Origin of the sequence: Paenibacillus lactis (assembly GCF_017873605.1) — a bacterium.
Lineage (GTDB): Bacteria > Bacillota > Bacilli > Paenibacillales > Paenibacillaceae > Paenibacillus_AQ > Paenibacillus_AQ lactis.
On the sequence record NZ_JAGGKI010000002.1, the window covers coordinates 288,357 to 403,699 of the forward strand.

The window sequence follows — 115,343 nt, forward strand, 5'->3', positions numbered from 1 at the left end:
AGCTCGGCCAGCGACTCGATTAGCCGGATGCCGTCCATGACCGGCATCCGGATGTCGGTTATCACGATGTCCGCCGGCTGGGCGCGAAGCAGCTGCAGCGCTTCCTCCCCTTGCGAAGCCATCCGGATATCGTACGCCTCCGGGAACTCCCGCTCGATCATCATCTTCAATCCGAAGCGGATGTTCTTCTCGTCATCCACGATCAACAGATTTCTCATGTCCGCCTCCTCCTCCCGTTAACAACACCTTCGGAAACGTCATCGTCACCTGCGTAAACCCGCCTGCTTCGCTATTCACGTCCAAGCCGTATTCATTCCCGTAGAACAGCTTGATCCGCTGATGCACGTTCCGGAGCCCGATGCCTCCGGCCTGGTGCCCGCCTCGCCCGTAATCTCCGGACGGAAGATCCTCATCATGCACCGTGCGCAAAATTTCGCGCAGCCTACCCAGACGGTAGGCTTCGATGCCAACCCCGTTATCCTTCACGTAAATCGTAATCCGGTCCTCCTCCCAGGCCACCACATCGATCTGGATCCGCTTCGCTTCGGCCGAGCCGTCCGGCCAGCCGTGCTTCACCGCATTTTCCACGATCGGCTGCAGCGACATCTTCAGCACCTCCAGCTCCATGAATTCCGAAGGTATATTAAGCTCAAACTCAATCGGCTCATCGTACCGGATATTCATAACGTCAATGTAATTGCGAATATGGCGGATTTCATCCCTCAGCTTGACGTATTCCCCCGACCACTTGAAATTGTAGCGCATCATGCCGCCCAGCGAGGTTAACGCATCCGAGATCGTGCGCTGTCCCTCGATTTCGGCCAGCATCTTGATATTTTCGAGCGTGTTGTACAGGAAATGCGAGTCGATCTGGCTGTGCAGCGTTCGGAGCTCTGCTTCCTTCGTGACGGCTTGCTTCCGGATCCCTTGAGCAATCAGCTCATTAATCGTGCGGATCAGCTTATTGAAATGATGCGCTAGCTCGCCGACCTCGCCGCCGCCCCGGATATCGATGCCGGAGGAAACCTCGCCCTTGCGGACCTTCTTCATCGTGTCGGTCAGGCGCCGCAAATTTTTCAAAATAATCGAGTTCAAATAGTACGTGATGACCGACAGCAAAATGATCAGGATCACGTTCGCCGCTATGATCTGCCACTGTGCCTTGGAGACATTGTTTAACGCGCCCTCCAGGGAAACGACATTCAGCACATGTGCCTGCAAACGCTCCACCGGCGCGGCGATGAGCAGGTACGACGCCCCGTCCACGCTGAACCGGGAATGGACGATGCGGTCCGATTCAGGATCGGTTTCCTCCTTTAGGAGCTTCTTGAACTGAGTCTCGACCTCGTCTCTCAGCCCCTCGCGGCTTGTCATGAAGGACTGCCTGCGATCCATGAAGAACTGGCCGTCCCGATCCACGATCACCATCTGCGAGCCGGTATCATGAATCCCTCCGAACGTCTTCGGCGCGAAATACTTAAGCAGCATATCGACCTGAATAAGCCCGTCCTCGGCACTGCTTCCGACCCGCCGGATCAGGGACACCTTCGGCTGCTCCTCGGGCACGTCTGTAGCGTAGCGCTGAAGAATGTCCGGATCCCGGTGATTGAATACCCACAGCTCGCTAACGCCTTGCGACTTCATCGGGGCGAACCAGGGCTCCGCGGCAATGCGGCTCTCCTTGAATATAATCGGCCACATTTCCATGACATGCTCATTGCCGGTGAACAAGCGGAGGTGTGCGATGTTGGGATTATTCGTCTGAATCCGCTGGATGTCCTTGGACGGCCCCCACGCCACCTCCATCAGCGCAGCCGAGCTGAGCTCCTCCTCGATCCCCAGGTAATCCTTGATGGCCTGGTCAGAGATCGCAAGCTGCGCCGCCATCTCGATCGACTCGATCTGGCTCTGCATGTTCATCTTCTCGGTCTCCAGCAGGAACGTGTTTTGGTTCAGCGCATCGCTGATATACGTATCCCGAATCTGTTGAAAAAAGTAATTCGACACGATGATGCTCGGAATGAGCAAAATCAATATATAGGCGGCCACCAGGCGGCTCTGCATGGACCTGCGCCCGACCCAGTACATAAAGGATGAAATTAGCTGCACCCATCGTTTTCTCATGACGGTCACTTCCTGTTTCGTTAACGTCCGCGCTTCCATCGTGAAACTGACGCTCTTCCTGCGACAAGCCGGATATGCTCCTATCATATCGCTTGACATGCCAAAAGGCACCCTATTTCGACATCAAATGAAATAGGGTACCTTCGCATCTATTGGAGCAACTAGTTAGCGTCAACCTCGCCGCAAATAGTAGCAGCCGTTCACCTCAAGAGGGTTCCTTTCATTATTTCAGGAATTCCTCAAGCTTTTTCACGTTCTCCTCGTATTCTTTCTGTCTGTATTCCTGCACTTTCGCAAATCCGAGCGACTCGCGTTTAGCCAAGTAATCGTTCCATGCTTGGTCAAACTCCGCATCCGAGGAGGAGAGCAGCAGCTTCGGCAGCGTCTTGCCCCATTCCGTCAGGACCTTGTCGTTAATGATCCCTTCCTCGGAGCTGCCGTCCGGATCAAGCTGGTCAAATTGCGAGAAGCTGTGGGCCTTGCCGCGCGTCCAGTCTTCCATCTGCTTGAACGGCTCGACGGCCGGAGGCGCCCATGCCGGAGTCATGTTCGTGTCCATCATCATCCAGAAGGTGTGGGACGCGCCGTATTTTTTGTCAAACGCGCCGCGGTCGCTGTTCAGCAGCTCCACAACCTCAGGGAGGAACTGGTCCTTGCCGTCAATCGTATCCCAAGTAACGCCTTGCTTGCCGAGATACAGGTCGCGCTGTCCTTCTTCGGAGATCAAATAGCTCAGGAAGCGGATGGCGCGCGCTTTGTCTTTAACATCCTTGGAGATCAGCGTCAACGTCCAGCCGGAGATCGATGGTCCCGACAGCGTCGGCTGATCCAGATTGGAGTTGGCCGGTCCGTCTACCGCAATATATACGGAGTTCGGATCGTTCGCGTAAAGCACGTTCTGCTGGTTAGCCATGTCGCTGCGCTGATACAGCATCGCGAAATAGCGGCCTTGCGCAATCTTCTCTTCCATCTGCGGACGCTTATCCACGAAGATATCCTTGGACAGCAGCCCTTTCTCATTCGCCTGGCGCAGCGTCTTCAGCCATTTCACGTATTCCGGATCGGTGGAGCGGTCATACAGCTTGCCGTCCTTCTCCAGCGGGATCGCCAGGAAGTTTTGGATATAGCTCTCTAGCGAATAGTTGCCCTTCTCGTGGAAGTCGTGCAGGCCAAGCGGAATCAGCGGCTGCCCGTTCACGTCCGGGAACATCTTCTTTGCATCTTCAAGCGCTTTCAAGAAACCTTCAGGCGTGCGCATATCCGGCTTGCCGAGCGCCTCGTACATATCCTTGCGCACGAGGAATGTCTGGTTGGACGTGATGTTGTCGCTGAACTTCTCGTAATCCTTCGGCGAAGAGGACGCGTTCGGATAGCCGTAGATGTTGCCGTCGTCCTTCGTATACCACGATACCTTCCCGGGATCGGTTACTTTAAAGAAATACGGATCGTATTGCTCCGCCAGCTCATTCAGCGGCAGGACGAGCTCACCCTCGATCATTTTCTTAACCGCGTCATTGTTCCAGTCCAGCGTGATGAAATCCGGAAGCGTGCCGGAGGCGATCATCGTGTTCATCTTCTCGGTCTCATTGCCGGCAGGGACGATAAAGTTGATGTTAACCCCGGTTTTCTCCGTTACGTATTGGGAGGTGATGTCCTCTCCCCATTTGTTCGGGAACCAGGCGAAGTTGATGTACCAGTCGAACGTGATCGGCGATGTGTCCACCTTCCAGCCCGGATCGTCCTGGGTCAGCTTCACTTCCTCTGCAGGAGGCGACTGCTCCCCTTCCTTCTCGGAGGCGTTTTTGTTATCGCCGCCGGACGAGCATGCTGTCGTAAAGGCCATGACCAGCGCGAACATCAACAGCAGAAGGCTCTTTGGCTTAAGCATCTTGCTCATGTGTTTTTCCCCTTTTCTTATTTAGAGATATGATTATATAGAACCCTTGCCAGGAGTGGCAAGAGAAACTACCCTTGCTTCGGCAGTACACTCCAGCGGTTGCCCCGCCGGCCGTCCGGAAGCGCCGCCCTTGCTGCATACATGCCCTGGCGCTCCGCGGCCGATTACGGTTTAACCCTTGATGGAGCCGATCATCATCCCTTTGACGAAATAACGCTGCAGGAATGGGTAGACGAACACGATCGGAAGCGTCGTCACGACCATAGTCGCCATTTTGATCGACTGCGAGGTCACCGTCTTGGAGATGCCTCCCGGCACCTGGGCCATCATCTGGTTCGAACTGGACTGCGCGATGACCTTGTACAAGTAGGTCTGGATCGGCTGCAGATCCGTGTTGTTGATATAGATCACACCCGTGAAATAGTCGTTCCATTGGTACACGCCGTGGAACAGGGCGATGGTGGCGATGACCGGCATCGAGACCGGCAGCACGACCCGCAGGAAGATCGACCAATCGTTCGCCCCGTCGATCTTCGCCGCTTCTTCAAGCCCGTCCGGAATTTCCCGGAAGAACGTCATGAAGATGATGAGGTCGAAGAAGCTGAACATGGCGGGAATGATATACACCAGGAAGCTGTCCAGCATATTGAGATCCTTGATCAGCAGGTACGTCGGAATGAGCCCGCCGGTGAAGAACATCGTGACCGTACCGAGAAAAATATACAACTTGCCGCCGATCAGCCCCTTGCGGGAGAATGCGTAGGCTACCATCGCCGTAAACAGGACGTGGACAAAAACGCCGACGACCGTCTTGGCGACCGTAACGCCCATGGCCGTCATGATGCCGGAGCTTTGGAAGACGGCCTCAAAATTTTGCAGACTGAACTCCCTCGGCCACCAGTAAATGCCTCCGCGCATGGCGTCCTGCCCGTCGTTGAAGGCATTGACCAGCACGTACCAGATCGGGTAAATGGTCAGAAAGCATACGATCAGCATGCCGAAATTGTTGAACATGTCGAAGATGGCTTCGCCCTTCGTTTTGCGTTTAAACATCGTTTGCCGCTGCCTCCTTTCGTTAGAACAGGGATGTATCGTTCAGTTTTTTGGTAACCCGGTTGGCAATCAGCAGCAGGATGATCGCGATGATCGACTTGAACAGCGAAACGGCCTGGGCGTAAGAATAGCGTCCGTTCTGCAAGCCGGTATGGTAGACGAAGATGTCGATAACGTTGCTTGTACTTTCGTTCAGCGGGTTGCGAAGCACCAGGATCTGATCGAAGTTGGAGCTCAGCACGCTACTGACGGCCAGGATAAACAAAATGGAGATGGTCGCTTTAATGCTCGGAAGCGTGATATACCACATTTTCTGAAAGCGCCCCGCCCCGTCGATTGTAGAGGCCTCGTACATCTCCGGCGAGATGCTCGCGATGGCGGCCAGATAGATGATCGCGGACCAGCCGAGCTCCTTCCAAATATCCGACGTAATGACGATGCCCCAGAAATACTTCGGCTCAGCCAGGAACGTAATCGGCTGATCAATCATGTTCAGCGCGAGCAGGATTTTGTTAATGACGCCGGTGTCGGCAAGCCAGGTCATCAGAATGCCGCCCAGGATAACCCAGGAGATGAAGTGCGGCAAATACGATATCGTCTGGATCGTCCGCTTGTAACGGAACGACCGGATTTCGTTCAGAAACAGCGCGAAAATGATCGGCAGCGGAAACCCGATGAACAGCTTCAGCAAGCTGATCCCGAGCGTGTTGCGCATGACGCTCGTGAAATCGTCGTTGGCGAAAAATTCCTTGAAATGCTCCAGTCCTACCCATGGAGCCTCGCCAATGGACTTGATGATGTTGAATTCCTTAAAGGCGATGATGACGCCGTACATCGGGATATAGTTGAAAATAATCATCCAGATGACGCCGAGCAGCGCCATGATCTGCAGATGCCGCTGGCTGTAAAGCTTCTTGAGCCATCGGCTTCGGGCAAGCTTCCTCGCGTCCTCAAGGGGCGGCGCAGGCGCCCGGCCCGCTCCGGTCTCTGCTGCAGGTTCGGCATGGGGTTGATTGCGCATGGTTATGACCTCCAGGTTGATGTCTCTCTATTTTTGTAAACCCTTTCAAATGTTTAGCTATATTGTAGTCCCACACGGCATCCTCTCGTAAGGTTTCAGATTTCGTATCGGGGTGCTCATTTTTCGGGTGATTTCGGCAATCCGCCTTGCTTAGACTCTTTCAGCATCCGATGTCCGTAACGCCGAACAAAAAAATTGCACAAAAAAACATGAGCGGGAAGCTAAAGCTCGCTCCCGCTCATGTTCTCAATCTATATTAAGCTGTTGTAATTCGGTTATTCCGATTTCTCCTGCTCGCGCTGTTCGTGCTTGCTCTCATGCTCTTGCTGAAACTTTTCGCGCATCAGCTTCTGCATGATGAATTTTTCCTGATCATTGAGGCTTCCTTGGTTATCCTGAATGATCATGTTGTCGATGTTGCGCTTGAGTACCTCGGTATGCGTGTTCAATATGATTCACTCCTTTTAAATAATCACACCCCTGCAGATTCGTCCAAAAATCTGACAACCTGTGACAGGGACATGTGTATTACCTAACCAAACTCCATCCGATGAATCAGTTTCGGCCGAATTTCCAGGTATTGGAGCATTCGTGAGCGAACCCACGCTCTCCCTTCTTCCGGCTCTATCTCTGGGTATTAGCTGCTGCTTCCGTTAATCTGGATTCCCTTGCTGAGCGATTTCTGCTGTTTGTTCGTATTGATGAGCTGGGGAAGCTTTCTCGTTTCCTTGACCATAGGGGAATGACACAAGTGGCACACAGGCTCCGTGTCGAACGCAAAATCGTCCCGCATCCACCCTTTGCAGTCTTCCTTCGTGCATGCCCACACTTCCGTAATTTCCTCAGGAATACTCTCCATCGAGTTTTTACGCGAATACATATAACGCTCCTCCTTGTGCTTGTCGTTAGAAATCGAAAAACATCTCTCCTGCAAACGGGCGCTTGCCTGCAAGCCAGCCCGCCTCCGCAGGGGCCCCTGAACATCCGGCTTTTGTTGAAAAACGAAAAGAGGACTGCCCTTAATGTGACACATTAAGGGCAGTCCTCGCTCGTACTTACAGTTTTACAACGTTCTCAGCTTGTGGTCCACGGTTGCCTTCAACGATGTTGAACTCAACGCGTTGGCCTTCGTCCAGCGTCTTGAAGCCATCGCCTTGGATCGCGCTGAAGTGAACGAATACATCGTTTCCGCCTTCAACTTCGATGAAACCGAAGCCCTTCTCAGCATTAAACCATTTAACAGTTCCTGTTTGCATGGGGGAATCCTCCTTGATTTGTATTTACATGACCTTTTTTTCTTCGCAAGCGGAATAAAAAAATTCACATATTGCACAAGGTTATCTGAAATGACAACCCTCTACAATATGTGAATTCAGGTCGATTTCGATATTCATATCTTACCACATCTGCGCTTCGATAGCAAATAATTTGAAAAAATAATCGTACACCATAATGAACCGGTGCGCAAGCCCGATCTGACGGGCAATCGCCGCGTTTTATCCGCTCTGAAGACCGAAGCAAGACACCCCCGGTTTTACCGCCGGGGATTTCTTGCAGCTGTATATCTTCATCGAAAGGGCCGTATTATTGCCATTATTGCCGAAGCTCCTGCAGCGTTTCGCGCCATCTCTCCAGCACGTCATTCGGGTCATGCAGCCGGATCGTAACGGCGGACAGGATATCCGCATACTTCGCCCGGTCTTCCCGAACCGCCACAACCTCGGCGCTAAATCGCTGCCGGGGATGGCGGGCGTCCGGCACATCCGGAAGTGCGCGCAGCGCAAGCCGCACGTAGTGGGCCGCCCCCTCATGAATGGCGACCAACGTAGCTTGGCCTGAACGAAGAATATTGCCCGTCGTTACCGTGCCCGGCCACAGCGCGATCCGGATCGTGCTCCGGGTTAGTGCCAGCACCTCCCCGGCGCTGACCATGGCGGTATGCGGCCATAAATCCTCCGTAACGGTCAGCAGCATCATTGCCGTATGCTGCTTGGATTCCAGCTCCAGGCCGTTCAGCCATTGGCATAAACCTGCCGAGATTGAAGCCCTCTGCGTCACAGCGACATCCTCTCCTTCCTTGTTCTTACGAAAACTCCACCCAATCCAGCTCGACCCAACCTTGGCTTACGCCGATCACGAGATGGACCGGCCCTTGTTCGACCACAAGCTCCGAAGCAAGCCTGAACACCTGCCATCCTTCACCGCTGACAGACAGCTTCCCCAGCTCCCTGTCCCCGATCCGCAGCGTTAACTCTGCGCTGCCTTCCGGAAGCAGCGCCCGGACATCGAGCTGGTATGCAGCCGCTTGGGCGCACAAAGCTTCATAGGCGAGCCAGTCTCCTGCCTGCAGCTGCACGCACACCAGATTGTCCGTCTCCCACGGCTTGCCGCCTTCCGGCGCGTAGCTCGGCTTCTCGGCCTTGCCGGTCACCATCCGCATCGGGACGCCGTCGCTTACCCGCAGCCCGATGTTTCTTTCTGCCTTCGTGCCAACGTGATAAGAAACGCCTTCCCCGCGGTAGCCGTAAAATTCAGCCGGAATCTGGATCGGCAGCTGCCGGAACAGCGAACGCGATACATTCGGATGGGCGTCGCAAGCTTCCAGCGGAAGGCTGTCCAAATACGCCTGAAGGATGGCCTCGGCCTCTTCTTGGGAAGGCTTCGCTCCACCCTCGAGGTAGCCCGTCAGCTTATCCCAGCCTTCCGGCCTCCGGATCGAGTACGGCGAGTTGCTTGTGTCCATCTTCTTCCATGTCCAGAAATTCCATGAAATATTGTGGTCCTCGAACAACCGGAACGCACCCGTATACCACTGAGGGTTGTTCTCGCCGCCTTCGCCCATAAAGATGGGCAAATTCCATTGCTCACGGTGATCCAAATACTTCTGAATGCTCTCCGTATCCGGATTGTTCCAATATTTATGGAATTGCAGCAGCAGATTATCGTCAAAAGGTTCATCGAATATTTGCCAATCCGTCGACCAGTGCACGCCTTCCAAAATGATCATATGGCGTTGATCCACTTCCCGAATCGCTGCCGTAATTTCCCGATAGAGCGGCATGACCCGGTCGTTATACTCGCTGAACCAATCCGGCAGCGGCTCGTTCAGAAGATCATAGCCGGCTACGATCCACTCATCCTTGTAGCGCTCGGCGAGCATCCGCCACAGCGCCACCGTCCGCTCGGTATTCAGCGGATTTGTGAACAGCTCCGGCAGATCACGCGCTGAATCATCAATATTCGCTCCCGTCTGTCCTCCGGGCGCTCCATGTAAATCCAGAATAACATACAGCCGGCACGACCTGCACCAATCGATCACCCGATCGATCAACCGAAGATGGCCCTCATGGAAGTGAAAAGGCTTCTGCTGCCCCTCCTCCATAATAACCCTGGCATTGATCGGCAGCCGGATGGAGTTAAAGCCCTGCTCGGCGATCTGCCGAATATCCGCTTCTCCGATATACCGGTCATAATAGGTTTCCCAGAAGAGCGCTGCTTTCTCTTCTCCGATCAGATCCTTCACCATAGCCTCGATCCGCCGCGGCCGGTCTCCCTGCTCGGGCATCTTCCACATGTATCCTTCAGGCAGCAGCCAGCTGCCAAGTCCTACGCCGCGAAGCAAAATTTCTTGTCCTTCCCCGTTCACAAGACGTTTGCCGTCTGCACGAATGAAACCGTTTACCAATGAATTGCCGCTCCATCCCATCATGTCATCCTCCCCGCTTTCTTGTCTGTAACGAATGTACTTGACTGCCGATTTCCCAGCCGCCGCTTCCGATGACACGGCGATATACCTTCGGCTCGTAACGCATAACACCCAAACTTTATACGATGGCCGGGATGCCAATCCTTCTGCTGCCGAAAATCAGGGAAACATCCTGAAATTTCGTGCCGCTGCTTCTTAGGCCATGGTATACTGCAAGCGAACGGAACACGGTTTCTGAACGGAACAGCTTATGTGCTGTATAGCCCTAAACCCCGGTAAATTTCGGCCGCACGCTTTGGAAAGGATGATCCCTTTGACAAAAGAAACGAATCTGAGCCTGCTGTACTTGATTTCGGGTCCGCTTGGCGTTGGAAAATCAACGACAGCGAAGATGTTGGCAGAGCGCGTGGAACGATGCGTGCTGATTGAAGGTGACCTGCTGCTTCACATGCTGCATCATGAGCTCCCGCTTTCATGGGATGAACGCTTAAGCTTAACATGGAAGAACCTCCTGGCACTAACACAAAATATGCTGCGCCAAGGCCTGAATGTCGTTATTGATTTTGTCGTAGAGGATGAGCTCGAGTGGTTTTGCGAGCAGTTATCCGACCTGGATGTAAGCATAAAGTATGCTGTGCTGCATGCAGACAAGGAGAAAATCGCCGAAAGGCTGACAACAAGAGGGGATATTGATTCCCTGGAGCGCTCACTATTTTTGCTGGACAAATTGGTATCCATGCCGCAGAACCGGCAGTTCCTGTACGATACGGCGCTGAAGCGGCCCGAGGACACGGCGGAAGCAATACTCCTGGAGCCCCGTTTCCAGGTGCTTTCATGACATCGGCAAAAAAATTGCAGTACGTTCGTGCGACACAAAAAGGGTGGTTCCCCATTGGCAGATGCCTTCTGCCGGGAGCCACCCTTATTTCTTCTCCGCGTGCTTAGCCGCTTACGTCATCCTGCGGATGAGCTGCGGCTAATCCCGAGCGTTTACGGTGCCGCCTTGGTAATCCCTGGTGTAGAAGCGGCTGAAGCCGGAATTCCCGCCGAGCCCCTGCGCTCCCCGCCCGGCAGTTTGCCGAACAGGACCCATGTCCAGCCCCCGAGCCGGCGAATGCCGTACACCAGCAAGTAGGAGACTACCAGCGCCGCTGCCAGTCCGCCAGCATACCATGCAAGCAGAAGCCAGGAATTATCCGTCTTCGGCCGATAGTCCCGGTAAACGAGCAGCACCAGCGGGTGCACCAGATAAATCCCGAAGGAATACACCCCGATTCTTCGAAAGCCGCGAACCAGCAGGCTCCGCTTGCCGCCGAGGCGCAGAGCGGTCTGCATCATGACCAGCGCCGTGGTCAGCGTATGCACGTTCCAGAACGCGTCATAGACAAGCGGGTGAACCTCGATTCCATGCAGCCTCTGATTATAACGCAGCCCGATATGAACCAGCGCACTGGCGATCCACGTTGTCCACAGCGCGGCCCAGCCGAACCTTCGAAGCAGCGGCCTTGCAGCATGCTTGGCATCGGTCAGCCAGGATTTGACGCGCTCATAGTGAATCCCCATCCAGGCACCGAGGAAGTAATATGACAGAAACGACAGCGACCAGCTGTTTCGGTTCGTCACATGCCACCACGCGTCATTCCCCAAGTAGAAAATCCACTGCAGCACGATCCCGACCAGTACGCAGATGGCAGCAAAGCCCCTGAAGCGCTTCAGCAGGAGCAGTACCAGCGGAAACAGCAAGTAGAATTGAATGTTGATGAAAATAAAATACAAATGCGTGTACGATTTTCCCGTAGCCAGCTTAGGCCAGAAGCTATCCAGCATCGCAGAGACGTCGGTCACGCCTCCCCGATGGTACCAAGCCACCGTAAAAAACAGCACCGAGAAGATAAAATACGGCACCAGAATATACATCAGCCGGTTGCGGTAAAACCGGGCAAGGTCTTTGCCCCGAAACGGACGGTGATAGTAGTTGTAAAACAGCACGAAGCTGCTCAGAAAAATAAACGTCGTCGTACCGACTTTAGAAAATATGTTCAAAAAGTTGTATAAGCCAAAAAAATCGTCCCCGCGCATCTGGACCGTCGCGAACGATGTCGCATGCACCATCAGCACGCCCATCATCGCAAAGCCTCGAACCAGGTCGATTTCCGTAAGTTTGGCGCGTTTCTCCATTCATTTCCCCTCTTTTCCGAACGCCCCCTATTATAGCCTACGTTACACCCCCTTGGTACTTAAATTTTTCTGAATTTGGTATGGAACAAGCATTCTTTGCCATACCAGTGTAAAAAGAGCCTGGCAGGAAAGTCTGGACAACAACCGGCTCAGGCTGCATTTCAACATTCAGCGAATAGGAGGAGATTTCTGCTGATCGAATTCAAACGCGTCAACAAATTTTTCGGAAGCTTTCACGTTCTGAAAGAAATCGACCTGACCGTTTCGCAAGGGGAAGTCGTGGTCATCGTCGGGCCGTCCGGCTCGGGGAAAAGCACGCTGCTGCGCTGCATCAACCGGCTCGAGAGCATCACGGACGGCGAGCTCGTTGTAAACGGCGTCAGGCTGCATGACAAGCGAATCGATATCAACCGGTTCCGGCGGGATATCGGGATGGTATTCCAGCATTTCAACCTGTATCCGCACAAAAAGGTGATCGATAACATCATTCTTGCACCGATGAAGGTGCTGGGTATGACCAAAGCCGAAGCCACGGACAAGGCGATGACCTATCTCAAGCGCGTCGGCATTGCGGATAAAGCGGACAGCTATCCTTCCCAGCTGTCCGGCGGGCAGCAGCAGCGCGTGGCGATCGCCCGCGGACTGACGATGAATCCCAAAATCATGCTGTTCGACGAACCGACCTCGGCCCTCGATCCCGAGATGATCGGCGAAGTGCTGGACGTCATGCGTTCGCTTGCCCACCAGGGCATGACCATGGTCATCGTCACTCATGAGATGGGGTTTGCCCGGGAAGCGGCGGACCGGATCGTCTTCATGGATGAAGGCAAGATTATCGAAGACGCTACGGCGTCCGAGTTTTTCTCGCAGCCGCGCGAAGAGAGGGCGCGAACCTTTCTAAGCCGGCTGCTGCATCATTAGCCCGAAAATCAAGCGAGGCTTCCTTGGTCTCGGGATGATTCATTCATGACCTTAATGATTGATACCGTGAAGAACATTGATTTTGAAGGGGGATCCGAAATGAATAGAAAATTGTCCAGAACGTTCAGGTGGAGCGCGGCGGTGCTGTCGCTGATCATCATGCTGATCGCCGCGGGCTGCGGCAGTTCAGGCGAGGTTGACACGCTTGAGGCGATCAAGAAGCGCGGCAAGCTGGTGGCGGGCGTGAAATACGACACGAAGCTGTTCGGGCTGCAGGACCCTGCTACCGGCCAAGTGGAGGGCTTCGATATCGATATGGCCAAGGCCCTCGCGAAAAAAATCCTGGGCGACGAGACCAAGCTCGAGCTGAAGGAAGTCACCTCCAAAACCCGAATCGACATGCTGCGAAACGGGGATATCGATATTATCATCGCCACCATGACGATAACGGAGGAACGCAAGGAGCAGGTCGACTTCAGCGATGTTTATTTCGAGGCCGGCCAGTCGCTTCTCGTGAAGAAGGGCAGTCCGATCACAGGACTGGAGAGTCTGAACAAAGACACGAAAGTGCTCACCGTTAAAGGCTCGACCTCTGCGCAAAATATCCGCGAGAAAGCGCCGGACGCCGAGATTCTGGAATTCGAGAACTATCAGGATGCCTTCACCGCGCTCCGGGCAGGTCAAGGCGATGCGTTGACCACCGACAATTCCATTCTGCTCGGTATGCAGAAGCAGGATCCGAATTACGAGCTCGTCGGCGGCAATTTTACGGATGAGCCATACGGCATGGCCATTAAAAAAGGGAATCCCGAGTTTGTGAAGACCGTCAACGAGCTGCTTAAAGAAATGAAGGAAAGCGGCGAATATGACAGGCTGTATGAGCAGTGGATGGGCATCAAGCCGGAATAATCCGCTCATGAATGCAAGGCGTTCCAGGTATGCGCATACCGCCCCTCCTCTTTATTGATCGGGGGAGGGAGCGATTTTAAGCCTTACCGGACGCTGGCCTAATCCCCCTATCGGAGGTGAGGAACATTGAACCTGTGGGATTTCAGCATCCTGATCGATTATTGGGATGATTTTATGGCAGGCCTAGGTCGGACGGTTCTCGCAAGCCTCCTCGGGCTGATCGGCAGTTTGGTTCTCGGCACCTTGATTGCCATCCTCCGAATCGCTCCGTTTCGCATACTCAATGTGGTCGGGACCGTCTATGTCGAGTTCATCCGCAACATTCCGCTGCTGGTGACCGTTTTTTTCTTTTTCCTCGGGGTCCCTGCGCTCGGGATCGCCATGGAACCCTTTACCGCCGGCACGCTCGGTTTAATCGTCTACACTGCCGCTTTCGTTGCGGAGTCCATCCGGGCCGGTATCCAGGCTGTTCCTTCAGGACAATCCGAGGCGGCACGCTCCTCCGGGCTCAGCTATATTCAAACCATGCGCTACATTATTCTCCCCCAAGCGGTCAAAATCGTGCTGCCGGCAATCGGCAACCAGATGATTAATCTCGTGAAGAATTCTTCCGTGCTGGCCGTCATCGCCGGTCTTGACCTGATGTACTACGCGGACATCATCAATCTGAAAACGTTCAAGGGTATTCCGGTGTATACGCTTGTTGCCCTGTTCTACCTGCTGCTGACCATACCGCTCAGTCAGGCGGTTCATTACATGGAGCGGCGCTTTGCCAAAAGCAACTGATATCTTTTGAAACTTGCCGATCTCAGGATTTTGCAAATCCTCATCTATAAGGGAGGTGGCACAAGATGGATTTTATTGGCGCATATTCCTGGCCAAATTTGCGATATCTCCTTCAAGGCTTTTGGATTACGGTACAGGTTGCCGGCTTGTCGATTCTATTCAGCTTTATCATCGGAACCGTGCTGGGAACCGTCAGGTATACGAGGGTTGCCTTCGTCTCGAGGACGGTCGCCATCCTCGTGGATGCCATCCGTAATCTGCCGCTCCTGTTGATCATTTTTTTCATCGGCATGATTCTGCCTCAAGCCGGCATCCGCATTCCGACCTTTTGGGCGGCGGTCGTCGGGCTGAGCATCTTCGAAGGGGCGATGATCTCCGAAATCGTACGCAGTGGTCTCGTATCCGTCGATAAGGGGCAGATCGAGGCAGCCCGCGCCTCGGGTCTATCCTACATGCAGACGCTTCGGCATGTTATCCTCCCGCTCGCGCTGCGCCGAATGTCCCCGCCGATGGTGAGCCAATTCATATCGCTGATAAAGGACACATCCCTGGCCATCATCATTTCGCTGCCGGAGCTGATGCGGAACGTAAAGATTCTAAGCGGATCCAGCTTCTCTTATGTCATTCCGGCGCTTGTATTTGCGTCCCTGCTCTACTTCACCTTGAATTATTCGCTGTCGCTGGTTGCTAAACGGCTCGAGGCCAGACAGATTTAAGGAGACGAAGACCCTGGGCGCTTGCTCCGATGAAGCCTTCGTCAAGGAGGCAGGAGCTTCGCAAACCGCAAAGCTGCTTCTTGATCCCCAAGGCTATTCCTTGAAAACCTAAGGCTGCCCCTTAAACCGCAAGGCTGCTTCTTGAACCGCGAGGTCTTTTACGCCCTGCGGTTCTTTGCCGTTCCGTCATACTGGTCATTCTGGGGAAATTCGGATGATTTTCCAAGCGGACTGCAACCCTGTACGTCAACACATCGTCTAATGGGCATACATGCTAATCATTCACAAAGGAGTGCTAAGATGATGAAGAGAGGATTGCAGCTGCTGGTCGGCGTTTCCCTGATGGCCGGTCTTTGGCTCGGCCCGGCGAGCCCGGAGGCCTCGGCCTTATCTTGTGCTGAGCCCCGAAAAATCACCGAAGAGCTCAAAGTATCGGATATCGTGTTCCGCGGAACCCTCGTCTCCTACGACGAGAACGCCGACTTCATGAAAAGCACCTATACATTCTCGGTTTCGGAATGGTGGAAGGGCGATCTGGAGAAAGGGACGATCACGCTCCATCCTACCGGCTGGGACACCTTTGAGGAAGGAAGGGAATACATCGTGTTCGCGAATGCGGGTAAAGAAAGGGTCAAAGCCCGACTCTGCGGGAATACGGGGCCTTCCTCATCGGTCGACACCTCTTCCTTGGGCGAAGGCAAACAACCTGCAGCTTCCGAACTGCCCGAAAGGACGGCATCCGGGGCGGGATTCGGAAACCTCCTTGGCAGTGTGATTGAGATTATCCGCTTCCTATGCAGCAAATATTAAAACCGACTACCTCAAGCCTCGTGCCATCTCCACAAGAAACCCCCTATAGACGTACTCCCACAGAAGACAGACCGCGTTTAGCAGTATTTTTTCTTGCGATATCAGGCAGCAGATCCTCCGAGGTTATACTTTCTGATATCTTCAAAAATATCGAACCAATCCTCCGAACATGCGTATATAACAATAAGATTGCACAAGCTGACAGGAGGATGAGAGATGATCAAGAGATTTTTGCTGCTAACGCTTCTACTGGGGGTTCTCTCGGGCTGCTCATTGCTGGACAGCGTGAACAATTCCCTGGATTATACGAAGGAAGCCGGCACGTTCATCAATGAGGCTTCACAATTCGCCCAGTCCATCCCGGATCTGGCCCAACAGGCGGCTACGAGCGCGGATGCCAAAGAGACGCTGACCAAGGAGCTTGAAGAGATGAAGACCCGCATCTCGGAGTTTAACGGGATCGAGGCTCCCGCTTTTGCGCAGGATATACATGAGCAGCTTGTAGCTTTAAACGATACGCTGCTAACCGACATCAACGGATATATGGACCAAATCCAAAACGGTGTGACCGACCTCCAAAATTCCGGCATTGTTGAGACGGTGAACAAAATCAACGAAACGATGGACCTCATCCAAAACCTCCAGCCATAATCGAACATTCGCACAGCAATAAGGCTGTTCCCGAAGATCTCGCAGATCTCGAGGACAGCCTTATCGCTTGTGTCCGAAGACAGATTATGTCATGCATAGAGATCAATTTCGACTCACTGAACAAAGAGCTGAAGATTGCCCGTAAAAGCTTCACGAACGACATACCGGGTCTGGTCCGTGCTGGGAGTCAAAATCCAATACGTGCCGCGCCTCTCCGCCGGATCCTCCGGTTCCCAGGCCGCAATGAGCTGCCAGTCTTCTCCGTACCGCTCGTCGCAGGATTCCCGAAAGGCTTCGGCAATCCGGTCATGGGGCAAGAGCTCCAGCGGGAACGCCTGAACGCTGCCATAGGCCTTCATCCAGTCAGCGAACGGCACCATATCCGATGCATACAGCTGCGCATAATATCCTTCTCCTCCACCTGCTATGGCTGCAAAGGCTTGCTCGTCGCCTTCCTGAGCAGCCTGGTACAGCAGAGAAACCGTCTGAATCGGCGTCCAGAGGGGCGTATCATAATTGGAGGCCAGGAACTCCCTGTATTCCGCAGCCGACTGAATGCCTGCCGCAACGAGCTCCTCGAAGGACGCCTCCCTTCCCAGCTCATACGCTCCCGGATAAATCGCCGTCTGGTCGATCACCTTCGGTCCGTCCGGAAACACATTGACGAACCATACATTCTGATCCCCATAGCTCAGCTCTTCCAGCACAAGTTCGACCTGACTGCCGTAATGGATGGACAACAGCCGCCTGCTGTCTTCCGCCAGAGTCAGCTTGTCGAAGGACCGAAAGCGCTCCGGTTTCAGCTCGCGCTTCCCTGCTTCCTCGATCAGCACATCCAGCTTTGACGGCGTCATGCGGACACTGGCAATGTCCGCATACCGGAAATACGCTTCGCGATCCTCCGCATGCAGCGCTTCGTACATCTGCAGAACGGTATCGACAGCCATGCGGTCCCGTCTGTTCTCCAGCTGGCCGAGGCTCTGCGAAACCGTGCCCACTCGCTCCTTATCCTCGTTTGCCGTACGCTGGACCTCGGACTTCTCCGCTGGCGGCTGCTGCGCCCGAGCCGTTGAGAGCTCCTCGACGGAAGCCGGCATAGCGCTGGACAAAGGCTGCGGCGATGCCCCCTCTTGACTGCACGCCGCAGTCAGCAGCATCAACGCAATCCACAGGGATAATCCTCCCTTACGGCGGTACCGCCTTATACGATCATTCAGCTTGTACACCCCCTCGTAACGACAACCAACGATTTATATGTAATCTTTGTGTCAATCCCTATATATTCATCATCGTCATTCCCGAAGCGAATGTTAATTGCTGCAGCAATAAAAATCGCACGGATGAAAGAATTCACCCGTGCGATAGCTGCCATTGCCCCAGCGGCATCCTCGCCCAAACTCACGCAAGCCCAAACTTACGAGCTTATCGGGGATATAGGAAGGGCCTGCTGCTGCATCATGAACCATTGCACATCTTCAAAACCGGTCATAGCTGACAAACTCCAGCACCGGCTTACGGTAGCCTCTCGGACGAGGCTTGGCTGCATCTTCCTTGCCGATCGCAATCAGCATGGCGGGAACATATTCAGCGGGAATACCGAGCGCCTTACGAAGCAATTCGGGATCAAAGCCGATCATCGGACAGGTATCCCACCCTTTATCCTTCGCCACGAGCATCAGCATCATCGCGGATAAGCTTGCATTGCGAATGGCCTCATCCCGCATGAAGGACTCTCCCCGTTCCTTGTAGAATCGGGTGACCTCCTCAACCGTCTGGTCATATTCCAGCTTGTCGATGATCCCCAGACTGAGGAATCCCTCGTTCATCCGTCCAACCTCCTCATAGGCCCGCATATTGCCAAGCACAACGATTACCGCAGAGGCCGTTCGGATCTTATGCTGCTTGTTTGCGGCTTCGTACACCTTATCCTTAAGGTCCGGAGCCTTCACCACCACATAGCGGGCATGCTGGAGATTGAAAGCCGAAGGAGCGTATTTCACCTCGTTAAATATGTCGTCCAGCGTTCTGTCCGGAATGTCGATGCCTTCGATGAACCGATTCGCCGACCTCCGGCTTTTGATTAAGGTTGTTAAATCATTCATTTTGTACGCCCCTCCAATCGAATTCTTTCATTAAAAGATCAATGCATCCAGAGAGTAAGTTCCCGCACCGGTAAGAGCAAGCGCCACCGCAGCTGCGATCAGCAGCAGATTATACTCGTAACCATTCGCAGTAGACCAGTAGCCGTTCTTTCCATGAACTTTAACGATTGCCCCAAGCATTGTCAGCGTGATGAGGGCAGCTCCAAGCACGGTCAGGAAGCCGGAAGCGAGCAGCAGCCCGCCCGCCAGCTCCATCAAACCAGCCATTACAGCCGCTGCAACTCCTGGCTTGATGCCGATCGATTCCATCCAGCCGCCGGTTCCCTTCGGACCGTAGCCGCCGAACCAGCCAAGCAATTTCTGTGCGCCATGGGCCATAAATGACAGCCCGATGACCAAACGAAGAATAAGCAAACCTAAATCCATCGTCATTATAAAAACCTCCAAGTTATTTGCTTTATTTAAAATCATTTCTCATGATCGATTTATTTTTACATTCTGAATCGCAGATAAAGCCGTACGGAACCATTCGCTCATAGCCGCTAACGTTTATACAACATCAACTCACTCCTTTATACTTACTATATTTTTTATAGTTATTTGTCTTGATATTAAGATAAATCATAGACTACCCTTCTGTCAACCACTGATTATGAAAATGACGGATTCCCATCAGAACAACGAAAAAAGCACTCCTGCATGCAAAGAGCAGGAATGCTTCATCGGATCTTTTCCTATATTATTCCGCCAGCTTCTTGATTTCGCTGTCGGTTAGCGCCATGTTATAAATCCGAACCTCATCCAGGCTTCCATTGAAGTACGGATCGGCTGCAAAGCGGCTTTTGCCCAAGTAAGCTTCCGTGGTCAACAGCCCGCTTGGGTTCAGCTTCATATGATCGCCGGAGGCAACAAGCTGTCCGTTTACGTACAGCTTGCCCGTATCCCCCTGAAGGGTCACGGCTACATGCGTCCATGCATTTACCGGAAGCGGCGCGTCAGCAAGGAGACTCTGGTCGCCGCCGTTGCCGTGAATCGTAAACTGAAGGACGCCGGTGTGCTGGGACGGGGTCAGGAACATATGCCTTGCGAGCCCGCTGCCGGCATCGAGCACCCGCTGCCACGGAGCCCCTCCCTTCCAATATACCCATGCCGCGAACGTTAGATCATCCGTGTCTGTTACCAGATTAGGCAGCTCAATATATCCGTTCTTGCCGTCAAAATCAATGCCCCCGCCCTGATAGCCTCGCTCATTCCACTGAACGCCGCCGTGCGTCCGCCCGTCATATCCGTTCGGGGAGCTGTCGATCACGACGCCCTCTCGGTTCTCACCGAAGCCATAGTTCAATAGCATCGGTCCGGCCGACTGCTGCAGCACGGTCACGTCAAAGGACCGGGAAGTCTTGTAGCTGCCCTTGACGATCCCGGCAGTCAATGTAACCTTCGCATTTCCGGAGCCCGCGGCTGGACGCGTCACCTTGCCGTCAGCGGTGATCACGTTCGGATCGGAGGTCGACCACTGGATCGTTGTGCCGCCGGATGCCTCGGAAGGCAGGGTCAAATCGTAGAAGATGCCGCTCACATCACCGAGCGACAGGTCTGCTCGAACTTCCTCCGCAATCTGCTTATCGCTGCGCTCCGGCTCCTTCGCTCCCCAAACGGTTGTTCCATCCGGCGATAAAGCCGTAAAGGTCATGAGCTGCTGCCCGGCCTCGGGATTCCATTGCGGCGCGAACACGCCCTTATACACAACACCGTCCAAAGTCAGCGTAACCTGCTGCTTTCCGCTAGTTTTCCATGTGCCGGAGACGCTTCCTGTCACCCGGCCGTTCATATGCAATTGGATCGGCTGCGACTCCTTGATGTTTGCGGAAATATCCTTCCCATGGTTGATCAGCTTGTATTCCCCTGCTGCATCCTTCGGGGTTACCTTCTTGTCCACTGCTTCCTCTCCTGCATAACGGAACGGGGCTGCGACAGGCCAACCTTCCTCGTTCATGTACAGTTCATGGACGCGGATTTCATGCTCTTCGCCGCGCTGCGGAAAGCGGCTGTGGAAGATCAGGAACGTTCTGCCGGTTGCTTTATCGTAGTATACCGAGTTATGTCCAGGGGATACCGCACCGGTTCCCAAGCCCGTTCCCGGATCGCCAATCAAACGCTTGAACAGATAGTTGCCCATCAGCTTGGTGCCGAACGGCTCGATCGACCGGTCATCGAAGAGCGGCAGGGACGGATCGGCCTTCACCTCTCTCATGTCGTTTCCTTCCGCATCATAGAACGGGCCGTCGGGGTTCTTGGATCGGACGACCCGCATATTGTACCCGCCAACCGCATCAAGTCCGCCGTACGAAAGATACAAGTAATAATAATCCGTCTCCGGATTGTAGAGCATATACGGTCCTTCGATCCGGCTATGGTTGCCCCCCAGCAGCTTTTTGCCATAGCCCTGTCCAGGAAGCGGCTTGCCGTTCGCAGGATCCATCTCCATAATGAAGATTCCCCCGGAATAAGAGCCATATACCATCCACAGCTTTCCATCCTTATCAAAGAAAACATCCGGATCCACCACATTCGGATGCTTCGTTGCATCGTACACGGTGCCGTCCTCACTCGGCTCGCCCCACATGCCGGATTTCAGAATAATGCCGGTGTCCTTATAAGGTCCTTCGATCCGATCGGCTACGGCAATCCCCATCGCCGAGCGCGGGGAGTCTCCTTTGCAGGCATTGTAGTACATATAAAATTTGCCGTCGGCAAGCTGGATCACATCGGCCGCCCATAGCGTATCGCTCTGAGCCCACGCCAGCGTTTCCTTCAGTTCCTCCGTTACATTCGGAATCAGAGGATTCCCCTCAGCAACCCCGGAAGCGATCATGTCCCACTTCATGAGGTCCTTGGATTTGGCCGCTGCCAAATGGGAGCCGAATACATAGTAGGTATCGCCCGCCTTGATCACGGATGGATCGTGCACAGAGGCCTCCCGGAATACCGGAGCGCTTGGCTCCTTCTTTTTGGCCGCCGCCTCCACTTTCACGCCTAAGCTCCCCGTCTCCGGCCCCTGCCCAAATGCCATAGCGCTTCCCGCCAATAAAACGCATACAACAGCTGCGGCAGCTCCAGTTCGAATCATGTTCTTTCGCATACGACGCTCCTTTCAACCAATCGCTGATTTTTTGTAAACCCTTTCAAAACAGACAAACAAGAGTGACATGAAGCCTGAACCACGATAATTTTAATTCATTAAAACATAAAACGTTTTATATTATATAAGATATTATCATTGCAGTTGCTCCAATTTCAATCCCCTTTTCCATTTATTTTATCCGAAGCGAATCGGTATGGTCTTAAAGACCCAGTATAAGAAAATGCCGAATCCCCCTAGAAAAACCTGCCCTTGTTATATTTTCACCCCCCTCTCCGCCGCTTGCACGGAGCATGGGATCTTAATGAACGAACGAAACCCCGACCACAAACGGAGGTCGGGGTTTTGTTTTATGTTTTTATGAATCAAATGAATATAACAGCTATTCTGAGATTAGTAGGTCCACCAATTCCCGGACATGACCAGCATCGATAACAGCTTGATGCTTTCTTCGTAATATCCCTCGGCCGACGCATTCGCCGTATAGGTCCACACGGCGTTCAGCCAGCTTTGGTGGTTCTGGGAGACCATCGCGCTGACGCCGAACGGAGCGTAGAATGCGCCGCTGTTATACGACACAAGCGGGCTTCCGCCGAGCGTATAGCCAGCCTTGATATTTGCCGGCTTCTGGCTCGTGTTCGATTTGATGAACGCGTTCATCTTCTCGAGCTGACCCAAGGCCCTCGTGTCGCCGGTCATCAAATAGTCGGTAGCGATTCGCCAAGGCGTCCGCGCCGAATTGTAATAATAGTTCCCGTCGTTCGCGCCTTCAAGGAAGTCGGCCGCCGCAGGCTGATAGCTTCCCCCCTGCAGCACGACGAAATCCGGAAGCAATCCCGTATTCGGGCTATAGCTGCTGTGGACGGAGTTGATAATACTATACGTTTTGTTGATCACCTGATCCCATCTGGCATCGCCGGTAGCCTTCCGGAACGCCTTCAGATGATTCAGCATGAAATCGGACGGGCGTGTGGCGGTATTGAAGCTCCCGCTCGTTGCCCAGTCTCCCAGACGAAGGGTCCATTGCGATTGATTCACGTCATGGCTCATGATGGCGCCTATGATGTTTTTGGCGGCTTGCAAATAGTTAATGCTGCCGCTGCTGCCCCACTGCTTGTCTGCCAGCAGCAGTGCGTATGCGATATCCATATCGCCGTCCGTCGCCGAGTTGGCCCCCTCAATATTCTGGAAGCTGCTGTTCTGCTTCCATGCCATTAAGTATGGATTCTGGTTGCTCGGATGAGCCTTATAGTATCGGTATAGTCCGTCGAAGTAGGTCTGAGCGTTGGCATCGGCTCCAGCCATCATGACGGTCAGGATCATCCCGTAGCCATGTGCCTCCGATACCGTTTCTCCGGCCGAGTTGTATTTAACGTAATATTGACCCGTGCCGGCAGGCTTGAGGAAAGAACTCTTCCAGCTGTTCCACTTGGTCTTTACAGCATCGTCCATCGCCGTCTGCGTCACATGATTGGGCTTGATCGAGCCGCTCGTATAAGTCGTATGCTGCGGAAACGGCTTTTGATTCGCCGCCATGGACAATCCCGCCGGCAGCATCAGGAGGACGACACAGAACAACAGCGCGCTCTTGCGGATGACTCGTTTACCGCTTGATTTCATCAACCTCATCTCCTTCATAGATTCGAATTGAAAATTCGGTTACCCTTACCGCTTGTCCGGCCGATTTCGCTTCGATCACCACCTTTCATCACTGGATGACACGGTGACGGAGAATCTTTATGTAATCCAAGTATAATCTAAAATGGTTAATTATGTAAGTCTATAGTCTCGTTTTTCCGTCAGTTTTTCAAAAAAAAGATAGAAAGCATCGAACTAACCCCCTGCTCCAAGCGTTTGTAAATAGCGAAGGGGAATTACGGGGAGTATCCGAAAAGGAACACCCTTAAGATAAAGGTGGTGGGTATGATGCCTTATTATATATGGCTGGTTGTTTCTGCGCTGCTGTCCTTGTACGGCGTAATCACGTATTGGCCGAACTATTCGCCGGATGACGAAATGGTTCTGTTCAATGACGTTGCGACGGCCATCTTCTTCACGCCTTCTTTCTTTATTCTGTTTCTGTCCATGATCCTTCAGGCTGCCATCCTGGGTTTAAAGCGGTATCGTGCGTTCAGGCGCGTGCTCTATATTCTGATCTATCCTGCCAACGTTGCCCTCTTCTATGTCATCACGATGAATCTGATGCCGATCTCGACGATCATTATCCTGGTACTGGCGGGATCTGTGGTTGCCGTTCTGCATTACTTTTTGTCTTATTTATTCAAAAATTAGGGCAAACGGACCGCGTTCTTCCGGTCTATAGATGTAACCTAAAATGGGCGGTGCAGGATCATACCTGCACCGCCCTATATTCCTGCACCGCTCTGGTTTAAACCGCGTGAATGGATGGCCACGACAGCTCGATCCCCTGCCGCACCAGCAGGTGCTGGAACGCCTCCAGCCGCTCTGGATTACTGCGGACCTCGGACGGCTTCAGACCATGCTCCACGCAATAAGCCGCTAAATACCCCGCCGACTCTCCGATGTTCCACTCGACCGGATGAAGGCGGTAACAGCCGTTCGTAATATGTGTCGTGCCGATATTTTTGCATGCGGCCAGCACATTGCTCACCCGCACCGGAATCAGGCTTCCCATCGGAATTTGGAAGGGGAGACTCGAAATGTCGATATAGGTGCGCTGTCCCGTGCTTGGATGCAAATCGATCCGGTAGCAGCCGACGCCGACGGAATCGAAAAACTCCGCTGCCTTTCCATCAGGCCGGCAATCGCTGGCGACATGCTGCTCCTTAACAGTGAATTCCGCCCGGATCCGGCGTGACTCGCGGATGTACGGCGCCTTCGCCAGACCGTCCTCTGTGCCGAGCACATCGGGACGGAGACGAAGCCCCGGATAACCGGCTCCTCCGTCCGGACGAGGAGCTTCCGTCTGCATCCAATAGAGAAGCGACAAGCTTAGGCTCCGGGCCTCTTTCAAATGCTTCTCCCGCTCCTCCGGGCTTACATCAATGATCGGTCCCAGCCAATAATCGTTCTGCGGCCAATTCACGATCGTCACGTTGCTATCGAAAGCGCCTGCGGCGAAATGCTCCCGGTCCAAAATCTGTCTGTATTTCCACAGCGAGAATGACTTGCCGTCCGGGAACAGGCTGTAGGTGACAGGCTCCAGCGTATGCGGGACGAGCCCGCTCCAGCTGAGCATGCGATCGGGCCAGAAATCGGCTTGATACGCTTTCCAAAAGTCATACCTATCCGGCTTCGGAATCGTATGATCTTCACCTTCAAGGTAGTCAACCGCGAAGCACCACGTGAACGCCTGCATATCCATCGGGTCCGGCGAACCGGACAGCGCATGGGGTTCCCCTGTATCCTCCATGGATTCCGCGCCGGTGACGTACTCGATTCCCGCAAGCGGCAGCAGATCCCCCTCTTCGGTCGCATCCAGAAACAACGCGCCGGTAAGGGTAACCTCATTGCCGGATTTTACGTTCCGCAGCGAAACGGCCGTGACCCGGTCACCGTCGCTCTCTGCTCGGGTTAGGACGTGCTCCGTGAGGATAACGAGCCTACCGCTGTGGACGTACGGAGCCAGCATATCCCGCAGAACGGCCAGGGCTGCCCGGGGTTCATGAGCGATTGCGCTCACCAGCGCGCTGCCGGGGTTGAAGCGTTCGGCCGCTCTGGCTTCCGGCTTTAATGGAAACCACGACCGGTAATACTGCCGAACCCGGCTGCGGAATTCGCGATAGCTCGCCGTACAGCCGAACTGTTCGATCCAGGGATGCTCATCCGGCGGCACGCCCTGACTGGTGATCTGCCCGCCTAGCCAATCTTCGGCCTCCGTCATGATGACGCGTTTCCCGCTGCGAGCCGCCGCCAATGCTGCGGCACATCCGCCCAGCCCCCCGCCGAGGATGATAATGTCCGCCTCTCTATGTTGACCCAACGTCTGTTCACCTCGTATCGATAATGTTATTTATCCGCCAGGGCTAGCTGTATTTAAAGATCGTTCCGAGCGTGGTGGAGCCGGGCCCGTACCGCTCATATGCGCCGGCCGCTTGCTCTACGGGAACGACGTGGGAAATAAGCGGTCTTACGGATATTCTTCCTTCCGCAAGCAGACGGATATATTCGGCGACATTGCGCCCTTCCGTCCAGCGTACGAAGCCGATCGGATAATCACGGTTCTCCAGCTCGTAGTTCGCATCGTAGCGCCCCGGACCGCCTGCCCGCGAGATGAGAACCTGCGCCTCCTTGGCGAACATCTTTTCCCTGGAGTACACGGTGGTCAAATCGCCGACAATGACGATTTTCCCCTTGTCCCGGATCCAACCCATCGAGGCGTTGATCAGCTCCTCTCCGGGGCCGCTTGCGCACAAAATAACGCTGTCCACGCCATGCCCGCCCGTCAAGCGCCGGATGCTCTCCTCCAGCTGCTCACGGCTATCGGCGGCATGCGAGATATACGCCCGCATCTCCTTCACCCGCTCCGAATTCAAGTCGAATCCGGCGACAGGGAAGGCTGCCGCATGCGCAATCTGGGCAATCAGCTGGCCGAGAATACCAAGGCCCACGACAACGGCAGATTCGCCGAAACGTAAGTCGGCCACCCGCAGCGCATGAATCGCGATCGCTCCGAGACCCGCGAATGCCGCTTCCTTGGGATCGACCCCATCCGGCACCGCTGCCGTCAAATTCGAAGGAACGGTCAGCACCTCGGCATGGCGCACATAAGGCGCCCCGTAACAGGCGACGCGCTGACCGACAGACAGGCCGCTGACGCGCTCCCCGATCGCTTCAATTATCCCGACCGCACTGTAACCCATCACCACAGGCTGATCGGAAGCTCTCTTGATAAACGTCATTTCGGTTCCCGGGCTCACGGCCGAATATTCGGTGCGTATTCGAACATGCCCTGCCGGCACTTCAACCGGCTCCTCGAGATCGGCAATGATCACATTGCCTTGAATCGTAGCCACCGCCTTCATATGATGCCTCCTGCTTCCTTGCGGCCCCTATTTCCCCGAGGTCTTACGGTACTCGCTCGGGGAGACGCCGCAATACTTTTTGAATGTCGTTGTGAACGTGGACGAGTTCGAATAGCCCGTCTTCTCGCCGATTTCAGCGATGCTGAGCTCCGTGTTGCGCAGATATTCCCGGGCATGGGCCAGCCGGACCTTGTTCAAATACTCCACGTAATTGACGCCGAATGTCTTCTTGAAATAATTCGAGAAATATTTGGAGCTTGTATCCAGCACCTCCGCCATATGGTCCAGATACAGGTTCTCCATATAATGAAGCTCGATATATTGAGAGATGAATGCCGGATTCAGCTTGCTGCGCGGATCGTGATTGCGCATATTCGCGACCACGCGAATCACTTCAACCAGCGCCTCCTGAATTTCCTTGTACGTAAACGCATGATCGACCTTGCGGATAAAGGCGCTTTCCAGCTGGAACAGCTCGCTGCGATCCGCGGAAGAGGATTCCGCCTGCTTCAGGACAAAGAAAAACATGCTCTTGGCAATATGAACCATCTGATGATGATGAATTTGCAGCGAGACGTTCTCCTGAATGATCTCATTGACGATCCGCAGCCCTTCATCCACCTTGCCGCTCAACATGCAGTTGCTCAGCTTCTCGATCTCCTGAAGCGGGAAATACAGCTCGGGGACGTACCGGATGCGTTCCGTGTCCACTATGACAGTCCCCTCATTCACATGCCGGTACAGCAGCCCTTCCTTAATATTTTCATAGGCTGCGCGGCAGTTGCTAATCTTGGACTCGTAAGCCCGGCTGACGCAACCCCATACCCCGAATGCCTGCAGATACCCTTGCTTCGCTGCCCCGAGGAATTCCTCGAACCGCTGCACCAGCTTCTTCCGTTCCGAAGGCTGGTCAAGGCCGATCAGCGCCAGAAACTGCAAATGCTCGATATGATACACAACCGCATGCTCGTAGCGCGCCGTCAGATCGCTTCGAATCGCTGCCGTCAATTCCTCCAGCACGAATCCGCCCTCCGAGTCCAGCTTGTCTTCCGGCTGCAAATAGATGGCCGCCATCACGAAATGCCTGCTCTGGAAAAAATGCGTGTACTGCTTCTGCATCTGAATTTCCTGCTCCCGCGAATGATTCTGACCGTCAAGGGTTTGCAGGAATACGCCCCTTCGTATTTCTTCGTCGACAAGGTCCATTTGCTTCTTCAGCGATTCGTTCTCCCGCTGGACCTTGATAATGCCGCTTTGAATTTTTACGAAATCGTTCCCTTTCAGCGTGCTGCCGCCAAGCAGCTTGACGATATTTTTGACAGGCCGGTACAGGTAGACGCTGAGCAGCAGCGACATCAGCACCGCCAGCACAATCGCCCCGTACATAATCCACTGATTGGCATCGGTGACGGAATCGATATTTTGAAACTTGTAAGGCAGCTTGTTGATATAGATATATCCGTTATACTCGGACTTGTAGAAATTGTACTCGTAATTGCCATGCGTCAGGGAAGCTTCCTGGGACGGGTTAAAATACACATCGTTCAAGATATCCACCAAATCCAGGTCCTTCTCCGTGCTCAGAATGACGTTACGGTTCGCATCCAGCACGATGAGCGAAGCGCCGGGGATCATCGAGTTCAGGTCGATGCCTTTCAGCAGCTTGTTCACGTTGATCAGAATCATGAGGTTCTTGTTCGATAACCGGACCTTGTTGCTATCCACCGCGATCATCAGATTTCGCCCGTACCCGGTGCTCTGATCCATGTAAACCTCGGCCGGAAATACCGTAAATTCGTGCTCGGAACGGGTAAGATTCTTCCAGAACATCGAATTGTAGCGCTGGGATGTGTAGCGTCTGTCAAAGAGGGCATCCAGGTTGCTCGTTCCCCGGGTCGTAATGGCAAGATCATGATCATCGAACGAGATGATCACGTCCTCCACGATATCAACATTGGACACAATGCTCGTCAGATTGTCCTGCAGGGTTATGACCTTCTCCATGTCAAGCCCTCCGCTGTCCGCCTGAATCCGGTCCGAAGGAAGCGCATGAATGTTGAAGATCAGGTTGTTGATGGAGGAGAAGCTGGTATCAAACGATTGAATGACGTTTTTGATCACCATGCGATTGTTATCGCTCACCTTGTCATAAATTCCGCTGATGGAATTTTTGTACACGATGTAATTGAATATGAACATGATGCCGATGACCAGTTGCAGAGCGAAGAAAATCTGAAGCAATCCTCTGTTGGCGATCAGTCGATTCATTATGGATTCACCTCTCTTGATGTCATCCCTTCATATTCAACACACATGGCCCGGGTCCCTTCACGATCAGCCTTTTTCAGAGCCGAGCATAACCCCCTTGGCAAAATACTTCTGCGCAAACGGATAGATCAGCAGCACCGGAATCATCGACAATACGATCGTTGCGTTCTTCATCGCCTGCGGGGCCAGCGCCGCCGCGTCGACCAGGCTCGGATTGCTGCCGTTCTCGCTGAAGATCAGCATATCGCGCAGCACCACCTGCAGCGGGTACAGCACCGAATCGTTCAAGTAGATCATCGGGATGAAGAAGCTGTTCCAGTGACCCATGAAGTAGAATAAACCGATGGAAGCGAGCGCCGGCTTCGAGAGCGGGATCACGATCTGGAACAGGATCCGGTACTCGGATGCGCCGTCGACGACAGCCGCCTCGCGCAGCGATTCCGACATATTCTCATAGAAGCTCTTCAGAATCAGCAGCTCGAAGGTCCAGATCGCATTCGGCAGCACCAAGGCCCACACGCTGTTCAGCAGCCCCAGCTCCGAGACGATCAGATAGTTCGGAATAATGCCCGGGTTCAAGAACATGGTGATGATGATGGCCAGCAAAAAGAACTTGCGTCCGAAGAAATTTTTGCGTGCCAGCGGGTAGGCCGCTACGGCCGTTAAGAGCAAGTTGATGGCCGTCCCGAGCGCCGTGTACATGATCGTATTCAGGTACGCGCGCGGCACCCGGTCGTCATTAAGCACCTGGGCATACGCGTCCAGATTGAAGCCCTTCGGGAACAGCGTAACATTCCCCTGCACCACCTCGGACGTCGCGCTGAGCGAAACGGCTGTAATATATATCACGGGATACACGGTAATGATAGCAAGACACGTCAGAATGATCGTGTTTACGACGCCGAACAATGAAATATTTCGAAGGCTGAATCGTTTGTTTACCATAGTCCGCTGCCTCCCAATCGCTTGCTGAAGTAATTAGAGGATAACAGCAGGATCATCGCGACAACGGCTTCAAACAAGCCTACGGCTGCGCCATAGCTGTAATTGCTCTCCATGAGTCCCTTCCGGTAGACGTAAGTAGAGAATACGTCGGCTACCTCATATGTCATCGGGCTGTAGAGCAGGAGCACCTTTTCGTAACCGATGCGAAGCATCGAACCCGTCTTCAGGACAAACATAATGATGATCGTCGGAAGAATAGCGGGAATCGTAATCCGAAAAATCATATGGTGCCGCTTGGCCCCGTCCACCTTCGCCGCTTCATACAAGGAAGGGTTGATGCCCGCGATCGCTGCCATATAAATGATCGCCTCATAGCCTACGGTCGCCCAGATGTCCGAGGAGACGTAAATGGTTCGGAACCAGCTGGGTTCCCCTAGGAAATAGATTTTCTCAAAGCCTAACGCCGCGATGAACTGGTTAATGATCCCTTGGTTCGGCGAGAGGAAATCGATAATCATGCTGCTGATGATGACCACCGACAGAAAGGAGGGGAGATAGCTGAGCGTCTGTACCGAACGCTTGAACCAGCGGACCCTAACCTCATTTAAGAGAATCGCCAAAATGATCGGAAACGGAAATCCGAAAATCAGATTGTATACGCCGAGAAGCAGCGTGTTCTTAAAGAGCAGCCAAAAGTCCGGACTGCTGAAAAATTTCTCGAAATGCTTAAGTCCCACCCATTCGCTTTCCATGATGCCGGTGAACACGCTGTAGTCCTTGAAAGCAATAATCAAGCCGTACAGGGGCCCGTAACGGAAAATAATATAAAACAACAGACACGGAATAAACAAAATTAACAGCTGCCGGTCCCGCTTCATATGCTGAAAGGCTGCAACCATTCGTCCGCCGATTCCCCCGCGGGGAGCGGCCGGCTTCATCTCTGTCCCTGCACTTGCCATGGTGTTCTTTCCCTCCTTAAGAAGATGAGCAGCACCCGGGTGCGAATCCCGGATGCCGCCATCAGCCTTATATCTGTTGCTGCTTACTTCGTAGCTTCATCCAGTCTCTTCTGAGCGGCATTGAAGATGTCGACCAGCTGCTTGGCGCCTTGCTTCTCGGCTTGCGTTTGCCATTGCTGCCACTGCGCGTCGCCGTAGTCTTTGTTCAGAATGTACTTCGCGTTGAATTCATCCGCCAATTTTTTCAGTGACGTCTGAATTTCCGCAATCGTGGCCGTTTCGTCGTCCGTGAAGTTCAGGACCGGATCCAGCGGCTCGAATTTGTTGCCGTTCAGCAGCTTATCCTGGGCTTCCTGCTCTTTCTCCGTATAGTTGAAGTACACGCTGCGTTTGTCGGCATTGACGTACAAGCCTTGCAGCCACAGTCCATAGCGGTCCTCCAGGACGCTGATATCCACCAATGGAACGTCCGTCAGCTCAGGATAAACGGCTTTATCGCCTTCGATTTTAAATGTCTCGCCTTCTACACCCATCGTTACCAGCGTTGCGCCGGACGGGCTCGTCAAGTAGTCCAGCAGCTTCAGGGCCGCTTCCTTATTATCATTGTTCGCAACCGCGATGCTGAAGCCGTTCGTAATGCTCTCGATCGTCTTGCCATTGCCCGTCGGGCCTACCGGATTGCCGTAACGCAGATCATAGTTCGGGTTCTGGTCCTTCACTTGGTTGTAGAACAGGTCAAGGCGGCCGATCCAGTCATAGGTAACGAAGGATTTATTACCGCTCGTCATCTTCGCGGTCCAGGAATCGTCGGTATCGGTCATAAATTCCGGATCGAGAAGACCCTCGTTGTACAGCTTCTTCATGAAGTCGAGCATTTCCTTATGCTCCGGCTGCACGGTCGCATATTTCCAAACCTTGGCCGCCTCGTCGTAATATACCGGATAGTTGGCGCCGCCCATGCCCCAGCCGTATGCCCAGTCGCGGAAAATATGCTCTTTCGTCTTGGAAGCGTAAGGATAGGAGTCCGGATAAGCCTCTTTCAGCTTCTTAAGCGCTTGGTAGAACTCCTCGGTATTCGTCCATTCCTTAATGCCGAGCTCGTCGAAAATATCCTTGCGGTACAGGAAGCCGTGGTTCACGTCACGGTTGATGTTCGCCACCGGCCAGGTATAGATGTTCCCGGATTCATCCCCATAGGAAGGAATGACCCAAGGATTCTCTTCGACATACATCCGCTTGAAATTCGGCAGCATGTCAAGGTGTTCGTTAATCGCCACAACCGCCTTCTGCTTGCCGATCTTCTTCAGCTCCGACGGCGTCAGGCCGTGGAAAATATCCGGCAGCTTGCCGGAAGCGACCGTTACCTTCAGCTTGTCGTTGAACGTGGCCGCCGAATACGCCTGGAAGTTGATTTTAATCCCGGTACGCTTCTCGATTTCCTTGGCCAGCAAAGAGTCATTGAGATTCGTCTTCTCGCTCACCACCATCCAAGTGAGGGTTGTCGGTTTATCCACCAGCGGCAGCGTGAGCCCGCCCGTATCTCCGTATTGGTTCGGATCGGCCGGTGCGGCCGGAGCAGGTGTTTCGCCTGAGCCGCCTCCCGCCTCCGGCGCAGCCCCTTTGCCCCCGCCGCTGCATGCAGCGAGCATCGACATGATAATGGTTAATACAAGTGCCATACGAAACCATGGTTTTGGTTTTCTCATATATGTGCTCCTCCTAAATCTGGATTTTCGTATTTGACTGAGTCATAAGATGCCTTCGTTATACTACCCCCGTCGTTTCCCTACTTCATTCTCGCTCAATCATGCCCTGCCGCGTGATGCGCTTAGATGATGACATTTCATCAGATGTTCCTGCGGGCGTTATCCCCTCCCAAGTCCTATCGTCCTGTGCAGCTTTTCAAGAATGTATTTCTTACTTTTCATAAAGCTGCCTTCGGGCTGAAGTCCATATTGCATTTTCTACCCGCCCTCATCATAAAAGCGCTTTCAGGTTTTCGTAAACCATCGTATTTCAGCCAGCTGGACTTTTTCCCTGCAGCCGATGTTAAAATCGCTGAATCCCTTGATATAGCAGGCTTTTTAGCTGTGTAGAAAATGCTAAAGCGGTAGAAATAGAACAAAAAACAAAGGGATTTCCCTCCGGAAATCCCTCACATTTCGTGTTCATTTGATGTTCATTTTCCCCTCCGAAATGGAGGCTGCGCGCATGGTTCAGCCGATCAAATTCGCGAATGACGGCGTCACATGAGCCGCTCTTTGCAGCCGCTCCGTCTGCTCTTCTCGGCAGCTTCGAGGAATGAGATCACCTCAAGCGTTTCCTCTGGCGGAAGAACGGTTCGCCGCTCGGTAAACATGATCATCACCTGCTCCAGCAGGCTGGCATACCACGGCTTATCCGATGCCCCAGCATCGATAAACCGGCAATCTTCGCTTCGATGGATCAACGCCGTGAATCTGCCGGTGCCCCTCCGGCTCCCGCGTACCGTTCCGATGCGGCCATCTTCCCAGACGCCGGTGATCAGCTCCTCTGTTTCCGTAGAGACCGCAGTAACCTCCTTGGCGCCGCTCCCCATCACGGCATACAGCATCTCGACGGCGTGAATGCCGTACCAGAAATAGTGGGACTGGGTCGGCTGCACATCCATCGGCCCCGATACGTCGGTGCCCAGAATGCTGCCGCGGCCTTCTCCGACAAGCTCCTTAGCGAGCGCATCCGCATAGCGGAGCGAGGAGGAGCTCATCAGCGGCACGCCGGCGCTGTACGCTGCGGCGAGGATCTCCTTCGCTTCATCCGTGCGCAGCGCCAGCGGCTTGTCGATGAACACCGGCTTGCCGTAAGAAGCGATCGAGCGGAACTGCCGCAGGTGTACCCGCCCATCTGCCGACAGCAGAAGGACGGCGTCACAAGCGGCAGCCACCTCTTCCGGCGTATTCAGAATCGCAACGTCGAATTGCTCCTTGATCTCCTTCGTGAAGCCGTCCACCCGGCCGGCGCTAAGCGGAAAGTCCGGCGATCCTCCGGGGAACGCAGCCGTAACCCGGCCGCCCGGAATATGGTACGGGTGTCCGGGATCGTTCAGCAGCCGGGTAAACGCGACCGCGTGGGACGTGTCCAGTCCGATAATGCCGATATTCAACAGCGTCATATCCGGTTACTCCCCCTTCCCTTTTGCACCCTTCTCGCGCAGCTTCTTGCCTTCCTTCCCGTAGAGGTCCTTTAAAATTTTCTTGCCGGTCGGCGTCTGTGCAAGCCCGCCCTTCGCGGTCTCCCGGTGCTTAGCCGGCATGGCCGTGCCGACCTCCAGCATGACATCGATCACTTCATCAGACGGGATGACGCTTCGAACGCCGGCCAGCGCCATATCCGACGCCGCCAGCGCCGTAACCGCGCCGAAGCCGTTGCGAACGATGCACGGAATCTCTACCAGACCGCCGACAGGGTCGCAGATGAGGCCCAGCGAGTTCTTCAGTGCAAGCCCTACCGCATGGACCGCCTGCTCCGGCGTGCCGCCACGAAGCTCCGTCAATGCGCCGGCGGCCATGCCGATCGCAGAGCCTACTTCGGCCTGACATCCGCCCTCGGCGCCCGAAATGAATGAATTGTTCGCAATGACATATCCGATGGCGCCTGCACTGAACAGCCCCATCACCAGATGATCGTCATCCCAGCCAAATCGCTGCTGCGCGCTGACGAACACGCCGGGAATGATGCCGCATGAGCCGGCGGTTGGCGTGGCCACGATCCGTCCCATGGACGCGTTCACTTCCGATACGGACAGCGCATAAGCGAGCGCTGTACACGCATCCGTGCCGAGCGCCGGCACGCCTGTTGACAAATATTCATGAACCCGGACGGCATCGCCCCCGGTCAAGCCGCTCTTCGACGGAACCGGCTCATGAATGCCCCGGTGAACCGCCTCTTTCATAATGCCGTAATAATCGGCCATTTGCTTGAATGTCTCTTCCCGGCTTTTGCCGGTTTCCTTGATCTGCTCCTGCAGCATCAGCTGCCCGATCGTCACTTGATCCTTCTCGCAGCAGGCAATGATGTCCTTCAATGTGGAAAATTTCATGACGCCGCCTCCTCTGTCGTCAAATCCGCGAACACGACGCGATGCACGCCAGGCAGGCCCTCGATATGCTTCATCAGCTCCTGCGGAACCGCCTCGTCCGATTCGACGACGGTCAGGGCATCACCGCCTCGTCCCTTGCGATCCACATCCATATAGGCGATATTGACGCCTCCGCCCTCGAGCAGGCGGGTGATATGCGCCACCATGCCCGGCGTATCGTCATGGAAGACCAGCAGCACCGGATAGTTGGTCGTGAACTTGACGTCAAAGCCGTTCACCCGCAGCATCTCAACGCTCCCTCCGCCTATGGAAGCGCCTACAATGCGATCTTCGCGCTCTCCGCTGATTAGTCTCAGCTCCACCGTATTCGGATGGAAAGCGACATTCTGCGCCGTCTTGAAGGTCAGCTTCATGCCTGCCGCCTCGGCCAGCTCAATCGAGCTTCGGATGCGCATATCGTCCGTGGCAAAATCCAGCAGTCCGCCGACGACGGCCAGGTCCGTGCCGTGACCGCGGTAGGTATCGGCAAAGGAGCCGTAAAATACAATTTCCGCCTGGTCGGGGAACGCGCCGAATATGCGCCGCGCAGCCCTTCCGATCCGGACGGCCCCGGCGGTGTGGGAGCTCGACGGCCCCACCATACTCGGCCCGATAATTGAAAACACATCTTTAAACCGCATACGCGATTCCCCACTTTCGACTATTCTGCCCTCATTGTATCAGTCCGAAAGCCATTCTTCCAAGTGCTCGCGAATAAAGTCGTCGTCATTCAGATGCGGATAATCACGATAGACCCGATCAATTTCCTCGGCCTGTCCCGGCGACAGCGTCTCATGCGGATTCAGGCACCAGGTGCCCTTCAGCAGCCCTTGGCGCCGGAGAACCTCGTGAATTCCCGGGATGCATCCGGCGAACCCATGCGCGGGGTCAAAGAAAGCCGCATTGCAATCCGTAATCTCGACATTGCGCGTCAGCCATTCCTTGGAGAGGCTTCCGGCTTTTCTCGCCTCCTTGATTTCCTCCAGCAGCTCGACCGCTTTCTGCGTCCAAACAGCCCAGTGGCCGAGCAGTCCGCCGACGATCCCCTTCTCTACAGCAACCCCGTCGACCTGAAAACGGTACGTGCTCAGCAGATCGTTCACGATATTATCGTCATTGCCGGTATACAGCGCGATCTCGTCCCGGCGGCTGGAGTAGCAGACGGCACGAACGACATCGATCGTCTGGTACCGGTTAAACGGCGCCATCTTGATGGCCACGACGTTCGGAATTTCGGCAAAAGCCCGCCAGAAATCGAAGGAGAAGATCTTTCCGCCGACCGATGGCTGAAGGTAGAAGCCGATAACCGGCATTTTAGCGGCGATCGCCTCGGTCCGCTTCAGGATGTCTGTCTCGCTCCAGCCGTCAAGACCGCCCATGCTGAGCAGCACCGCATCATAACCGAGCCTTCTGGCGGTCTCCGTCTCCTCGAGCGCTTGCGGAGTCGGTCCGCAGACGCCCGCGACCAGGATGAACGGACGCTCAAGCTTGGCCTTGCCGATTTCTTCGGCCGCAAGCCGCAGCACCGGCTCGTATAGATCAATGCCGGGCTCGCGAATTTCGAACTGGGTCGAATGCACGCCGACCGCAATGCCGCCGGCACCGGATGCCGCATAGTAACGGGATAAGGCCCGCTGACGACGTTCGTCCAGCTTACGGTTCTCGTCCAAGGCGAGGGGGTGAGCCGGAATGACGAGCCCTTGATGGAGGGCCGCTAATTTTTCGGGCGCCAATTGCAAGGTTGTGGTTGTCAGTCCGCTCATTTAGAATTTCCCCTTTCTCTCTTGGAAGTGTGTCGGCTTGTTCCAGCTTTCGCCGCCAGCCTGTACCCATGCTGCGGTCCAGTCGATCATCTGCAGCAGGGATACCTTCGGATAGCCGAACAGCTGGTGCGACTTCGACGCGTTATTCAGCAGCGCCGTTTCGGATTCCGTGCCGATAAACTGCGCCTCTTTCCCCATCCGTTTGGCCAGTTCCTGTGCCGCCCAGCGGATCGACATCGTCTCCGGTCCGGTAATGTTAATGATTTCGGGCGGAGTGCTGCAATGCAAGAGAGATCGGAGCGCCATCGCGTTGGCATCCCCCTGCCATATAATATTCGCGTGCCCCATCGCCAGGTGAATCGGGCGGTCCTCATGGATGGCCTTGGCCAGCTCATGCAGTACGCCGTACCGCATATCGATCGCGTAGTTGAGACGGTATATGGCCATCGGCGTTCCATTCTGATGGGAGAAATATTCAAAGACCCGCTCCCGGCCCAGGCAGGACTGCGCGTACTCGCCGATCGGCTCCGGCGCAACCGATTCGTCCACACCGCCGCTCCCTACCGGGGAGAAGGGGTACACATTCCCCGACGAGAACACCACGATCCTCGATTGCTTGAACTTCTCAGCCACCCGCCCAGGCAAATACGAATTCATTGCCCAGGTGAAATACTCGCGGCCGGTCGTGCCGAACTTATTCCCGGCCATATAAATGACGTTCGGGGCCTCCGGCAGCTGCTGCAGCTCCCCATCGTTCAGCAGGTCGCACGAGATCGTGTGGACGCCCGCTTCCTCCAGCTCGCGTCTAGCCTCCTGGTTCGAGAACCGGGACACACCAATGATCCGTTTACCCCCGCCTCCTTCGCGGACAGCGTTCGCCGCCAGTCTCGCAAGGCTCGGACCCATCTTCCCACCGACGCCAAGTACCACAATATCTCCATCCAATGACGCCAGATCGGCGACCAGCTGTTCCGAAGGCTCAGCCAGCTTCGCTTCTAGTTCTGCAACTGTCAACATCATTCCATCTCCTCCTCGTATTGATTCCCTTTCATCATACGGGGGGATATTATATAAAGACAAATCTTTAAATCGTCTTTAAATAAATGGATGTTAGGGCAAGCACGCAAAATGTTTCTGCAATCGCTGCAGGTTTCAGATTTCTTGACGGTATAGAACCTGGCACAGTAGAAATCTGAAACCAAAGGCGACTGCCTGCATCGTATTCTTAAGTTTAACTCTTGCCGTTATTCGTCTTTCCTTTCGTTTTCCTCGTCCTGTGGGCCTTCCGGATGCCTTTCCTCAAACGTCGGCCCGTTATTGAGCAGCTTTCGCTTTTGGGCAGCCTCTTCCCGTTTCCGCTGCCCCGATTTTCGAACCAGCCATAGGATGAGCAGGACGAGGGCCGCGATGACCAAGACGGGAAGCGAGCCGGAAAGGATGACGATCATCCATTGGACGATGATGGTGATCACGTCGATGCTGCCCTGAAAGGCTTCGGAGACCCGCTGGCCGAGCGGCGCCTGGGCGGCGGAGGACTTGGGATCATCCTTTTTTTGCGGCGTCTCGTAAAGCCTGATTTCTACGGTGGAATACGACACGTTTTGGTCAATGTACCGCATCCGGCCCTTCATCTGCTCGATTTCTGATTGAATGCGCTCCAGCTCGTTGGCAAAAGCAACAAGGTCGGTCGTTTTGGTCGCCTTCTTCATGAAGGCTACGTACTGCTCCTCCATGATTTGCTTGGCCTTGAGCCTGGATTCCAGATCGACATATTCCTCGGTCGCGTCCTGCCCCTCGATGCTTCGCTGCAGGTTTTCATGCGCAATGTTCTCCAAACGGTTTAAGAAGGAGGAGAAGCCGTTTGCAGGAACCTTCACAATAAACGTGCCGCCTCTTTCGCTGCTGGACTGGGTTTCGCTGAAATTCACGATATAGCCGCCTGAAAGCGTCACGATGTTCCGGACTTCCGACTGCGCTTTGCCATAATCCTGAATCTCCATCACGATATTCGCTTTGTACATCAGCTTTTTGTTAAGCCCGTTTGACAGATCCTGCGAATTAATGCCCGCGCCGGAAGTCTGAGCAGGCGATGGCATATTCGGAAGCTCGGCATCCGCCGAGGCCGGTTCCTCGGCATTGTGACCGCTTTTCACCGACGTTACGTTTTTCGCCGACGCACCTCCGTCTGTGTTTGAAGTCCGATCCGCCGAGGCTGATTGCGTTTCGGCTTCCGGGGCTTTCGCTTTTGCCTTGAGAACCCGATGAGCAGCCGCTGACCAGCAACACGATAAGCATCAACGCAGCAATCCATGAACTCCGCTTTCTCATCCTTTAACACCCTATATATGGATATTTCCCGTTTTAACTACTAACGGTTCCATCATATGGAAGGTTGCGGATCCGGCTATAAGAAATTATCAAGGCGAGTCTTACGGCTCGCAATATGCCGCGTTTATCCCCTTAACTCCGCATATGCGCTCGGCGATTCGGCTTAGGACACCATCTTAGCCCCACCTGCTCCAATTCCGCTTTTGATGATGTAGTCCATCGCCAAAAGCGCCTCCTCCGTCGCATAACGGAAGAGGCGCCTGTTCTCAGAGCAATTCCACAGAGCTATTCCAAAAACGTAAATCTGAAAATCTGTCTTGGTCTTCCCCGAGGCACCTTCTCGATCCCCGAAATTTCGACAAGACCGTGGTCGGTCCACAGCTGCAGCAGCCGATGCGCGCTCCGCACCGTAATATCCAGCAGATGCGCAAGCTCATGGACCTTGTACTCATACTTGCCGGAGCGGGCCCGCTGGTTCAGCAGCTTGCTCAAATACGCGCTTGTCATCCCCGCATCCTCCGCCCGCTTGATCAAGGCCGGATCCGTCACGGATAGCACCTCCTGAACCGGATCGGCCATCTCCAGCGGGCCGATCAGCGTTCCGTCCTCCCGGACGATGAAGCAGGCGTTGCCGCCGACCTCCTTCGCCTTCCGCATCGCGATGCGGGCATTCGTCCCCGCCATGCTGGCCGATCTGCCAAAGCCCATCCCGATGCTCAGCGAGATCCCGTAGGTCTTGTTCACGTCCTTGGCCAGCGGAATGGTCTTATACCCGCCGCTCTCCCGCTCAAAGATCCCCCGTGTCGTAAAAAACAAATATTCATCCCCGCCCAGATGGGTCAAATACCCATCGAGCGATTCCACATAATCCAGCACCATCCGGTGGATGTCGAGCTTCAGCTTCTGCACCTCGTGCTCATTGCTGCGGCGAAGCGCCTGGGCTCCGAAATCATCGACATTGATCATGCCGACAACGATTTGCCCTTCCCGGCTTCGGCGGGATGCCGTAGATAACAATGCCCGCTCCAGCGACACCACGATATCCTGATCCGAGGGAAGCAGCCATTCATGCGGAATACCAAGGGCGGCCAGCTCCCTGGCGACCGATTCGACGCCGGTAAGCGCAATGGAGCATGCACCCGATTCGTACTGGGCTTGGTGGAAGGCGGTTATGTGCTGCTTAGGGGCATATGCCGGCCCATCGTATACGACGGCCCGTACCGAAGGGATGCGTAAATCCTTCAGCGTGCGCACAACCATCGTTTCCGTCAGCGTATCCACGGATACTCCGCCCGCAAGCTCCCCTTTCTGGCTGGCTGAGAACAACGCTTTATACAAGCCGGCATCGGTGACCGGCACATAATGAACGGGGATCGCCAAGCGCCCGCTCTCCTTTACCTTCCGCTGCGACAACGGATCGGAGAGGAACAATACCTCCACCTCATCACTGATTCGCTGAGCCAAGGCAGGCGCTTCATCTTCTTCCTGAAATACCAGCGGCATCGGGTCGAAGGACGGAAAAGTGTCCATGATCTTCATGATTTTATCGACAATGGTCTGCGTCCCAATAATCCCGATGCGAATTTGCTGAACCTGCAGCCGGCTGCTCTCACTCACGATCCTTCACTCCCGTTGTTTTCGGTTTGCACCGGCGATTCGAGTTAATCAAGCCGGCATGGTTACCTAAATCATACCTGCTATCGAAAATTTGGCAAGTTATGAAGCCAAAGTGAATCCATCTCCCAGCATGATGGGATCGAACGAAGCTTTGTACATGGAGTACAAAAAGTAGCACTCCGCACTTCGTGATTTCAAGCAAATGAACAAAAAAACGCTGACCCCCATCCCGGCCGATTCGGACCGAAAGATGAAGCGGTCAGCGTTTGCTCGTTCATACCTAAGAGATACACAAACAATCGTCGTTACCGTCCCCAAGGCGCCCCGGGATCTCCCAAAAGTCTACATATCCTGAATCGGCAGTCCGATTTCGACCGATGTTCCTTTTCCCGCTTCGCTTCGAATGGTCATCGTCCCGTCATGGGTTTCAAGAATCCGGTGAACGATCATCATCCCGAGGCCGTTCCCTTCGGGCTTCGTTGTATGAAACGGCTCCACGATCCGGGAAAGCACATCCTCCGTCATGCCGGTGCCGTTATCGGTAAAGGTAATCCGCTGATACCCTTCCCATACATCCAAACGAACATGAATATGGCCGCCGTAAGGCAGTGCCTCCATCGCATTTTTCAAAATATTCAGGAACACCTGCTTGATCTGATTCCGGTCGCAGCGGATGGTGGCGCTCTGCTCAAGGGTGCGGGTTATTTCAATGTCATTCAATTCGGTCTGAATTTCGAACAGCTGGAGCACTTCCTCCAAAATTCCGCCGCAATCCTCAAGCTTGAACACCGTCGCCTGGGGCTTACCCAGTATCATAAATTCCCCCACGATGAGGTTGGCCCGTTCCAGCTCGGACATCATCAAATCATAATGGCGCAGGTTATTGTCCCGATGTGCCAGCTGCAGCAGCCCTTTGACCGTTGTTAGCGGATTGCGGACTTCATGGGCAATGCTCACGGCCACCTGTCCGGCAAAGACCAGCTTCTCCGTATTGCGAAGCACTTCCTCCGTTCGCTTCATCTCCGTAATGTCCCGCAGGGTGCCGATCACGCGGATGAGATTGCCCTCCCGGTCGTAGACCGGCTGCACATCCAGCATATAGTGATGAATATCCCCGCCAAGCTCCATGGTCAGCTCGGCGCCGATGCAGGATTTCCCCTTGTGAATGACCTGCTCATAATACCGGCTGATCGGAGGAATCTCAAATATCGGCCGGCTCACATAGTTCGAACGGTCGCCATCATCCGGACAGAGCAGCCTTAAGCTGCAATCGTTCATCTTCAGAATCCGCCCGCTGTCGTCGGTAATGATGACGCCGTGGTACTTTGTATCCATGAGCACCTGATTCAGAGTCTGAAGCTGGGTGTTCTGCTTCCGGGTAAACATTTCGCGCTCGAGCGAATCCGCCATTGTGCAGAGCAACGCAAGCAGGTGAGGATGCTCGTGCTCGATATCGGTCATGAGGGAGAGCGTGCCTAGAATCCTTGAGCCGTCTTCGCCGCGGAAAGGAGCGGAATAACAGGCCATCCGCTGGAGAATGTGATGATAATGATCCTCTCCGACTAACCGGAACGGGCGCTTGTGCTGAAGGCACAGATGCACCGAGCTCGGGCCGTTATGTTCGTTATACCCGAGCCCTTCTCCGATTCCCAATTCTCTCACCGTTTCAATAATGGCAGGATCCCCTGCAAGATCAAGCACGTACCCGTCATCATCCGTTAGCGTAATGGTGACCGGATTGCCTGAGCCGGAGGAGAGAAATTTCCGAACGAACATTTGCGTGACTTCGATATATTCCTTATATTTTTCACGCCTTGCGGCCAATGTCTCGGGATCCAATCGATCAGGATGAGATGGAAGAAACGCCGGATTCATCCCTTTATCTTTGCACTGCTGTTTAGCATCCTGTATAATCTCCCGATCTGTGATTTCACCGTATTGATTCTCCACAAGCGTGTACCCCTTTATATTACGTTTCATCTATTTAAGCATAGCTCTTTAATACAATCAGAGGGCTCAACACAAGACCCTGCGGCCTGCCCTCTGCCTAATATATCTAACATTATCATACCATAACGGCTTGTCTCCGCCCTTGGCTTTTTTTGGCCGTTTGGATTCGATCACCATGATCCGGATGTCGGATAAGGAACTAAGATATAAGTTCATGAAAAAAAGCGGCGCAGGATTAACCTGCACCGCCATGCTATTCAAGCCGTAATTCGTTTACGGTAAGCTTGGATCTACCGTATTGCCATTTACCTGTAACCGAAGCATTCTGCCTTCTTGGAGCCTACTGGTTCAGCAGAAACTCCTCGCCTGCGATTCCCGGGGAGGTCATGTGATACGGATCCAAAATAACCTCGACCTGCTCCTCCGTCAACAGACCCTGCTCCAGAATGATCTCCCGGATGCTCTGGCCCGTCTTCTGTGCTTCCTTCACCAAGCGGGACGCCACATCATAACCCAAATGCGGATTCAATGCGGTAATGATGCCGTAGCTGGTATCAACGAAGTGCTTGCAGCGTTCCTTATTGGCCTGCAGGTCAACCACCAGGTTCTTGTAGAACACGTCCATTCCGTTTCTCAAAATTTTAAGGGAATGCATCAAATTGTTCGCCGCTACCGGAACCATGACATTAAGCTCGAACTGTCCCGCTTCGCAAGCCAGACTGATCGTATGGTCGTTTCCGATCACCTGGAAGGCGATCTGGTTCATTACTTCGGCCATCACCGGATTAACCTTACCTGGCATAATGGAAGAGCCCGGCTGTCTTGCCGGCACGTTCAGCTCATTCAACCCGGCTTTCGGCCCTGAAGCCATTAAGCGGATGTCGTTGCACATTTTCGAAATATTCACGGCGCATACCTTCAAGGCAGCCGAGAGCTCCATATAAGCATCGGTATTCTGGGTAGCATCGACGAGGTCCTCGGCCTGCTTCAAGGTGAATCCCGTCTGTTCAACCAGATGCTTCACCACGCTGTCCATATAAGCCGGCGTTGCATTCAGTCCTGTTCCAACCGCTGTCGCCCCCATGTTCACGACGAGCAGCCCTTGCGCAGCCCGATCAATCCGGGCGATATCCCGGCTGAGCACGTTGGCGTACGCCCCGAACTCCTGCCCCATCCGAATCGGAACCGCATCCTGCAGATGCGTGCGTCCCATCTTGATCACATCATCGAACTCCCGGGCCTTCGCCCGAATACCATCCACCAGCGTCCGGAATACCGCGAGCAGCTCCTGCGCCAGGCGGTAAGAGGCAATGCGGATTGCGGTCGGAATGGCATCGTTCGTGGACTGCGACATATTGACATGATTGTTAGGATTGCAGTAAAAGTATTCCGCCTTCTGCTTCCCTAGAAGCTCCAGTGCACGATTCGCCAAAACCTCATTCATATTCATATTAATCGAGGTGCCTGCTCCGCCTTGAATCGAATCCACGATGAATTCCGAACGGAGATTGCCTGCGATAATTTCATCTGCTGCTTCAACAATGGCTTGGCCGATTTTCTTCGGCAGAAACCCGAGCTCCATATTGGCCAGGGCTGCCGCCTTCTTCACTTCCCCTAGCGCAGAGATCAGCTCTGCGTGGATCGGCACGCCGCTTATCGGAAAGTTCTCAACCGCTCTGACGGTATTAATGCCGTAATAAGCTTCAGCCGGAAGCTGTTTTTCCCCCAGAAAATCTTTTTCAACCCGAAATTGCATACCCATGGACAATCACCATCGCCTTTTCTTTTTTTGTAAATGCAGGGAACCTGCTATCATCCATCATGCCCGGATATATATAGAATTCTGCTTGAAACGGGAAAATCCTCTAACTCCCCCTCTATAGTTTACGTCCGATGTCAGGGAAGATTGATCATTTTGTGCGGATGTGCAAGCAATCGCCGGTCTGAAGGCAGGCCTTTAGGGAGATGGAATGACGCTCCATCGGCATTGGTTCAACAGAAGCTATTCATGGTGCTCCCGGCTGATTCCATCGGATGCTTCCTTCAATCGGTGCAGCACATCCTCCCAATGCGCCTTCATCTGCTCCCTGGCGTACAGATCCTTCAACTTCTCCTGATGGAAGCTGATGGTCGTTCCCCCCTGCTTGGTTGGCAGAAGGCGGATCTGCAGGGTCGAGGGGACGCTCCAGCCGGCCCGCTGCCATGACATCCGAAGCTGGTGCATAGGCTTGACGACGCGCAGCTCCCCATGATTTCCCTCCCGTGTCGCAAAAGCCGTTCCCCGAGCAAGCTCCAGCGTCTCGACCTCTCCCAGCCATAGGGACAATCCCTCGGGTGAAATCAGCAATCGCCATGCCTCCTCCTGCGTGATCGGCAACGTTCTGCGGACCCCGACCTGAAATCCCGCAGCTGCGGTCAAGCCGACCGGCTTTTGCTCGGAGCGTGTAATTTGAGACTCTTTCATAAACAGATCCCTCCTTTTTTCATACCTGCCTTTGATCACAATCAATAGTTAGTGCTAACTATCTATTCTTGTAAAAAAAACGTCGTTCTGACGAGTTTTTTCCTGTACCGTGGCGAAAATTTGGGGGCACGAGGCTGGCTCTCACGGCCTCATGGCCCTTGCGAACAGCGAGATCCCGTTCTCCAGAAGCCCCGGCATACTCCCGTCGGTAATCGGCTCCGCTTCGAACAAGCTGCTCATGAACGCCCCGTAATTCATCCACATGAACGACAACGCCGCCGCTTCCGAATCGGTACTTGCTGCCTTTCCCTCGCGCTGCATCTGATCGAAATACTCCGTCAGCATCTCCTTAAGCAGCCTCGGATGCCGTTGGGCCTGGTCCCTAAGCGGCTTCAGCTCTGGCTCCTGCAGCACGATGCGGATCATCTTCCGGTTGCGGTTCATGCTCTCTTGGTATCGCCGGCTGATGAGCAGCAGGTCGCTCTCCAAATCCGAGACCAGCTCTTCGTCAAACACACGCTTCATTTCCCCGGCGTAATAAAAGCGCTCGATTGCTGTCTCCAGCAGATTCTGCTTGCTTCCGAAGTTGCGGAACAGCGTCATTTCGCTAACCTCCGCGGCTGATGCGATTTCCTTGGTCGATACTCCCTTGTATCCCTTCAAGGCCATCAGATCGATTGCCGTCAGCAGCAGTCTGTCTTTGTTGCTCATCGTTTCCCTAAGCTTCACCTATGCTCCCTCCCCATTTCGTTTGTTAGTGCTCACTATCGCCCTTTTTGTATGATTGTAGCCCCTTGCACTTTTGTTGTCAATAGAAGGTAATCGGGCGTGAGGCTCTGCTTTAACCCACGCGCCCTCAATCTTTGCTCAAGCCAGAATGCATGCAGGCTTTAGCGGCTCCCCGTTGCTTCGCAAGGGCCGTTCGTGTCAGCAGCCCGTCCAGCCCGTCCCTTAACAGCTTCACGCTCCTGCAGCACGATACGGAGGGAAGCCGAGCGTGATAACTGCGCCCCCCTCCTTGCGGTTGGCAGCCATGATCAGTCCGCCGCAGCGCTCGACAATCGCCCGTGCGATGGCCAAGCCGAGACCGGATTCCCCGTTCTTCCCCTTTACGAACCGGTGGAAGAGGTATGGAAGGAGCTCCTCGGCGATTCCCTCCCCGTCATCGGAGACGGACAGCACCACCCGTCCCTTCTCAATGCCGGCGTGGATGTAAATATGCTTACTGGCGTGCCTTGCGCCGTTAGTGACGATGTTCAGGAGAGCCTGCAGCAGCTTATCGCGGTCCGCATATACGATTAATGTTTCGTTCTTGGCATAGGAAAGATGCACGGACAACCCCTTCTTGACGAGGACCGGATTGATCCTCTCGACGGCTTCTTCCACCAGCTCTTTCAGGTGGACGGGAGCCGCCCGGAAAATATCCTCCTCGCTATCCAGCTTCGCCAGCAGGGTCATTTCAGTTACGATATTTTTCATTCGGCTGCTTTCGCTCATGATGATGTCCAGCCCCTTGCGGATATCCTCCCCTTCGAACACGCCATCCCGGATGCCTTCCGCATATCCGGAGATCGACATGAGCGGCGACTTCAGCTCATGGGAGGCATTCTGGAAAAATTGCTTCTGCACATGGCTATACCGCTCCAGCTCGTTCGCCATTTCATGGACGGCTTCCGCCACAATGCCGATTTCTCCCGGAGCGCCCACTCGCCGGACCTCCGAGAACTGACGCTCCTTCACCTTCTTCAGCTCTTCCCGAAGCAGCATGAGCGGCTTGATCAGCTTTTTCGTTATAAATAGACTTAGGATCAGCATCATGACCGCCCCGGCGCCGAAGACGAGCAGCAGCCGTCCCAGCAGCGCCTGCTCGATCGCCTTGATCTTGCTGATCGGCGTGATCAGCGTAAGCGTGCCTTGAGGCACCGAGGTAACCTCCGTAAGGAAGAGATCATCTTTCAGCATCTGTCGGACCGTCAGGCCTTCGGCAATCCCGACAGATCGGCCCTCGGTACCCTTGATCGGGGCTGCTTCCGCCGGGACCGCCGCAGGAAGCGGCATGGAGCTGACCACATTTCCCTGCATGTCCGTAATGACGGCAGCCACGTCGACGATCGGGTAAGTGGAAATCCCGCTCGCCATTGCCAAAGGGGCTTCTTCAATCGGAATCTGCTTCTCAGCCGCGCTGACCAAAGTTGCTGTCATTTGAGCTCCAATGGACTGCATGTCTTTCCGCTGCGTTCCGATGAAATGGTCAAGAAGCACGTAATGGATGATCACCGCCGTCACTGACAGAACCGCGATCAGTGATATCGCAAACGCCAGATTAATCTGATGCACCAACTTCATGGCAATATCTCTCCTCCTTCGGCCCGCATTCGGTATCCGTGTCCCCAGATCGCCTCGATCGGCAGCTGCTCCACCTTTTTCCGTAGACGTTTGATCAGATGGTCGACCGCACGGTCACTGCCGAAATAATCATCCCCCCATACGGAGGTCAGCAGCTCGTCCCGCGTAAACGCGCGATTCGGATGCTCGGCGAACACCCGGAGCATCTCGAACTCCTTGTTGGTCATATCCACTTCAGCACCGTCCCAGAATACGCGCCGCTCGTCCGGCAGCAGCCGGAGACGGCCGTTCGTAATCCCTGCAGACATGGACGCAGGCTGGAAAGCTCCGCCTGTATGATTGAGTTTATACCACCGGCTCAGCTGCCGTTTGATGCGGGCCACCAGTTCGCGGGGGCTGAACGGCTTCACCATGTAATCGTCGCTTCCGAGCTCAAGCCCCAAAATTTTGTCCACTTCGCTGTCCTTGGCGGAAATCATGATGATCGGCACTTCGGCCTCCGTACGAATTCGCCGGCACAGCTCGAAGCCGTCCATGCCAGGAAGCATAATGTCGAGCACCCACATATCCGGCGGATTCGTCCGCCACAGCTCCCAGGCCTCCTCAGCAGTTCCAAGACCGACCGTCCTGTAGTTTTCCTTACGCAAGTAGGCCTCCACCAAGTTACGGATATGCTGGTCATCGTCAACGACCGCAATCAGCACATTTGCATTCATTTCATGTACCTCCGGGCTTTATCTTCTCCCAGTATACCAAGCGGCGGTCGGCGAATGGGAAATGCCATTATTTTTCCACAAAAGCACCAACGTTCTGCCAATGCCGATCTGTAAATTGGAAGCTGTAAGACAACTTATCCCCCAAAAAAGGAGTGTTACGATGAATCACAAGCATGTTTTCGGCAAGCTGGCCCTTTCGGCCGCTCTGCTTGCGGCATCCGCCGGCACGGCCCATGCCTCCGCAGACTCGTCTACGACCGATCGATCCCTTCACAATGTGAAGATATACCACACGGAAGCCGGTCCGGTCGCTTCCTCCGTTCGCATACTGCCTGATCCGCTGGAGCTGGCCAAGCGGTACGCACCGGAGACGCTGAAAGACTGGGAGCAGGCGCTGGAGAAATACAAGAAGCTGGCCGTAGCGGAAGGGAAGGCCCTCTTCATTACGGCCGAAGCCGCTCCTTTCGAATCGGATCCGGAAGCACAAGGAAAGCCTGCGGCCATCCGCGCAGCAGCCGTTGCAGCAGTTAAAGCGCTGGACATTCAGGGCCAAGACATCAAGGAATTGAAAGAGGCTGCGAAAACGGTTGAAATTACAAAGATCCTGGGAGATTCAGAGATCTTGGGAAATTACGAGATAAAAAGTGATGCCGGCCTGGTACATGTCGCGAAACCGAGCGATATCGCGGAACAGGGTTTCCCTAAGCAATGGGTGAAAACGATCATACGGCATGAGCTTAAGTCCGATGATACGGCTAGCGACACAATCGTCTCCCCTATAGAAGCGAGCATTGCTATCAAAGCGGCAGCAGCCGTATCTCCGGACGGTATCCCTATTGAAGCAGCTCCAGGCCACCATAAGGAATTTAAGGCCGTCAAACTTACCGAGAGCGATATCGCATTCATCGAAGCGCGAATGGAGCTTGCAGAAGCCGTGGAATCGAAGGATTCCGCAGCCATCAAGAACGCGCTGGCCCACCTTCTTGAGCAGTACAAGGCACAAATCACCCAACTGGAGCTGAAGGCTGCGAAGGAAGATGCCGGGCGATGAATAGCCTTTAGGAAACGATAAACTAAAATTCAAGAACAAGCCCTGCCCGGGTTGGGCAGGGCTTGGCTTGGCGGACCCGGCAGGCTTGATGCTTGGCCCAGGCCAGGCAGTCGTTATAGCTGACCCGCTTCAGGATGGCTTGCTTGCTGGACCCGGAAGTTCTGTTGGAGAGCCTAGGCTTGGCAAGTTTGTTGGCAGGTCTGGCCGGGCAGAGGCTGCTTGCTGGATCCGGCAAGTTGTTGGCTGGACTAATGTCATGCAGGCTTGGGTGTGTCGGCTGGCCGAATTCGGCGACCAAGCTTGCCAGACTCCAGCGCCCGATTACGATTTCTTGGCCAGCACCTTGACCAGCTTCATCGCCGACCGCATGCGGGGACGTTTCAAGTGCGCCTCGACATACCGGTAATCCGTCAGGATTACGCCGGCATCCCGCATCCCGTAGGCAAAATCATCGTCAAACAAAAGCTTGAACTCCCACACCCGCTTCTCCCAGTTCGGAATATTCGCCTCCATCCAGTCATCCTCCACTCCCGGATGGACATAGGTTTCGCATACGCCTTCCGGCAGCCGATACAGTCTGGCAATGATCGATTGCTTGAAGCTGTCGTACGTCTCCCCCTCCAGCTTGGCGAAGGGATGCGAGAGCAAATAATCCGGAATCGGAACCCCGAAGGTATCGGCTAAGCCCGATGCCAGCGCTACCGGCCGCTCGATGTTCGGCAGGGAGCGGAGCAGGGAGTCCTCCGGATCGATATAGCGGAAGAGCCGCACCGGGAGTTTCCAGCGGGAGGTCTTCCACAGCATCTGAGGGATGAGGCTGCGCCCCGTCTCTATCCCGTACAGGCTCCCCATATGATTATCGACATGGCTAATCCGGATCCCTGCCCTGCGGGCGAGCCGGTACTGGGCTTCCAGTTCCTTGAGCACCGCTCCAGCCTCAGCGCCTTGTTCGAACTCGCGGACCGTCCGGTATTGGTAGCCTTCGGCATCATGAAGCGAGGAATGTCCGGTCAGGCTTCGCCATCGCAAGGCTTCAAATTCGCTGGTCATCGTCAGATGCAGACCCACATTGGCCTGATTCCTGCGCGATGCCCAGGCTGCCGCCTCCTCGAATCCGGGGGCAACCGTCATAATAGTGGCCGATGATGCCTTATTCTCTTCAAGCAGGTGCTGGATGGCCTGATTCATCGGCCCGCTCTGCCCGAAATCGTCACAATTGATGATCAATCTTCGCTCCATGCTCATGCACGCCTCCGATCGGTTTAGAAAATTCGATTTTGGTAAGGAAGGATACGAGGAATGAAACGACCAGCAGGCATAGCGGAACGACGCTCATTAAATAACGGAAGGTCGATTCCGGATCGCTTCCCGGGTTGTCGCCGCTTTCATATCCAAAGATGATGCCGACCACCCAGAAGGCAAGCGCGGAGATCAGACCGCTCGAACGCGTAATAAACCCGCTCACGGACGTGTAGATCCCCTCCCTCCGCAAGCCTGTTCGCAACGCATCCTCATCGATGATACTGCCGCTGACAACGGCCGGGGTCACCAGAAAGCCGGCAAGCCCGAAGCCGACGCCGATGCCGGCCAAGATGCCGCTGACCAGGTTAAAGCCGAACCAGAGCGGAATGACCGACAGACCGTATATCGCCAAGGACAGCCGCCAAGCCTTCACGCCGTCCATGCTGCGGATGATCCGGTACCAGACGAACACGAGCGGAATGACCGATACAAATACCGACGCCAGCAGCAGCGACACCTGGTCGTCAGGAATCTTCAGCACATATTTGGCATAGAAGGGAATCGTCGAGCTAATAAGCCCGTTCACCGTCTGTGCGAACGAATTCGAGATGTTGAATACCCAAAATTTCTTGTTGCGGAGCGTTTCCCGGAATGCCGCGCCAAGCGGGAGCGGGTCTGCTTCCCGATAAGCCTCCAGCTCCCGGACGCTCATCATGCATATGAACATGAACGCGCCGAACAGCACCGCATATAGGATCGCCATGTTCGAGAACCCCATCGCATCGTACAGAATCGGCGTCACGGCCGTACCGATCAGCAGAGCAACGACTTGATAGCCCTGCTGCACCGCCGAAGCCTTGGCACGAAGACGGTCGCCCCGGAACAGCTCCGGAAACAATGCCCCGTAATTGACCCACAGCACCGTCGCTACCGCCTCGTAGAGAATTAGGGTTATCAGAAACCACGTAAAAAGTCCGTTCTGCCCAAGTCCCTCCGGCGGGGAAAATACGAGCACAAAGGTGAGCATAAACAGCGGAATCGCGCCGAACACCCACGGCCTGCGCCTTCCGAATCTTGTCTTCGTCCGATCGGACCAATACCCCATCAGCGGATTATTGACCGCATCCCAGATTAGAAAAACCGTCCGTGCCAGAGATGCCAGCCCAATTCCCAATCCCAGCTGATCCACATAAAAGAAGATGTAAAAGGAGCTGAACGCCTGGCTCGGCACCATCATGGCAAACATCCCGAGCGAAAATGAATACGGCGAATTGACCCAACTGCGCTTCATGCGCATCCCCCCACCAAAGGTCCATCCTGGAATGGACGATATTGGTGTACAGTATTCGCCGCAGCCTGGGTTTATACCTGCTCACGCGCCCGGGGCCCGATTATGAGCAAAGCACTTGCCAAATGAGTCTCGCGGGACCCTTCTCTTATACCGGCTTGCCGCTTCAGGCCTGCTGTAACAACAGGAAAAGAAAAGCCGCTTCGCCAAGACCGGCAGGTCTTGAGGCGAAGCGGCATGGTTACCGCGAATGCTATATGGTTGAACGGTCTACAAACAGCGGATCCACAAAGCTTCGGCAATATTGCTCGGCAATCTGCTCCGCGCTGTATCCCATGTCGCGCAGGAACAAGATAATATCCGCACGCGGCAGCGAGGCCATCATGACGGAAGTAAACTGCGGATCCACGGGCATCAGAACGCCTTGTTCCGCCGCATCCTCAAGCAGAGTCTTGATCTGCAGCCGCAGATAGGTGAAGGGCGGATTTTCGCACAGATGATTCTTGGTTTCCTCCAGCCTGTCGGAGGTCAGCATCACCCGAAGCCACTCCAAATCCTCATTAAAATGCAGGATCACGCGGGTGATAATCGTCCGAATCCGGACGGCGACCGGTTCATCACTGTTGCGAAGATACTCATCCAACTCCTGCAGGAACCGATCGATTTTCGCTTCCATCAAGGAAAAGCATATCTTGCTCTTGCTTGGATAACGGCGATAGAGCGTGCCTTGACCGATCCCGGCCGTTTTGGCCACCTGATGCATGGATACGTCCTCGACCCCGTATTTATTAAACAACGCTTGAGCCGTATCCAAGATTTTTTGACTCAATTCGTCATTCTCTTTTTTGCTCAGAATGCATGCATCCTTTCCCATCGACACAGGAATCTTTATGCGGCGGACCGTTCCTGTTCAGAAGGCGTAGATGCGCGTTTCACGAACAGACCCAGCACCAATGCGGCAATTGCCAGAACAAGCCCGGTGATGAAAGCACTATGAAGGCCGGCTATCATACTCTCGACCGGATTCAGATCCCCGGTTGTCACGACATAATTTTTAGCTCCTGCTGTCATGATGCTTATAAACAGCGCCATACCGACGGCCCCCGCTACCTGCTGAAGAGTATTCATAATCGCGGTTCCGTGCGGGTACAGCAGTCTCGGCAGCTGATTCAGAGCCGTTGTTTGGGCAGGCATCATGACCATGGATATACCTATCATCATCATAACATGAAGGAAGATGACATAACCACCCGTCCATGAAGCGTTAACGCGCGAAAACAGGAAGATGGCAATAACTAACAGGACGAGTCCCGGAATGACCAGCACTCTCGGCCCAAACTTGTCGAACAGCTTGCCCGTGATCGGCGCCATCAGTCCGTTGATAATACCGCCCGGCATCATGACAAGGCCGGCTGCCAGCGCCGTCATTCCCAGTGCATTCTGCAAGAACAGCGGCAGCATGATCATCGTGGAGAACATGCTCATCATCAGCACAAGCATCAGAATCGTCACCAGCGAGAACATCGGATATTTGAAGGTACGCAGGTCCAGCATCGGCTCCTTCATGCTCAGCTGACGCCATACGAAGAGCAGCAGGCTGATAGCCCCGGCCGCGATGCACCAAATAACCACCGGATCCGACCAAGAGCCTTCTCCGGCACTGCTAAAGCCGTACACGATGCCCCCGAAGCCGATCGTCGACAGAATGATGGAGATGAAATCGACCTTCGGTTTCGTAAGCTCTGTTACATTTTTCAAAAACATAGCTGCAAAAATAATGGAGAACGCAGCCAGCGGCATAACGAGGTAGAACAACCAGCGCCAATTGAGCGCGTCAACAATCAAACCGGACAGCGTCGGTCCAATCGCCGGGGCGGTCATAATGACAAGCCCGATCATCCCCATGGCGGCTCCGCGGTTTTGGGGCGGATAGATGCTGAGGATCGTATTCATCAGCACCGGAATCATGAGACCCGTTCCGACTGCCTGCAAAATGCGGCCGGTCAGCAGCACCCCGAATACTGGAGCGAACCCGCATATAATGGTCCCGACAAGAAATAGCGACATCGCGCCGATAAACATCTGCCTTGTCGAAAACCACAGTTGAAGCAGCGCCGTGATAGGCACGAGAATGCCGACAACGAGCATGTAAGACGTGGACAGCCATTGCACCGTCGCCTCACCGATGCCGAACTTCTCCATCAAGCTTGGAAACGCGATATTCAGCAGCGTCTCATTCAAGATCGAGACGAACGCGCCGATAATCAGCGCGGCGACGATCGGTCCCCTCTTTATCTTGCTTAAATCAATTTTGGCCGAACTCGGCCCCACTCCCATATCCAAAAATGTATCCTCCTTATCTCTATATACGGACAATTGTCCGTTAGCGTGGTATTATTCTAACGGACAATTGTCCGCAAGTCAAACTGAAATTTAAAATTTTACATATTCTTTACAAAGAAAGGGTATGTCCGGCCTCCACCGGCCCGGACATACCCTTAACCATTCGTATTCCATTTGATTCAACTCCAAACCCGCTGTCGGCCAAACGAGGAGTAGAGAACAACTTGCTTACATGCTGGAAGCTCTTCAGGTTCTCTGCAAACACTGCAAATGCTTTACGAGTTCAGCAGCACCTTCTCCTTGTACACCTTCGCCCAGCCCTCCAGATTGTTCGTGCAGATCAACAGGTCCGGATACTGTGCGAGGGACTCGAGCACCGACTCATCGTCAGGCGTCCACACAATCAGTTGAATATCCCTCTTTCGCGCTTCCTCCAAAAATTCAGGCGTGATAAACACGTATTTTACGGACACATACTTTGCCCTTAATTGATCCAGATACGGAAATACCGATGGCGTTGCCCCGTAAATAACCAGGCCAAGCTCGATGTCCGAATCCAGGGTCCGGGCCCGCTCGATCGAATAATGATCGAAGGAGGTCAGGAACACCTGCTTCTCCATGCCCGCATGCCGTACCGTCTCGATCACCTTCTGCTCCAGCCCCGGATAAGCAAGGCCTGTCTGCTTCAGCTCGATATCCACCGTCATGCGGTCTTTCGCCAGCAGCAGCGCTTCCTCCAGCGTGGGGATGGCTTCCCCCTGTCCGGCATCGAGTCGCCGGATCTCCTCGAACGTGAAGGACTTCACCTCTCCGGTGCCGTTCGTCGTCCGGTTGACCGTCGGATCATGGATGACGACAGGCACCCCGTCCTTCGTCAGCTGAACGTCCAGCTCCAAATGCGTGTACCCAAGCTCCAGCGCCTTCCGAAAGCCCAGCATCGTATTCTCCGGATATTTCAGCGGATATCCCCGATGGGCCAGTCCACGTACTGTCATCGTTCAATTCCCCCTCGTAAGCTTTATGGTTATTATTCCATGATGCGGCCTGCCGCCGCAACATGGAAAGGCCCCGGGGAGCGAGCGCCCCGGAGGCCAAGGCATGCCTCTTACTTAAAAGTCGAATTTGCCATAGCCGCTACGATATGCTTCTGCATGACCGTAAAGACGAGCACGATCGGAATAATCGCCATGACGCTCGATGCCATGATGATATGGAAGAACATCGCTTCATTGCCTGCAATGGAATCGCGAAGCATCGCGATGCCGACCGTAAGCACCCGCATATCGTTATCATTGGTCATGATCAGCGGCCAGAAATACGAGTTCCAGGTCGAGATGAAGATCAGAACGCCCATCGTTACGACGGTCGGCAGCGCCATCGGGAGCAGCAATTTGTACAAGATGGAGAACCGGCCGGCACCGTCGACACGTGCCGCCTCCAGTACATCATTGTTGATCGATTTGAACGATTGCCGAAGCAGGAAGATCGCATAAGCCGAAGCGCCATGAGGCACGATCAGGGCCAAGAATGTGTCCAGCCAGCCCAGCTTCGACATCATGACGTATACCGGCACGAAGGTAACCTGCTCGGGGACGATCAGGGCAGCCAGCACGAGCAAGAACAGCGCATCCCGTCCCCGGAATTGCCCTTTCGCGAACGCATAAGCCGCCATTAACGCTACGTTCAGCTGCAGGATGATCGTCCCTACGGCCATAATCAGCGTATTGCCGAAATACCGCGCGTATGGAATGACGCGGAAAGCTTCGGCGAAGTTTTCCCATGCGAAGCTTTGCGGCCAGAACGTCGGTACGGCCATCCGCATCTCTGCCTGCGTCTTAAGGGAGCTGATCAAGAGCCAATATACCGGAAAGAACATGACCAGAGTGACCAGGACCGCCGCTATAATGCGAAGCGCCATGAGCAGTTTGCGGTTTGCGGCCGAACCGGCCATATAATTATCCCTCATAGTGCACCTTCTTCCTGCTGACCCACATCTGAAACATCGTTAACAGCAATATAATCACGAACAGAATCATGACAAGCGCAGAAGCCCTTCCCGTTTTGAATTCGACGAAGGCCATCGTATAAATCCAGTATACGATCGCGTTGGTGGCCTTAAGCGGTCCGCCATCTGTCATGACATCGATGGATTGGAAGACCTGCATCGACGAAATGAAGCTGGTAATAACAAGGAACAGCGTCATGGGCGACAAGAGCGGAAGCGTAATGTTGCGGAACTGCCGAAGCCGACTGGCTCCATCAATGGAGGCCGCTTCATAATATTCCGCCGGAATTCCGCGCATACCCGCAATGAACAGGATCATGGCAAAGCCAACGCCCTTCCAGACCGAGACGGCGACAAGCGCCGGCAGCGCGGTGGACGGATTGATGAGCCATTCCACGGGATCCATTCCGAACCAGGACACCACCTGGTTCAGAAGCCCGTACTGCCCGTTATAAATCCAAGTGAACACCATGGCCGCGATGACCATGGAAATGTAATACGGCATGAAGATCACGCCCCGCATGAATCCGAACAGGCGGGAGGATGACACGTTGAGCAGCAGCGCCAGCAGCAAGCCGATCGCCAGCGTAAAGACGACATCCATGAGCGTGTACAGGAACGTCACCTTCATCGATTGATAGAACTCTTCGTTCGTCAGCAGCCGGGTATAGTTGTTCGCTCCGACAAATTTCATCACCGGGCGCGTCATGTTCCAGTTCGTGAAGCTGATATAAATGGAGTACAGGAGCGGAAAGTACAGGAAAGCCCCCATGAATACCAGGGCCGGCACCGAAAAGGCAAAGTCCTTCCATTTCTCGATGACCGAATTCGACACCCGTCTGGATACGGAAGCGGACGCCCGGTTGGGCGCCGCCTTGTTTAATTTTGGATTGGTTCCCATAGACATCACTCGTAATCCATCAGAATATCGTTAATCTTCTTGGCCGCTTCCTGCATTAACGGCACCGGATCTTTCTTGTTAAGCACCATCTCGCCGATCACTTCCTTATACACCTCGCTGAATTCCGGATAAGCCGGATGCTGCAGGCGCGGAGTCACTTCGTCAAAGTGCTCGTAAACCGCTCTGTATTGAGGCCATCTTTCGAAATATTGGTCGCCTTCTTCCGATTCGATGGCCGATTTCCGAGTTGGCAGGTAGCCTACCGATTCCGCCCACTTGATGTTATGCTCGGCTGCGGTCATGAACTCGATAAACTTCCATGCAGCTTCCTTCTCCAGATCCTTGGCGCCGTTCATCATCACGATGCCTGCACCGCCAATATTAGAGGTACGCTTCTTGTCGCCAGGGAGGAAGGATACGCCCACTTCAAAATCCGCATTCTCACGGTACATTTTCAGCATGGCCGATGTGTGCTGTACCATTGCGATCTCGCCGTTCAGGAACATTTGACGCATATTGTCGGAAGCGCCCTTGCCGAAGCCCATATGCATGCTGCCTTCGTTTTGCCACTTGTAGAAGTTTTGGAGGTAGCGCAGGGAATCCTCGTTCTCCACCGCCGATGCGCTCATATCCTCTGTCAAGATTTGCCCGCCGCCGTTAATGTTCCACGGATCGTAGTACCAGGTATCCCAACCAGGAACGGAGAAGGCATACCGTGTCGTCTTGTCGCCTTCCTTCTTCACGACTTTGGCGTTGAAGGCTTCAATCTCGTCCCACTTCTGCGGCGGCTCTACGCCGAGCTCGTCCAGCATCGTTTTGTTGTACACGAAGACGCTGGTGCTGACGATCAGCGGGAAGCCGTACTGCTTGCCGTTAAATGCATACGCGTTCAACATGCCTTGCGCGAAGTCATCCATGTTCACTTCGTCCCGTTTGATCCATGGTCCCAGGTCGGCGAATACGCCGCTGTCCGCAAAGTTCGGCAGGGAGGATACTTCCACGTTCGTCACAGCCGGAACGTCGCCAGCGGCCACGGCAGCCGACAGCTTCTTATGCAGATCCGGATACCCGCCTTGGAATACCGGTTCGACTGTAATGTGCGGATACTTCTTCTGAAACTCTCCAATCATGTAGTTCAAGCCTTCCAGTTGTGCCTCGGCATGCGAGTGCCAATACTGGATTTTGATCGGCGTCGTATCGTTCTTCAAATCCATCGAAGCCGCTTCCACGTCATCGAGGTTAACCTCGCCCCCTGCATTCCCGCTTCCTCCGCTGCCTCCTGCGCACGCGGTCGTCATGATCATCACAATGGTCAACAGCGTAAGCAACCATGTTTTCTTTTTCATCAATGTTCTGGCCCCTTTCGAATGTTTCTATCACTGCATATCTGCTGTCTGTGATTCAAAGCCTGGATATCTCCTAAAAAATGCGCACAAAAATAGAGACGTTAACGAGCAACCAAAAGAGCCACCACCTCCTAAAAAAGCTAAAGCAGCTGCCTCCCAGGGTTATCTCATCGTCTCCACCCCTAGCGATATGCAATTAAGCAAATTCATTCACTGCGGATCAAACCGCCCAATGAAACACGCACGACTTCGTGTTAGCGACGGTTGATCAAGGGAGTATTAAACAAGCGTTAGTCTAAACAACCTCCTGTTCAAACGGCCATTTCTATGAATGCGCTTTCGGTTATGGCTGCACAAACAATGGATTGGAGTTATCATACCGGCTTTAGCCTCTTCCAATCCTTCAGTTATTCGCCGCCTCACCCAGGAGAGCGCTTTCAGAATAGCCAAAACTGCTCTCAAGCTGTGTCTATCATGTTTAGTATCTATCATAGAGGAATTAATTAGCAGGAGTCTATAGCGAATTTTGTGTTTTTTTGTCGAATTAAAAAGAATTTTAGCTTGATGTAACAATTGTCATTGCGAACATAACAAATGAAACAAACCCTTCACCTCAACTTGGATAACACGCTATGAAAAAGTGAAAAAAATTATAATATTTCCGAAAAACCATGAAAGAACGAAAAAAAGGATCCGATATAAATGGTGTGTTACACGCAATTCCAAAAATAGCCGCAGTTTGCCCGTACCCGGAAATGCCGCGGCCATTGCGACAAAGGGGGCGTACCGTACTTCAGCAAACATAACGACACCGACAATTTGGACAAGAGCGGCTGCTTTAAGCTATCCGCTAAGGGAGAAATGTTAACGTCCTCCTAGCTGCTTGAATCGGACGAAGAAACTAAACATCCGATCGGACAATGAGATTTTTGATACGGAGGAGAAATGGGCATGGAGCGATTAGCATCACTGTTTGAAGAGCTTGAACGCCTCACAGGCGTGGCCGATATCGCCTATCATGAAATCCGGGACGGCCGTTTGAATCCGGTATCCAAAACGAAGACGGACCAGCTCGGCGTGGAGAAGTGGAAAAGCGTTCATGCAGAGCACCCCGTCTACATCCGGCATGACCGCCTTTTGCGCGAAATGATGGAGCATCCGCAAACGGTTGTCCTGCAAGACGTCAAGAACGATCCGCGCGCGGCCGACGAGTTTTTCCTGTTTGGGATCGACAGCATTATGGTTCTGCCTGTCATGCAGCATGAGACGGTGAAGGGGATCGTCGTCGTCGCCTCGATTGGAGCACGGCATGATTTTACGAAAGAAGAGGTCAAACGTGCAGAATCACTTGTGTTTGAATACAAGGATGCGTTTCAACTACAGCATAAGGAGGATTCTTCAAGATGAATATTGCCGAAGCCGTGCTGAAGTATTTGCGAAATGTCGGAGTGGACTGCATATTCGGAATTCCGGCCGGGATCATCGGCCCGATCTATGACGCGTTGATTGATGTCGATATCAAGCCGATCATTACGAAAAATGAAGCCGGCGCCGCCTATATGGCTGCGCGATATGCCAGCAATTCCGGCAAGCTCGCCGTTTGTGCCGGTGCCGGTGCGGTCGGGGTCGGCAATATGATGAACGGGATTGCCGATGCCATGCGCGCCAAAGCCCCTCTGCTGGTCATCACCGGATACGTAAACCGGTGGCAGATCGGCAAGGGAGCCATCCAAGAGATGGATGCGCAGGATATTGTCCGGCCCATCACCAAATACAGCAACACCGTGATGAACGAAGCCGATGTGTTGGCCGAGCTGGATAAGGCGGTAAGGATCGCGCTGACTCCCCCTTGCGGGCCTGTGCATATTTCGGTTCCGATCGATGTGCAGCGGATGGAAGCGCCGGCGCTCTTGCCTGCGGCTCCAGAGCCTTCCGCGCTTCAGCGTATTCGCCCGAATCCGGATGAGATGGAGCGTGCTGCAGCCCTCCTGAATGAGGCTGAGCGGGGAATCATTATGGTCGGACGCGGCGGGCGCTCATCAGCCGAAGCCATCATGCGTCTCAGCGAACGGCTGCAGTGGCCCATCATTACGACGCCATCGGCCAAAGGCATCATTCCGGCCGAATTTCCGCTTAACTTAGGGAATTACGGATTTTCAAGCACCGATGCGGCGATGGAATACGTCACCTCTTCGAAGGCCACCTGCATTTTAATCTTGGGTACAAGCCTGGGAGAGTCCTCTACATGCAACTTCAATGATGTCCTGGTGGACGGACGCAAGGTGATTCATGTCGACCGTGATGCCAAAGAGCTTGGGAAAGTCTTCCGGACCGATGCAGCCGTTGTTGCCGATCTCCGGGATGCCGTTCCTTATTTTGCGGAGCACGTGAGTCCGTCTTCAGCTTCATTTAAGAAGCCGTTCCCGCTTAACGAGGCCTACGAGCCCAATCATACAGGCTTGTCGCTGCGCCTGTTTCTGGAGAAGCTGAGCCAAGTGATGCCGGCAGACACGCGATATGTATGCGATATCGGGGAATTTACCAACTTTGTCCTGAAGTACTTGGAAGTGCCCGCCGGCGGCGATTTTGAAATCAATCTGAACTATGGAGCGATGGGATCGGCGATGGCGGGAGGACCGGGACTATATCTGGCCGACTCGACCCGCCCGGTTGCCGTTATTGCGGGGGACGGCTCGTTCTTCATGAATGGCACCGAGGTGCTTACCGCTAAAGAGTACGGTCTGCCCATCATTTATTTCATTATTAACAACGCCATGCTGTCTTACGTCGAGCGCGGGCAGAAGTTTCTATATAACCGCACGATCCCGGATTACAAGCAGGAGAGAATCTCCATCGCCGACATGATGCGAATCGCCGGAATCCGAGCGATGTCTGTCGACCGTCTGGAGGACATGGAGGATATTCCGGGATTCCTGCGGGAGATGACAGGGCCGTGCATCATTGAGGTCAATACGGACGGCAGCGAGCCCGCGCCGATCTTGGATCGCTTGAAAGCCCTGAAGAAATAAGCACTAAGGTACAACACCAATTCAACATAATATGTTTCGATCATAGGAGGAAGAGCAACATGGGAAGCTTTAATATCAAAATCGATCAAGCTGCAAAAGTATTTCATGCCGAGGTGGAAGGCACCTTCTCGCCGGAAGACGGAATGGCATCCATTGAGGCTTACGGCAAGGCCATCTCAACCATTTCCGTTCCGGAATATGAAATTGACATCGACTGCACGAAGCTGAACGTCTCTGCGCCTGAGACGCTTCCGCTTTTGGAAGGATGCTTCGAGATGTATAAAAAAGACGGCTTTAAGAAAGTTACGCTGCGCATTTCCAAAAATCCGATCCTGAAGATGCAGCTCGGGCGTGTTGCTCGTGGCGTGAAGCTGGACAACTACGAAATTATCGAACAATAAGGAGAGATGGCCATGAGAGGTGTACAAATTCGCGAGATTGAAATCTACCATCCTGCTAATGAAGTAGACAACGAATACTACATTAACTATTTTGCGGAAAGAGGTACGGATGTTACCGGACTTGTAACCGCTCTGGGCCGTAATAAGCGTTTTATTATCGATAATCCGGAAGAGAATACATTCACGATGGCCGTGCAGGCATCCAAGCTGGTGCTGGAGAAGAGCGGGCTGTCCGCAAAAGACGTAGATCTGATCATCTTCACTTCCCAGACACCGGAATATTTGCTGCCCAGCAATGCGCTGAAGCTCCACCATGCCCTTGGAGGCGATCTCCTAACGGCTTGCTTCGACATTAACGCGAATTGTGCCGGCATCCTTGTTGCGGTAGAGCAGGCTTCCCGCTATATGACCGCTAATCCTAGGGTAGAGCGTGCGCTTGTGGTCGGCTCCGATTATCTTTCGGTTCACAGTCCGGAGGAGCCGGTGTATTATTCGAATTTTGCCGAATCGGCAGTAGCCGTGATTTTGGAGCAAGCGGAAGGCACCCGCGGTTTGATCGATTCCGTCTATCAAACCGATACATCCGTTATCGACAATTCCCTGTTCCCGGCCCACGGCTTGTCGAATCTGTACCGTGAGGAGTTTACGGCTAAGGATGCGCAGGTGAAGTTTACGCCTTTCGATGATTCGGTCTGTGCCGAATCCGCGGTGAATTCGATTCGCATCTTGCTGGAACGCAACGATCTGACCAAGGATGATATTGCCGGCTTTATGTTCTCCCAATTTACCTTGGGCAATATCAAGCATGTTTCGGAGCGCCTCGGGATTGATCAGGACAAGGTTCCTTATATCGGGGACAAGTACGGTTACACCGCGACAACGAGCCCTTTCCTCGCCCTGTACGAAGCAGTTCGGGCCGGAAAAGTGAAGCGCGGCGATTACCTGGTCTTCTGGACGGTAGGAGCGGGTTGGCAAAATGTCAGCCTGTTGATTCAGTACTGAGCATCCTGCTCTGGGAACGGACCGATTCTCAACGTTAATAATAAAAGGTATCTGCAGCAAGAAGCCCGCCCATTTTCCGCAATGGACGGGCTTCTCCATGTCATGGATTCATGCAGGGGAAAATCACCCTGCCAATACGGTTACGATCTTGTCCCGAAGCGCGTCCGGTCCTGCAACAACCCCGGATGTTCCCCAAGTGAACGGCGATCCGTCGACATCGGATACGCAGCCGCCCGCTTCTTCGATCAGCAGCGCGCCTGCCAGCCAGTCGTAAATTTCGCGGCCAAACTCCCAGTAGGCATCCATGCGCCCGCAGGCCACATAAGCCATCTGAAGCGCGACGGAGCCGAGCATGCGCAGCGCCGTGCATTCCGGCAGCAGCTTGCCGACGCTCCAGGCGGTCAGCTTGACGTTCTCGGGCTCCACCTCGACTTTGTTAGGGGGAGCCGTCAGCAGAAGCGCATCGGCCAGACCCGTTTTCGCCGATACCCGAATCCTCTCGCCGTTCAAGTAAGCCCCTTCTCCGCGGACCGCATGGAACAATTCGCGGCGGCCGGCATCATAAACGGCCGAGAAGACGGCAACGCCTTCCCGGATCAAGCAAAGGGAGATCGCCCAAAATCCGAATCCCTGATGCAGATGGACGGCTCCGTCGATCGGGTCAAGCACCCAGTAGGCGTCTCCGTATTCCGGACTTCCCTGCCTGGCTGCATCCAGCTCAGCATCGGACCATGGCAGCCCGGGATGGATTTCGTTCACCGCCTGGCGTATGCGGCGCTCTGCCCAGCCGTTGGCGTCCGCAAAACGTTCAATCAGCTGCTCCCGCGACGCTGCAGGAGCAAGCCCTCCATATTCCTCCAACAATTCTTCCCCGACTTGAGCCAGTATGGCCCCGATGGCATGTGGATCTACATGGATCATAAAATGTCCACTCCTCAGGATAGTATTTTTGAATACTACTAATATTTTCGCAAAAAGAAGCGGTCTCCCGCTACTCTATTCCAGCAGCTCCCGAAACGGGCTGATAATCCGTTCATAATCGCTGCCGTATTGATCCGAAAGCTCGGCGGCGAAATCCTCCTCAATCCGCTCCATCACCAGATCGTGATATAGACCGTTCTGAAGCAGTTCAATTATGGAAGGATGATCGGTTTCAAGCGCCGTTAATCGGAGAGACCGGCCGAAGCTTCCGATTAATGCCGACTTCGAATCGCACAGCATCGAGAATTTTCTGGACTGCGCCTGCTGCCATATCTCGCTCCGCTTATGCTCGATGACATGCTTCAGGGAGAGCCCGGATTCTCCGATGACAATCGCGACAACTCGGACGCCGCGCCGTTCGGCCTCAGACAGCGCCTCGCTCATCCAGTGGACGTCTTCGGACCATAGATCAACGACAATGCTCTTCTCGGCGTTTGCCGCCAGACGGTCAATGGCTTTGCGCAGCGCCTGATCCCCCTTCCAGCTGTAGAACGACGGCGAGGACTTCGGCGGCGCGTTCAGCTCCTCAAGCAGCATACGTGCATTTTGATCGAATTGGGTTTTCAGCGTCTTCACCACCTGACCGATCGGCACCGCATCATATAACACGGGATCCGCCTCGATCGTTCGGCACACCCCCTTATCCGTCATCGCCCGCAGGGCCGCATAAACGTTCGAACGGGATACCGACACCCGCTTGGCTACTTCATATCCCGACATTTCGGGGGATTCGTGCAGGGCAAGGTAAATTCGCGCCTCCAAATCCGACAGCCCGATGCTTCGCAGCTCATCAATCATCGTAACGCTCCTTCACGCTATTATTAGTATTATTCAATAATACTACTGTTGAGGAGGTATGTTGTCAATCCTTTCATTTTATCAGCCATTCCAATTGTGATGAGGAACTCTAATCCGCAAAATTAATTAGCCATGATATAGGCATCTCTTTAACGCTATCTAGCAATAGGCTATAACCTCGATAAGTAGTCTAATATAAAAACCACTGATTTTATCAAGATCAGTGGTTTAGATCAAACTTCAATTCTTTACATTTAAACGCTGCGGTGTTTTAGGATCTAATTGTGTCCATTCTCCTGTATCTCTATCAGTAAAAATATATTTAGTATTTGGATCGTCGGCGAATATTACGTAAACAGGGAATTTAGGCATACCACTTAGTTTCGCCTTAATACTGATGATATCAGATTCAGCGTAGCCTTCTACATTAAATAAATGGTTCTTTAAGCTCTTTTCTAGTGCATTGTATTTGTATTGTAGTGCTGCATAACCGCCTCCTATAATTAACACAATTACTATCACAAAAATAGCCAAGGTTTTTTTCACTATTAACATCCTCCCTTACGAAAATCTAAGTTGTCAAATTGAAAATCTCATAACACTTTATCATACTTTGTAAAGCTCCGATAATCTTAAAAAGAAAAACTGCACAATGGCAGTTTCTAGTATAAATTATTGTGCTGTAAATTGAGTTACATATACCAAATTAGGAGCATTTATTACCATTGATGGAGTAATAAATCCTCTTAGATCGGGGGTATTACCAAGATCCAATAGATCTATTCCTTCCCCGTAATAGAATGCCTGCCATACAAATTTCGAACAATAGTTTGGAGTGGAGAGAGTGTGCTCTTCTTTGCGTATGGTTCAATTTCGTATTTTGTCACATACTTATAGTTGTATGTTGCCCATTTGGCAGCCTCAACCCCCATACCATTAATAGGTCTATAGACTTTGATAGTTTCTCCTTTGCCATGTCTACTCATATAACCTGACATGTTATCTACGGTCCCACCATTCACAGGTAATGTTACGTGGACCACTTTATAATTTGAATTTACAATTCCAGTATGCCCCACAATCTGTGAACTAAAGCCAAGCGTTTTTGTCGAATAGAGGACATCTCCGATTCGCATTGGAACATTAGTACCGGGATATGTAGGCCCAATCTCCGCAAATGGTTCAATTAATTCGCTATCATTTTGGATTGAAATATCTTCGCTACTGTCCGTGTTATCATTAACTTCTATGTTATAAAGATTGATACTCTCCTCAGAAGTAAGACTCTCAGCACTAACAACTGATCCCCCCGTTGGGAAAAATGCAGCTAATGTCTCCCTCCGTTTCCAGCCACTCCTGTGCCTTCATATTCAAATAACAGCACCTTGGCCTAAGCCTAAACAAAAAACCGCTCCTATCGCATCTCGGGAGCGGTTCTTTGATGCCAATATCTTACTCGAACAGCGGCACCTTCGGGTCTTTGCCATTGCAGTGGACCAGCATCGCATGCAGCTGTCCCCGGTGATGGTACAGGTGGGCCAGAATCTCAAGCAGCCACTCGTAACGGGTATAGGTTGCGCCCCAATAGGACGTTACCTCCCGATGCAGTTCTTCGTCGTCCATATCATGAAATGCCTGCGCCAGATACGAATAGCTCGTTAACAATTCAGCCTGGATATCCTTCAGGTTATTCAGCGACACGCCGGCGTAATAAGCGCTCATCTCTTCCTGCGTCGCCCCGCCGGATATAAGGAAGTCGGCCCTGCAGATGACCGCGATATGCTTCAGCAGCTCGCCGACGGAATGCTTGTCCGCCGTTGGCCTGACGAGCAGATCCTCCTCTGTTAGCTTGTCAATAATCGCCACGACCGACAGCACCGCCACTTCGATCTGGTGCAGCGCATATGTACAAAAGGTATTCATTCCCGTTCTCTCCTATCTTAGGTTGTCGTTCAGCATGCTTGGGGTATGTAGTTTAAAACTCCGCTCTATATTATAGAACACATGTTCCTGTATTTTCAATAAAAAACAACCTGGTTCTCTTTGAAGCGAGAGAACCAGGTTGTTGTCCGTGTATTTGCTGTTCGTGTTGTCGTGCTGTCGTGCTGTTCATATTATCTATCCGACCAGCGTATAGCCGGTCGTATTTTCAAGCACCTTCACGTTGAAGGATGCTCCGCCGGCATCACGCGTTACGCTGACCGACAGATGGCCATTACCGATCGCGATCCGCTCGGCCTTCAGCTCGTTCATGCCCTCCGGCAGGAACGGTGACAACGCGATTTCCTTCTTAGGCGCATCGGGGTACAATCCGAGCATCGCCTGCAGAAAAGCGATCGACGTGCCGGCCGCCCATGCCTGCGGCGAACAGGTCGTCGGATAAGGCACCGGATAACCGAGCCCCGCATCATTCCCACAGAACAGCTCCGGGAGGCGCTGGTACTCGAAGTGCTCCGAGGCCTTGAGCAGTCCGGAAATGACCTTGCCGGCCTCTTCCTTGAAGCCCTGCTTGCCCAGCCCAAGCAGAATCATCCCGTTATCGTGCGGCCACACGCTGCCGTTGTGATAGCTCATCGGATAGTAGCCCGTGGAGCCTGTGCTCATCGTACGGATGCCGTATCCGCTGAACATGTCGTCCTTCAGCATCCGCTTGGACTGGGCTGCGGCCCGCCCGGCTTCAGGGAGCCCGCTCATGAGCAGATGCCCGGGATTCGAGGTTACGCTTCGCACCTGACGCTGCTCCTTATCCAGCGCAATCGCGTAGCACTGCTGATCCTCCATCCAGAACGCCGCCTCGAATCTTGCGCGGAGCTCCTCGGCCTCCTCTTCGAGCTTGCGGGCCAGCTCGTGCTCGCCCATGTCAGCGAACACGGGGACGAGCGATTTCTTCGCCTGATATACATATCCTTGCACCTCGGACAATGCGATGGGCGACTCCGCATATTCCCCATGCTCATGGATGATGGAGTTCGCTGAATCCTTCCAGCCTTGGTTTGGGAAGCCCTTCTCGGCTTCCTGCTTGTAGGCCATGAAGCCGTTCCCCGCTTCCAAGGCAGCATTGATATAATCAAGCGCCCGCAGCATGTTCGGCTTCAGCTCCCCCGCGAGAGACAAATCGCCCGTCCAGCGGTAATATTCTCCGATCAGGGCAAGAAACAGCGGAGTGGAATCGATCGTGCCATAATAAGGAGAGAACGGCGATTGCCCGGTCGTAACCAGCTCGCCGTAACGAATCTCGTGCATGATTTTTCCCGGCTGCTCGTCTCGCCAAGGATCCGTCTTCTCCCCTTGATTGGAGGCCAGCGTCTTCAGGGTTCCCTTGGCCAGCTGCGGATTCACCGGCAGCATGAACAGGGCGGTGATCAGGCTGTCCCGGCCGAATGGAACCGCGAACCATGGCAGTCCGGCCACCGTCGTGTCGCCGAAGCCGACGTCCAGGGTCAGCATGCGCAAATCCTGCAGACCTCGCTCGAACAATCCGCTGAACACGGCAGAGTCGGATTTCACCCGCGTGCTGTTTGCGTACCACTGCGCATAGGAAGCCTCCAGCTTCCTCAGCCCCTCGTCATAAGACAGCGGCTCCGGCTCCGCGTGCTCCTCCGTGATCGGCGCAATGAAGAAGGTGACCACCCGCTGTTCCTTCGGTTTCAAGAACATCGGGAACGTAATCGTTCCGCTTCCATGCGCCTTGCCGCCCTCGGCATCCCAGGAAATGCGCGTCTTGCGTCTTTGGCTATCCGCGCCCATATAAGACAGTGTCAGCTCCCGGTCTTTGGCGCTTGCTTCTTCCATGCGGCCAACGTCCCCGGTGCGGTATTTCCGAACCAGGAACATATCCTGGAAATCGGCATCGAATGCGACCGAAAACTCAACGTTCCGGGCATCGATAAAATAGTTGGTGAGCGTGCAGCGCTCGTAGAGGATCCCGCCGTAAATAAACCGCTCCCGGTGCAGCTCGATCGCTCCCTCATCCTTGGAATCCTTCATCAAGCGGAAGGAAGCGATGTAGCTCTTATCCCCGGCGGAGGACAACAGGGAAGGCCTCTCCCCGTCAATGAACGCCTCCATGCGGCTTAAGAAGCGCGTATCCTTCGTATATAAACCGTGACCCTGATCATCCCCAGGAGCCATATCCCCATTCAACCCCGTCAGAAAGAACAGATCCCCTTCCTTAATTACGCGATAATCCATCATTCATCCCCCTTTTATCGCCCTTACGGCGTTTCAAATCACGGTGAGCTCCGTACGCAGCCCTTCCTCCGAATGCGGCCCGACCCAAATATGAAACTTCCCGGGCTCAACCGTGAACGCCATCCGTTCGTCGAGAAGCCCGAGCTCATCCGGCCCAAGCGCAAAATGGACGACACGGCTCTCTCCTGGCTCAAGAAACACCTTGCTGAAGCCCTTCAGCTCCCGGACGGGACGGGTAGAGCTGGCCACCAGATCGCGAATGTACAGCTGCACGGTCTCTTCGCCGGCGCGCTTGCCGGTGTTCCTGATTCTCACAGACAAATTCGCGCTCTCGTCCTTGCCGATTACAGGCTTGTCCAGCGCCAGATCCGCATATTCAAACGTCGTATAGCTGAGGCCGTACCCGAACGGGTACAAAGGCGAATCGTCGCAATCGATGTAATCCTCGTACAAATGCGGACGTCCCGTATTCTTCCGATTGTAATACATCGGAATTTGTCCGGTTGCCCGCGGAACGGTTACCGGCAGGCGGCCGCTCGGGTTGTGCGCCCCGGTCAACACATCGACCACGGCATACCCCGCAGCCGTCCCCGGGTGCCATGCCTCGATGACCGCATCCGCCAGCTCGTGCAGCCATGGCGCCGCGAGCGGGCGACCGTTCATCAGGATGACCACGACGGGCGTGAAGGTCCGGCTCTTCAGCTCCCGGATCAGCCGCTCTTGGCACGCCGGGAGCGTAATGGACGCCACATTGTAATGCTCCCCGGTCATCGGCTCCGATTCCCCGACGACCACGACCGCGACGTCACAGCGCCCTGCCAGGTCCACGGCACGATCGATCCCTCCGGGAAGTTCCTCCAAAATGCCGCTGCCCGGTTCATGGAACACCTGCGTATCCGGAGCCAGCTCGGATTGGAAGGCATCCCATACGGTAACAACGTCCTCGTCGCGGCCCTTCCACGCCCAGCAGCCCATCGTATTGTGGCGATCGTCGGCCAGCGGCCCGATCAGGGCCAGCTTCTTGAATCGGCCGGTATCCAGCGGCAGGATGCCGTCATCGTTCTGAAGCAGCACGATCGATTTGCGTGCGCTGTCCCGGGCCTGCTCCAGATGAGCGGCAGGAATGCCGATTTCCTCCGGATCGTCCTCGCTTACATAAGGATTCTCGAATAAGCCGAGCCGGAATTTCACTTTCAGAATGCGAAGCACGGCATCATCCAGCAGCTCCATCATCTCGGGATGCTCCGCAATGATGGACTCCAGATGATCGAGATAGACGCCGGAATGCATATCCATATCGACGCCTGCCGCCAAGCCTTTCAGCGCCGAATCTCTACGGTCCTCCGCGTAGCCGTGATGAATCAGCTCCTCAATCGACTCCCAGTCGCTGACCACGATGCCGTCAAAGGCCCACTCCTCCTTCAGAATATCCCGCAGCAAGTACCGGCTGCCCGATGCAGGCACGCCGTTCAGCTCGCTGAATGCGCTCATCACCGACATGGCGCCGGCCCGAATGCCGTGCGCAAACGGCGGAAGCACCGTCTCCCGCAGCGTCCGTTCCGACATATCCGTCGTATCGTAATCTCTTCCGCCCTCGACAAAGCCGTACCCGGCGAAGTGCTTCACGCAGGCAGCCACGGCCGGATATCCGGACTCGTTCGGGCTCTGGAATCCCTTGACCTTCGCCGCGGCAGCCAGAGAAGACAAATACACATCTTCGCCCGTGCTCTCCGCGATGCGTCCCCACCGGGGATCGCGCGTAATATCCACCATCGGGGCAAAGGTCCAGCGGATGCCTTCGGCCGCCGCCTCCCTCGCCGCGATGCGGGCATTCTTCTCCATCGCTTCGGGATCCCAGCTGGCGGCTTCGCCAAGCGGGATCGGAAAGATGGTCCGGAAGCCGTGAATGACATCGTCGCCGATCAACAGCGGGATGCCGAGGCGGCTTTGCTCCACTGCCAGACGCTGCAATTCATTTATTTTCTTCGCCCCGTGAACGTTCAGCAAAGACCCGATCCGCCCCTCGGCGACCAGCTGCCTCTCCCGTTCCTCGCAGCGGCCGTATTGTACCGTCTGGCCGATCTTCTCGGCCAGCGTCATCCGGGCTAACAGCTCCCGCGCTCGCTGTTCTGCTTGATCCATGCAGCTCCCTCCTCAACGTATGTCTACTTAGCGATCAACAATCAGCAATCTAGCCTTTGACGCCGGCATTCGAGATGCCTTCAATATATTGGCGCTGGAACAGGAAGAAGAACAGGATGATCGGCAGCGTCGACAGCACGACGCCCGCCATGATCATCGGTGTATTCTCGAAGAACATGTCCTTCACGCTGTTCAGGCCGACGACTAGCACGTACATCTCCGGCGTATTGGCGAGCGTGCTCGGAATCAAATAGCTGTTCCAGGTGCCCGCAAACGCAAGAATCGACATCGTGATCAGGGAAGAGCGCGCCAGCGGATAGACGATCCGCCAGAAGGCGCCCATCTTCGTCAAGCCGTCGATGCGGGCGGCTTCCAGAAATTCATTCGGAACCGAGATAAAGAACTGCCGGAGCATGAAGATATACAACCCTTGATACAAGAACGGCACCGTCAAGCCCCAGAACGTGTTCAGCCATCCAAGCTGCGCCACGTTCACATATACCGGGATCAGAATCATGTGATAAGGCACCATCATCGTAGCCACCACGATCCAGTAAATCAGGCCTTTCCCGCGGAAATTCAGCTTGGCAAGCGCAAAGCCGGCCATCGGGTTAATGACGAGGTTGCCCAGAACGACGGCGCCGGTCATGATGACCGTATTCAGAAACCATCTTGGCACGTTGTACGCATCGTTTGTGAAGAATACCTTGAAATTTTCGAACGTCCAGTTGGCCGGCGACGTCAGCGTATTGACATACCGCATCGGAATGACGGACGTATAAATCGTATAGAGAAAAGGAAGGGCGAATAAAAGCCCCAGAATGATCGTGCCGATATACAGAAACGGCCGATTGCTGTTTATGCGGGTCTTCATTGCTCTCACTCCTTCTCATCCAGGAATTTTTTTTGCAGGTACGTGATCAGCATAATAATGATAAAGAACAGTACGACCGCCGCGCTTCCGTATCCGATGTTCATGTAACGGATCCCGTGCTGGTAGAAGTACGTCACCACCGTGCTGGTCGCTCCCGCCGGCGAGCCGAGTGCGCCGTAACGCGAAATCGCCGCGATCTGGTCGTAAATCTGGAAGCCGGCGATAGTGGATACCGACACGATAAAGAAGGTGATCGGCTTCAGATAAGGCACGGTGATATAGCGGAACTTGTTCCATTTTGAAGCGCCGTCGATCTCGCCGGCCTCGTACAGATCCTTCGGTATTTCCTGCAGGCCGGACAGATACACGATCATCGTGAAGCCTGCCTGCTGGAAAATGAACAGGATGCAGACGAACAGAAGCGCATAGCGGGTATCCGCAAACCAGGTGACGTTCCCGAAGCCCAAAACGCCGAAGAAATCGGTCAGAAAGGTCCCTTGCTTAAACATCATCATGAAAACGGTCGTAATGGCGATCTGCGAGGTGATATACGGCAGGAAAAACACCGTACGGAAAATCCCCTTGCCCTTCAGCTTCTGGTTCACGAGGATGGCCAAAAGCAGCCCGAGCAGCGTTTGGATCGGGATCGAAATGACCACGATCTCCAAGGAATGCAGCAGCGCCCGGAAAAACTCCTTATCGTGAAGAATCGCCGTATAGTTCTCGAGGCCGATGAATTTGGCCTGGTCCAGTGCCGCAAAATTGGCGTCCTGGAAGCTTCTCACGAAGGATTGGATAAACGGATATAAAAACCACCAAGCCCACAAAATCAAAAAGGGCAGCGTAAACAACCAGCCGAGTGTCTTGTCGGAGTCGGCCAGCGAACGCAGCCAGGACTGCTTGATCTTGCCGCCCTTCGCGCCGACATGCTTGCTGCTGTATTCGGACATAAGTTATCCCCCACTCCCATGCTAGAATTGAATCGCTCATGCAAAATAAAGGCTCCCGCCTCCCTGATATCAAGGAGCGGGAGCAGGTTGTTGCCTGTTTTTCTTATTGGAACTGGCTCTGAATATCGTCGAGAATTTGCTGAGCCGTCTTACCGGAACCGCCAAGCACAAGGCCTTCCAGCTCTTTCACCAGTTCATCCGTGAAGCGCTTGGTATCGGTCGGATAGCCATAGTCGGTGCTGTATTCCAGCGCCGGCTGAAGCGCCTTGAACTCCGGATTTTTCTCGAAGTATTTCTCGGACAGCGACGACACGGCAGGATTGAAGCCAAGATCCATGAATGCGGTTTGCGTGTCGTCATTGGTCATGTAATAAGCGGCCTTCAGTGCGGCCTCCTTGTTCTTGGCATCCTTCAGCACCATATAAGCGTCGGAGCTCATGGTGCTGCCGTTCGTTGTGCCTTTCGGAACCGGAATCGCAACGTATTTCATATCCGGGTTGGCGTCCTTCAGGTAGCCTTTATACCAATATCCGCCGGTGCTCATAGCACCCAGGCTGTTCGCGAACACTTCGCCGTCCCAGCCGAAGCCGGCGGATTTCGGAGTAACCGCGATGCCTTGGTTGTACATGTCGATGATCAATTCCAGCGCTTTTACGTTTTCAGGGGAGTTGATGGTCTTGCCGTTGCCCCATCCGCCGCCGAAGCTTTTCACGTAGTTCGTAATATGGAATGCGTCCAGATTGACGATAATGCCTTTTACATTGCCTTTGTTCAGCACTTTCGCCGCTTCGATCACTTCGTCCCATGTGGTTGGGTAATCGCCAAGACCGGCGTCCTTCCACATCTGCTCGTTAATGAAGAACATGGCCGGCATGTCGCTGTTCGGAATGCCGTACTGCTTGCCGTCAACATTCCAGATCTTCTTCGAGGTATCCGGGAAACGGCCCATGTCAACGCCCGTCGCTTGAACCAGATCATCAATCGGCGTGAACAGGCCTTTGTTGATGTACTCGTATGCGCCTTCATTGGACATCTTAATAAAGTCAGGCGCTACGCCTGCCGCAATTTCGCCGGGCAACGTATTCCAGAACTGCTCGCTGCTCGGATACTGCTTGATCTTCAGCTCGATCTCGGGATATTTCTCGGAAATGGTATCGGCTGCTTTCTGGTAGATCTCCAAATCCTGCGCCGTACCCCAGAAGCCGAAGTTTACGGTCACTTTCTCTCCGGATGCTCCTTCTTTATTGTCAGCGCTTTTATTGCCGCCGCAAGCGGTTAACGCGACAACAAGAGCCAGGCATAATACCAGCATGGCGGAAATCTTCTTGTTCACTTTACCCATGGTTGCTACCCCCTATGTTTCGTTTCGTTAAACCTTACACATTCATGATAAGGAGTCCGAAGAATAAAAAAAATTAATCAAATGATGATTAATTTTTTAATATTGACTATTTTTTTATAGATATCTTGCACGAGAGAAACGATTTTATGAGAAATTACACTTTCTTCTCTAAAATCACACTTCTTCTTTCCTATATTGCTTAGGAGATAAGCCTGTGTATTTCTGAAATACAATCGCAAAATGGGCCTGATTATGAAATCCCACCATCTCGGCGACATCATATATTTTGTATCGATAGTCCCGAAGCAGTCTCTTCGCTTTCTCAATCCGGAGCTCATTAATATAGTCGAACAGCCCTTGGCCAACCTCCTGCTTGAACAGCCGGCTGACGTAATTCGGGCTGACATGCAGCAGCTCCCCGAACAATTTCAGGGAAAGGCTCTCGGCATAATGCTCCTCGATATATTCCATAATGCTGCGCGTAAGCTGGCTGTAGCCTTTATTCAACAGTCGCTGGCGCTGCTTGAGACGGTCCTCGAACAGCTTCCGGTAGCCCGCGGCCAGTCCCCGGAAATCCTCGATATCCTCGAAGCCTCCGCTGTGCTCCGCCCCTGATTCAACTTTGCCGTCGTCCCCGCCGATCATGAACAGCAAGCCTTCGTACACTTTGCGGACATCCCGCTCCTCCATGCACTCCTCCTGCTCCAAGAACGCCTCCCAGCGGGACAGCAGCTCCAGAAAACGTTCATTCTCCTCTTCCCGCAGCGCCGACTTCATCTGGCTCACATAGGCATCCGCCTGCTTCAGCGCGCTCTCCCCCTGCAGCCGCAGATGCTGATAATAGAAGATGGACGTATCAGGATGGTAAAAATGATGGGACAGCGCTTTAGCCGCCTGCTCATAGCCTGCAGGAATGGCGCTGTAGCCTTCGAACCAATCGCTGACGCCCAGCACGATATCGATGTTCACGAACCGCTTCAGGGCCGAGCTGATCATCTGCACCAATTTGTTTACGCGGTTTAGGGATGCGAGCAGACTCTTATGCTCGCTGTTGCTGATGAATACGCAGCTATGCTGGACGTCTAGCTGCAGGTATTCGACCTCCTTCTCTTTGGAGAGCATCTCGCGCACCACATTTTGAACGGTGCTGGGGAGCACCGATTCGGTTTCTTTCGTATATCGCTGAATGACTGTGCGATAGTTTTTGATTTTAAAGAGAACGATATACATATTCCCTTCCTCAAGACTCGTTTCGGACAGGTCCTGCACCTTGCCTTCGAGGGCCTCATACAGCAGCTGTTCCTTCCGGCTGCCTTGCGTCACCACGGTCGGCGGGGCAGGCGTCCCGCTTGTTCCAAGCTGCTCCCGGATGCTCCGAAGCATCGCTGTCAGCTCGCGTTCGTTCATATCCGGTTTATGGAAGTAATCGAAAGCCCCAAGCTTCAAAGCTTCCTTCACATAAGCTATATCGTCGAAGCTGCTAAGCACCACGATCTGAACCGGCAGCTGCTGCTCACGAACCCTGCGAAGCACCTCAATGCCGTCCAGCTTGGGCATTTTGATGTCGAGGAGCACCACATCCGGGTCCTTGTCCGCAATTTGCTGCAGCGCCTCCTCTCCGTCACCGGCCTCTCCGACGATCTGCACACCCTGAGCTTCCCAGTCGATTGCTGACTTGATGCCGATCCGAACGAGCGGCTCGTCATCCACGATAAGTATCCGCACTTGCTATCACCCTGCTTCTTCTGTGATGATCGGAACGCGGATCCATGCCACCGTTCCGCCTTGCTCCCTTCGCTGGATCCAAAGCCCGTATTCCGGACCGAAGTGAAGGGATATCCGGTTACGAATATTGTTCAATCCGATCGAGTTGAAGCCATCCCTTGGCCCGTTCTGTTCCTTCTTGGGCTGCCCGTCCTCCGGGAAGCCCCGTCCGTTATCCTCGACCTTCATGACAAGCGCTCCTTGATCCTCATAAATAGCGATGATCAGGTGGCCTTTATAGTCAATGCCTTCGAATCCGTGAAACACTGCATTTTCCACTAGCGGCTGCAATAGAAACTTCAGCGTCCTATATTTCATAACGGCCGGATCGACCTCATACGTGACATCGAAGGTATTAAAGTACCGAAAATCGAGGATTTTGGTGTAATTCTCCATGAATTCGACCTCCTCGGCAATGGTAACGTAGTTCCCTTCCTTCTTTACCGTGAACTTGATGACGGACGAGAACGCCTGCAGCGCTTCTTCGATGCCCGCAGCGCCCTGGATTTTGGCCATCCACTTAATCACGTTCAGCGTATTATAGATAAAATGCGGGCGGATCTGCGACTGGAGCGCATTCATTTCCAGCTTCCGCTTCTCCTCCTCCTCCACGTAGATTCGCTCGATCAGCTCCCGGATCTCCTTGAGCATTTGGTCGACCGTGTTGTTGATGACGCCGATCTCCCCACGCTGCTTCGTATCCAGGCTTACGTTCAGCTGCCCTTGGGATACCAGCTTCATCTTGCTGTTGAGCACCGCCAGCGGCTTCATGATCGTGGTCGCGATTCGGGCGGAGATCAGGATCGAGAGCACCAGAAGCAAGATGAGGACGCCGATCAAAACCGCTACCATCAGGTACACGATCGAGAACAGGTCCTTCTTCGGAATGACGGTGACGGCCTTCCAATTCGCCAGCGAGGAACCGGAAGAAATGATATAGGTGTCCCGGGCAATCTGCGTGTTCACCTTGCCGTCCTTATGATATTGAAACTCGCTGCCAAGCACCTCGGAAGCCGGCAGCCCGATCTCTTCCGCATTCATGCTGTGAACGATCCGGTCGGCTTCATCGATAAGGTAAAAGCTCGTGTTTTCCGAAAAGGCCGTATCGCTCCACAGCGTCTTCAGCTTGTCCACCGAAATGTTAAACAGGATAAAGCCGAGGTCCTCCTTCGTATAGGGGTCCATAATGGCCCGGCCTACCGATACGACCGGCACGCCCTTGGCGGACAGCAGCTCCTCCTTGTGTATGCCGATTGGCACAAAGAGTCCATACGCCTCCCGGATCTTCCGGACAAACGGCTCCTCGGTGAATCGGTCCCTGAAATAAGCAGCATTCATATATTCCCGGTTGCTGCGGCCGATGATCGACTTGCTGTTCTCATGATAAATGACCACCGAATCGATCAGATCAGAATATAGCATGATGCCGCTCTGGATCAAGCCGTTCACTTTGTCGAAATCCTGGCCGCGTTCCAGCAGGGGATACTCGATTTTGGCGTAATCCTTGCGCATGATCTGATACACCGTCGAGTCCTGGATCGGGAACATTGACAGCCGCAGCAGGGGCTGAAGGGATGTATCGATATTTTTGACGATCTGTTTATTGTTCTCCACGGCCGCATCAATCATCGTTGTACGGTTGTTGTCCACATATACCCAGGATACGATCCCGCCGATCAGAATGAGCGGCACAATGATGAAGCAGGAGAAAGCGGCGATCAGCTTATGCTCCAGGCTTAAATCCAGCATTTTCTGTTTTAGTCTGTTCATGCTAGAGGTCTCTTTCTTCATGTCGATATGGATTTGGCTCCGCTTAACCGGAACTGGCGCGGCGTCATCCCCGTAAAATTTCGGAACACCTGCGTATAATAGCTCTGGCTGCAGAACTTGAACGTGAATGCGATTTCGGAGATGGACTGATTCGTGTACACAAGCAGATGCTTGGATTCCTCCACCTTTCTCCGGTTAATATACGAGGTCAGCGGCATGCCGGTCTCCCGCTTGAAGCGGTCGGACAGGTAGCTCGGGTGAACGCCCAGATGGTCCGCGATTCCCTGCAGGGACAGCTCTTGAAAAATATGCTCGCGAATATAATAGATCGCCAGGTTCACAATATGCGAGTACGTCAGCTCTTCCTTCTCCTTGCGGATCATCGAGACGAACTGCACCAGCATCTCGTATTCGAATGCGACGAGACGCTCCACATCGCCGATCTTCTCGATTTCCAAAATAAGCGTGTCGCTGAGATGAAAGGCCGTCTCCGGATCGACGCCGCCCTTAATAATCGCCCGGGTAAATAACGTACAAGAGGCAATCAGCGCGTTCTTCTTGGAGCGGAGCGGATAGCTGGCCAAGACCGCGGCCTCGAGCTCATTGATCTTGCGCAGCATATCCATCGCTTTGGCCTCGTCGCCGAATCGGATCGCTTCCAGCAGCTCATGCTCGTAATCGAACGGCGGATGGATAAAATTGTCGCGTAAATACTGCATCCGGGAAGACAAAACAAAGGGCGGGTTTGCCGGCCGGGACAGCTCCTTCATTATTTGCACACCACCTAAAAATATTGATAAAAATCTGAATATTTTAGTATAATATAACCCTTTTTGGCTCTAAAATTCAAACATAACCTTGCTAGGGAGGAAGTGTACACGATGACTTGGAAGATTTCAAATTCCGAATTATCACAGCAGGCACTGCTCAATATGGAGAGCCTGTTCGCGCTTGGAAACGGTTACCTCGGCGTCCGGGGCAACTTCGAGGAGGGATATGGCCCGTCCATGTCGACCATTCGCGGAACCTATCTGAATGCTTTTCACGATATCATTGAAATTCCATACGGCGAGAAACTGTTCGCCTTTCCCGATACCCAGCAAAAGCTTGTTAACAATATCGACGCTCAAACCGTTCTCGTCTACTTGGACGACGAGCCGGAGCCGTTTCGTCTGGACCACGGCACGATTTCGGCCCATGAACGCCATCTGCACATGGATAAAGGCTATGCGGAGCGAAAGGTGCAGTGGACTTCTCCGTCCGGCAAAGAAATCCGATTGACGTTCCGGCGCCTGGTGTCCTTCACCCGCCGCGAATTGTTTGCGATCCAGCTCCAGCTGGAGCCGGTCAATTTCAACGGCCGGGTACGCATCGTCTCGACGGTGAACGGTAACGTAAAAAACTACACGAACCCGAACGATCCGCGGGTCGGAGCCGGTCATGCGGAGCGGATGACCGTGATCGATGCCGGCGTTCGAGGTCAGGACGGCTACGTCATTGACGAGACGATGGCTTCCAAGCTGCGTGCGGCTTGCGTGACGCGTCACCGTCTGGAAGGCTCCGGGGCGCAGGTGCAGCTGGAAGCCAGATCGGGCGAAGTTCTGTTCACCGCTTCATTCCCGCTCTCCGGACCGGTTACTTTGACGAAATACAATATGTACGCGGACAGCCTGCGTCATGGCTCGGATCTCGTGGAGGAGGGCATCAGGCTCCACGAGCGGCTGCAGGATCTGTCGTTCGAGGATCTGGTCGCCGAGCAGACCCGGTATTTGGACAACTACTGGAAGTCCGCCGATGTCACGATTCGTAACGATGATCGTCTTCAGGAGGGCATCCGGTTCAATCTGTTCCAGCTGCTGCAATCCGCCGGTCGGGACAAGTACAGCAACATCTCGGCTAAAGGCCTCAGCGGCGAAGGATACGAAGGGCATTACTTCTGGGATACGGAAATTTACATGTTCCCGGTATTCCTGATGACTCAGCCGGACATCGCACGCCAGCTTCTGCTGTATCGTTACGCTGCGCTTGACCAGGCACGGGCAAGAGCCCGCGAGATGGGGCATAAACAGGGGGCCCTGTACCCGTGGCGTACCATTTCGGGAACCGAATGCTCCTCGTTCTTCCCATCGGGAACCGCGCAGTACCATATCAGCGCCGATATCGCTTACAGCTATATTCAGTATTATCTGGCTGAACAGGATCAGGACTTCCTGTTGTCTTACGGTGCGGAGGTGCTGATCGAGACGGCCCGCCTCTGGGCGGACATCGGCCATTACTACAACGGGGCGTTCCACATCGATGAAGTGACGGGACCGGATGAATATACCTGCTGCGTGAACAACAACTATTACACCAACGTGATGGCGAAGCATAACTTGAAGTGGGCCGCCAAGAGCTGCTCGATCCTGCAAGATTACGATGCGGAAGGCTACAAAGCGCTCTGCGACAGACTCGGCGTAACCGATGCGGAAATCGCCGCTTGGGCCAAGGCTGCGGACGCGATGCTGCTGCCTTACGACGAGACGCTGGGGATCAATCCGCAGGATGACACGTTCCTCCGCAAAGCGGTATGGGACTTCGAGAACACGCCGGAAGACAAATATCCGCTGCTGCTGCACTACCATCCGCTGACGATTTACCGGTACCAGGTGTGCAAGCAGGCGGACACCGTGCTGGCGCATTTCCTGCTGGAGGACGAGCAGGATTTCGAGACGATCCGCCGCTCCTACGATTATTACGAGGGCATCACGACGCACGATTCTTCGCTGTCCTCCTGTATCTTCAGCATCATGGCTTCGAAGATCGGCAATATGGACAAGGCGTACGAGTATTTCATCGAAACCGCGCGCCTGGACCTGGACAACACGCACGGCAATACGAAGGACGGGCTGCATATGGCGAATATGGGCGGCACCTGGATGTCCATCGTATACGGATTTGCCGGGATGCGCATTAAGGAAAACGGGCTGTCCCTCTCTCCGGCCATACCGAAGGATTGGGAGCAGTATGCATTCCGCTTGAACTTCCGGGGCCGGCTGATCGGCGTATCGATTGAAAAATCAGGTGTGACGATCGAGCTCGTCGAAGGCGAACCCCTCGAAATCAAGCTGTATGAGGAGCTTGTGGATCTGGCTTCCGGACAGCCGGTGAAACGGCCGCTTAAAGGCTAAACAGCTCAAGGGTTTTAACTCAGCCAGAGGCTTGGATGTCCACGGCTCGTACGACGCATGCGCCGGGAATCTCACCTGACATGTACCAAGCACAATCGCATACTGGGTACAAATTGCATACTGGGTACACATCGCAAAATTGCCGGGATTGACGCGGCATGTTGCTGGTGAAGGTCCATGAAAGTCCATCCCCTATCGGCTGCCAGACTATTTAAAAGTGATAATCGGGAACATGACTTAGACATGTTTCCGTTGATAGAAGGAGAAATGAACCATGAGCGAAGGAATAACGCTTCAAGCCGTCATCTTTGACCTGGACGGCGTCATTACCGATACGGCCGAATATCATTACCAGGCGTGGAAAGCCATTGCCGCCGAGCTTGGCATTCCCTTCACCCGCGAGTTTAATGAGAACCTGAAGGGCGTCTCCCGCATAGACTCCCTGAAGCTGCTCTTAAGCCAAGCGGAAACGCCCGTCAGCTATTCGGACGAGGAGCTGCATCAGCTGGCGGAGCGTAAAAATAAGCTCTACGTCGAGCTGATCGAGACGATTACGCCGGCCGATCTGCTTCCCGGCGTCGCCGATTTCGTCGCCGCTATCCGGGCGGCGGGCCTGGCGACAGGCATCGCTTCGGCCAGCAAGAACGCCGTAGCCGTCCTTACCCGGCTTGGCGTCATGGATCGCTTCGACGTCATCGTTGACGTCACGAAGCTGAAGAACAACAAGCCGGACCCGGAGATTTTCCTGACGGCGGCTGCCCAGCTTGGCGCCGATCCGGCCGCTTGCATCGGCGTCGAGGACGCTGCGTCCGGCGTGGAGGCCATCAAGGCCGCAGGCATGTTCGCGGTTGCGATCGGCCGGGCCGAGCATTTCCCGCATGCGGATATCGTGCTGCCTAGCACGTCGCAGCTTGACTTCCGCGAGCTGAAGCAAGCGTTTGAAGGGTAGCTTTGAAATAAGTATGGGAGTGTTCTCGAAAGAGTCTGGCGTTCTTTCGGACACTCCCATTTTTATTCCAATGCCACCGTTGTCGATTAAATCGTTTTCTCTCTTATAACACTTGAATTGCAGATATTATTTTTTGAAAGTCACCTTTTTGGATAATCCGTCTTCCAGGTTCATCTCACCTTTATGGCGAACGAATACATTTTGGTTTCCTTCAAATGTTGGAGGGTTCTTCGGATCATAGTCTACCCAGCGACTTTTCCCATTCACAGAGTATTCCATGTATTGGGTAGCACCGATCAATTGATTTTTTTCGTCATCTGCTACTACATCGGGTGGTAATTGAACAACAGTACCATTGTGCACACCAAGCTCTTTAATAACTTTATCTGTTTTATAGTCATACGCCTTGATCTTCACATCATTTCCGTACACTTCAACCTGGAGGCCCTGTTTAAAATCATTGCCTGTCGAAACTTCACCGCCATTAGGCCCTGCCGATGCCCACCCCGCTTGAATCCCGGCTGTGTTCACAACGGTAAACCCACGTTGATCTCCACCTTCTACTACCTTTTTACCTGCCCAATCCGGAAGATTCAGATCCCAATGACTGTGGCTTGTGAAAAGAATGACTTGCGGATAATCCTTTAAGATTGCTTCTAATTTAGCCTGGTCTAAGTAGTCACCTGTATACGGCGATTGATTAGAGCCTGAAATCGTATCCTTTAGGATATGATGACTAAAGAGAAAGATCGGTTTATTTGGTTTTTTCTTTGAATATTCCTCAAGATTCTGCTTTAACCAATCAAGCTGCTCATCGCTAAGATAAACCTCATCCCACAAAGACTCATCATGATAGTGCATATATTTTTCGGTACCCAAGAAAAGGAACGGATATCCGTCTAACTCTTTTTTATGGTAGACTTTTTCCTCACCAGTAAAGTTATAAAAATTTTGGAACATTTCAGATTCCGGTGTATGATTAGGCCATGTGTCTTGTGCTAATTTGTTCGGTGTTGCCCATTTCGGTTTATAAAATTCATGATTTCCTATGCTGTACCATACATTTTCCGGGTGAGGATTACGATCTAACACTTGTTGTACGGCTTGATATTCGAAATCCCACCCTCGGTCCGTAATATCGCCATTAATGATTAATGCTTTCGAAGCAGGATTTACCTCTTTCATATCATGAAGCACATGCTTAAAGTCAGCGTAATCCCCTTGAATGTCACTAATGACATCAAAGGTAAGGCCTGGTTTTTTCGAAAATAGATGTTCATCCGGTTTTGCTTGAGCGGATCCTGAAACAGCACCTATATTAAAAAAAATAGATGTTGCCATAATACTTGTTAGCAGCTTCTTCATCATTAATTCCTCCTAGTAATGTTCATTTTCAGAATACTTTCGCAAAACAATGTATGCTTTAATGTATGCTTCTCTCTTATTGTAAACAGGAAATATTAAGCTAATATTCACTTAAAGTAAATCGTTCACATAATGAGCGGGAAGCCTTTTCAGAAGAGTTGCCGCCACCTTGACTTGACAATCCGACAATAAAAAATAGTAGACTGATAGATACAGTGATTCCCATCATATGATAGTGGTTATGCCGTGGGCGGGAATCTATGAAGAGTAGCGGAAGAGAGGGGAATGATCGATGGAACAGGCTGTTTTGAACCAAGGTGCCGGGAAATTCGGCAAGGGGGCGTATTCGTTAAAGCTGCTGGGGGGATTTGATCAGAGTGTATTCGAGTATGCCGGGGAGGATGGGTCCCGTTTCGTATTAAAGTTTCTGGATGCCGCCAAATACCGGAAGGCTGACATCATCCGGGAGCAGACCTGGATGGCCCATCTGGCCGGACACGGGCTTCGCATCGCGGAATCGTTAACCTCACATCAGGGACTCCTTATCGAAGAGGTAGCCCATGGCGGACAGTTATTTTATGTGATCGCCTTTACGATGGCCCCGGGCCGGCCGTTAACCGATCTGGAATCGGATGCTGCCGTGATCGAGCGCTGGGGACGCGGTCTGGGCAGGATGCATGCGCTCGGCAAGCACGGTTCCGCCGCTCTCCTTCACCAAATGGGCTTTGCCCATTGGAACAGCCATCCGATCTTTACGGATGAATTTCCGGCTGCCGCCGGCGAAAAGGTGCACACCCGTTGGAAGGAGTATCTAAAGGAGCTGTCCTCCCTCCCCCAAGATCCGCAAGGCTACGGCATCGTCCATAATGATCTGCATCATCGCAATTTCCATGTCCACGACGGCGACATCGTCTTTTTCGACTTCGGAGACATTGGCTATCACTGGTACGCTTACGATATCGCGATCTCGATCTATCATGCGGTACAGACCGTTCCCGGCCCGAGAAAAGCCGAGTTTGCCTCCCGCTTCTGCGATGCGCTCTTAACCGGATATCTTCAGGAGCATCCGCTCAGCACCGATTGGATCAAGCGGATTCCTTTTTTCATTGATTTTCGAAACGTATACTCCTTCGTCTACTTCTCCAAATACGTTGACTGGCATGAGCTCGACGAACGGACCCGGAAGTATCTCGCAGGGATGAAAGCCGATATCGAGGCCGGCACTCCGGTCGTTCATTGCCGATATCATAATCGATAAGGAAAGCAGGACCTATTTCAAAATGAAATCAACCACGAAGCGAACACGGCGGACCCTCTTTCTTGCGGCGGGGCTGCTCCTCGCAGCCGCCTTGCTCTATCTGCTGTATCTCCGCCCCACACCGATTAAGACGGATTTCTTTACGACGGTCGACAACGAGCATACGATCATCTTCGAGGCGGTGAACGAAGGGATTGCGGACGTGCAGCTGCTGGACGTGCTCGTCAACGGCGGACACCGGCCGGTTAAGGCAGAGCTTGGCGTGAGCTACTCGCTGCACCTTGTCGGCGGCTCCAACCTGGAGGGCAATCCCGATATCGCGTTTGTCGGGCTCGGGGACATGCCCCTCCATCCGGACCTCTCCCCGGAAGACAAGCAGGCCGCGCTGAACCAAAGCCCCCGCATCCCGCTGAATTATGGGATACGCCTACTCCACGATGAGCCGATCCGGGCAGTCGAGCTGAAATATCGATACCTGGGGCTGACCTTCAAGAGGAATATCTCGATGGGGCGTTTTTTTCAAGAATAGCGTGTTAGTGGACAACTGACAGAAAGGCTGAGGGCAGGGCGGTCTTAATGTCCTGTTCCCATTTCGCATTGGCTGCCTCGTCCAAGCTTTCCCGGTGCCAGTATAAAATCAGGACGTTCGCAAGCTCATGTTCATTCGGGACCTGCATATTATACACATCCTTCTGCTTATGGAAATCAGCCTGGCCTTGGATGCGTTCTTCTTCCGTATCAAAAATGTACACCGAAATTCGCTCCTCGATGCCTGAGCCTTCCGGCTGGTTCTCATCCAGTGCATACATCATGGCTTGCACGCCACTTAGCACCCAGTCCGGGCTGATGTGCTTGGAGCGGAGGTCGATCCCTTGCCCCTTCAATGCTTCTTCCACATCCTCAAGCGTAAACCGTACCTCAGTGGCCTCCCCCGCGGCGGATGAGTCCATCGGGTTATCAGCCTGAGCCCGCCCTTCGGTTTCCTGCTTCGTAACAGGCCCCCTCGATTCCGCCTGGAAGCATCCTGCCAATGCGAATAGGGCAACCCATAGAAGGGTAAGCATCTTCAACGCTTTCAAAATCATGCACCCCTTTTGCTCTTTGCGATCCCGTTCATTAAGGTCTTCTACATTTTTTTAGGCTATATCTTATAGACTCCGGAACGAAAGGCAAGGTTTCAGGTTATAACCAAAAAAAATCCCCTCCTATTTATGTGACCAGCTGTGCTTTGTTAAGTTGATATTCACGTGTTTTGGCAGCAATGTTACTTATAAACAAAGAGCCTTCACCGCGCTAACGGTAAAGGCTCTTTGTTGCAACCCGGCATGGCTGCGGATCTTCACGGCAAGCGAAGAACCATGGCCAACAGCCTTGGATTAGTACTGAATTTTAAGCGTGTCCCCATGAACATACACGCCCTCGGAGCGGGTAATCGGCAGCTTATGCTCAGCCGAAAATCCGATGGTTTCCCCAGCCCTTAACGTGACGTCCTGCTCAACAACATACAATGAAATATCCATCAAGAATTCACGGAGCTCAGCCGGGGTTACCTGGCTGTCCAGCACCTCAATTTCGTCCTTGCCTAAAGCTCTCAGCCCATAGGTATATCCGCTCACTCCCGATTCCGTTCCGACCAAACCGAAGTGAACCAGATTTAACAGAGGAAATAGATCTTCCTCCTTCATCAGCTCTGCCATATCGACAAAAATCTCGGGCTGAAATACCGTTCCGGATGAATAAAGCCCCACCGCATTGGGCAGCTTCAAACAGCTTGCCGCCACTTTCGCATACATTTTTCCGCTGTCCAGCGGAGAACCTGTGCGTGTAAATACCGCCACGATCAGCTGCGCAACATGGGTCTGGGTAACCGCAGCCGCCTCGGGCCACAAATAGTTTCCTTGCGCGTAATGCTCAGCCTCTCCATCCGGAACCGGAGCCTCAACGAAGCTGACCGCAGCCATACAGCCCTCTGCCTCAAAAACCAGAATGCCGTCCTTCTCCTTACTGGAGGCACCATCTTCCTCCTCGGGGGACCAGGTGATATTCCAGTCATGCCGGAGATTGGCCTTGATCTGTTCCAGATCACATTCCGGGGAGTTCAGCAGAACAAACCCGTTAAAGATGCCGGATCCGGATGATTCATCTGGCTCGGCCTTGCTGTCCTCTGCGGTTTCTTGTTCATAGGCTGCCGCCTGCTTCATCCAATACTCCCGGATCATTTCGACCATAGCTATGGCCTCCTGCTCTGCTGTTGCGGGGTTGTAGGGCTGCATCTCGCTAAATACATGTCCGCAGTGGTCAGTATCAGAGGAGCTTTCATAGCCGCCGCAGACGCCAAGTAACCATTTCCCGAGCATGGACTTCTTATATTTAAATATGTAGTAATGCATATCGTGGAGATCAAATTCTCCGGCTATTTCGATTCTGCTGGGCTTGTGGCCGAGCTCCTGTTCATGGGCCAGCCATTCGATCATTGAATCCGTGGCCGCTTGCTGTTGAGCTGTCATGTATTCCTCTCCTTAATTTCATCTAGGATTGCACCTGTTATATTCTACCAGCCCCCAGCAGGTTCAGCAACAGAACGGCAGATGGCCAGCCAATCCACACTCCCGGAGGCTCTGGGGCGGTCGCTGCGGCGACATGTATCCTCAACACATGCGATTATGTCAAAACGCACTCACCATTCCCCTCCCCCAGCTCCCTCTTATGCAAGCAAACCAATCAAGCTCTCGGTCCCCTCATCCCTACGGCCTGTACTGCCGGCGATATTCCCTTGGCGACATGCCGACGGTCCGCTTGAACACTTTCCCGAAATGCGAGAAATTGCCGAATCCGGCATGCAAGGCGACATCCGTTACGGAATCGCCGGATTCGCGCAGCAGACGCTGTGCTTCTTTGATCCGCAGCAGATTCACGTAATCGCTGAAGGTAAAGCCTGTCATCTGTTTAAACAACCGGCTGAGGTAATACGGGCTGATCCGGAAGTCTTCGGCGACACCGGTCAAGGTGACGGGGCTTTGGTAGTGCCGGTTCAAATACTGCACGATCGCCTGGGCTTTCGGATGAAGAGCCGGCTCGGTGTCCGCCGGGCGGACCTGGCCCAGATGCCGGCCCCGGTAAGCTTGGAGCAGCAGCTCCAAAGCGCGATGTCGCAGCAGCTGGCCGCTCCCCGCTTGAGGGCGGACCATCTCGCCCACCATCTCGTCCACGATGCGCCGGATCGCTTCTCCTTCGGCGGTTGGAAGCCGCAGCAAAGGAACCTCCCAGCGGAAGGGCTCCAGCAAGCTCTCCTCGAGCTCGGACGAAACCGATAAATCGCCGAATAAGCCTGGGCTTATATACAGGACGACCCGGTCGTGGTCGGGCCGGCCGCTGTCCAGCGTCTTATGCACCGCATTCCGGTCGACGAATACGAGGTCCCCCGCCATCACTCTGTACGAGCGGTCCTTAATAAAGTAAATACGCTCCCCGGACAAGAGATAATACAGCTCATAATGGTCATGAAGATGATCGGTCGCCATCGAGAAATACCCGATCCGGCGATCATATTCAATATCCAGGTATCCGCCCGGATCGCGGTACTCCGCTTTGAACGGTCTCACCATGCGCTCGCCCCCTCTTGTTCTGAATTATAGCAAAATATGCGGTGTTTGAAAGCGATTACGCATAAAATGCGGAGAAAGAAGTGTTCCCTTGTTATAGGCTTGAGCTATATTCAAGGAGGCGATTTAAGATGAGCAGCAAAAAACGCTATGTCCTGGTCGGAACCGGGGGCCGGGCCGAATTTTTCTACGGTGCGCTGGCGGAGCATTTCCGCGATCAATCCGAGCTTGCGGCCTTTTGCGATATCAACCATACCCGCATGAACTATGCCAACCGGCTGCTTCGCGAGAAATATAACCACCCCGAGGTGCCAACCTACGGCGCCGATCAATTCGACCGGATGATCGAAACGGAGAAGCCGGACTACGTCATCGTGACAAGCATTGACAGGACGCATCACAAGTACATTATCCGCGCCATGGAGCTCGGCTGCGACGTCGTAACGGAGAAGCCGATGACCGTCGACGAAGAGAAATGCCAAGCCATTCTGGATGCCGCCAAAAGGACGGGCCGAAACATCCGGGTCACCTTCAACTATCGCTATGCGCCCCATCATACCAAGGTGCGGGAGTTGATCATGAACGACACCATCGGACAAGTGACGTCGGTCCATTTCGAGTGGCTGCTCAATACGCGCCACGGCGCAGACTACTTCCGCCGCTGGCATCGGGATAAGCGCAATAGCGGCGGGCTTCTCGTTCATAAATCCACCCATCATTTTGATCTGGTCAATTTCTGGATCGGGTCTCAGCCGGAAACCGTGTTTGCTTTTGGCGATCTCATGTTTTATGGAAGGGAAAATGCGGAAGCCCGCGGAGTAACGCAGTTCTACAACCGGGCGACCGGAAATCCGGTCGCCAAGGACGATCCCTTCGCGCTCCATTTGGATTCCAATGACCATCTGAAGGCGATGTATTTGGATGCGGAGCAAGAGGACGGCTACCAGCGGGATCAGAGCGTGTTCGGGGACGGCATTAATATCGAGGATACGATGGGCGTCCTCGTCCGTTACCGCAACAAAGCCATCCTGACCTATTCCTTGGTCGCCTACCAGCCATGGGAGGGATACCGCCTTGCCATCAACGGGACCAAGGGCCGGATCGAGATGTCGGTCATCGAGCAGTCCTACGTCAACTCGGGAGGAGATAAGAAGCTGGAAGGCGCGTTGAAAGGAAAAAGCCTCCGCGTACTTCCGATGTTCGGGGCTCCGTATGAAGTTGAGGTTGAAGAAAAGGCAGGCGGCCACGGCGGCGGCGATCCGGTTCTGCTGAACGATCTGTTCGGAGAGGCCGCGGAGGATCCATTCCACCGCGCGGCCAATCATATCGATGGGGCCCGATCGATCCTCACGGGAATTGCAGCCAACCGCGCCATCGCAACCGGTATGCCGGTTCATATTCATAGCCTGGTCCGCTTCTAGGAGCGCATAGGACGGCTTCCCGCCGGCATACACACATCCATAAGGCTGCGTGCTTCACGCAGCCTTTTTTGCTGCTTGAACAACAAACAAGTGGCAAACACAAGGAGGGGTTTCATGTTTTTCTCACTAAAAAGCCGACTCATCGGATTGATCGTGGTGCTCTTCGTACTCTCGTTCGGCACGCTGTCCTTTCTGCTCTTCAGCGAGGCCCGCACCGTCATCCGTTCTTATATCGAGTCCTCCGCCTTGGAAAAGATGGAGGAGTATGGCTCGTATGTCGATATGGTGCAGATGCAGATTTACGATGCCGCTTCGCTTGTGTTCAACAGCGACACGACCAAGAACTGGGACAGCGCCTTGAATGACAAATCGATGACCGAAGGCGAGAAGATGCTGGCCAATCTGGCAATGAGCCGCTTCCTTACTCAGGCAACCAACAGCTATACCAGCATTTCCGATATTTCGGTATACCGCGAGGACGGCCTGCGAGTCGGTGGTGAGAATCAAGTCGCCTTCGAACCGGCATTCCTGCAGGAGAGGTGGTATCGCAGCTTCTTCGACTTGGGAGAGCGCTGGCTTCCTGCCCACATCGATGCTCACGAACGAGTTCGGGACCATGGAAATCCGGTCATCAGCCTGTTGATGCCGATCGGCACATTCCACCATCAAGCGGCTCAAACGGTCATGAAGGTAAATGTGAGCGAATCCTATTTTCTGGAGCCGCTGAACAGGATTCACTTGGCCAAGAACAGTACGATCTTCCTTTTGAATGAAAAGGGCGGGCCGATTCTTTCCCAACAAGCGCATGAGCTCGGCGCCGAGGCCGCGCACGAAATAGACCGCATCCGGAGCGGGCCGATGAAATCAGGGGTTGTTTATCTGGACAACGCCGAAGGAAAGCGCGACATCCTGGTCTACAAGAAGCTCGGGCGAACCGGATGGATGCTCGCCGGATTGGCGCCGGAGCAAGAGCTGTATGCCTCGCTTCATAGACTTCAGAGCACGATCATAGCCGTCACGGCCATCCTAGTCCTCGTCTCGCTGTTCGCGGCGGCCTGGCTCTCCTATGGCGTAACCAAGCCCCTTACCCGTCTCGTGCTGGCGATGAGGCAGGTGCAGCGCGGCGCTTTCGATCAGGCCGAGACGATGTTGCCTCCTGATAAAAACGTAAAAAGCGAAGTCAGCTACGTTATCTCCACCTTCCGTTATATGATCAGCCGTCTCCGGCAGCATATCCAGAACGAATTCGAGCTCAAGCTGCTTCGCCAGCAGGCGGAATACAAAGCATTGCTTATGCAGATCAATCCGCATTTCATGTTTAACACGCTTGAGCTCATCAGCAGTCTCGCAATGCAGCGCCGAACCGACGATACGGTTCAGGTCATCGAGGATCTCGGCAAAATGATGCGCTTTTCGATGAACACGAGCGATGACCGGGTTGCCCTAGCGGAAGAATTGGGTTATGTCCGGCACTATATTTCCATTCTTCAAACCCGCTTCGGCGATAAGCTTCGCATCGATATCGCCGAGGAAGGACGACTGGAAGCACTGATGGTCATTAAGTTTATCCTTCAGCCGCTCATCGAGAATGCGGTCAAGTACAGCTTCCGGCACCAGCCCATCGCCATCGTGGAAATCCGGGTTACCCGGGAGGCCGACCGGCTCCGCCTGCGCATTTCCGATAACGGACCCGGCATGCCGAAAGGCATCTTGCGGAAGCTGCGAGATCAGGATGCCACCCCGCAGCTGGACCCGATTCTGGACAGCCGGAGCTGGCATATCGGACTAGGGAACGTCATCGCCCGCTGCCACCTGCACTATGGTTCATTGTTCACGGTTAACATCCATGCCGAAGAAGGAACCGGCACTTGCATCGAGCTGATATTACCGGCACAGGAGGAACGTTATGTACAACGTATTGATTGCGGATGATGAAATTGAGGTACGCGAAGGGCTAAAGCTCAAAGTCGACTGGCAAGCCTCCGGGTTTCAGATCACCGGCGAAGCGGCCAACGGCTTGGAAGCGGAGTCCCTGCTGAAAGCCGGCCATTATGACCTGCTGATTACCGATATGAGCATGCCCGTTATGGACGGGGTGAAGCTGCTTGACGTGTGCCGGAGCTATATTCCCGACATTCGGATCATGATCATTACCGGCTACGAGGATTTTCAATACGCAAGAGCGGGCATCCGCAGCCAAGCCGCAGACTATTTGCTTAAGCCCGTAACACGGGACGATCTGAAGTCGGCACTGGAGCGCATCAAGGCCAGCCTCGATAAGGAGCGGAAAGTGCGGGATGAGTCGGAGATGATGCAGTGGCGACTATCCCAATACTATCAGGAAATGAAAGGGCGATTCCTAATGGACTTGGTGAGGGGAGACCGGATTCCCCCCTCCTCGTTATCGGAACGCCTCCGCTTGTTTCATCTGGATGCTTGGCAGGAATCCGAAGTCTGCTTCATCACGGCGGGCATCAGATCAACGCGTTCACGGATGGAGGCTGGCGGCCGGGATCTGGAACAGCTCCGCCTTCCGTTTCATATGCTCTGCCATGAACTGGCACAGCTTCATTCGGAGAATATCCAGATGTTCCGTGATCATGCCAACGCGGCTACGGTGCATTGCGTTATCGCAAGGGGACTTCAACAGGAGTTCGCCCGCAGGCTGACGGAACAAGCCGATGCGCTACTGGACGTTGACGTTCTCATCGGAATAGGCCGGCCCGTAACGGGCTTGGCGCGTTGGAAGGAGGGCTATCTCCATTCCCTCCTCGCTTGGAACATGGCTTGGCGTCAGGGCGGACCTACCCCTGCCCCGGTAACGGATCACAGCCCGTTATTGCCTGAGGAAACGAGCAGGACACTGCATCGCTGTCTCGTTCGCGGACAAATGGATGCCTTCGGGGACATCATTCGGAAGGAACTCCGGGACGCTTTTGCTATTTCCTCTCCCCGGTTCTACCGCTGCATTTTTCAAATTTCGCTTCTCATGGAATCAATCTTGGCCGACGTACCGCGGGATCTTCCCGAACGCGAGCCGATCGGTCTCTCCCCGGATTGGGTCCTGCTGATGGAGTCGCCCGAGCAAGCCGAGCGTCTGCTGATGGAGTGGGCGCAGCAGTATGCCTTCGGAGAACGGGAAACACACGCCGAGCAGACGGTGATCGAATCGGCCAAGCGGTATATTGAGGAACATTACATGCAGGACCTTACACTGACAAATCTGGCCGAGCAATACAACTACCATCCTACGTATTTTTCGGAGATGTTCAAGGAAGCGGCAGGTGTCACCTTCATTCAGTACGTCACGGAGATGCGCATGAGGCAAGCGGTTCGCCTTCTGACGGAGACGGGACTCACCGTTTGGGACATCGCGGAGCTGGTCGGATTCTCCTCCCCCGGCTACTTCAGTTCCAAATTCAAAAAGATGTTTCACATGAGCCCGTCGGACTTCCGCTTGGCAGCCACCCGAAAAAAACAACAATCATGATCCGAAGAAATGAGATTCCGCCTTCCGGACTCCCCCGTTATGATGAATGCAACGGATCGTGCACCGCGCCATTTGTAAGCGGTCACAATGCGCTGATCGAACTACCGGTCAGGCTACCACTGCATCATACCCGAAGGGAGGCTCATGATGAGAAATTCGTCCAAACCCTTGTATGGACAGCAGAACAAAACGGCATACCTCTTTTTGCTTCCTTGGCTCATCGGTTTTTTCTGTCTGACGCTCGGGCCGATGATTGCTTCATTGTACTTATCCATGACCAAATTCAACCTGTTGTCATCGGCAACATGGACCGGACTGAGCAACTATGTCCAAATTTTTAGCGAAGATGATACCTTCCGGCGATCGCTATGGCTGACGTTCTATTACGTCTTCTTATCCGTGCCGCTCCGGCTCGCCTTCGCACTCTTGGTCGCCATGGCGCTGAACAAGGGCATCCGCGGTCTCGGCATCTATAGAACCGTGTATTACATTCCTTCGCTGTTAGGGGGGAGCGTGGCCATTGCGATCGTATGGCGCCAGATCTTTGATGGCAGCGGACTTGTCAACCAGTTCTTAAGCTGGTTCGGAATTACCGGACCTTCCTGGATCGCGCATCCAGATTATGTGATCTATACGATCGTGACCTTGTCCATCTGGCAGTTCGGATCGGCGATGGTCATCTTCCTTGCCGGCCTCAAACAGATCCCGGCAGACCTCTATGAAGCTTCGGGGGTCGATGGTGCCGGGAAACTGCGGCAATTTTTCAGTATTACGCTGCCGATGCTGTCACCCGTCATCTTTTTCAACCTGATCATGAGCATGATCAATTCCTTTCAAGCCTTCACGCCGGCTTATGTCATCGGCGACGGGCGTGGAGGACCGCTGGACGCCACCATGTTCTACACTCTGTACCTCTATCTCAAAGGGTTCTCGTACTTCGATATGGGATATGCGTCGGCGCTGGCATGGATCATGCTGGGGATTATCGGCATCTTTACGGCAGTCGTCTTTCTGACATCGAAGTTCTGGGTTTTCTATGGCGACAACCAGGAAGGGAGGTAACGATATGCCATTGGAGCGCCGCCTTATTCAAGCTGGAAGGCATGCGGTTATCATTCTGCTGGGCATCGCCATGCTATACCCGGTCTTATGGCTCGTCTTGAGCTCGTTCAAACCGAACCATCTAATATTCAACAGTTCCGGCCTCATTCCCGAGGTGTTTACTCTGGATCATTACGTAAACGGGTGGAAAGGCCTGCAGGGCGTGTCCTTCGGCCGGTTCTTCAGCAACTCGCTGGTCATCTCAATCCTCAGCGTCATCGGAAACGTCGTGTCCTGCTCGCTTGCAGCCTATGCATTCTCACGGTTGAAGTTCCGGCTCAAGGGCCTGTGGTTCAGCATCATGCTCGTGACCATCATGCTTCCGTACCACGTGACGCTGGTGCCCCAGTACATTATGTATAATGAGCTGCATTGGATCAATACGTACTTTCCGCTGATTCTCCCGAAATGGCTTGCCCATGACTCGTTCTTCATCCTGCTGATGGTGCAGTTCATACGCGGTATTCCGCGCGAGTTGGACGAGAGCGCAACGATCGACGGGTGTGGTCAGGCGCAGATCTTTTTCCGAATCGTGGTTCCGCTTCTCGTACCCGCCCTGATCACCACCTCGATCTTCACCTTCATCTGGAGCTGGGACGACTTCTTCAGTCAGATGATTTATTTAAGCAAAATCGACCTATTCACGGTTCAGCTCGGCATTCGATCCTTATTCGACCCTTCCGGACAATCCGATTGGGGCGCCTTGCTGGCCATGTCCACGCTGTCGCTGCTGCCCGTGACGATCATCTTTCTGTTATTTCAGCGGTATTTTCTCGAGGGCATCGCCACGACAGGCTTGAAGTAAAGTTCCCTGCAGAAAAGCATCGTAATTGATGGCTTGTATAGCACGAATCACGAATTTTTGGGAGGAATAACGATGTTAAAGCGAATCATGGTTGGCATGTTGGCTTCTCTTCTCTTGTTCATCACAGCCTGCTCCGGAACGGATCATACGGGTAAGAGCGGAAGCACTGGTTCAGCGGGCGAAGCCGAAGGCCAAATCGAGCTGCGGATGATGTGGTGGGGAGACCAGAAACGCGCGGATATTACGAACGAAGCTCTTAAGATATTTATGGAAAAACATCCAAACATCAAAATCGTAGGCGAGTTCTCGCCCTCGTCGGGATACTTCGACAAGCTGAACACGCAGCTTGCCTCCGGCACCGCTCCCGACATCTTCTTCCTGGGCGGGAACGTCGTCGACTATGCCAAGAAGGACGTCCTGTTGAACCTCGATCCTTACGTCGGCAACGAGCTGAAATTGGATGGCATGGATCCGGCAATGGTGGAATACGGGCGCATCGACGGCAAGCTGCAGCATATATCCGCCGGTGCGAATGCAAGAGGAATTGTCATCAACAAGGCGTTGTTCGAAAAGGCAGGAATGCCAATGCCTAACCAGGATTGGGACTGGGAAGAGTACGCTGCAGTCAGCCGGGAGCTGTCCGAGAAGCTTGGGAATGGCGTATACGGAACGTATAACTTCACCGTGGACGGTATGGACATCTACTTGAAGCAGCGCGGAAAGCAGCTGTACGACATGGAGAACGGTACGCTCGGCTTTGCCCAAGAGGATATTCTGGGATGGTTTGAATATTGGGAGAGGGCATCGAAAGCCGGCGGCGTGGTGACGCCGGAGCTCCAAGTCTCCAATCCGCATGACGACACGAGCAAATCGCTGTTAATTACCGGCAAGGCGGCTATGAGCCTCCTTCCTTCGAATCAGCTGGCCGCTTTTCAGAGCCTAACGGAAGACCCGCTCGTGCTGTATCCGGTCCCGCGAGGTCCTAAGGGAACCGGCGTCGTGTTCGAATCGAGCCAAGGATTGTCCGGTTATGCCAATACGAAGCATCCGAAAGAAGTCGCCTTATTAATGGATTTCTGGATTAATGATCCGGAAGCCGCCAAAATCCTCGGCAATGACCGCGGGGTGCCCGTCACGGAGGCGAACCGGGAGCTGCTGCAGAAGGAAGCCGGACCCGTCGAGGAGATCGTCTACGCTTATACGAGCCTGGTATCCGAGGCGACCAAAAAAGAGCCGTTCGACGTCAGCTATAACCCGCCGGGGTTCGCGGAATTCTCCAAGCTGGCCCAGACGACAACCCAGGAGATCGGCTTCGGGCGTAAAGACGTCAAACAGGCTGTGGCAGACTTTTATAACGGCACGGTCCGCATTTTCGAATCCAATCAATAACCTAACTTCTACCGTCATGTGACGCCGAGCACCGCGCTGGAAGCTTCGCGAGGAGCTCGGGGAAAAGGAGGTGGCTTTAGAGCATGAACGAAAATGCAATGGAGAAGCTGCGCCGGATGTCGATTGAGGATCGGGTGCGGCCGGTCAAGCAGGAGGATCCGCTGCTCTTAGCCGAGTGGCAGGAATCGGGCGTCCGGTTCGCCGCTTCCGGCGGTAATCTGGAAGATGCTTACTATGCCGCGCTGCAGAAGCTTCTTTGCTGCATCGTCCCCATAAGGGGCCGCAATCCCATTCTCCAGGAGGGCGGCATCTATCTCGGGTGCTGGCTGGAAAGCACGGGGACAATCAATGCCGAGCTGTTGTCCCGCTTTCTTCCCTCTGTGGCCGAGTCGACTTATTTGGCCTTTGCCGACTTCCAGCGGGACGACGGCTTAATTCCATACAAGCTGACCGAGAACGGGCCGGCCTTCCGCCAGATCCAGCTGGTCACTCCGCTTGCACGCTGCATTTGGAATCATTACCGTCTGCATGGCCGGGACCGGTCCTTCCTGGACATGATGTATCAGGCCATGGCCCGGTACGACGAGTGGATTGCGCTTAACCGCAACACCCGGGGCACAGGCTGCGTCGAAGCCTTCAGCACCTTCGATACCGGTCATGACTTATCACCAAGGTTCTGGCATGTACCCGATACACCTTACGGGAGCGATGCGGCGGCCTTCCACCCGGATTCGCCGATCCTCCCCTTCCTGGCACCGGATTTAACGGCCAACATCTACTGCCAGCGGCTGTATTTGTCCCGGATCGCCGAGGAGCTCGGGCAATCCGGAGAAGGCTGGAGGGCGAAGGCCGTGGCCAGCCTGGACAGTCTCTTCCGCTATTGCTACGACGAAGAGGATATGTTCTTCTATGACCTGGACCGAAACGGCCGTTTCGTACGGGTCCAGTCCGACGTTCTGCTGCGGGTCATGGCCTGCGAAGTCGGCGACCGGTCCTTGTTTGATACCATGCTGGAGCGTTATCTCCTTAATACGAGCAAATTTTTTGCCAAGTACCCTTTCACCTCCTTGGCCATGGACGATCCACGTTTTGATCCGTTCTCTACTTATAACAGCTGGGGCGGACCATCCAACTTCCTGAGCCTGATCCGCGCGCCGCATGCGTTCGAAGCGCATCACCGTTATGTCGAGCTGACTTGGGTCATGCAGCCGATCCTGTCCGCCCTCGCCAGAGCCGAACGCTTCCCGCAGGCTTTGAGTCCGTGGACCGGTCAGGAGGGTTTTACGGAGACTTACTCGCCCGCCATCCTCTGCCTAATGGATTACGTGGAGCGGCTATGCGGAATCCTGCCTAAAGACGGAGAACGTCTATGGTTCACCGGCCTTCTGCCGGCAGCCATGGATCATGGAGAGGAAATCGCAGGCAGTACAGCTTATACCCGGATAGTGAACGGCATGCGTTTCGAGCTGACGAATGGTTCGGATACCATGACGATCCTCCGAGACGGAGCGGTTCACATTCAGGCTCCGTCCGGGATCCGGCTTATCACCGACACCGCCGGAAAACTGGAAGGGATTGTAGGCATGAGTGTACGAACCGTAACGGGAATGTTGCATTACGACGGCCGGTCAATAGCCGTCGAGATCAAGGGTAATGAACAGCAGCGCTACCAGGATGGAATCCTGACGACCGAGCGGGATATCGGCATTATTTATCCGACGTACCGCTGATAGTTTCCGGTTATCTACCGAATGATAAGGAAGCATCACCTCCAATTTATCCGTTCTAAAATGTAATTAGGGGAGCCGTATGATACGGCTCCCCTCTCTTATGAACTTATTACAGCTTCACGATTTTGCCGGTAGCCTGGGATTCGAACGCGCCCAGAATTACGTTGAGCGAACGGAGACCTTCTTCGCCGGAAATCCGCGGAGGCGTATTGGTCAGGATGCACTCCACGAACTCGTCGATAACGCCGCTCGGCACCTGCTTCTCGTTCGTTGCCATCGCACCGACTTTATATGTCTCAACCGTGCCGTCGGTCAGCTCGACGATCACTTCGTCGCCATGAACCGTACCGATCTTCATGGCACCCTTCTCGCACCAGAGCACGGTGCCGTTGTCGCCGGCCCGGTAATGCGTCCAGCTCGCCATCAAGGTGCCTACGGCCCCGCTCTTCATGCGCACGATACAAGTCGCATTGTCGTCCACGTCGGTGCCTTCTTTATGAACTGTGCCGATGAAGCCGGCAACTTCCACGATTTCATCGTTCAGCAAGTAACGGATGAAGTCGGATTTGTGCACGCCGAGGTCGCCCATGGCGCCCATAACCGCTTCCTCCTTGCGGAAGAACCAGCTGTCGCGTCCGTCCAAGCTCCATCCCTCCGGACCGCCATGACCGAAGGATGTACGGAAGGTCAGCACTTTACCGAGCTTGCCGGAGTCCAGAATTTCCTTCGCCTTCACATGCGGAGGCATCAGGCGCTGGTTGTGTCCGACCATCAGATAAACGCCGTTCTTGCGGGCAGCCTCGATCATCTGCTCCCCTTCTTCGGCATTGGAAGCCATCGGCTTCTCGACCAGCACATGCAGGCCGGCATTAGCTGCCGCGATCGTCATTGGCGCATGCAGGTAGTTTGGTGTACATACGCTTACGGCATCCAGCTTTTCATTCTTCAGCAACTCCTGGTAGTCCGTGTACGCCGTACCGCCGTACTGGGCCGCCATTTCTTCGGCACGCTCCTTCACCGGATCGGCGAAGGCTACCAGCTCCACGTTCTCATTGTTGGCATACTCAGGAATATGTCTGCGCTGGGCGATCGCGCCGCAGCCGAATACAGCTACTCTAATTTTGCTCATGAACAATTCTCCTTTTCCTCGTTCTCAGGTACGAATTAATTAAAATTGGTTCAAATAGTTCTGCTTCAGCCAGTTCATGCTGTTCTCCACGCTTTGGAGCGGCGGATTCTGGCATACGTCCTGCTCAACGATCAGCCATTCCGTGCCTGCATCGGATGCAGCCTGAATGACGCCCGGCAGGTTTACGTCGCCCTGGCTAAGCTCCAGCGTCTTCATGTTCCCCTCGGCATCCTTGCTGAAGTCCTTCAGATGGAGAAGCGGCAGACGGCCAGCATATTTCGGAATATAGGCAAGCGGGTCCTGACCGGCAAATTGTACCCAGCATACGTCCATTTCCACTTGCACAGCTTCAGGTGAGGTTGCCGCATACATGGCATCAAATACGAACGCTCCATCCACTTTATCTTCAAATTCAAATGCATGGTTGTGATAACCGAAGATAAGACCCTGCTTGCGGGCTTCAGCCCCTACCTCTTCCAAGAACGCGAACAGCTTCTTCCAATCCTCGGCATTCTCGCGGTCCTCCGGAGCAACGTATGGACACATCATATATTTCGCGCCGATCGTCTTCAGGTAATCGATCTCCTTCTGCAGATCCTCGCGCAGCAGATGCAGACCGACGTGGCTGCCGATCGCTTTCAGTCCGAGCTCTTGAAGAAGCGTTTTCATTTCTTCGGCGGGAATGTCTCCGTAGCCTGCAAATTCAACACCCTCATAACCCAATTCCGCCACCTTGCGGAGCGTACCGCGGAAATCCTGTGCCGTCTCGTCGCGCAGCGTGTACATTTGCAAACCGATATTCATTCTTCTCATGTTTGGCGCACCTCGATTCAAAATTTGGGTTAATGCTCAATCTGCTACTATCATACAAGGAAATGGGCTAAAATGAACATAAACAATATGGCTGCAACATGAACTATCTGCTTATATTTTTCACTGGAGGTTTTGGCCATTATGGATGCAAGACTGCTGATCTGCGACTATTCGTACCACTTCCAGCAATTCAGCAACAGCCATCGGGGCGGCTTGACGAACTATTTGTTTCGTCTGCAGACGGAAGGATCCTGTGAGGTGTACTGCAACGGAATCGTGCACCATGTGCAGGGGGGAGATCTGCTGCTGCTGAAGCCCGGCGACGAGTACGAGCTGCGTGTCAAGGACGGCGGCGGGGAAGGCCGCGTGTCCAGCGGGGATTATTTCATATTTTGCGATGGGGCATGGATCGATGAATGGTGGGGCCGGATACAGCGCCCGGTCGTCAGCCGGATCGGGCTGGACGATCATCTGCTTGGACTATGGAGACATCTCCTCTTGGAGAAACGGCGCGGAATGGACGGGGAAAACGATGAAATGACAGGCTACCTGCTGCGCGGGCTGTGCCTCAGCCTGGATCGCGCCATTACCGAGACGAAGCCGGCCGACCGCCTCGCCTTTACAGCCCTCCGGCTGAAGCGGTTTGTGGAGGAGCATGCCACGGTTACCTTTAAGCTGGAGGATGCGGCAAAGCACGTCGGCCTGAGCCTGTCGCGGGCAGTCAAGCTGTTCAAGGAGTATTACGGCAAGACGATGATTCAATATGCTTTGGAAATCCGCCTCAACGCGGCCGTTGAGCGGATCAAATACAGCACGATGACGCTGGAGGAAATCGCGGAAACCTCGGGGTTCGCCAGCTATTCCTACTTCCACCGCGTCTTCCGCGCCAACTACGGCATGTCGCCGGTTAAATTCCGGGAAGCTGCCACCGTCCCGGCGAGTCCTGAGCGCCTCATTTGAGTGTATTCTTCAACGAATACGCGGCCTATGAGCATTCTTCAACCAATGGCGGCAGCCCATGAGTATTCTTCAACTTACTGACGGCAGCCCATGAGTATTCTTCAACCAACTGGCGGCGGCCTATGGGATTTCGCTTCTATGAAAAGAGGCATCATTATTCCTTCCATATATCCACCCCGAGCTGCCGGAGAACATTAACCGCCTCTTCTACCGGCAGCTTGGGGAGTTTGAATTCTTGATTGATGACTTCACGTAATTCTCCAAGATCCGACAATACCCGCTTCTCGACCGTTCCATCGATATACCGGATGCTCAAACCATTGTTGACCAAGGACAGCGAACGCTGCTGATCCAGCTGCCAAAGCTGGCAGCGCAAGGTCGAAGTAAACATATCATCCGGCTTGAAATATTGCCGTATCGCAGGCTGGAAATCATCAAATTGATAGGTTTTTCTCGTATCGAAGGTCCACAAGAGATCCGTTTGCAGCTTGCCGTCGACATACCGGTAATACGCATAGGTTCCCGGTTCGCCGGCTGGGCGTAATCTTACTTCAATACCGGCATACGCAGACACGTAATCGGGCTCGCTCATCAATCGAACCGGCTGAAAGAATGGTGCTGCATTCCCGCAATCCACATAGACCTCTTCCTCCTCATCAGGAAGCTGAACGAGCAATCCGACATGCCCGCCTCCAAGCAACGTGTAGCGGCTGCGGAAACCAAGCTGTGTCAACAACTGTTGAAGGCTGCTGTTGATCATGTAGCAGGTCCCCCCCATATTGAACTGCAGCAGCTGATCCACGAACCGCTTTGCATCTTCCTGGAGGCTTCCTGTTTGATGATACTCATGGAATCGAAGGAGTGTACTGATATTCTCAAACGGAATCCGGTTATGATGCGCCGTGCAGATTTCAGTTAAATACGCATAGGAAGGCTCCTTTAACGGAACTTGAATATAGTTCAGATAATTGGTGACCCATTGGGGTAATCGCTCTTGATCCATCACGATGATCAGTCTCCCTTCTCCGATAGTGGAAGCTATGCTCTTTATTTTAAAGACCTTCCATCTGAATACATCATACGAACGACTACTTAATCGATACAAAAAAAGTCCGGCCCGAGCTAAGACCATTCCCTACGACTTAAGTCTAATTATCAGCTCCGGCCCCCATCGCCCTCTCATGGTTTAACAGCCACTGCTTGCGCGACAATCCCCCGCCGTACCCGCCCAATTCACCATTCGCATTGATCACGCGATGACAGGGTATGACAATCGCGAGCTGATTCGCCCCATTCGCCTGAGCAACAGCACGGTACGCGGTTGGCTTTCCCATCGTTGCCGCGATTTCGCCATACGAAGACGTTTGACCGGTAGGAATCTGTAATAACCGACTCCAGACTTCGGTTTGAAACGGAGATCCCAACATGCGCAGAGGGGTTTGAAACACCGTTAATTTCCCGTCAAAATACTCGCCCAACTCACGCTCAATCGAACGGAGGGGGGCGGTGCAACCCGGAATGATTGCCGAACGGGTTCTCCGCCGAAGTCGTTCAACCTCGCGCTCCAGCCCTCTGCGATCAACGAATTCAAGCAAATATAACGCTTCCTCGTCCGCAATCGCGATCATCGGCCCGAGGCGCGTGTCCAGCCAGGAAGCTCTTAGAACACGGTGATGGCCTGACCGGGTAGGCGCTGCGCCCATAATCCGGGAAAAGGCATCCCGAAACCCGCTGCTGGACTCGTAACCGATCGTCAGCTGGGCATCGATGACGGCATGTCCCTCCCGAATCTGCTTCAAGGCAATCCCCATCCGCCGTGCCCTTGCATATTCGACAAAGGTCATCCCGAACCGCTTTTTGAATTGGCGCCTCGCCGTTGAGGCATCCACCGACAGCTCCTGAAAGTCCTGGTTGGTCCATCTCTTCTCCGGGTTTGCCTCCACCGCGTCTACAAGCAGCCGAACCAGGTCGGACACCTGATTGGGATGCGAAAGCGGCCGGCATCGTTTGCAGGGCCTGTAGGAAGCAAGCAGCGCTTCTTCGGCCGTCCCAAAAAATTCGCAGTTCTCGATTTTCGGCTTCCTTGCCGGGCATGTCGGGCGGCAGAATACGCCGGTTGTCTTAACGCCTACATAAAAGACGCCCTCGTATTCCGACTTCTTCTCCAGCAGCGCCTGGTAATATTCCTGTTGATTCGAGGCTGATATCATGCAAAATTCCTCCCGTATCCTTTGTTGGCACGCCATGTGCGACCGTGGTTCATGTTGTGAGCTGCTTTGGGGTAATCCAGGCACCGCCATTTGTTCTCATTATATTTCTTCTGCAAGCATGACATCGCCGAAAATCGTGCATGAATTTTTTTAAAATTAACACGTTGAATCCACCGCCATCAACAAAAACCCTCTTCCGAATGAATCGGTAGAGGGTTTTCAAGATGCATATGAAGTGGAACTTCCTGAATCCATCGACTGTATTCCCGCTATACGGTACAGTTTGTTAATTTCCCTTGCAGCTGACTTAACCTTTAATCGAGCCGGCCACCATGCCCTTCATGATCTGCTCCTGCAGGATCAGGTAAGCGACAATGGTCGGAATGACCGCGATGGCCATAGCTCCCATCGTCAACGCATAATCCGTACCGAAGCCGTCCGAGAAGAGCGACAGACTGAGAGGCAGCGTCTTCAGCGCTTGGGTATTGATAAAGACGAGCGCGAAGGAGAAATCGTTCCAGAACCGCAGGAACGCCAGAATCGAAATGGTTGCCACGATCGGCATACAGAGCGGAAGAATCATTCTGCCGAAGATTCCCCACCAGCCGCTGCCGTCGATCATGGCCGCTTCCTCGATCTCCCTTGGAATCGATGACATATAAGCCATCGACAGGAAGATTGCGATCGGCAGCTCGAACGCCGTGTAGGGAAGAATGAGCGCCCCGTACGTATCGAGCAGGCCGATGTTCTTCATCATAATGAACAGCGGTACAAGCGTGCTGTGAATCGGGATCAGCAGGCCTGTCGTGAACAGAACCACGACGGCCTTTTTGAACGGGAACTGGAATCTGGACAGCACATAGGCAGCAAGAACGCTGAGCAGAATCGTCAGGGCGACGGATATAATGGTCACCACGGTCGAATTCAGCATCGCGCGGCCCATATTTCCAAGCTCCCACGCCCGGAATATGTTCTCTGACATCCATTCCTTCGGCAGGCCGTAAGGATTGGTAAAGAAATCCTGATTGGATTTAAACGCGCTCGTAAAAAGCCAGTACAGGGGGTAGAGCGTAAGAATGGCGTAACCAAGCAGCAGCAGTTTGACGAACCCGGATAATCCCTTCATGATCGTTCTTTTTCCCGAAGCGCTTCCGATACCGGTTGTCTGTAAATTCATGTCGCTCACTCCTTCCTGTTAACTTGACTTTCTGCGCGTTGCAAAATAGTTGATGGCGATCAGGATCGCGCTGACAATCATGATCATGGTGGATACGGCCGAGCCGTAACCGTAACGATAGACGCTGAACGTGCTGTTGTACATGTAGGTGGCAAGCAGCTCCGTCGATTGCGCCGGTCCGCCGCCCGTCATGACGATAACGTGGTCGAACGCCTTCAAGCTTCCCGAGATGCAGAGCACGATGGTAACGACGACCGTGCTCCAGATCATCGGCAGCGTAATGTTTCTCAGCTTGTTCCAGCCCGAGGATCCGTCGATTTTGGCTGCGTCATGAATCTCCGGGGAGATGTTTTGCAGCGCTGCGATAAAGATGACCAGATACGGGCCGACGTTGGCCCAGTTGATCGGAATCGAAATCGCCAGCATATTCACCTTCGGATCCGACAGCCAGGCCCGGGTCCACGATTCCAATCCGAGCATTTCCAGCACGTGGTTTGCAATTCCGAACTGCGGGTGGTAGATGTACCCCCAGATGAGGCCGACAACCACCGTGGAAAGAACCATCGGCATAAATACGGCCGAACGGATGAACCGGCTGAAGAGCGAATTTTTAAACAGGACGATCGCCAGAACCAACGCGATGGGCACCTGACCGATAATCGAGGACACGACCAGGATCAAGTTGTTGCGAAGAGCGCGCCAGAAGATCGGATCCTTGAACATCTCTTTATAATTATCAAGTCCGATAAACGTGGCTTCACCAAACCCTTTCCAGCTGAAAAATCCGTAATAGGCCGACCAGAACACCGGGATGATGACAAATATCAGAAACAACAGAAGCGCAGGAAGAAGCGCTATGGCTATAAATCCTTTGCTTCTCATCGCTGTAGGCATGGCAGCCTCCTCCTCCTATCCTTATCCTTAAGCATGTTCAGGGCTGACAATTTACGGAGTAGCGGATCTGGCTTGCGCATCCTGCAGCTTCTTAGCCACATCTTCAACGGAGCCGCCCATCATAATTTCTTGCAGACCGTTGTTGATGACTTCAGCTGCTTCTGCAGACAGATAAGCATCGTATACCGGCGTGATTCCCGTCGATTTCACAAGGTTGTACGCCTTGTAGTAAAGGGAAGTTACTTTGGATTGGTCGATCTCGGCATCGTACATAACCATGGAATTGCTCTCGGCAATGGATTTCTGGGCTTCCGGTCCGCTCACGGTGTAGATCAGCTCCAGTGCGAGCTCCTTCGCTTTGCCCTCGGTTCTGCTGCTGAGCGCAAGTCCGCCGCCGGCGCCGCCGGAAATGGTGTTCGCTTCGCCTTTGCCGCCTGGAATCGCCGGCAATGTGGTTACTTCAATGTCCTTCATTTGCTCTTCCGTAGAAGATGCCGCAAGATTCGTCAAGGTCCAAGCACCGCTGATCATCATCGCTGCATTGCCTTGAATGAAGTACTGCTCGGCTTGCGTGTTATCAATGCTGTTCGCGCCTTCTTGGAACGCCTTGTTATCCACGAGCTGCTTGAAATAGCCAAGCGCCTCGATGAATTCCGGATCGGTGAATTTCGCTCCCTGCTGGGCAGCGGCATTCTTGAACCATTCCGTACCCGTTACCCGGTCCGCAAGCGAGCCGAGAATCGTCGACTGGGCTACCCACGGCGCCTTGTTGCCAAGCGCAATCGGCGTGATTCCGTTGTCGTTGAACGTCTTGATCGCGGTCATCATTTCATCCCACGTCGTTGGCACCTTCACGTTGTGCTTCTCAAAGAGCGCCTTGTTGTAATACAGGATCGATGTCGCCGACATTCCGAGCGGAGCGGAATATATCTGGCCTTCTTCAAATTCGAATGGATCGAATGCGCCAGGGAGGAACTTCTCTTTCCATTCCGGATGCGCATCCAGCACTTCCGTAATCGGCTGGAGCAGCTTCGCTTGATGCAGCTCGGACGATTGGCTTCCGGCATAGACGAAGAATACGTCCGGCATTTCGTTGGCGGCAGCCACCGTGCTCAAGCGCTGGCGATAGCCGTCCGGCGGGATCGCCTGTGCGTCCAGCGTAACCTCCGGATGATCCTGTGCGAACTGATCGATATAGCTGCGAACGGCCTTCGCCCGCAGGTCGTCACCGGCAAAGTTGTGCCAGATCGTCAGCTTTACCTTCTCCGAGCCGTTCGTGCTCTCGCCGGCCTTCTCACTGCTCTTTCCGCCGCCGCAAGCGGCCAGGAGCAGAGACATGGCCAGCAGGACTAGACCTATTTTTCTTCCTGGTCTCATAGTTAAATCCCCCTTTTATAATCGTTCGGATGGGTTAATCTCTTGATGATCGTCTTTAGTATAAAAGAGGATATAGCGCTTACATAGGGGATATACTTCAGTCCATAGAGGGACAAAATTCAGGATTTGCCCGATATTCCGACGGGGTCTGTCCGGTCCATTTCTTAAACAGCCGGTTAAAGTACTTGATGTCCTCATAGCCGATTTCATTGGCAATTTCGCTGATTTTGGCCGGTGTCTCCCGAAGCAGCACCATGGCCTTCCGCAGCTTCGCCTGGGTGACGAATTCAATATAATTTTGACCGGTTTCCTTCTTGAACATCTCGCTGAAATAGTTCGGATTCATGTGCACATGGCGGGCAACCTGCTGGAGCGACAGGCTTTGGCCCAAATGCTCGTGAATATAGGCGATCGCCCGTTGAACCGGTGTCGTCGCCGATACCATTTCACCGTACTGCTTCATGATCAGCCCGAGATAACGGGTCAGCACGCTCTCCGGCGAAATCTTCAACTCCCCGAAATGGATCGGCTCCTCCGAAGCCAGCGGGCTGGAATACCCGATCGAGTCCGCCGCGCGTTCAAGCCAGCGCTGCGCATAGATGAGCAGGGAATGCAGATATGCCTGCACCGATCCCGGGGTTGCGTCCGGATCGCTTGAAATCCGCTCGAGCAAACGCCCGATCCAGGCATACAGAGCCGGCTCCTGGCCGGAACGAAGCAGCGAAGCGAGCTCCGCTTCCTCGTCCTGCGTGCATACGGTCCGGATCCCTTTACGGCCGGAGATGTCCTCAAAGCGGATGCTCCGCTCATGCCCCAGCAGCCATGCATAGGAGGCAGCCTCCTCCGCCGAAGCCACGGCAATATGCAGCTCCGAGGCCTCATGAACGGGCCGGCCGCTTGCGGCTAAGACCCGGCAGCCGTGCCGGGTCTCCCACGCTCGGACGGCGGCGTTCACCCGGTCCGGGAAGCCTGGCTCGGTTCTAGCAAGCACAAGCAGCGCGCCGTTCCATTCAATCCACGCGCAGGGCAGCTCTTCGGCGAGGACGGAGCCTAGGGATGCGTTGCATTCGGTTGGCCGGGATGCTTCGTCCCCTTGCTCCATCGCCTGAATGGACAGCAGCCAAATTTGAAGCGACTTGCCCGCTTCGATGCGAAGCTGGGGATATCGGTTCCACAACTCAGCTATGCTCGCTTCATCGGGCGAAGAGCCCGTTGCAAGCACCCTTCGCAGAAAGCTGCGGTTAACGGCGGCTTCCTGCTCCATGCCCTTGGCGTGATGCTGCCTGCGCGCTTCAATCCGTGCCCTCGCCTGATTGGCAGCCTCGATGATTTCGGTCGGCCTGCTCGTCTTGAGCAAATAATCGCTGACCCCCTCCCGCATCGCCTGCTGGGCATAAACGAACTCGTCATAGCCGGAGATGATAATGATCTCGATCTCGGGAAAATGCTGCCGTACCTCATGAGCCAGATCGAGCCCGCTTGCGCCCGTCATCCGAATGTCGGTAAATATAATATCCGGCATCTCGAGCGGAAGCCGCTGAAGGGCTTCCTCAGCCGAAGCCGCGGGGGGAAGCACCGTATAGCCATGCTCCGCCCATTGAATCACCGTGCTCAGGCCATTGCGAATGATCACTTCATCATCAACGATCAATACCTTCAAGGTTTGTCATCCCCTTTGTTATTTCCTTCATGGCCGGTGTCATCCATCGTATCCGGTATCGTAAACAGGACCCGGGTTCCGGCACCTTCGGTGCTTTCGATCTCCAAGCCGGCATCCCGCCCGTAATGGAGAAGAAGCCGTTTATGCACATTGCGCAGCCCGTAGCTCCCGCGCTCGGCTTTCTCCCGTTCTTGCTGCTGCGGATGCTCCGTCAATTGCTCCTGCAGCCATCTGAGGCGATCCGGGGACATCCCGATTCCGTCATCCTCCACGGTGAAGCGAATACCGCCCGGTACGCGCTCCCCGTAAATCGTAATCATCCCTAGGCCGTCCCGGCTCAAAATACCATGCAGCATGGAGTTTTCCACGAGGGGCTGCAGCAGCAGCTTCAGCATCGTCTGGTTATACAAGCTCTCCTCCACGCGGACGTCAAACTCGAACTTGTCCGGGTACCTGATCTTCTGAATATTCACATAATGGCGGACATGCATGATCTCTTGCTGAATCGTGCAGTATTCCTGGCCGTTGTTCAGGCTGAACCGCAAAAAGTCGCTGAGCGAGCCCACCATCTCGGCAATCTTTACATCCTGGTTCATCAGGGCCAGCCAGTGGATGGAGGATAGCGTATTGTAAAGGAAATGCGGATTGATCTGTACCTGCAGCGCGTGCATGTCCGCTTCCTTCTTCAGCGACTCGCTCAGCTTTACCTCATCGGTCAGCTTCACAATCCGCGAGCTCAGACGGTTATAACTGATGATCAGCTGGCCGACCTCGTCAACCGTTTTGACCGGGAGGGCCGGCAGCGGCTCCTCGGGACTGGAGTTTTTCAGGAACTTCGCGAGCACGGACAGCGGGTTCGTAATTTTCTGGATCAGAAACAAGACGAGCACGATCACGAACACGACGGCCACGGTGACCGCCACCGCCGTTAGCTTCAAGAAGTATTGGTTCTGCGAGCGGTATTCCTGCGACGGGATGATGCCGACGAGCTTCCAGTTCACGCTGGACATTTTTTTATATAGGATGGTCTTCTTGTCTTCATCCTTGCCGTAATCCATGCTGCCGCTGACGCCTTCAAATTCGCCGATGGAAGGGTAGTAATCCGAAAGCGTCAGATTGGTCTCCATATCCGGCGGGCCGACGATGATCCGGTTCTGCTCGTCCAGAAGCAGCACGAAGCCGCTCTTCTCCAGCACCGCCTGCCGGAATTGGTTCGCGATGACCGCTTGATCGAGGTTGATCTGCAAATTGCCGATCGGCTTGTACTTGTCCGTGCTGCGGATCGGCCTCGCCAGGGTGATCACCTTCCTGACTCCTTCAAAAGTCCACTGCCGGTGGACGAAAGACCACCATTTCGGATGCTGCGCGTAATAATCCGGAATCTCCTCCGTAATGTCCTTGAACTCGGATCGCACCAGCGATTTATGGGAGATCGGATCCTTATTGCCGAGCGGCTCCACGATAATGTTGGCGATGTAGTCTTTGGAAAACGCCAGATTGGTCAAAAAGTTGATGACGGTCGTCTGCTGAACGTAATTGCTCTCGGACGACTTCAGATAGGACTGCACTCCGTTATGGCCGATCAAAAACAGCGACATGTTCTCAACATCCTTCACCATCGTATCGAGATACGCTTCAAGCTGGCGCAAGGTGTTCATGCCCGTAATTTTGGCCTTCTCCTCCGTCAGGCTTTCCGCCATGTTAAAAGAGAAAAAGCCGAGAAACAGCAAAGGAACCATCGTCGTAATAATGATAAGCAGCGATAATTTATGCTTTAATGATTTCCCAAGCCATTGCTGCAATGCGTTCACCTCATTTATACCCTAGGGAATGGGTCCGTAAGGCTAGTTAGCTTTGTATGCGGTTACTACAAAATTGGACAACGGTCGACATCCACCAAGTTTATTACCTATCTTAGAGGATACTTAAGACTCAAGTAAATGGTATTAAAGGCTTAGGGAGGAAAATATACGTTCCCTTCATCCCGCTCACCAGAAATCCAGGAAGCAGCTTATGGGAAGCGCCTTTTGCAGCCTTACATATTACCTTCTGCAGCTTGTCTTAAAACCGGAAGATCTCTTGGCCCAATGGGCCCCAAAGCCACTAGAGAGCTTAGAAGGGTTCTATTCAAAGCTCTTACACATGGTCAGCAGTAGCAGGCCAGGGGAGCTTTACATGCCTGCGAAGCCAATGCCTTGCGGTGCATTCTATAATCTATCATAAACCGTTTAGATTTGCAGAAATATGCAATACAGGCAAGAACCGTTTGCTTCCCAGTGTCCGAGTCGGCATGGAACACCAAGAGCCATTTTCCCACGCACGATTGTGCGCGATTGTGCCCGATACATATTACGATTACCACCAATTAGACAGAAATTTAATTAAAAATTCGTTAACTTGACCCGAGATCAGTAGCACCGCTTTGGCAAACTACCAGCTCTAAAGAGTACAATATGTCCCGATATGAAACAAACATTATTTGATAAAATGTGTTTTTATAATTAGATACTTAAAAAACCTATTAGGAGGAGAAGCAGTGCAGGAAAAAAGCAAATTAACTATTATGATTGGAATCTTAATTTGTCTTATAATTATTGCTCTTAAGCCAGTCCCCCAAAATAATGCTCCTGATTTTCCATCATACGTCAGCGAGTCAGTTGTACAACTAGCTGAGAACAGAATAGCTATAGTTGAAACAGAAACTAATTCTGGACTGAGTGGAGAAGTAATTGTTTTGGAGTTCAATGAGGACAGGAAGACCTTTGAGCCTATTGGAAGATATAATTATCTCGACTTTTTTAAAAACCCTGAAAAATACAATTTCTAAAACTCGTTTTTATTTTTGGTTTTATTTTGCTAAACGAAAATGGATTAAAGCTTACAAGGCGAAAAGGGCGCAAGATATAAAGGATACATGTTCTTCTCCTAATTGATTTAATATGAAAACATCCTTCCTGCAGCTCAAACATCGTCGCCCGGATCCAGAGCAATTGATTCTATTGGAGGAGGTGATGGACTGTGAGCATGAGTTTTTCCGCATTTGCATTCTTGCCGCTTATCGCATTAATCGTTCAGGGGCTATTGGCACTGCTTGGCCTTTATGCGCTGTTTCTTCTGATCAAGCTATTGATCCGGCTCATCACGGCGGTCGAGCTGTACATTGATGATAAGAAGAACCGTCGTCTATAAAAGGAAGCCTGACGGCAAATAACATGCAAGTTCCTTTTGGAAGATTTGCTTAAAACCTGGGGGGCTCCCTACCGCTGCTTGTCACGCACATCTGCTGCTTGCTGAGGATATGGAGCTCCCTTTGGCGCGTACGTTTCTCTTCTCCCGATGGCTTCTAGCTCCCTTTCTCTCTTCGGCCCCCTGTTTCATGCATGTTAGGGAATTTTTCCACTGTTTCGGCTTCTTGGCCTTGTTTCGCCAATTCTGTGAATATGATAGATTAAATGGATACATGGATATAAATTCTCTTAGGAGACTATGCGAACATGAATTCATACTTGACCTTAGACGATATGCAGTGGCAGGAACTCATTCAGCGAACGACCCAGACCTTCAGCGACCTCACGATCAAGAGGGGCTTTCAATATTTCAAGCAAGGCCGCGTCCGCTCAAGCGAGCTGTCTGACCCTTCCTCCGGGGTGATCGATGCCCTCGTACAAGGCTCGGTTGCGGAACCCTATCAGGTCCGGCTTCGCGTCAATTCCCTGAGCGACAGCGAATGCTCATGCCCTGTTGAAGGGGCATGCAAGCATATGGCGGCCGTTCTGCTGGATTACGCCCAGCAGCAAGGGCGGTCCATTCACGCCCTCGTCAATGCACATTCGATGTCCTGGGCCAGCTCCCCCATTACTCCCAACTCTCTACGGCCCAGGACTGCAGCAGGGCAGGCTGCTCCGAGCCCCCAGAAATGGAGAGACAAAGCGGAGCAGCTGCCGACGCTGCCTATTACGGCATGGCATGAGCTGTTTGATATTTGCACGGCTTCGCTCGGAACGAACACCCAAAATTCGTTTTACGCCAAAAACGCCTTGGCCGCCCTTCATCATATCAAGCCGCCTCTGCCTGCCGATCTGGAACCGCTATACGGGCTGCATGCCCATCTCTTTGTACTGGAGAAGCTGGTAAAGCAGCAGGCGAGCGCCTGGAATTCCTCCGGCTCCTATATCGGCTACCATACCCAAGTGGCAGCTGACCACGTCCAAGACCAAATCGGGAGAATCTTAAAAGACGGACTTGAAGACATTGAACCGGGAGAGGCGTTTCGGGAACGCCTGGACGAAACCAAGGCGTATATCCGCAGGAGCATGCTGGTCGAGCCGAGGAACCGGAAGTTTTTTGCCAAGGTCTATATGCAGCTGTGGATCTACTGGATCAGCCCGGTTTACGGGGAGAATCAGCAGACATATGCGGATGAGCTTAAGGAGCTGCAAGCGGCCGAAGGCGATTTCGGCGCATCGCTCTCCCGTGCGGCATGGTTGACGTCACAGAGCCTGATGCACTTCTATATGAGGCAAGACGAGGCGGCCTGGGAGCTGCTCCGGGAAGCGGACAAGCTCAGCACCCTTTCGGCCGAATTCGTGTTGGGCTTCTTCCATATGCTGTATTCGGCTTCCGAGTGGGAACGACTCGCCCGCTGGCTTCCGGAGATCGGCCCGCTGCTTGGCAGCCATCGAAACGAACATCTCAGCCGTTACCAGGACTACTGGGATGCGGTGATCGAGCATGTTCCGGAGGCGGCCGAGCGCATGTGGAATTGCCTTGCCTCCCTGCTTCCATACTCCAAGCACATTTACCAAAATGCGCTCATGACCCACGGCCGCTGGCGGGAGTGGATCGATTATCAGCTGAGCACGGGCAGAGAACCGCTGGAGCTGAGGGTAAGCGACCTTGCGCCTGTTGAGAAGCATGCGCCGGAGCTTCTGCTGCCGTTTTACCACCAGGCGGTCGAACGCTACATTCTCCATAAGAACCGGGACGGCTACAAAGCTGCCGTCAAGCTGCTGAAGCGGTTGGCCAAGCTGTATAAGAAGCTCAAGCAGCAGGAACGCTGGGATTTGTTTATCACGTCCCTATCCGTCCGCAACAGCAGGCTGCGCGCATTTCAAGAAGAGCTGCGGAGAGGAAAGCTGATATCATGAGCAAATACACGGAAACCATCACGATTCATATGGCTATAAGCGAATTCGGGGACGCGGTGATTTACGGCTCGACCCTGATGCAGGGCTATGTACCCGGAACGTATTTGAAGCATCGCTTATTTGCTTGGCATGAGGACTCCTTCTACGGCACGGAGCTCACGGTCCAATCCGTCTCCGATATCGAGGTCGTCATACTGCCGGCTGAACAGGCCATTCCGTTCTTCGCGGACCTGCAGCTGCTGGAACATATCGAATGGCTGTGGGATGAAGCCTGTATTCCCTTTATCGAATTGGCCCCTGCCCTCGCTGCGTGCGCGAGGGACCGCCGCTTTGTTCCCGATTTCGGCGCCTACAAGGCCGGAAAGCTGCAGTGGGTGTGGGATGAGCAGGCTTTAACCCATGAGGGGCAGGAGAAGCTCGCCCTGCTGTGCGCGGACGAAACATGGGATGAGGGACTGCGCGCTTCCTTCTCGGCCTATGTTCACCGCCTATATTATGGAACGGAAGAAGCGGCAGCCGATCTGCGCAGAGAATATCCTTTGCTCTTCACGCCGCAACGGGCGGCGGCAGCCGGCATGGACGCGGCGGCTTGGCTCATCTCCATCGGATGGCGTCCGGATACCGCTCCCTTCCGTCCGCTGCTGCAGCTGCTGGAGCCCGATGAAGAAGAGACGAGTTGGCGTCTTGCGCTTGTGCTGCAGGACAAGCAGGACGCGGCGGCTTTTACCGACATACGGCTGGCGGAAGACGGAACGGCGCATGGTGCTTGGCCGGACACATGGGCTGCCCATATCGCCGAGCGCTCTCCCGGCTGGCTCCGAAGCTTGAGAGCGGCACTGCCGGACCGCTTCTTTGACGGCCATGGTGAACAAGTGCTCGGCAAGCCCCTCTCCGATGAGGCCGCCTGGCAGTTTCTGACGGCCGACAGCGCTCGGCTGCTGGAGGCCGGCTGGCAGGTGCTGCTTCCCGCCTGGTGGGAAGCGGCGCGCCGGAAGAAGCCGAAGCTGCGGGCCAAGGTGCGCGCAGGGGAAGGCGAGGCCGCAGGAGGAAGCAGCGGTGGCTCCTTGTTCGGCTTGGATTCGCTGGTCAACTTCGACTGGCGTATCGCCATCGGCGAATCCACGCTGACTGAGGCCGAATTCGCCGACCTTGTCGCCCGGAACGAACGGCTTGTCCGGTTCCGAGGGGAGTGGATTCCGCTCGATCCGGCCCTCGTCGCGCAGATCCGTCAGATGATGGCGGGCATGAACCGCGAAGAGGGGCTGTCCTTCCAAGACATTCTTCAGCTGCATTTACTGGGCAGCAGCGACGAAGCGGAGACGTCCGAAGCCGCCGGGGAATCTTCATCAGACGCAGATCGGGTGAAGCTGGAGGTAGAGCTTAACGAGCATTTCGTGAAGCTGATCGGGCGGCTCGGCCGGCAGGAAGAATGGCCGGAGCTTCCCGTGCCGCCAGACCTTAAGGCCGAGCTTCGAACCTATCAGCGGGACGGCTTTGCATGGCTTGCTTACCTGCGGCATTACGGCCTCGGAGCCTGCCTTGCCGACGACATGGGCCTTGGTAAAACCGTGCAGTTCATCGCATACCTCCTGCATGTGAAGGACACGGTGCGGCAGCGCGGCGAAGAGCCGCTTCCATCGCTGCTGATCTGCCCGACCTCGGTTCTAGGCAATTGGCAGAAGGAGCTGGAGCGCTTTGCACCGACGCTGCGGGTCATGCTTCATTACGGAGGCAAGCGAAGCGGTGGCGAAGCATTTTATCGGATGGCCTATGATGCCGAC

At 53.8% G+C, this 115,343-nt stretch carries 99 protein-coding genes (2 of these 99 cut by a window edge); 30 read left to right on the top strand and 69 right to left on the bottom strand.

The annotated features are described in order from the left end of the window. The 10 genes from J2Z18_RS04260 to J2Z18_RS04305 all read right to left on the bottom strand — a co-directional run. Window positions 1-218: the 5' end (the start) of a response regulator gene (locus J2Z18_RS04260; RefSeq protein ID WP_007130569.1), read on the bottom strand. The gene continues 1,366 nt to the left of window position 1, outside the view; only the first 218 of its 1,584 coding nucleotides appear in the window; its start codon is at window positions 216-218; the stop codon falls past the left edge of the window. Then, window positions 193-2,124, bottom strand: coding sequence for a cache domain-containing sensor histidine kinase (locus J2Z18_RS04265; protein ID WP_028404719.1), 1,932 nt, complete (start codon window positions 2,122-2,124; stop codon window positions 193-195). Before J2Z18_RS04265 ends, J2Z18_RS04260 begins: the two co-directional genes overlap by 26 nt. 223 nt (window positions 2,125-2,347) lie before the next feature. After that, on the bottom strand, window positions 2,348-4,021 hold the full coding sequence (locus J2Z18_RS04270; protein ID WP_007130571.1) for an extracellular solute-binding protein: 1,674 nt from the start codon (window positions 4,019-4,021) through the stop codon (window positions 2,348-2,350). Between the two features lie 171 nt (window positions 4,022-4,192). Next, entirely contained in the window at window positions 4,193-5,074 is an 882-nt protein-coding gene (locus J2Z18_RS04275) for a carbohydrate ABC transporter permease (RefSeq protein ID WP_007130572.1), read from the bottom strand. A gap of 22 nt (window positions 5,075-5,096) precedes the next feature. After that, window positions 5,097-6,095: an ABC transporter permease gene (locus J2Z18_RS04280; protein WP_007130573.1), complete on the bottom strand. Its 999-nt coding sequence runs from the start codon at window positions 6,093-6,095 to the stop codon at window positions 5,097-5,099. A 275-nt stretch (window positions 6,096-6,370) separates the two neighbouring features. Continuing rightward, complete coding sequence (locus J2Z18_RS04285) at window positions 6,371-6,544, bottom strand: hypothetical protein (protein WP_007130574.1); 174 nt, start codon at window positions 6,542-6,544, stop codon at window positions 6,371-6,373. 188 nt (window positions 6,545-6,732) lie between these two features. After that, window positions 6,733-6,975 (bottom strand): cold-shock protein, encoded by a 243-nt coding sequence (locus J2Z18_RS04290; RefSeq protein WP_028404717.1) that lies wholly within the window; start codon window positions 6,973-6,975, stop codon window positions 6,733-6,735. 175 nt (window positions 6,976-7,150) lie between these two features. After that, the gene (gene cspD, locus J2Z18_RS04295) at window positions 7,151-7,351 is read right to left on the bottom strand and encodes a cold-shock protein CspD (protein WP_006207896.1); all 201 of its coding nucleotides are present in this window, start codon (window positions 7,349-7,351) and stop codon (window positions 7,151-7,153) included. Between the two features lie 337 nt (window positions 7,352-7,688). Next, window positions 7,689-8,153, bottom strand: a complete 465-nt coding sequence (locus tag J2Z18_RS04300; RefSeq protein ID WP_007130576.1) for a pyridoxamine 5'-phosphate oxidase family protein — start codon at window positions 8,151-8,153, stop codon at window positions 7,689-7,691. A 25-nt stretch (window positions 8,154-8,178) separates the two neighbouring features. After that, window positions 8,179-9,804, bottom strand: coding sequence for a cellulase family glycosylhydrolase (locus tag J2Z18_RS04305; RefSeq protein WP_210094353.1), 1,626 nt, complete (start codon window positions 9,802-9,804; stop codon window positions 8,179-8,181). 301 nt (window positions 9,805-10,105) lie between these two features. Between J2Z18_RS04305 and J2Z18_RS04310 the strand changes: the two genes are divergently transcribed. Continuing rightward, window positions 10,106-10,639, top strand: coding sequence for a P-loop nucleotide/nucleoside kinase family protein (locus J2Z18_RS04310; protein WP_040738801.1), 534 nt, complete (start codon window positions 10,106-10,108; stop codon window positions 10,637-10,639). Between the two features lie 152 nt (window positions 10,640-10,791). On the opposite strand, the gene J2Z18_RS04315 is transcribed toward J2Z18_RS04310, so the two are convergent. Continuing rightward, entirely contained in the window at window positions 10,792-11,979 is a 1,188-nt protein-coding gene (locus J2Z18_RS04315) for an acyltransferase (protein ID WP_210094231.1), read from the bottom strand. A gap of 192 nt (window positions 11,980-12,171) precedes the next feature. Between J2Z18_RS04315 and J2Z18_RS04320 the strand changes: the two genes are divergently transcribed. The 6 genes from J2Z18_RS04320 (at window position 12,172) to J2Z18_RS04345 (ending at window position 16,772) form a co-directional block, all read left to right on the top strand. Then, window positions 12,172-12,900: an amino acid ABC transporter ATP-binding protein gene (locus tag J2Z18_RS04320; RefSeq protein ID WP_040738845.1), complete on the top strand. Its 729-nt coding sequence runs from the start codon at window positions 12,172-12,174 to the stop codon at window positions 12,898-12,900. A gap of 99 nt (window positions 12,901-12,999) precedes the next feature. Continuing rightward, on the top strand, window positions 13,000-13,809 hold the full coding sequence (locus J2Z18_RS04325; RefSeq protein WP_007130581.1) for an ABC transporter substrate-binding protein: 810 nt from the start codon (window positions 13,000-13,002) through the stop codon (window positions 13,807-13,809). Between the two features lie 132 nt (window positions 13,810-13,941). Further along, window positions 13,942-14,595: an amino acid ABC transporter permease gene (locus J2Z18_RS04330; protein WP_040738847.1), complete on the top strand. Its 654-nt coding sequence runs from the start codon at window positions 13,942-13,944 to the stop codon at window positions 14,593-14,595. 65 nt (window positions 14,596-14,660) lie between these two features. Next, complete coding sequence (locus J2Z18_RS04335) at window positions 14,661-15,311, top strand: amino acid ABC transporter permease (protein ID WP_007130583.1); 651 nt, start codon at window positions 14,661-14,663, stop codon at window positions 15,309-15,311. 300 nt (window positions 15,312-15,611) lie between these two features. Next, window positions 15,612-16,121, top strand: a complete 510-nt coding sequence (locus tag J2Z18_RS04340) for a hypothetical protein (RefSeq protein ID WP_244152713.1) — start codon at window positions 15,612-15,614, stop codon at window positions 16,119-16,121. A gap of 216 nt (window positions 16,122-16,337) precedes the next feature. Then, window positions 16,338-16,772, top strand: a complete 435-nt coding sequence (locus J2Z18_RS04345) for a DUF6376 family protein (protein WP_007130585.1) — start codon at window positions 16,338-16,340, stop codon at window positions 16,770-16,772. 113 nt (window positions 16,773-16,885) lie between these two features. Here J2Z18_RS04345 and J2Z18_RS04350 read toward each other — a convergent pair whose 3' ends face one another. From J2Z18_RS04350 to J2Z18_RS04370, 5 genes are all read right to left on the bottom strand, one after another. Next, entirely contained in the window at window positions 16,886-17,998 is a 1,113-nt protein-coding gene (locus J2Z18_RS04350; protein ID WP_251536077.1) for a hypothetical protein, read from the bottom strand. A gap of 249 nt (window positions 17,999-18,247) precedes the next feature. Continuing rightward, entirely contained in the window at window positions 18,248-18,874 is a 627-nt protein-coding gene (locus tag J2Z18_RS04355) for a nitroreductase family protein (protein ID WP_007130587.1), read from the bottom strand. Between the two features lie 30 nt (window positions 18,875-18,904). After that, window positions 18,905-19,306 carry a DoxX family protein gene (locus J2Z18_RS04360; RefSeq protein ID WP_007130588.1) on the bottom strand — a complete coding sequence of 134 codons (402 nt, stop codon included), beginning with the start codon at window positions 19,304-19,306 and terminating at the stop codon, window positions 18,905-18,907. A 307-nt stretch (window positions 19,307-19,613) separates the two neighbouring features. Further along, the gene (gene abnB, locus J2Z18_RS04365) at window positions 19,614-22,016 is read right to left on the bottom strand and encodes an arabinan endo-1,5-alpha-L-arabinosidase AbnB (protein ID WP_007130589.1); all 2,403 of its coding nucleotides are present in this window, start codon (window positions 22,014-22,016) and stop codon (window positions 19,614-19,616) included. A gap of 393 nt (window positions 22,017-22,409) precedes the next feature. Beyond that, window positions 22,410-23,636, bottom strand: coding sequence for a family 8 glycosyl hydrolase (locus tag J2Z18_RS04370; protein WP_007130590.1), 1,227 nt, complete (start codon window positions 23,634-23,636; stop codon window positions 22,410-22,412). A gap of 303 nt (window positions 23,637-23,939) precedes the next feature. Between J2Z18_RS04370 and J2Z18_RS04375 the strand changes: the two genes are divergently transcribed. Then, a complete protein-coding gene (locus J2Z18_RS04375; protein WP_210094232.1) occupies window positions 23,940-24,308 on the top strand; it encodes a hypothetical protein in 369 nt (122 codons plus the stop codon). A gap of 97 nt (window positions 24,309-24,405) precedes the next feature. On the opposite strand, the gene J2Z18_RS04380 is transcribed toward J2Z18_RS04375, so the two are convergent. The 6 genes from J2Z18_RS04380 to J2Z18_RS04405 form a co-directional block, all read right to left on the bottom strand. Continuing rightward, window positions 24,406-25,980, bottom strand: a complete 1,575-nt coding sequence (locus J2Z18_RS04380) for an FAD-dependent oxidoreductase (protein ID WP_007130592.1) — start codon at window positions 25,978-25,980, stop codon at window positions 24,406-24,408. 43 nt (window positions 25,981-26,023) lie between these two features. After that, complete coding sequence (locus tag J2Z18_RS04385) at window positions 26,024-27,022, bottom strand: zinc-dependent alcohol dehydrogenase (RefSeq protein WP_007130593.1); 999 nt, start codon at window positions 27,020-27,022, stop codon at window positions 26,024-26,026. Between the two features lie 27 nt (window positions 27,023-27,049). Continuing rightward, window positions 27,050-29,290 (bottom strand): helix-turn-helix domain-containing protein, encoded by a 2,241-nt coding sequence (locus J2Z18_RS04390; protein ID WP_007130594.1) that lies wholly within the window; start codon window positions 29,288-29,290, stop codon window positions 27,050-27,052. A gap of 66 nt (window positions 29,291-29,356) precedes the next feature. Then, window positions 29,357-30,235 carry a carbohydrate ABC transporter permease gene (locus J2Z18_RS04395; RefSeq protein WP_007130595.1) on the bottom strand — a complete coding sequence of 293 codons (879 nt, stop codon included), beginning with the start codon at window positions 30,233-30,235 and terminating at the stop codon, window positions 29,357-29,359. Then, entirely contained in the window at window positions 30,229-31,194 is a 966-nt protein-coding gene (locus J2Z18_RS04400; RefSeq protein WP_007130596.1) for an ABC transporter permease, read from the bottom strand. The genes J2Z18_RS04395 and J2Z18_RS04400 overlap by 7 nt, the downstream gene beginning before the upstream one ends. Before the next feature lie 83 nt (window positions 31,195-31,277). Next, complete coding sequence (locus tag J2Z18_RS04405) at window positions 31,278-32,900, bottom strand: extracellular solute-binding protein (protein ID WP_007130597.1); 1,623 nt, start codon at window positions 32,898-32,900, stop codon at window positions 31,278-31,280. Between the two features lie 126 nt (window positions 32,901-33,026). Here J2Z18_RS04405 and J2Z18_RS04410 point away from each other — a divergent pair, with 126 nt between their 5' ends. Further along, window positions 33,027-33,290: a hypothetical protein gene (locus J2Z18_RS04410; RefSeq protein ID WP_040738803.1), complete on the top strand. Its 264-nt coding sequence runs from the start codon at window positions 33,027-33,029 to the stop codon at window positions 33,288-33,290. A 149-nt stretch (window positions 33,291-33,439) separates the two neighbouring features. Here the strand turns inward: J2Z18_RS04410 and J2Z18_RS04415 are convergent, their stop codons facing one another. The 13 genes from J2Z18_RS04415 to J2Z18_RS04475 form a co-directional block, all read right to left on the bottom strand. Continuing rightward, entirely contained in the window at window positions 33,440-34,345 is a 906-nt protein-coding gene (locus J2Z18_RS04415) for a Gfo/Idh/MocA family protein (protein WP_007130598.1), read from the bottom strand. 6 nt (window positions 34,346-34,351) lie between these two features. Continuing rightward, window positions 34,352-35,272: an L-serine ammonia-lyase, iron-sulfur-dependent, subunit alpha gene (gene sdaAA, locus J2Z18_RS04420; RefSeq protein WP_007130599.1), complete on the bottom strand. Its 921-nt coding sequence runs from the start codon at window positions 35,270-35,272 to the stop codon at window positions 34,352-34,354. Continuing rightward, window positions 35,269-35,952: an L-serine ammonia-lyase, iron-sulfur-dependent subunit beta gene (sdaAB, locus tag J2Z18_RS04425; RefSeq protein ID WP_007130600.1), complete on the bottom strand. Its 684-nt coding sequence runs from the start codon at window positions 35,950-35,952 to the stop codon at window positions 35,269-35,271. Before sdaAB ends, sdaAA begins: the two co-directional genes overlap by 4 nt. Before the next feature lie 39 nt (window positions 35,953-35,991). Continuing rightward, a complete protein-coding gene (locus tag J2Z18_RS04430; RefSeq protein WP_007130601.1) occupies window positions 35,992-37,074 on the bottom strand; it encodes a dihydrodipicolinate synthase family protein in 1,083 nt (360 codons plus the stop codon). Then, entirely contained in the window at window positions 37,075-38,091 is a 1,017-nt protein-coding gene (locus J2Z18_RS04435) for an NAD-dependent epimerase/dehydratase family protein (protein WP_007130602.1), read from the bottom strand. A gap of 227 nt (window positions 38,092-38,318) precedes the next feature. Continuing rightward, window positions 38,319-39,227: a DUF4349 domain-containing protein gene (locus tag J2Z18_RS04440; RefSeq protein WP_251536092.1), complete on the bottom strand. Its 909-nt coding sequence runs from the start codon at window positions 39,225-39,227 to the stop codon at window positions 38,319-38,321. Window positions 39,228-39,687: 460 nt separating this feature from the next. Further along, the gene (locus tag J2Z18_RS04445) at window positions 39,688-41,019 is read right to left on the bottom strand and encodes a hypothetical protein (RefSeq protein WP_007130604.1); all 1,332 of its coding nucleotides are present in this window, start codon (window positions 41,017-41,019) and stop codon (window positions 39,688-39,690) included. 342 nt (window positions 41,020-41,361) lie between these two features. Continuing rightward, the gene (locus tag J2Z18_RS04450) at window positions 41,362-42,999 is read right to left on the bottom strand and encodes an ATP-binding protein (RefSeq protein WP_007130605.1); all 1,638 of its coding nucleotides are present in this window, start codon (window positions 42,997-42,999) and stop codon (window positions 41,362-41,364) included. A gap of 310 nt (window positions 43,000-43,309) precedes the next feature. Then, window positions 43,310-44,731: an aspartate ammonia-lyase gene (locus tag J2Z18_RS04455; protein WP_007130606.1), complete on the bottom strand. Its 1,422-nt coding sequence runs from the start codon at window positions 44,729-44,731 to the stop codon at window positions 43,310-43,312. A 240-nt stretch (window positions 44,732-44,971) separates the two neighbouring features. Continuing rightward, window positions 44,972-45,433, bottom strand: coding sequence for an SRPBCC family protein (locus tag J2Z18_RS04460; RefSeq protein ID WP_007130607.1), 462 nt, complete (start codon window positions 45,431-45,433; stop codon window positions 44,972-44,974). Between the two features lie 141 nt (window positions 45,434-45,574). Then, window positions 45,575-46,162, bottom strand: coding sequence for a TetR/AcrR family transcriptional regulator (locus tag J2Z18_RS04465; protein WP_007130608.1), 588 nt, complete (start codon window positions 46,160-46,162; stop codon window positions 45,575-45,577). A gap of 231 nt (window positions 46,163-46,393) precedes the next feature. After that, window positions 46,394-47,779, bottom strand: a complete 1,386-nt coding sequence (locus J2Z18_RS04470; RefSeq protein ID WP_007130609.1) for a sensor histidine kinase — start codon at window positions 47,777-47,779, stop codon at window positions 46,394-46,396. Beyond that, window positions 47,776-48,495 carry a response regulator transcription factor gene (locus tag J2Z18_RS04475; protein ID WP_007130610.1) on the bottom strand — a complete coding sequence of 240 codons (720 nt, stop codon included), beginning with the start codon at window positions 48,493-48,495 and terminating at the stop codon, window positions 47,776-47,778. Before J2Z18_RS04475 ends, J2Z18_RS04470 begins: the two co-directional genes overlap by 4 nt. A 160-nt stretch (window positions 48,496-48,655) precedes the next feature. Between J2Z18_RS04475 and J2Z18_RS04480 the strand changes: the two genes are divergently transcribed. Further along, a complete protein-coding gene (locus tag J2Z18_RS04480) occupies window positions 48,656-49,546 on the top strand; it encodes a hypothetical protein (RefSeq protein ID WP_007130611.1) in 891 nt (296 codons plus the stop codon). Between the two features lie 22 nt (window positions 49,547-49,568). Here J2Z18_RS04480 and J2Z18_RS04485 read toward each other — a convergent pair whose 3' ends face one another. From J2Z18_RS04485 to J2Z18_RS04525, 9 genes are all read right to left on the bottom strand, one after another. Further along, window positions 49,569-49,844, bottom strand: coding sequence for a hypothetical protein (locus J2Z18_RS04485; RefSeq protein ID WP_138919332.1), 276 nt, complete (start codon window positions 49,842-49,844; stop codon window positions 49,569-49,571). 23 nt (window positions 49,845-49,867) lie between these two features. Next, a complete protein-coding gene (locus J2Z18_RS04490; RefSeq protein WP_034273828.1) occupies window positions 49,868-50,785 on the bottom strand; it encodes a polysaccharide deacetylase family protein in 918 nt (305 codons plus the stop codon). Further along, complete coding sequence (locus J2Z18_RS04495; RefSeq protein WP_007130613.1) at window positions 50,757-52,079, bottom strand: MFS transporter; 1,323 nt, start codon at window positions 52,077-52,079, stop codon at window positions 50,757-50,759. The genes J2Z18_RS04490 and J2Z18_RS04495 overlap by 29 nt, the downstream gene beginning before the upstream one ends. Before the next feature lie 250 nt (window positions 52,080-52,329). Next, entirely contained in the window at window positions 52,330-52,905 is a 576-nt protein-coding gene (locus J2Z18_RS04500; RefSeq protein WP_232239381.1) for a TetR/AcrR family transcriptional regulator, read from the bottom strand. A 59-nt stretch (window positions 52,906-52,964) separates the two neighbouring features. Further along, window positions 52,965-54,413 (bottom strand): MDR family MFS transporter, encoded by a 1,449-nt coding sequence (locus J2Z18_RS04505; protein ID WP_376773061.1) that lies wholly within the window; start codon window positions 54,411-54,413, stop codon window positions 52,965-52,967. A gap of 281 nt (window positions 54,414-54,694) precedes the next feature. Then, window positions 54,695-55,414 (bottom strand): glycerophosphodiester phosphodiesterase, encoded by a 720-nt coding sequence (locus J2Z18_RS04510; RefSeq protein WP_007130616.1) that lies wholly within the window; start codon window positions 55,412-55,414, stop codon window positions 54,695-54,697. Window positions 55,415-55,524: 110 nt separating this feature from the next. After that, window positions 55,525-56,385, bottom strand: a complete 861-nt coding sequence (locus J2Z18_RS04515; protein WP_007130617.1) for a carbohydrate ABC transporter permease — start codon at window positions 56,383-56,385, stop codon at window positions 55,525-55,527. Then, window positions 56,375-57,325 (bottom strand): carbohydrate ABC transporter permease, encoded by a 951-nt coding sequence (locus J2Z18_RS04520; protein WP_007130618.1) that lies wholly within the window; start codon window positions 57,323-57,325, stop codon window positions 56,375-56,377. Before J2Z18_RS04520 ends, J2Z18_RS04515 begins: the two co-directional genes overlap by 11 nt. A 5-nt stretch (window positions 57,326-57,330) precedes the next feature. Further along, window positions 57,331-58,671, bottom strand: a complete 1,341-nt coding sequence (locus J2Z18_RS04525) for an ABC transporter substrate-binding protein (RefSeq protein WP_007130619.1) — start codon at window positions 58,669-58,671, stop codon at window positions 57,331-57,333. A gap of 951 nt (window positions 58,672-59,622) precedes the next feature. Between J2Z18_RS04525 and J2Z18_RS04530 the strand changes: the two genes are divergently transcribed. Genes J2Z18_RS04530 through J2Z18_RS04545 form a run of 4 tightly spaced genes read left to right on the top strand, consistent with a single transcriptional unit; the run spans window position 59,623 to window position 63,103 of the window. Next, a complete protein-coding gene (locus J2Z18_RS04530; protein WP_007130620.1) occupies window positions 59,623-60,078 on the top strand; it encodes a GAF domain-containing protein in 456 nt (151 codons plus the stop codon). Next, a complete protein-coding gene (locus J2Z18_RS04535) occupies window positions 60,075-61,700 on the top strand; it encodes a thiamine pyrophosphate-binding protein (RefSeq protein WP_007130621.1) in 1,626 nt (541 codons plus the stop codon). Before J2Z18_RS04530 ends, J2Z18_RS04535 begins: the two co-directional genes overlap by 4 nt. A gap of 59 nt (window positions 61,701-61,759) precedes the next feature. Further along, on the top strand, window positions 61,760-62,101 hold the full coding sequence (locus tag J2Z18_RS04540) for a hypothetical protein (protein ID WP_007130622.1): 342 nt from the start codon (window positions 61,760-61,762) through the stop codon (window positions 62,099-62,101). A 12-nt stretch (window positions 62,102-62,113) separates the two neighbouring features. After that, on the top strand, window positions 62,114-63,103 hold the full coding sequence (locus J2Z18_RS04545) for a ketoacyl-ACP synthase III (RefSeq protein ID WP_007130623.1): 990 nt from the start codon (window positions 62,114-62,116) through the stop codon (window positions 63,101-63,103). 123 nt (window positions 63,104-63,226) lie between these two features. Here the strand turns inward: J2Z18_RS04545 and J2Z18_RS04550 are convergent, their stop codons facing one another. The 12 genes from J2Z18_RS04550 to J2Z18_RS04605 all read right to left on the bottom strand — a co-directional run bounded on the left by J2Z18_RS04550 (window position 63,227) and on the right by J2Z18_RS04605 (window position 78,685). After that, the gene (locus tag J2Z18_RS04550; RefSeq protein ID WP_007130624.1) at window positions 63,227-64,024 is read right to left on the bottom strand and encodes an inositol monophosphatase family protein; all 798 of its coding nucleotides are present in this window, start codon (window positions 64,022-64,024) and stop codon (window positions 63,227-63,229) included. A 75-nt stretch (window positions 64,025-64,099) separates the two neighbouring features. After that, window positions 64,100-64,882 (bottom strand): TrmB family transcriptional regulator, encoded by a 783-nt coding sequence (locus J2Z18_RS04555; protein ID WP_007130625.1) that lies wholly within the window; start codon window positions 64,880-64,882, stop codon window positions 64,100-64,102. Between the two features lie 240 nt (window positions 64,883-65,122). Then, complete coding sequence (locus tag J2Z18_RS04560) at window positions 65,123-65,428, bottom strand: DUF3139 domain-containing protein (RefSeq protein ID WP_007130626.1); 306 nt, start codon at window positions 65,426-65,428, stop codon at window positions 65,123-65,125. A 906-nt stretch (window positions 65,429-66,334) separates the two neighbouring features. After that, window positions 66,335-66,805 (bottom strand): DinB family protein, encoded by a 471-nt coding sequence (locus tag J2Z18_RS04565; RefSeq protein WP_007130627.1) that lies wholly within the window; start codon window positions 66,803-66,805, stop codon window positions 66,335-66,337. 195 nt (window positions 66,806-67,000) lie between these two features. Further along, on the bottom strand, window positions 67,001-69,073 hold the full coding sequence (locus tag J2Z18_RS04570; protein ID WP_007130628.1) for an amylo-alpha-1,6-glucosidase: 2,073 nt from the start codon (window positions 69,071-69,073) through the stop codon (window positions 67,001-67,003). 33 nt (window positions 69,074-69,106) lie between these two features. Continuing rightward, the gene (gene bglX, locus J2Z18_RS04575; protein ID WP_007130629.1) at window positions 69,107-71,215 is read right to left on the bottom strand and encodes a beta-glucosidase BglX; all 2,109 of its coding nucleotides are present in this window, start codon (window positions 71,213-71,215) and stop codon (window positions 69,107-69,109) included. A gap of 49 nt (window positions 71,216-71,264) precedes the next feature. Beyond that, window positions 71,265-72,089 carry a carbohydrate ABC transporter permease gene (locus tag J2Z18_RS04580; protein WP_007130630.1) on the bottom strand — a complete coding sequence of 275 codons (825 nt, stop codon included), beginning with the start codon at window positions 72,087-72,089 and terminating at the stop codon, window positions 71,265-71,267. 5 nt (window positions 72,090-72,094) lie between these two features. Further along, on the bottom strand, window positions 72,095-73,039 hold the full coding sequence (locus tag J2Z18_RS04585; RefSeq protein WP_007130631.1) for a carbohydrate ABC transporter permease: 945 nt from the start codon (window positions 73,037-73,039) through the stop codon (window positions 72,095-72,097). A 103-nt stretch (window positions 73,040-73,142) separates the two neighbouring features. Continuing rightward, the gene (locus tag J2Z18_RS04590; RefSeq protein WP_007130632.1) at window positions 73,143-74,381 is read right to left on the bottom strand and encodes an ABC transporter substrate-binding protein; all 1,239 of its coding nucleotides are present in this window, start codon (window positions 74,379-74,381) and stop codon (window positions 73,143-73,145) included. Window positions 74,382-74,555: 174 nt separating this feature from the next. Beyond that, window positions 74,556-76,106 (bottom strand): response regulator, encoded by a 1,551-nt coding sequence (locus J2Z18_RS04595; RefSeq protein ID WP_007130633.1) that lies wholly within the window; start codon window positions 76,104-76,106, stop codon window positions 74,556-74,558. A 6-nt stretch (window positions 76,107-76,112) separates the two neighbouring features. Continuing rightward, complete coding sequence (locus J2Z18_RS04600) at window positions 76,113-77,915, bottom strand: sensor histidine kinase (RefSeq protein WP_040738808.1); 1,803 nt, start codon at window positions 77,913-77,915, stop codon at window positions 76,113-76,115. A gap of 17 nt (window positions 77,916-77,932) precedes the next feature. Further along, window positions 77,933-78,685, bottom strand: a complete 753-nt coding sequence (locus tag J2Z18_RS04605) for a helix-turn-helix transcriptional regulator (RefSeq protein WP_007130635.1) — start codon at window positions 78,683-78,685, stop codon at window positions 77,933-77,935. A gap of 111 nt (window positions 78,686-78,796) precedes the next feature. Between J2Z18_RS04605 and J2Z18_RS04610 the strand changes: the two genes are divergently transcribed. Continuing rightward, window positions 78,797-81,085, top strand: a complete 2,289-nt coding sequence (locus tag J2Z18_RS04610; protein ID WP_007130636.1) for a glycoside hydrolase family 65 protein — start codon at window positions 78,797-78,799, stop codon at window positions 81,083-81,085. A 274-nt stretch (window positions 81,086-81,359) separates the two neighbouring features. Then, window positions 81,360-82,034, top strand: coding sequence for a beta-phosphoglucomutase (gene pgmB / locus J2Z18_RS04615; RefSeq protein WP_210094234.1), 675 nt, complete (start codon window positions 81,360-81,362; stop codon window positions 82,032-82,034). Between the two features lie 126 nt (window positions 82,035-82,160). Here the strand turns inward: pgmB and J2Z18_RS04620 are convergent, their stop codons facing one another. Next, complete coding sequence (locus J2Z18_RS04620) at window positions 82,161-83,399, bottom strand: DUF4073 domain-containing protein (protein WP_040738810.1); 1,239 nt, start codon at window positions 83,397-83,399, stop codon at window positions 82,161-82,163. A 292-nt stretch (window positions 83,400-83,691) separates the two neighbouring features. Between J2Z18_RS04620 and J2Z18_RS04625 the strand changes: the two genes are divergently transcribed. Beyond that, window positions 83,692-84,657, top strand: a complete 966-nt coding sequence (locus J2Z18_RS04625) for a phosphotransferase enzyme family protein (protein ID WP_210094235.1) — start codon at window positions 83,692-83,694, stop codon at window positions 84,655-84,657. Between the two features lie 22 nt (window positions 84,658-84,679). Next, window positions 84,680-85,186: a hypothetical protein gene (locus J2Z18_RS04630; protein ID WP_007130640.1), complete on the top strand. Its 507-nt coding sequence runs from the start codon at window positions 84,680-84,682 to the stop codon at window positions 85,184-85,186. A 4-nt stretch (window positions 85,187-85,190) separates the two neighbouring features. On the opposite strand, the gene J2Z18_RS04635 is transcribed toward J2Z18_RS04630, so the two are convergent. From J2Z18_RS04635 to J2Z18_RS04645, 3 genes are all read right to left on the bottom strand, one after another. Beyond that, window positions 85,191-85,736 (bottom strand): hypothetical protein, encoded by a 546-nt coding sequence (locus J2Z18_RS04635; protein WP_138919333.1) that lies wholly within the window; start codon window positions 85,734-85,736, stop codon window positions 85,191-85,193. Window positions 85,737-86,033: 297 nt separating this feature from the next. Beyond that, on the bottom strand, window positions 86,034-87,164 hold the full coding sequence (locus tag J2Z18_RS04640; protein ID WP_007130642.1) for a DUF4261 domain-containing protein: 1,131 nt from the start codon (window positions 87,162-87,164) through the stop codon (window positions 86,034-86,036). 237 nt (window positions 87,165-87,401) lie between these two features. Continuing rightward, the gene (locus tag J2Z18_RS04645; protein ID WP_007130643.1) at window positions 87,402-88,262 is read right to left on the bottom strand and encodes an AraC family transcriptional regulator; all 861 of its coding nucleotides are present in this window, start codon (window positions 88,260-88,262) and stop codon (window positions 87,402-87,404) included. A gap of 128 nt (window positions 88,263-88,390) precedes the next feature. Here J2Z18_RS04645 and J2Z18_RS04650 point away from each other — a divergent pair, with 128 nt between their 5' ends. The 7 genes from J2Z18_RS04650 (at window position 88,391) to J2Z18_RS04680 (ending at window position 98,195) form a co-directional block, all read left to right on the top strand. Next, a complete protein-coding gene (locus tag J2Z18_RS04650) occupies window positions 88,391-89,680 on the top strand; it encodes a Gfo/Idh/MocA family oxidoreductase (protein ID WP_007130644.1) in 1,290 nt (429 codons plus the stop codon). Between the two features lie 114 nt (window positions 89,681-89,794). Next, entirely contained in the window at window positions 89,795-91,612 is a 1,818-nt protein-coding gene (locus J2Z18_RS04655) for a cache domain-containing sensor histidine kinase (RefSeq protein WP_007130645.1), read from the top strand. Then, window positions 91,587-93,170, top strand: a complete 1,584-nt coding sequence (locus J2Z18_RS04660; RefSeq protein WP_210094236.1) for a helix-turn-helix domain-containing protein — start codon at window positions 91,587-91,589, stop codon at window positions 93,168-93,170. The genes J2Z18_RS04655 and J2Z18_RS04660 overlap by 26 nt, the downstream gene beginning before the upstream one ends. Before the next feature lie 147 nt (window positions 93,171-93,317). Then, window positions 93,318-94,232, top strand: coding sequence for a carbohydrate ABC transporter permease (locus tag J2Z18_RS04665; protein ID WP_007130647.1), 915 nt, complete (start codon window positions 93,318-93,320; stop codon window positions 94,230-94,232). Window positions 94,233-94,236: 4 nt separating this feature from the next. Beyond that, window positions 94,237-95,076 carry a carbohydrate ABC transporter permease gene (locus tag J2Z18_RS04670; protein WP_007130648.1) on the top strand — a complete coding sequence of 280 codons (840 nt, stop codon included), beginning with the start codon at window positions 94,237-94,239 and terminating at the stop codon, window positions 95,074-95,076. Between the two features lie 72 nt (window positions 95,077-95,148). Next, window positions 95,149-96,465 carry an ABC transporter substrate-binding protein gene (locus tag J2Z18_RS04675; RefSeq protein ID WP_007130649.1) on the top strand — a complete coding sequence of 439 codons (1,317 nt, stop codon included), beginning with the start codon at window positions 95,149-95,151 and terminating at the stop codon, window positions 96,463-96,465. A gap of 83 nt (window positions 96,466-96,548) precedes the next feature. Further along, entirely contained in the window at window positions 96,549-98,195 is a 1,647-nt protein-coding gene (locus tag J2Z18_RS04680) for an MGH1-like glycoside hydrolase domain-containing protein (protein ID WP_007130650.1), read from the top strand. Between the two features lie 109 nt (window positions 98,196-98,304). On the opposite strand, the gene J2Z18_RS04685 is transcribed toward J2Z18_RS04680, so the two are convergent. Together J2Z18_RS04685 and J2Z18_RS04690 are read right to left on the bottom strand one after the other, a co-directional pair. Continuing rightward, window positions 98,305-99,324, bottom strand: a complete 1,020-nt coding sequence (locus J2Z18_RS04685) for a Gfo/Idh/MocA family protein (protein ID WP_007130651.1) — start codon at window positions 99,322-99,324, stop codon at window positions 98,305-98,307. Window positions 99,325-99,363: 39 nt separating this feature from the next. Further along, window positions 99,364-100,137, bottom strand: a complete 774-nt coding sequence (locus J2Z18_RS04690; protein ID WP_007130652.1) for a sugar phosphate isomerase/epimerase family protein — start codon at window positions 100,135-100,137, stop codon at window positions 99,364-99,366. 141 nt (window positions 100,138-100,278) lie between these two features. Between J2Z18_RS04690 and J2Z18_RS04695 the strand changes: the two genes are divergently transcribed. Continuing rightward, the gene (locus J2Z18_RS04695; protein WP_007130653.1) at window positions 100,279-101,097 is read left to right on the top strand and encodes a helix-turn-helix domain-containing protein; all 819 of its coding nucleotides are present in this window, start codon (window positions 100,279-100,281) and stop codon (window positions 101,095-101,097) included. Between the two features lie 154 nt (window positions 101,098-101,251). Here J2Z18_RS04695 and J2Z18_RS04700 read toward each other — a convergent pair whose 3' ends face one another. The 7 genes from J2Z18_RS04700 to J2Z18_RS04730 form a co-directional block, all read right to left on the bottom strand. Continuing rightward, window positions 101,252-102,100: an arylamine N-acetyltransferase gene (locus J2Z18_RS04700; RefSeq protein ID WP_040738813.1), complete on the bottom strand. Its 849-nt coding sequence runs from the start codon at window positions 102,098-102,100 to the stop codon at window positions 101,252-101,254. Window positions 102,101-102,245: 145 nt separating this feature from the next. Further along, a complete protein-coding gene (locus J2Z18_RS04705) occupies window positions 102,246-103,307 on the bottom strand; it encodes a bifunctional transcriptional activator/DNA repair enzyme AdaA (protein WP_210094237.1) in 1,062 nt (353 codons plus the stop codon). A gap of 307 nt (window positions 103,308-103,614) precedes the next feature. Beyond that, complete coding sequence (locus tag J2Z18_RS04710; protein ID WP_210094238.1) at window positions 103,615-104,484, bottom strand: carbohydrate ABC transporter permease; 870 nt, start codon at window positions 104,482-104,484, stop codon at window positions 103,615-103,617. Window positions 104,485-104,502: 18 nt separating this feature from the next. Next, entirely contained in the window at window positions 104,503-105,378 is an 876-nt protein-coding gene (locus J2Z18_RS04715; RefSeq protein WP_007130657.1) for a carbohydrate ABC transporter permease, read from the bottom strand. 51 nt (window positions 105,379-105,429) lie between these two features. Continuing rightward, window positions 105,430-106,755, bottom strand: a complete 1,326-nt coding sequence (locus J2Z18_RS04720; RefSeq protein ID WP_007130658.1) for an extracellular solute-binding protein — start codon at window positions 106,753-106,755, stop codon at window positions 105,430-105,432. 97 nt (window positions 106,756-106,852) lie between these two features. After that, window positions 106,853-108,415: a response regulator transcription factor gene (locus J2Z18_RS04725; protein ID WP_210094239.1), complete on the bottom strand. Its 1,563-nt coding sequence runs from the start codon at window positions 108,413-108,415 to the stop codon at window positions 106,853-106,855. Continuing rightward, on the bottom strand, window positions 108,412-110,217 hold the full coding sequence (locus J2Z18_RS04730; RefSeq protein ID WP_210094240.1) for a sensor histidine kinase: 1,806 nt from the start codon (window positions 110,215-110,217) through the stop codon (window positions 108,412-108,414). Before J2Z18_RS04730 ends, J2Z18_RS04725 begins: the two co-directional genes overlap by 4 nt. A gap of 734 nt (window positions 110,218-110,951) precedes the next feature. Here J2Z18_RS04730 and J2Z18_RS04735 point away from each other — a divergent pair. The 4 genes from J2Z18_RS04735 to J2Z18_RS04750 form a co-directional block, all read left to right on the top strand. After that, on the top strand, window positions 110,952-111,242 hold the full coding sequence (locus tag J2Z18_RS04735) for a hypothetical protein (RefSeq protein ID WP_210094241.1): 291 nt from the start codon (window positions 110,952-110,954) through the stop codon (window positions 111,240-111,242). Window positions 111,243-111,433: 191 nt separating this feature from the next. Beyond that, a complete protein-coding gene (locus tag J2Z18_RS04740; protein ID WP_210094363.1) occupies window positions 111,434-111,604 on the top strand; it encodes a hypothetical protein in 171 nt (56 codons plus the stop codon). Window positions 111,605-111,909: 305 nt separating this feature from the next. Next, window positions 111,910-113,562 (top strand): SWIM zinc finger family protein, encoded by a 1,653-nt coding sequence (locus J2Z18_RS04745; RefSeq protein WP_210094242.1) that lies wholly within the window; start codon window positions 111,910-111,912, stop codon window positions 113,560-113,562. Beyond that, window positions 113,559-115,343, top strand: partial view of a DEAD/DEAH box helicase gene (locus J2Z18_RS04750; RefSeq protein WP_210094243.1) — the 5' portion only. It continues 1,176 nt past the right edge of the window; only the first 1,785 of its 2,961 coding nucleotides appear in the window; it begins with the start codon at window positions 113,559-113,561; its stop codon lies beyond the right edge, outside the window. Before J2Z18_RS04745 ends, J2Z18_RS04750 begins: the two co-directional genes overlap by 4 nt.

Coding starts and splice junctions, on each gene's coding strand:
- J2Z18_RS04265 (WP_028404719.1), bottom strand. CDS start 2,124: ATGAGAAAACGATGGGTGCAGCTAATTTCATCCTTTATGTACTGGGTC.
- J2Z18_RS04270 (WP_007130571.1), bottom strand. CDS start 4,021: ATGAGCAAGATGCTTAAGCCAAAGAGCCTTCTGCTGTTGATGTTCGCG.
- J2Z18_RS04275 (WP_007130572.1), bottom strand. CDS start 5,074: ATGTTTAAACGCAAAACGAAGGGCGAAGCCATCTTCGACATGTTCAAC.
- J2Z18_RS04280 (WP_007130573.1), bottom strand. CDS start 6,095: ATGCGCAATCAACCCCATGCCGAACCTGCAGCAGAGACCGGAGCGGGC.
- J2Z18_RS04290 (WP_028404717.1), bottom strand. CDS start 6,975: ATGTATTCGCGTAAAAACTCGATGGAGAGTATTCCTGAGGAAATTACG.
- cspD (WP_006207896.1), bottom strand. CDS start 7,351: ATGCAAACAGGAACTGTTAAATGGTTTAATGCTGAGAAGGGCTTCGGT.
- J2Z18_RS04305 (WP_210094353.1), bottom strand. CDS start 9,804: ATGATGGGATGGAGCGGCAATTCATTGGTAAACGGTTTCATTCGTGCA.
- J2Z18_RS04310 (WP_040738801.1), top strand. CDS start 10,106: ATGATCCCTTTGACAAAAGAAACGAATCTGAGCCTGCTGTACTTGATT.
- J2Z18_RS04315 (WP_210094231.1), bottom strand. CDS start 11,979: ATGGAGAAACGCGCCAAACTTACGGAAATCGACCTGGTTCGAGGCTTT.
- J2Z18_RS04325 (WP_007130581.1), top strand. CDS start 13,000: ATGAATAGAAAATTGTCCAGAACGTTCAGGTGGAGCGCGGCGGTGCTG.
- J2Z18_RS04335 (WP_007130583.1), top strand. CDS start 14,661: ATGGATTTTATTGGCGCATATTCCTGGCCAAATTTGCGATATCTCCTT.
- J2Z18_RS04340 (WP_244152713.1), top strand. CDS start 15,612: ATGATGAAGAGAGGATTGCAGCTGCTGGTCGGCGTTTCCCTGATGGCC.
- J2Z18_RS04345 (WP_007130585.1), top strand. CDS start 16,338: ATGATCAAGAGATTTTTGCTGCTAACGCTTCTACTGGGGGTTCTCTCG.
- J2Z18_RS04355 (WP_007130587.1), bottom strand. CDS start 18,874: ATGAATGATTTAACAACCTTAATCAAAAGCCGGAGGTCGGCGAATCGG.
- J2Z18_RS04360 (WP_007130588.1), bottom strand. CDS start 19,306: ATGACGATGGATTTAGGTTTGCTTATTCTTCGTTTGGTCATCGGGCTG.
- abnB (WP_007130589.1), bottom strand. CDS start 22,016: ATGCGAAAGAACATGATTCGAACTGGAGCTGCCGCAGCTGTTGTATGC.
- J2Z18_RS04370 (WP_007130590.1), bottom strand. CDS start 23,636: ATGAAATCAAGCGGTAAACGAGTCATCCGCAAGAGCGCGCTGTTGTTC.
- J2Z18_RS04375 (WP_210094232.1), top strand. CDS start 23,940: ATGATGCCTTATTATATATGGCTGGTTGTTTCTGCGCTGCTGTCCTTG.
- J2Z18_RS04385 (WP_007130593.1), bottom strand. CDS start 27,022: ATGAAGGCGGTGGCTACGATTCAAGGCAATGTGATCATTGCCGATCTC.
- J2Z18_RS04390 (WP_007130594.1), bottom strand. CDS start 29,290: ATGAATCGACTGATCGCCAACAGAGGATTGCTTCAGATTTTCTTCGCT.
- J2Z18_RS04395 (WP_007130595.1), bottom strand. CDS start 30,235: ATGGTAAACAAACGATTCAGCCTTCGAAATATTTCATTGTTCGGCGTC.
- J2Z18_RS04400 (WP_007130596.1), bottom strand. CDS start 31,194: ATGGCAAGTGCAGGGACAGAGATGAAGCCGGCCGCTCCCCGCGGGGGA.
- J2Z18_RS04405 (WP_007130597.1), bottom strand. CDS start 32,900: ATGAGAAAACCAAAACCATGGTTTCGTATGGCACTTGTATTAACCATT.
- J2Z18_RS04410 (WP_040738803.1), top strand. CDS start 33,027: ATGATGACATTTCATCAGATGTTCCTGCGGGCGTTATCCCCTCCCAAG.
- J2Z18_RS04415 (WP_007130598.1), bottom strand. CDS start 34,345: ATGACGCTGTTGAATATCGGCATTATCGGACTGGACACGTCCCACGCG.
- sdaAA (WP_007130599.1), bottom strand. CDS start 35,272: ATGAAATTTTCCACATTGAAGGACATCATTGCCTGCTGCGAGAAGGAT.
- sdaAB (WP_007130600.1), bottom strand. CDS start 35,952: ATGCGGTTTAAAGATGTGTTTTCAATTATCGGGCCGAGTATGGTGGGG.
- J2Z18_RS04430 (WP_007130601.1), bottom strand. CDS start 37,074: ATGAGCGGACTGACAACCACAACCTTGCAATTGGCGCCCGAAAAATTA.
- J2Z18_RS04435 (WP_007130602.1), bottom strand. CDS start 38,091: ATGTTGACAGTTGCAGAACTAGAAGCGAAGCTGGCTGAGCCTTCGGAA.
- J2Z18_RS04450 (WP_007130605.1), bottom strand. CDS start 42,999: ATGAAACGTAATATAAAGGGGTACACGCTTGTGGAGAATCAATACGGT.
- J2Z18_RS04455 (WP_007130606.1), bottom strand. CDS start 44,731: ATGGGTATGCAATTTCGGGTTGAAAAAGATTTTCTGGGGGAAAAACAG.
- J2Z18_RS04460 (WP_007130607.1), bottom strand. CDS start 45,433: ATGAAAGAGTCTCAAATTACACGCTCCGAGCAAAAGCCGGTCGGCTTG.
- J2Z18_RS04470 (WP_007130609.1), bottom strand. CDS start 47,779: ATGAAGTTGGTGCATCAGATTAATCTGGCGTTTGCGATATCACTGATC.
- J2Z18_RS04475 (WP_007130610.1), bottom strand. CDS start 48,495: ATGAATGCAAATGTGCTGATTGCGGTCGTTGACGATGACCAGCATATC.
- J2Z18_RS04480 (WP_007130611.1), top strand. CDS start 48,656: ATGAATCACAAGCATGTTTTCGGCAAGCTGGCCCTTTCGGCCGCTCTG.
- J2Z18_RS04490 (WP_034273828.1), bottom strand. CDS start 50,785: ATGGAGCGAAGATTGATCATCAATTGTGACGATTTCGGGCAGAGCGGG.
- J2Z18_RS04495 (WP_007130613.1), bottom strand. CDS start 52,079: ATGAAGCGCAGTTGGGTCAATTCGCCGTATTCATTTTCGCTCGGGATG.
- J2Z18_RS04505 (WP_376773061.1), bottom strand. CDS start 54,413: ATGGGAGTGGGGCCGAGTTCGGCCAAAATTGATTTAAGCAAGATAAAG.
- J2Z18_RS04510 (WP_007130616.1), bottom strand. CDS start 55,414: ATGACAGTACGTGGACTGGCCCATCGGGGATATCCGCTGAAATATCCG.
- J2Z18_RS04515 (WP_007130617.1), bottom strand. CDS start 56,385: ATGAGGGATAATTATATGGCCGGTTCGGCCGCAAACCGCAAACTGCTC.
- J2Z18_RS04520 (WP_007130618.1), bottom strand. CDS start 57,325: ATGGGAACCAATCCAAAATTAAACAAGGCGGCGCCCAACCGGGCGTCC.
- J2Z18_RS04525 (WP_007130619.1), bottom strand. CDS start 58,671: ATGAAAAAGAAAACATGGTTGCTTACGCTGTTGACCATTGTGATGATC.
- J2Z18_RS04530 (WP_007130620.1), top strand. CDS start 59,623: ATGGAGCGATTAGCATCACTGTTTGAAGAGCTTGAACGCCTCACAGGC.
- J2Z18_RS04535 (WP_007130621.1), top strand. CDS start 60,075: ATGAATATTGCCGAAGCCGTGCTGAAGTATTTGCGAAATGTCGGAGTG.
- J2Z18_RS04540 (WP_007130622.1), top strand. CDS start 61,760: ATGGGAAGCTTTAATATCAAAATCGATCAAGCTGCAAAAGTATTTCAT.
- J2Z18_RS04545 (WP_007130623.1), top strand. CDS start 62,114: ATGAGAGGTGTACAAATTCGCGAGATTGAAATCTACCATCCTGCTAAT.
- J2Z18_RS04550 (WP_007130624.1), bottom strand. CDS start 64,024: ATGATCCATGTAGATCCACATGCCATCGGGGCCATACTGGCTCAAGTC.
- J2Z18_RS04555 (WP_007130625.1), bottom strand. CDS start 64,882: ATGATTGATGAGCTGCGAAGCATCGGGCTGTCGGATTTGGAGGCGCGA.
- J2Z18_RS04565 (WP_007130627.1), bottom strand. CDS start 66,805: ATGAATACCTTTTGTACATATGCGCTGCACCAGATCGAAGTGGCGGTG.
- J2Z18_RS04570 (WP_007130628.1), bottom strand. CDS start 69,073: ATGGATTATCGCGTAATTAAGGAAGGGGATCTGTTCTTTCTGACGGGG.
- bglX (WP_007130629.1), bottom strand. CDS start 71,215: ATGGATCAAGCAGAACAGCGAGCGCGGGAGCTGTTAGCCCGGATGACG.
- J2Z18_RS04580 (WP_007130630.1), bottom strand. CDS start 72,089: ATGAAGACCCGCATAAACAGCAATCGGCCGTTTCTGTATATCGGCACG.
- J2Z18_RS04585 (WP_007130631.1), bottom strand. CDS start 73,039: ATGTCCGAATACAGCAGCAAGCATGTCGGCGCGAAGGGCGGCAAGATC.
- J2Z18_RS04590 (WP_007130632.1), bottom strand. CDS start 74,381: ATGGGTAAAGTGAACAAGAAGATTTCCGCCATGCTGGTATTATGCCTG.
- J2Z18_RS04600 (WP_040738808.1), bottom strand. CDS start 77,915: ATGAACAGACTAAAACAGAAAATGCTGGATTTAAGCCTGGAGCATAAG.
- J2Z18_RS04605 (WP_007130635.1), bottom strand. CDS start 78,685: ATGAAGGAGCTGTCCCGGCCGGCAAACCCGCCCTTTGTTTTGTCTTCC.
- J2Z18_RS04610 (WP_007130636.1), top strand. CDS start 78,797: ATGACTTGGAAGATTTCAAATTCCGAATTATCACAGCAGGCACTGCTC.
- pgmB (WP_210094234.1), top strand. CDS start 81,360: ATGAGCGAAGGAATAACGCTTCAAGCCGTCATCTTTGACCTGGACGGC.
- J2Z18_RS04620 (WP_040738810.1), bottom strand. CDS start 83,399: ATGAAGAAGCTGCTAACAAGTATTATGGCAACATCTATTTTTTTTAAT.
- J2Z18_RS04625 (WP_210094235.1), top strand. CDS start 83,692: ATGGAACAGGCTGTTTTGAACCAAGGTGCCGGGAAATTCGGCAAGGGG.
- J2Z18_RS04630 (WP_007130640.1), top strand. CDS start 84,680: ATGAAATCAACCACGAAGCGAACACGGCGGACCCTCTTTCTTGCGGCG.
- J2Z18_RS04640 (WP_007130642.1), bottom strand. CDS start 87,164: ATGACAGCTCAACAGCAAGCGGCCACGGATTCAATGATCGAATGGCTG.
- J2Z18_RS04645 (WP_007130643.1), bottom strand. CDS start 88,262: ATGGTGAGACCGTTCAAAGCGGAGTACCGCGATCCGGGCGGATACCTG.
- J2Z18_RS04650 (WP_007130644.1), top strand. CDS start 88,391: ATGAGCAGCAAAAAACGCTATGTCCTGGTCGGAACCGGGGGCCGGGCC.
- J2Z18_RS04655 (WP_007130645.1), top strand. CDS start 89,795: ATGTTTTTCTCACTAAAAAGCCGACTCATCGGATTGATCGTGGTGCTC.
- J2Z18_RS04660 (WP_210094236.1), top strand. CDS start 91,587: ATGTACAACGTATTGATTGCGGATGATGAAATTGAGGTACGCGAAGGG.
- J2Z18_RS04665 (WP_007130647.1), top strand. CDS start 93,318: ATGAGAAATTCGTCCAAACCCTTGTATGGACAGCAGAACAAAACGGCA.
- J2Z18_RS04670 (WP_007130648.1), top strand. CDS start 94,237: ATGCCATTGGAGCGCCGCCTTATTCAAGCTGGAAGGCATGCGGTTATC.
- J2Z18_RS04675 (WP_007130649.1), top strand. CDS start 95,149: ATGTTAAAGCGAATCATGGTTGGCATGTTGGCTTCTCTTCTCTTGTTC.
- J2Z18_RS04680 (WP_007130650.1), top strand. CDS start 96,549: ATGAACGAAAATGCAATGGAGAAGCTGCGCCGGATGTCGATTGAGGAT.
- J2Z18_RS04685 (WP_007130651.1), bottom strand. CDS start 99,324: ATGAGCAAAATTAGAGTAGCTGTATTCGGCTGCGGCGCGATCGCCCAG.
- J2Z18_RS04690 (WP_007130652.1), bottom strand. CDS start 100,137: ATGAGAAGAATGAATATCGGTTTGCAAATGTACACGCTGCGCGACGAG.
- J2Z18_RS04695 (WP_007130653.1), top strand. CDS start 100,279: ATGGATGCAAGACTGCTGATCTGCGACTATTCGTACCACTTCCAGCAA.
- J2Z18_RS04700 (WP_040738813.1), bottom strand. CDS start 102,100: ATGGATCAAGAGCGATTACCCCAATGGGTCACCAATTATCTGAACTAT.
- J2Z18_RS04705 (WP_210094237.1), bottom strand. CDS start 103,307: ATGATATCAGCCTCGAATCAACAGGAATATTACCAGGCGCTGCTGGAG.
- J2Z18_RS04710 (WP_210094238.1), bottom strand. CDS start 104,484: ATGAATTTACAGACAACCGGTATCGGAAGCGCTTCGGGAAAAAGAACG.
- J2Z18_RS04715 (WP_007130657.1), bottom strand. CDS start 105,378: ATGCCTACAGCGATGAGAAGCAAAGGATTTATAGCCATAGCGCTTCTT.
- J2Z18_RS04720 (WP_007130658.1), bottom strand. CDS start 106,755: ATGAGACCAGGAAGAAAAATAGGTCTAGTCCTGCTGGCCATGTCTCTG.
- J2Z18_RS04745 (WP_210094242.1), top strand. CDS start 111,910: ATGAATTCATACTTGACCTTAGACGATATGCAGTGGCAGGAACTCATT.